General features: G+C 44.3%; 96 protein-coding genes (1 of these 96 running past the window's edge). 44 read left to right on the top strand and 52 right to left on the bottom strand.

Features of this window, described 5'->3' with window-relative positions; all coding sequences use genetic code 11:
- The 3 genes from R7127_RS06385 to R7127_RS06375 all read left to right on the top strand — a co-directional run.
- A protein-coding gene (locus R7127_RS06385; protein WP_042522154.1) for a sodium-dependent transporter crosses the window boundary here: on the top strand, positions 1-173 show its final stretch. Its footprint begins 1,198 nt before the window's first position; the window shows 173 of its 1,371 coding nt (coding positions 1,199-1,371); its start codon lies off the left edge, out of view; the stop codon is at positions 171-173.
- 82 nt (positions 174-255) lie between these two features.
- Positions 256-948, top strand: coding sequence for a TIGR01621 family pseudouridine synthase (locus R7127_RS06380; protein WP_025766861.1), 693 nt, complete (start codon positions 256-258; stop codon positions 946-948).
- A gap of 31 nt (positions 949-979) precedes the next feature.
- A complete protein-coding gene (locus R7127_RS06375; RefSeq protein WP_064368054.1) occupies positions 980-1,921 on the top strand; it encodes a class I SAM-dependent methyltransferase in 942 nt (313 codons plus the stop codon).
- A gap of 212 nt (positions 1,922-2,133) precedes the next feature.
- Here the strand turns inward: R7127_RS06375 and R7127_RS06370 are convergent, their stop codons facing one another.
- The 9 genes from R7127_RS06370 to R7127_RS06330 all read right to left on the bottom strand — a co-directional run bounded on the left by R7127_RS06370 (position 2,134) and on the right by R7127_RS06330 (position 12,419).
- Complete coding sequence (locus tag R7127_RS06370) at positions 2,134-3,189, bottom strand: hybrid-cluster NAD(P)-dependent oxidoreductase (RefSeq protein WP_042522022.1); 1,056 nt, start codon at positions 3,187-3,189, stop codon at positions 2,134-2,136.
- Positions 3,190-3,269: 80 nt separating this feature from the next.
- On the bottom strand, positions 3,270-4,931 hold the full coding sequence (hcp, locus tag R7127_RS06365) for a hydroxylamine reductase (RefSeq protein ID WP_042522020.1): 1,662 nt from the start codon (positions 4,929-4,931) through the stop codon (positions 3,270-3,272).
- Positions 4,932-5,105: 174 nt separating this feature from the next.
- Positions 5,106-6,635 carry a nitric oxide reductase transcriptional regulator NorR gene (norR, locus tag R7127_RS06360; RefSeq protein WP_025766857.1) on the bottom strand — a complete coding sequence of 510 codons (1,530 nt, stop codon included), beginning with the start codon at positions 6,633-6,635 and terminating at the stop codon, positions 5,106-5,108.
- A 202-nt stretch (positions 6,636-6,837) separates the two neighbouring features.
- Positions 6,838-7,317, bottom strand: coding sequence for a glycine zipper 2TM domain-containing protein (locus tag R7127_RS06355; RefSeq protein WP_005386695.1), 480 nt, complete (start codon positions 7,315-7,317; stop codon positions 6,838-6,840).
- A gap of 123 nt (positions 7,318-7,440) precedes the next feature.
- Positions 7,441-8,052 carry a CDP-alcohol phosphatidyltransferase family protein gene (locus tag R7127_RS06350; RefSeq protein WP_017820856.1) on the bottom strand — a complete coding sequence of 204 codons (612 nt, stop codon included), beginning with the start codon at positions 8,050-8,052 and terminating at the stop codon, positions 7,441-7,443.
- Complete coding sequence (locus R7127_RS06345) at positions 8,045-8,692, bottom strand: ATP-binding cassette domain-containing protein (RefSeq protein ID WP_017820855.1); 648 nt, start codon at positions 8,690-8,692, stop codon at positions 8,045-8,047. The genes R7127_RS06350 and R7127_RS06345 overlap by 8 nt, the downstream gene beginning before the upstream one ends.
- Positions 8,658-10,367: an ABC transporter permease gene (locus R7127_RS06340; RefSeq protein WP_170897152.1), complete on the bottom strand. Its 1,710-nt coding sequence runs from the start codon at positions 10,365-10,367 to the stop codon at positions 8,658-8,660. Before R7127_RS06340 ends, R7127_RS06345 begins: the two co-directional genes overlap by 35 nt.
- Before the next feature lie 9 nt (positions 10,368-10,376).
- The gene (locus R7127_RS06335) at positions 10,377-11,537 is read right to left on the bottom strand and encodes an ABC transporter substrate-binding protein (RefSeq protein ID WP_042522009.1); all 1,161 of its coding nucleotides are present in this window, start codon (positions 11,535-11,537) and stop codon (positions 10,377-10,379) included.
- Positions 11,538-11,972: 435 nt separating this feature from the next.
- Positions 11,973-12,419 (bottom strand): META domain-containing protein, encoded by a 447-nt coding sequence (locus tag R7127_RS06330; RefSeq protein ID WP_005378077.1) that lies wholly within the window; start codon positions 12,417-12,419, stop codon positions 11,973-11,975.
- 184 nt (positions 12,420-12,603) lie between these two features.
- Here R7127_RS06330 and R7127_RS06325 point away from each other — a divergent pair, with 184 nt between their 5' ends.
- Complete coding sequence (locus R7127_RS06325) at positions 12,604-12,852, top strand: DUF1289 domain-containing protein (protein WP_005378062.1); 249 nt, start codon at positions 12,604-12,606, stop codon at positions 12,850-12,852.
- A 135-nt stretch (positions 12,853-12,987) separates the two neighbouring features.
- Here R7127_RS06325 and R7127_RS06320 read toward each other — a convergent pair whose 3' ends face one another.
- A complete protein-coding gene (locus tag R7127_RS06320) occupies positions 12,988-13,209 on the bottom strand; it encodes a hypothetical protein (protein WP_172563316.1) in 222 nt (73 codons plus the stop codon).
- A 415-nt stretch (positions 13,210-13,624) separates the two neighbouring features.
- The gene (gene ushA, locus R7127_RS06315) at positions 13,625-15,313 is read right to left on the bottom strand and encodes a bifunctional UDP-sugar hydrolase/5'-nucleotidase UshA (RefSeq protein WP_005378064.1); all 1,689 of its coding nucleotides are present in this window, start codon (positions 15,311-15,313) and stop codon (positions 13,625-13,627) included.
- 752 nt (positions 15,314-16,065) lie between these two features.
- On the opposite strand from ushA, the gene R7127_RS06310 reads away from it, so the two are divergent.
- Positions 16,066-16,581, top strand: coding sequence for a GNAT family N-acetyltransferase (locus tag R7127_RS06310; RefSeq protein WP_017634886.1), 516 nt, complete (start codon positions 16,066-16,068; stop codon positions 16,579-16,581).
- A gap of 147 nt (positions 16,582-16,728) precedes the next feature.
- Here the strand turns inward: R7127_RS06310 and rplY are convergent, their stop codons facing one another.
- From rplY to R7127_RS06285, 5 genes are all read right to left on the bottom strand, one after another.
- Positions 16,729-17,007, bottom strand: a complete 279-nt coding sequence (rplY, locus tag R7127_RS06305; protein WP_005378066.1) for a 50S ribosomal protein L25 — start codon at positions 17,005-17,007, stop codon at positions 16,729-16,731.
- A gap of 284 nt (positions 17,008-17,291) precedes the next feature.
- A complete protein-coding gene (locus R7127_RS06300; protein ID WP_005378071.1) occupies positions 17,292-18,641 on the bottom strand; it encodes an ATP-binding protein in 1,350 nt (449 codons plus the stop codon).
- Positions 18,631-19,290 (bottom strand): response regulator transcription factor, encoded by a 660-nt coding sequence (locus tag R7127_RS06295; RefSeq protein WP_005378073.1) that lies wholly within the window; start codon positions 19,288-19,290, stop codon positions 18,631-18,633. Before R7127_RS06295 ends, R7127_RS06300 begins: the two co-directional genes overlap by 11 nt.
- A 76-nt stretch (positions 19,291-19,366) precedes the next feature.
- Positions 19,367-19,792 carry a PepSY domain-containing protein gene (locus tag R7127_RS06290; RefSeq protein ID WP_114322464.1) on the bottom strand — a complete coding sequence of 142 codons (426 nt, stop codon included), beginning with the start codon at positions 19,790-19,792 and terminating at the stop codon, positions 19,367-19,369.
- 95 nt (positions 19,793-19,887) lie between these two features.
- Positions 19,888-21,639 (bottom strand): DEAD/DEAH box helicase, encoded by a 1,752-nt coding sequence (locus tag R7127_RS06285; RefSeq protein ID WP_172563315.1) that lies wholly within the window; start codon positions 21,637-21,639, stop codon positions 19,888-19,890.
- A gap of 121 nt (positions 21,640-21,760) precedes the next feature.
- Between R7127_RS06285 and rsuA the strand changes: the two genes are divergently transcribed.
- The 3 genes from rsuA (at position 21,761) to R7127_RS06270 (ending at position 24,763) form a co-directional block, all read left to right on the top strand.
- On the top strand, positions 21,761-22,462 hold the full coding sequence (gene rsuA / locus R7127_RS06280) for a 16S rRNA pseudouridine(516) synthase RsuA (protein WP_033905117.1): 702 nt from the start codon (positions 21,761-21,763) through the stop codon (positions 22,460-22,462).
- A 436-nt stretch (positions 22,463-22,898) separates the two neighbouring features.
- On the top strand, positions 22,899-24,101 hold the full coding sequence (locus R7127_RS06275; protein WP_017820848.1) for a Bcr/CflA family multidrug efflux MFS transporter: 1,203 nt from the start codon (positions 22,899-22,901) through the stop codon (positions 24,099-24,101).
- Positions 24,101-24,763, top strand: coding sequence for a DUF2913 family protein (locus R7127_RS06270; protein WP_005378053.1), 663 nt, complete (start codon positions 24,101-24,103; stop codon positions 24,761-24,763). The genes R7127_RS06275 and R7127_RS06270 overlap by 1 nt, the downstream gene beginning before the upstream one ends.
- Before the next feature lie 30 nt (positions 24,764-24,793).
- On the opposite strand, the gene R7127_RS06265 is transcribed toward R7127_RS06270, so the two are convergent.
- Entirely contained in the window at positions 24,794-26,245 is a 1,452-nt protein-coding gene (locus R7127_RS06265; RefSeq protein WP_318141829.1) for a DUF2867 domain-containing protein, read from the bottom strand.
- A gap of 94 nt (positions 26,246-26,339) precedes the next feature.
- Between R7127_RS06265 and R7127_RS06260 the strand changes: the two genes are divergently transcribed.
- From R7127_RS06260 to fabV, 8 genes are all read left to right on the top strand, one after another.
- Entirely contained in the window at positions 26,340-27,716 is a 1,377-nt protein-coding gene (locus R7127_RS06260) for an MATE family efflux transporter (protein ID WP_172563313.1), read from the top strand.
- A gap of 187 nt (positions 27,717-27,903) precedes the next feature.
- Positions 27,904-28,575: an ABC transporter ATP-binding protein gene (locus tag R7127_RS06255; RefSeq protein WP_318141830.1), complete on the top strand. Its 672-nt coding sequence runs from the start codon at positions 27,904-27,906 to the stop codon at positions 28,573-28,575.
- Entirely contained in the window at positions 28,556-31,009 is a 2,454-nt protein-coding gene (locus R7127_RS06250; RefSeq protein WP_318141831.1) for an ABC transporter permease, read from the top strand. The genes R7127_RS06255 and R7127_RS06250 overlap by 20 nt, the downstream gene beginning before the upstream one ends.
- Positions 31,009-32,133, top strand: coding sequence for a lipocalin-like domain-containing protein (locus R7127_RS06245; protein ID WP_172563311.1), 1,125 nt, complete (start codon positions 31,009-31,011; stop codon positions 32,131-32,133). Before R7127_RS06250 ends, R7127_RS06245 begins: the two co-directional genes overlap by 1 nt.
- 330 nt (positions 32,134-32,463) lie before the next feature.
- Positions 32,464-33,615 (top strand): Na+/H+ antiporter NhaA, encoded by a 1,152-nt coding sequence (nhaA, locus tag R7127_RS06240; protein ID WP_005378034.1) that lies wholly within the window; start codon positions 32,464-32,466, stop codon positions 33,613-33,615.
- A 717-nt stretch (positions 33,616-34,332) separates the two neighbouring features.
- Entirely contained in the window at positions 34,333-34,968 is a 636-nt protein-coding gene (locus R7127_RS06235) for a TetR/AcrR family transcriptional regulator (protein ID WP_005378033.1), read from the top strand.
- A gap of 71 nt (positions 34,969-35,039) precedes the next feature.
- Positions 35,040-37,322, top strand: a complete 2,283-nt coding sequence (locus tag R7127_RS06230; protein WP_318148306.1) for an acyl-CoA dehydrogenase — start codon at positions 35,040-35,042, stop codon at positions 37,320-37,322.
- Positions 37,323-37,496: 174 nt separating this feature from the next.
- On the top strand, positions 37,497-38,699 hold the full coding sequence (gene fabV / locus R7127_RS06225; RefSeq protein WP_025766851.1) for an enoyl-ACP reductase FabV: 1,203 nt from the start codon (positions 37,497-37,499) through the stop codon (positions 38,697-38,699).
- Between the two features lie 78 nt (positions 38,700-38,777).
- Here fabV and R7127_RS06220 read toward each other — a convergent pair whose 3' ends face one another.
- Both R7127_RS06220 and R7127_RS06215 read right to left on the bottom strand, forming a co-directional pair.
- Positions 38,778-40,460 (bottom strand): aspartate:alanine antiporter, encoded by a 1,683-nt coding sequence (locus R7127_RS06220; RefSeq protein WP_005378028.1) that lies wholly within the window; start codon positions 40,458-40,460, stop codon positions 38,778-38,780.
- A 175-nt stretch (positions 40,461-40,635) separates the two neighbouring features.
- Complete coding sequence (locus R7127_RS06215; protein WP_005378026.1) at positions 40,636-40,902, bottom strand: GrxA family glutaredoxin; 267 nt, start codon at positions 40,900-40,902, stop codon at positions 40,636-40,638.
- 377 nt (positions 40,903-41,279) lie between these two features.
- Between R7127_RS06215 and R7127_RS06210 the strand changes: the two genes are divergently transcribed.
- Entirely contained in the window at positions 41,280-42,524 is a 1,245-nt protein-coding gene (locus tag R7127_RS06210; RefSeq protein ID WP_262584461.1) for an iron-containing alcohol dehydrogenase, read from the top strand.
- A 76-nt stretch (positions 42,525-42,600) separates the two neighbouring features.
- On the opposite strand, the gene R7127_RS06205 is transcribed toward R7127_RS06210, so the two are convergent.
- The 5 genes from R7127_RS06205 to R7127_RS06185 all read right to left on the bottom strand — a co-directional run bounded on the left by R7127_RS06205 (position 42,601) and on the right by R7127_RS06185 (position 48,318).
- Positions 42,601-43,455: a MurR/RpiR family transcriptional regulator gene (locus tag R7127_RS06205; RefSeq protein WP_005378021.1), complete on the bottom strand. Its 855-nt coding sequence runs from the start codon at positions 43,453-43,455 to the stop codon at positions 42,601-42,603.
- Between the two features lie 311 nt (positions 43,456-43,766).
- A complete protein-coding gene (gene panP / locus R7127_RS06200) occupies positions 43,767-45,413 on the bottom strand; it encodes a pyridoxal-dependent aspartate 1-decarboxylase PanP (protein WP_005378019.1) in 1,647 nt (548 codons plus the stop codon).
- Between the two features lie 211 nt (positions 45,414-45,624).
- Entirely contained in the window at positions 45,625-46,137 is a 513-nt protein-coding gene (locus R7127_RS06195) for a hypothetical protein (protein ID WP_017634875.1), read from the bottom strand.
- Between the two features lie 208 nt (positions 46,138-46,345).
- Positions 46,346-47,251, bottom strand: a complete 906-nt coding sequence (locus R7127_RS06190; protein WP_005378011.1) for a lysine exporter LysO family protein — start codon at positions 47,249-47,251, stop codon at positions 46,346-46,348.
- Positions 47,252-47,397: 146 nt separating this feature from the next.
- A complete protein-coding gene (locus R7127_RS06185) occupies positions 47,398-48,318 on the bottom strand; it encodes an HDOD domain-containing protein (RefSeq protein WP_005378009.1) in 921 nt (306 codons plus the stop codon).
- 369 nt (positions 48,319-48,687) lie between these two features.
- On the opposite strand from R7127_RS06185, the gene R7127_RS06180 reads away from it, so the two are divergent.
- On the top strand, positions 48,688-49,275 hold the full coding sequence (locus tag R7127_RS06180) for a TfoX/Sxy family DNA transformation protein (RefSeq protein ID WP_005378007.1): 588 nt from the start codon (positions 48,688-48,690) through the stop codon (positions 49,273-49,275).
- Positions 49,276-49,468: 193 nt separating this feature from the next.
- Here R7127_RS06180 and R7127_RS06175 read toward each other — a convergent pair whose 3' ends face one another.
- The 3 genes from R7127_RS06175 to R7127_RS06165 form a co-directional block, all read right to left on the bottom strand.
- Complete coding sequence (locus R7127_RS06175; RefSeq protein ID WP_005378006.1) at positions 49,469-50,017, bottom strand: hypothetical protein; 549 nt, start codon at positions 50,015-50,017, stop codon at positions 49,469-49,471.
- Between the two features lie 291 nt (positions 50,018-50,308).
- Positions 50,309-50,806 carry a response regulator gene (locus R7127_RS06170; RefSeq protein ID WP_005378005.1) on the bottom strand — a complete coding sequence of 166 codons (498 nt, stop codon included), beginning with the start codon at positions 50,804-50,806 and terminating at the stop codon, positions 50,309-50,311.
- A complete protein-coding gene (locus R7127_RS06165) occupies positions 50,803-52,743 on the bottom strand; it encodes an ATP-binding protein (protein ID WP_053349539.1) in 1,941 nt (646 codons plus the stop codon). Before R7127_RS06165 ends, R7127_RS06170 begins: the two co-directional genes overlap by 4 nt.
- 186 nt (positions 52,744-52,929) lie before the next feature.
- On the opposite strand from R7127_RS06165, the gene R7127_RS06160 reads away from it, so the two are divergent.
- The 3 genes from R7127_RS06160 (at position 52,930) to R7127_RS06150 (ending at position 56,845) form a co-directional block, all read left to right on the top strand.
- Positions 52,930-54,198, top strand: coding sequence for a DUF945 family protein (locus tag R7127_RS06160; protein WP_005378002.1), 1,269 nt, complete (start codon positions 52,930-52,932; stop codon positions 54,196-54,198).
- Positions 54,199-54,335: 137 nt separating this feature from the next.
- A complete protein-coding gene (gene serC / locus R7127_RS06155; protein ID WP_005378000.1) occupies positions 54,336-55,430 on the top strand; it encodes a 3-phosphoserine/phosphohydroxythreonine transaminase in 1,095 nt (364 codons plus the stop codon).
- 83 nt (positions 55,431-55,513) lie between these two features.
- The gene (locus R7127_RS06150; RefSeq protein WP_170897145.1) at positions 55,514-56,845 is read left to right on the top strand and encodes a D-serine ammonia-lyase; all 1,332 of its coding nucleotides are present in this window, start codon (positions 55,514-55,516) and stop codon (positions 56,843-56,845) included.
- A gap of 97 nt (positions 56,846-56,942) precedes the next feature.
- Here the strand turns inward: R7127_RS06150 and cydC are convergent, their stop codons facing one another.
- The 3 genes from cydC to trxB all read right to left on the bottom strand — a co-directional run bounded on the left by cydC (position 56,943) and on the right by trxB (position 61,507).
- The gene (cydC, locus tag R7127_RS06145; protein WP_170897144.1) at positions 56,943-58,664 is read right to left on the bottom strand and encodes a heme ABC transporter ATP-binding protein/permease CydC; all 1,722 of its coding nucleotides are present in this window, start codon (positions 58,662-58,664) and stop codon (positions 56,943-56,945) included.
- The gene (gene cydD / locus R7127_RS06140; protein ID WP_042521981.1) at positions 58,657-60,444 is read right to left on the bottom strand and encodes a heme ABC transporter permease/ATP-binding protein CydD; all 1,788 of its coding nucleotides are present in this window, start codon (positions 60,442-60,444) and stop codon (positions 58,657-58,659) included. The genes cydC and cydD overlap by 8 nt, the downstream gene beginning before the upstream one ends.
- Positions 60,445-60,547: 103 nt before the next feature.
- Entirely contained in the window at positions 60,548-61,507 is a 960-nt protein-coding gene (gene trxB / locus R7127_RS06135; RefSeq protein WP_005377991.1) for a thioredoxin-disulfide reductase, read from the bottom strand.
- 359 nt (positions 61,508-61,866) lie between these two features.
- On the opposite strand from trxB, the gene R7127_RS06130 reads away from it, so the two are divergent.
- Entirely contained in the window at positions 61,867-62,523 is a 657-nt protein-coding gene (locus tag R7127_RS06130) for a 2OG-Fe dioxygenase family protein (RefSeq protein ID WP_005377989.1), read from the top strand.
- Positions 62,507-63,742: a cysteine desulfurase-like protein gene (locus tag R7127_RS06125; protein WP_005377986.1), complete on the top strand. Its 1,236-nt coding sequence runs from the start codon at positions 62,507-62,509 to the stop codon at positions 63,740-63,742. The genes R7127_RS06130 and R7127_RS06125 overlap by 17 nt, the downstream gene beginning before the upstream one ends.
- Before the next feature lie 90 nt (positions 63,743-63,832).
- Here the strand turns inward: R7127_RS06125 and R7127_RS06120 are convergent, their stop codons facing one another.
- Positions 63,833-64,657, bottom strand: a complete 825-nt coding sequence (locus tag R7127_RS06120) for a DUF2797 domain-containing protein (RefSeq protein WP_005377984.1) — start codon at positions 64,655-64,657, stop codon at positions 63,833-63,835.
- A 336-nt stretch (positions 64,658-64,993) separates the two neighbouring features.
- On the opposite strand from R7127_RS06120, the gene R7127_RS06115 reads away from it, so the two are divergent.
- On the top strand, positions 64,994-66,313 hold the full coding sequence (locus R7127_RS06115) for a GGDEF domain-containing protein (RefSeq protein WP_054574049.1): 1,320 nt from the start codon (positions 64,994-64,996) through the stop codon (positions 66,311-66,313).
- A 161-nt stretch (positions 66,314-66,474) separates the two neighbouring features.
- Here R7127_RS06115 and R7127_RS06110 read toward each other — a convergent pair whose 3' ends face one another.
- From R7127_RS06110 to R7127_RS06100, 3 genes are all read right to left on the bottom strand, one after another.
- Positions 66,475-67,845: an SLC13 family permease gene (locus tag R7127_RS06110; RefSeq protein WP_005377981.1), complete on the bottom strand. Its 1,371-nt coding sequence runs from the start codon at positions 67,843-67,845 to the stop codon at positions 66,475-66,477.
- A gap of 220 nt (positions 67,846-68,065) precedes the next feature.
- Positions 68,066-68,800 carry a vancomycin high temperature exclusion protein gene (locus R7127_RS06105; protein ID WP_258516240.1) on the bottom strand — a complete coding sequence of 245 codons (735 nt, stop codon included), beginning with the start codon at positions 68,798-68,800 and terminating at the stop codon, positions 68,066-68,068.
- 154 nt (positions 68,801-68,954) lie between these two features.
- Entirely contained in the window at positions 68,955-70,643 is a 1,689-nt protein-coding gene (locus R7127_RS06100) for an NAD-dependent malic enzyme (RefSeq protein ID WP_005377977.1), read from the bottom strand.
- Positions 70,644-70,856: 213 nt separating this feature from the next.
- Here R7127_RS06100 and R7127_RS06095 point away from each other — a divergent pair, with 213 nt between their 5' ends.
- From R7127_RS06095 to R7127_RS06085, 3 genes are all read left to right on the top strand, one after another.
- Positions 70,857-73,211: a helicase-related protein gene (locus tag R7127_RS06095; RefSeq protein ID WP_170893868.1), complete on the top strand. Its 2,355-nt coding sequence runs from the start codon at positions 70,857-70,859 to the stop codon at positions 73,209-73,211.
- A 288-nt stretch (positions 73,212-73,499) separates the two neighbouring features.
- Complete coding sequence (locus tag R7127_RS06090) at positions 73,500-73,877, top strand: hypothetical protein (protein ID WP_005377965.1); 378 nt, start codon at positions 73,500-73,502, stop codon at positions 73,875-73,877.
- Positions 73,878-74,207: 330 nt separating this feature from the next.
- Entirely contained in the window at positions 74,208-75,881 is a 1,674-nt protein-coding gene (locus tag R7127_RS06085; protein WP_213895495.1) for an alkaline phosphatase D family protein, read from the top strand.
- 79 nt (positions 75,882-75,960) lie between these two features.
- On the opposite strand, the gene R7127_RS06080 is transcribed toward R7127_RS06085, so the two are convergent.
- The 7 genes from R7127_RS06080 to R7127_RS06050 all read right to left on the bottom strand — a co-directional run bounded on the left by R7127_RS06080 (position 75,961) and on the right by R7127_RS06050 (position 81,946).
- Complete coding sequence (locus R7127_RS06080) at positions 75,961-77,064, bottom strand: phosphoribosylaminoimidazolesuccinocarboxamide synthase (protein ID WP_182039659.1); 1,104 nt, start codon at positions 77,062-77,064, stop codon at positions 75,961-75,963.
- 204 nt (positions 77,065-77,268) lie between these two features.
- Positions 77,269-77,661: a SulA-like leucine-rich domain-containing protein gene (locus R7127_RS06075; protein WP_005377962.1), complete on the bottom strand. Its 393-nt coding sequence runs from the start codon at positions 77,659-77,661 to the stop codon at positions 77,269-77,271.
- Positions 77,662-78,073: 412 nt separating this feature from the next.
- On the bottom strand, positions 78,074-78,256 hold the full coding sequence (locus R7127_RS06070; protein ID WP_005377960.1) for a hypothetical protein: 183 nt from the start codon (positions 78,254-78,256) through the stop codon (positions 78,074-78,076).
- Between the two features lie 177 nt (positions 78,257-78,433).
- Positions 78,434-79,408: a J domain-containing protein gene (locus R7127_RS06065; RefSeq protein WP_182039660.1), complete on the bottom strand. Its 975-nt coding sequence runs from the start codon at positions 79,406-79,408 to the stop codon at positions 78,434-78,436.
- Between the two features lie 76 nt (positions 79,409-79,484).
- Positions 79,485-80,144, bottom strand: a complete 660-nt coding sequence (locus R7127_RS06060) for an OmpA family protein (protein WP_005377956.1) — start codon at positions 80,142-80,144, stop codon at positions 79,485-79,487.
- A 217-nt stretch (positions 80,145-80,361) separates the two neighbouring features.
- Entirely contained in the window at positions 80,362-81,057 is a 696-nt protein-coding gene (locus R7127_RS06055; protein ID WP_005377954.1) for a DUF2786 domain-containing protein, read from the bottom strand.
- Positions 81,058-81,265: 208 nt separating this feature from the next.
- Positions 81,266-81,946, bottom strand: a complete 681-nt coding sequence (locus R7127_RS06050) for a DUF3334 family protein (protein WP_005388843.1) — start codon at positions 81,944-81,946, stop codon at positions 81,266-81,268.
- A gap of 263 nt (positions 81,947-82,209) precedes the next feature.
- Between R7127_RS06050 and R7127_RS06045 the strand changes: the two genes are divergently transcribed.
- Both R7127_RS06045 and R7127_RS06040 read left to right on the top strand, forming a co-directional pair.
- The gene (locus R7127_RS06045; RefSeq protein ID WP_172563307.1) at positions 82,210-85,245 is read left to right on the top strand and encodes an FAD-binding and (Fe-S)-binding domain-containing protein; all 3,036 of its coding nucleotides are present in this window, start codon (positions 82,210-82,212) and stop codon (positions 85,243-85,245) included.
- Between the two features lie 73 nt (positions 85,246-85,318).
- Positions 85,319-85,780 carry a methyltransferase family protein gene (locus tag R7127_RS06040; protein ID WP_033905135.1) on the top strand — a complete coding sequence of 154 codons (462 nt, stop codon included), beginning with the start codon at positions 85,319-85,321 and terminating at the stop codon, positions 85,778-85,780.
- Positions 85,781-85,889: 109 nt separating this feature from the next.
- Here the strand turns inward: R7127_RS06040 and R7127_RS06035 are convergent, their stop codons facing one another.
- The 6 genes from R7127_RS06035 to hutC all read right to left on the bottom strand — a co-directional run bounded on the left by R7127_RS06035 (position 85,890) and on the right by hutC (position 93,368).
- Positions 85,890-86,615, bottom strand: coding sequence for a DUF3581 domain-containing protein (locus R7127_RS06035; protein WP_017821813.1), 726 nt, complete (start codon positions 86,613-86,615; stop codon positions 85,890-85,892).
- 335 nt (positions 86,616-86,950) lie between these two features.
- Positions 86,951-88,486 carry a histidine ammonia-lyase gene (hutH, locus tag R7127_RS06030; protein WP_171342714.1) on the bottom strand — a complete coding sequence of 512 codons (1,536 nt, stop codon included), beginning with the start codon at positions 88,484-88,486 and terminating at the stop codon, positions 86,951-86,953.
- An 11-nt stretch (positions 88,487-88,497) separates the two neighbouring features.
- Positions 88,498-90,195 carry a urocanate hydratase gene (hutU, locus tag R7127_RS06025; RefSeq protein ID WP_054578031.1) on the bottom strand — a complete coding sequence of 566 codons (1,698 nt, stop codon included), beginning with the start codon at positions 90,193-90,195 and terminating at the stop codon, positions 88,498-88,500.
- Between the two features lie 73 nt (positions 90,196-90,268).
- Positions 90,269-91,279, bottom strand: a complete 1,011-nt coding sequence (gene hutG / locus R7127_RS06020) for a formimidoylglutamase (protein WP_054576440.1) — start codon at positions 91,277-91,279, stop codon at positions 90,269-90,271.
- Between the two features lies 1 nt (position 91,280).
- Positions 91,281-92,531 (bottom strand): imidazolonepropionase, encoded by a 1,251-nt coding sequence (gene hutI / locus R7127_RS06015; protein WP_005377945.1) that lies wholly within the window; start codon positions 92,529-92,531, stop codon positions 91,281-91,283.
- Between the two features lie 129 nt (positions 92,532-92,660).
- Complete coding sequence (gene hutC, locus R7127_RS06010) at positions 92,661-93,368, bottom strand: histidine utilization repressor (RefSeq protein ID WP_171342712.1); 708 nt, start codon at positions 93,366-93,368, stop codon at positions 92,661-92,663.
- Positions 93,369-93,615: 247 nt separating this feature from the next.
- On the opposite strand from hutC, the gene R7127_RS06005 reads away from it, so the two are divergent.
- Positions 93,616-94,359 carry a sporulation protein gene (locus R7127_RS06005; RefSeq protein WP_172563306.1) on the top strand — a complete coding sequence of 248 codons (744 nt, stop codon included), beginning with the start codon at positions 93,616-93,618 and terminating at the stop codon, positions 94,357-94,359.
- A gap of 6 nt (positions 94,360-94,365) precedes the next feature.
- Here R7127_RS06005 and R7127_RS06000 read toward each other — a convergent pair whose 3' ends face one another.
- Positions 94,366-95,343 (bottom strand): DUF3187 family protein, encoded by a 978-nt coding sequence (locus R7127_RS06000; protein ID WP_033905143.1) that lies wholly within the window; start codon positions 95,341-95,343, stop codon positions 94,366-94,368.
- Positions 95,344-95,747: 404 nt separating this feature from the next.
- Here R7127_RS06000 and thrS point away from each other — a divergent pair, with 404 nt between their 5' ends.
- The 6 genes from thrS to R7127_RS05970 all read left to right on the top strand — a co-directional run bounded on the left by thrS (position 95,748) and on the right by R7127_RS05970 (position 100,624).
- Positions 95,748-97,676, top strand: a complete 1,929-nt coding sequence (thrS, locus tag R7127_RS05995) for a threonine--tRNA ligase (RefSeq protein WP_318148305.1) — start codon at positions 95,748-95,750, stop codon at positions 97,674-97,676.
- 3 nt (positions 97,677-97,679) lie between these two features.
- Positions 97,680-98,231 carry a translation initiation factor IF-3 gene (infC, locus tag R7127_RS05990; RefSeq protein ID WP_080276913.1) on the top strand — a complete coding sequence of 184 codons (552 nt, stop codon included), beginning with the start codon at positions 97,680-97,682 and terminating at the stop codon, positions 98,229-98,231.
- A 121-nt stretch (positions 98,232-98,352) separates the two neighbouring features.
- Positions 98,353-98,547 (top strand): 50S ribosomal protein L35, encoded by a 195-nt coding sequence (rpmI, locus tag R7127_RS05985; protein WP_005377932.1) that lies wholly within the window; start codon positions 98,353-98,355, stop codon positions 98,545-98,547.
- 40 nt (positions 98,548-98,587) lie between these two features.
- Positions 98,588-98,941: a 50S ribosomal protein L20 gene (rplT, locus tag R7127_RS05980; RefSeq protein WP_004727974.1), complete on the top strand. Its 354-nt coding sequence runs from the start codon at positions 98,588-98,590 to the stop codon at positions 98,939-98,941.
- Positions 98,942-99,130: 189 nt separating this feature from the next.
- Positions 99,131-99,448 carry a heavy metal-binding domain-containing protein gene (locus tag R7127_RS05975; RefSeq protein WP_033905144.1) on the top strand — a complete coding sequence of 106 codons (318 nt, stop codon included), beginning with the start codon at positions 99,131-99,133 and terminating at the stop codon, positions 99,446-99,448.
- A 366-nt stretch (positions 99,449-99,814) separates the two neighbouring features.
- Positions 99,815-100,624, top strand: a complete 810-nt coding sequence (locus R7127_RS05970; protein ID WP_005385480.1) for a helix-turn-helix domain-containing protein — start codon at positions 99,815-99,817, stop codon at positions 100,622-100,624.
- On the opposite strand, the gene R7127_RS05965 is transcribed toward R7127_RS05970, so the two are convergent.
- Positions 100,617-100,802 carry a hypothetical protein gene (locus tag R7127_RS05965; RefSeq protein WP_031780965.1) on the bottom strand — a complete coding sequence of 62 codons (186 nt, stop codon included), beginning with the start codon at positions 100,800-100,802 and terminating at the stop codon, positions 100,617-100,619. The two genes, R7127_RS05970 and R7127_RS05965, sit on opposite strands and share 8 nt — an antisense overlap.
- Before the next feature lie 270 nt (positions 100,803-101,072).
- Here R7127_RS05965 and R7127_RS05960 point away from each other — a divergent pair, with 270 nt between their 5' ends.
- The 6 genes from R7127_RS05960 to pheT all read left to right on the top strand — a co-directional run bounded on the left by R7127_RS05960 (position 101,073) and on the right by pheT (position 110,085).
- The gene (locus R7127_RS05960; RefSeq protein WP_005377913.1) at positions 101,073-101,861 is read left to right on the top strand and encodes a TetR/AcrR family transcriptional regulator; all 789 of its coding nucleotides are present in this window, start codon (positions 101,073-101,075) and stop codon (positions 101,859-101,861) included.
- A gap of 250 nt (positions 101,862-102,111) precedes the next feature.
- A complete protein-coding gene (locus R7127_RS05955) occupies positions 102,112-104,490 on the top strand; it encodes an efflux RND transporter permease subunit (protein WP_064376413.1) in 2,379 nt (792 codons plus the stop codon).
- Between the two features lie 18 nt (positions 104,491-104,508).
- Positions 104,509-105,300, top strand: a complete 792-nt coding sequence (locus tag R7127_RS05950; protein ID WP_025766823.1) for an outer membrane lipoprotein-sorting protein — start codon at positions 104,509-104,511, stop codon at positions 105,298-105,300.
- Positions 105,301-105,310: 10 nt separating this feature from the next.
- Positions 105,311-106,486, top strand: coding sequence for a hypothetical protein (locus tag R7127_RS05945; RefSeq protein ID WP_050550045.1), 1,176 nt, complete (start codon positions 105,311-105,313; stop codon positions 106,484-106,486).
- 191 nt (positions 106,487-106,677) lie between these two features.
- Positions 106,678-107,661, top strand: a complete 984-nt coding sequence (gene pheS / locus R7127_RS05940) for a phenylalanine--tRNA ligase subunit alpha (protein WP_005385470.1) — start codon at positions 106,678-106,680, stop codon at positions 107,659-107,661.
- 18 nt (positions 107,662-107,679) lie between these two features.
- Entirely contained in the window at positions 107,680-110,085 is a 2,406-nt protein-coding gene (pheT, locus tag R7127_RS05935; RefSeq protein WP_206971227.1) for a phenylalanine--tRNA ligase subunit beta, read from the top strand.
- Between the two features lie 214 nt (positions 110,086-110,299).
- On the opposite strand, the gene R7127_RS05930 is transcribed toward pheT, so the two are convergent.
- Positions 110,300-111,181 carry an AEC family transporter gene (locus R7127_RS05930; RefSeq protein ID WP_033905148.1) on the bottom strand — a complete coding sequence of 294 codons (882 nt, stop codon included), beginning with the start codon at positions 111,179-111,181 and terminating at the stop codon, positions 110,300-110,302.
- A gap of 534 nt (positions 111,182-111,715) precedes the next feature.
- Between R7127_RS05930 and ihfA the strand changes: the two genes are divergently transcribed.
- Positions 111,716-112,012, top strand: a complete 297-nt coding sequence (gene ihfA, locus R7127_RS05925) for an integration host factor subunit alpha (protein ID WP_005377899.1) — start codon at positions 111,716-111,718, stop codon at positions 112,010-112,012.
- A gap of 121 nt (positions 112,013-112,133) precedes the next feature.
- On the opposite strand, the gene R7127_RS05920 is transcribed toward ihfA, so the two are convergent.
- Entirely contained in the window at positions 112,134-112,913 is a 780-nt protein-coding gene (locus tag R7127_RS05920) for a phosphoribosylglycinamide formyltransferase (protein WP_005377897.1), read from the bottom strand.
- Between the two features lie 315 nt (positions 112,914-113,228).
- Between R7127_RS05920 and R7127_RS05915 the strand changes: the two genes are divergently transcribed.
- On the top strand, positions 113,229-113,879 hold the full coding sequence (locus R7127_RS05915; RefSeq protein WP_021707633.1) for a thiopurine S-methyltransferase: 651 nt from the start codon (positions 113,229-113,231) through the stop codon (positions 113,877-113,879).
- A gap of 72 nt (positions 113,880-113,951) precedes the next feature.
- Here the strand turns inward: R7127_RS05915 and purT are convergent, their stop codons facing one another.
- Positions 113,952-115,127: a formate-dependent phosphoribosylglycinamide formyltransferase gene (gene purT, locus R7127_RS05910; RefSeq protein ID WP_033905149.1), complete on the bottom strand. Its 1,176-nt coding sequence runs from the start codon at positions 115,125-115,127 to the stop codon at positions 113,952-113,954.
- Positions 115,128-115,343 lie beyond the last annotated feature (216 nt).

Here is a 115,343-nt window from a genome sequence, read left to right as displayed (position 1 = left end):
CCTTCCCGTTATTTGGATTGTGGTACAACCTAGTTAAATACCTGATTCCTGTTGCGATTGCTATTGTTGCCTTCATGGGGATTAAGTCTGGCTTTGATAGTGGCAAAGGTGAAATCATGCTGCTGGGTATCGCAATCATTGGTCTTGCTGGCATTTTCTCGAAGAAGCTTTAGCAAAGACCTTGGGGGCAAGCCTCGATAGCTTTGTCCGGTAACTTATGTATACTGCTGGCTCCAAACGTGGAGCCAGTTTTTTATGTTCGATATTCTACATACCCATCCCGATTTTCTGATCATCAATAAGCATCCCAACGTCTCTGTTCATAAAGACGATGGCGACACAATGCTGCTGCAAGAAGTGGCTAAGCAGAGTGGTGATGAGCAGCTTTATCTTATCCATCGCTTGGATAAAATGACATCGGGTATTCTGCTCCTCGGACGCAACGCCAAAGCGGCTAGTGCGTTATCGCAAGCTTTTGCTGACCGCCAAGTGGAAAAGTTCTATCTGGCGATTGGCTCTAAAAAGCCGAAAAAGAAACAAGGTTTGGTCGTTGGTGATATGGAGCGTTCGCGCCGTTCATCATGGAAGCTGGTCAACAGCAAAAATAACCCAGCCGTCACCCAGTTTTTCTCTCTTGCGGCAGAGCCCGGAGAGCGCCTATTTTTATGTAAGCCACACACTGGTAAAACGCATCAAATCCGCGTGGCATTAAAATCGGTTGGCTCAGGTATTGTTGGCGACCCGATTTACAATGCAGGCAATGAGGCTGATCGCGGTTATCTGCATGCATTTTCACTTTGCTTCCAATACCGAGATGAGCAATATCGCTTTGTTTGCGACCCACGAGAATACCAAGTGCTGGGTAACAAATGGCTCAGTGAAATAGTCTCTCAGGGTTTGGATACTTGGCTTTCCCCTTGGGAACTGAACTGGCCTACGATCAAATAACCGTCACAAAGAAAACTAATAAGAGAACTCGATGCAAGCATCACAACTTCCGCTGTTCTTTCAGCATCTAGAAACCGAGCTCGCGCAAGCTCCTAACGAAATTCGTCGACTGTTTCATGGTCGTGGCCGTCGTTTTGAGGGCCTAGAGCAAATCACCTGTGATTGGTTACAAGGTCAGGTGATTATCAACTTGTTTAAAGAAGTCGACGACGCGTTTCTCGCTGAGCTGAAAAACGGCCTCAATGCGTTGGCACAATCACCACTGTGGGCAGACAAGCAAGGTCGCACTATGGTTCTTCAGCACCGTTATGCCGATGGTGCGCCTTCAGAAGTGCTTGTCGGTGAATTAGACGCTCGCCCTGTCGTTGAAGAAAGCGGTTTGAAATACCAATTGGATATTGGCCGCAATCAAAACTTCGGTCTGTTTTTGGACATGCGCTACGGTCGTGATTGGGTACGGGAAAATGCGAAGCATAAAAACGTGCTTAACTTGTTTGCTTACACGTGTGGCTTTTCTGTCGCTGCCATTGCGGGTGGAGCAGATAAAGTGGTTAACGTCGACATGGCGAAAGCATCGCTGTCTAAAGGTCGTGAGAACCACAAGCTAAATGGTCATAACATCAACCAGGTAAGCTTTATGGGGCACGATATCTTTAAATCGTGGGGTAAGATTAAGAAATCTGGTCAGTATGATTTGATCATTATCGATCCGCCTTCATTCCAGAAAGGCAGCTTTGCGCTGACTAAAGATTACAAAAAGATTCTACGTCGATTGCCGGATTTGTTGGCAGACGGCGGTCAAGTGATGGCATGTGTAAACTCGCCATCTGTGACAAGCGACTTCTTGATTGAAAGCATGAAAGAAGAAGCGCCAGAGTTGACATTCCGTGAGCGCCTGGATAACCCACCAGAGTTTATGGACGTAGACAGCGAAGCAGCATTGAAAGTGTTGCTGTTTAGCGAGAAGCAATGACGACGAAACGAAAGTTGTACCTATCTATAATACCAGCCGTTTGAGTACGGCTGGCATTTCCGCGATACCCCGTCATCTGAATAGCGAGACGCGAGTGTGATTCAGAGTCTATTATCAGAATGAGTTATTCCTAACACGCCGATATTAGGTTCCTGATCTCGCCTAGGCTCGCTGGAATGACGGGAAACAATAAAAGATCGATACCAGCAGCATTAACCGATCTGCACTTCAAGATCCGCTTCGATGGTTGATGAGCAGGCGAGCACATAGCCTTGTTCAATTTCTTCTGGTGTCAATGTTTCTAGGCTGGTGGAAGAGACGTTGCCTTTACGAACCTTGCATTTACACGAGCCACAAATCCCGCTTCGACAAGCGACGATTAATGGTAAACCTGCGCCTTCGAGCACATCGGCCAGTACCTGACCTTTTTGCGCATCGATGCTTTGAGCAAAATCAGGAACAGAAACGTTAACCGTCTCATCGGAGACCGATGATTCTGCGCCAGTCGCTGGCGTAAAACTCTCTTGGTAGAAGTTCATCATGTCAAAACCAAGGTCATTCAAATAGCCGTGAACATCTTGCATAAACTGGCTTGGACCACACAGGTAAACGGTGCGTTGCTTGAAATCAGGAACAAGCTCTTTAAGCCAGTCGGCATTCAAACGACCTTGTGGGTGCGATGTTCCTTCTCGGTTTTTCAGCAACAGCTTTAAATGGAAGTTGGGATACACAGCGTCGAACGTTTCTAGCTGGTCGTAGTAAATCGTCTCTTCTGGGCTGCGTGCGATATGAAGAAATGCGATGTCCACATCGTTGTCGTTTTCATCTTGATTACTCAGCCAGTGTTTTGCCATCGAAAATACGGGCGTGACGCCGCAACCTGCACTGATAAGCAAGGCTTTTGTTTCGCCATCACGTAACACGGGTGGATGGTCGATGCAGTTAAATTCGCCTGCTGGTGGTAATGCTTGAACGGTATCACCGAGCAGCAGCGAGTCAACGATGTAGTTCGATACTTTACCGCCAGATACTCGTTTGATGGTGAGTTGAAGGTGATCGTCTTCATTGATCGAGCTGATTGAATAGGCGCGAAACTCCATTTTTCCATCAATTTCCACGCCTAAGTTAATAAACTGGCCAGGCTTAAACTGAAACAGAAGTGACTCGGTTAGTTCAGACAATTTGATGCTGACGGTGTCGTGTGTTTCGAAGTATTTGTCGATGCAACGGAGTGTGACGGGTTGGTTACCTTGCCATTCAAAAAACATAACAATCTCTTTGGTTGTGGCTATTTTGGTTCGAAATAGATAGCGCCTCCGCGTAAGGAGGCGCGTAACAAGCAAGTTTATTAAGCTGCTAGGATGGCTTTTAGATCATCCTGAACATTGCCAATACTGCGCATATCGAACTTCTCTTGGATGATGGCGATTAGGTTTGGCGTTAGGAATGCTGGTGCAGTAGGGCCTGTGTAAATGCCTTTCACGCCCAATGCAAATAGCGTTAGCAAGATAACGATCGCTTTTTGCTCGAACCAAGAAAGCACAAGCGTGAGTGGCAGTTCATTGATGTCACAGTCAAACTCTTTCGCCAGTGCAAGTGCAAGCTGGATTGCAGAGTAAGCATCGTTACATTGGCCGACATCCAATAGGCGAGGGATGCCGTTGATATCGCCAAACGTATTCTTGTTGAAGCGGAACTTACCACACGCCAAGGTCAGGATTAGCGTGTCTTCTGGCGCTTCAGCCGTGAAATCGGTGTAGTAGCTACGTTCCGCTTTATCGCCATCACAACCGCCGACTAGGAAGAAGTGTTTGATGTTGCCTTGTTTCACTTGGTCGATAACCGCAGGGGCGGCGTTCATCAGTGCATTGCGACCAAAACCAACCGTGATGTGGTGTTCGATTTCATCGTGTTGGAAACCGTCTTGCGCTAGAGCACATTCAATCACTTGGCTAAAATCATCGCCTTCGATGTGAGCCACACCAGGCCAGCCAACAATACTACGAGTGAATAAACGGTCTGCGTATTGACCCACATTTGGATTCAACAAGCAGTTTGACGTCATTACGATTGCGCCAGGGAAGTTTGCGAATTCTTTCTGTTGGTTTTGCCATGCGCTGCCGTAGTTGCCGACAAGATGAGGATATTTCTTCAGCTCAGGGTAGCCGTGTGCAGGCAGCATTTCACCGTTGGTATAAACGTTAATGCCTTTGCCTTCAGTCTGTTGCAGGATTTTTTCTAGGTCATGCAAATCATGGCCAGAAACAAGAATACATTTGCCTTTTACTGGCTTGACGTTCACCGAGGTTGGTTCTGGATGGCCGAAGGTCATTGTTTCACCTTGGTCGAGCATTTCCATCACTTTGTAGTTCATCAGGCCAATGCGCATTGAGCAATCAAGTAGTTCACCAAGATCTTCAGGGTCTGTACCCAACCACGCCATGATTTCATGGTATTCGGCATAGATATCGTTGTTGGTTTGCTCAAGAACACGTGCGTGCTCCATGTATGCTGCGGCACCCTTAAGGCCGTATAGGCAAAGTAAGCGTAGGCCAATAACATCTTCATGTACTTGGTCCTTACCACGGTTAACCGCGACTTGAGGAGCAAAAGCTAAGATTGCTTCTGCGCTATTTGGTAGCTCAAAGTGAGCAACAACAGGGATGTCAGCAACTTCGGTATCGGCGAGTGTTGCAGCAGACATTACTTGCTCTTTTAGCAATGCTTTGTACGTTGCCGCTTGAGAAGTTAGCTCTAGGACACGTTCAGGGTCAAAGTTTACGTTCGTCAATGTAGAGAAAAATGCCTTTGGTGCCCATTGGTTGATTTCATCGTTAATGATGTTGAATTCAAGTGCTTTTGATGCCCAAAAAGAAACCCCTTGCAGTGTGTAAACCAACACGTCTTGAAGGTCAGATACTTCAGAAGTTTTACCACACATACCTTGTGCAAAAGAACAACCTTTAACAGCAGGGGTTTGAATTGTCTGTTCACATTGAATACAGAACATATTGGGTTCTCCAGTGATTGTTTTAATAGTCGTGATGTTGACTACTAGAGAGCAGAATGTGTGCCAATTATTATCTCGTTGATTTGTATTGAATTTTATCAGATTTAGGAGAGTGGTTGATGTAATTAAGACAACGCAGTTGATGTCTTAATCACATCGACTTCTTGTGGTCGGTTATTTATTGATCCCCAGCTTTTTACCCATCCGATATAAGTTCCCGCGATCCATTTGTAAAAACTCCGCTGCTTTTGCCCAAACGCCACCAGTTTGGCTCAAAGCATGTTCAATTAAATCACGTTGATAGCTTTCTATTAGCTCTCGCATTGGTTGGCTTTCTTTAGGCAGATAATGCGATGTGTTTTTTACATCATCGAGAGCCAGTGAGGTGTCAAAATGGTTAAGCATGATCGTGCTTGCACCTTGTTGAATAGCGTGTAAAGCCGCGCGAGTTAAAGTGTGTTCGAGCTCGCGTACGTTTCCGTACCAAGGTAAAGACTCCAGTTGAGTCAACACTTTAGGGTGAACGTGCAGATTGGGCGCATTAAATTGTTGGCGTACCTTTTCTAACAGATATCCTGCTAAAACGGGAATATCCCCGTCACGGGCACGAAGTGGGGGGACTTGGATTGGGAATACATTTAAACGGTGGAATAGGTCTGCTCGAAATGTGCCAGCTTCGACCTCTTTTTCTAATTGTCGATTGGTCGCGGCGATGATGCGCACATTGACCATCAAATGCTGATCGCTACCCACACGTTGCAGCTCGCCTTGCTGAATTACGCGCAGCAATTTTGCTTGCAAAATCAAAGGCAGTTCGCCCACTTCATCAAGGAAAATCGTTCCACCGTCTGCCAGTTCAAACTTACCGGCACGGTGGCTATTAGCACCTGTAAATGCGCCTTTGACATGGCCAAACAGTTCACTCTCAGCCAGACCTTCAGGCAGGGCCGCACAGTTGACGTAAATCATCGGCTTATCGCTACGATGAGATTGCGCGTGTACCGAGTGCGCGACCAGTTCTTTACCAGTACCGGTCTCTCCTGTGATAAGTACCGCGTAATCTGATTGAGCAACAGTCGCAATGTTGTTTCGTAACTGGTTGATCTGCGGACTCAAACCCACCATTTCACCATGTTGAGAACGGGCTTGCTGGATAAGGGTTTGAGTGACGCTTTTTTGCTTCTGGTTTTGCGCTTTGAGCGCTTTTAATTGAGCTATGTTACGCAATGTCGCAGCGGTCAAAGCCGCAAAGGTTTCGATAGCGACAGGATCGATGCCATCAAACGCGCCCACTGTTAGTGCATCCATCGTTAGTGCGCCAACAAGTTGGCCTTCGACATACAAGCTAAAGCCCATGCAATCGTGAACATCAATGCATTGGTCTTCAGTTAATAGTGTGCCGTCGAAAGGATCCGGCAGTGAACAATCGGCATCGAAACGCACCGGTTCACGGCTATGAATAATGGCATCTAAGCGAGGGTGCGCCTTGGGGAAATAGCGACGACCTAAGACCGAGCTGGATAAGCCTTTTACCGCGACAGGAGTTAGAAACCCATCCTCATCGAAGATAAACAGGCAGCTCGCATCACATGGGAATACTTGCGCGACCCCATCAATGAGATTTTGATATTGCTGCTCGTGAGAGCGATTTGAGCTGAGGTTTAGCGCAATATTAAGGAGTACGTGGTCAACAGTCGGAGTCATAACAAGCCCAAAGTTATCTGGAATGGGCTCATGCTAGCAACTTGATGTCATTTGAACATCGAAAGGTGTGGGAGATTGATGTTCCATTGACGACGATCAAGTTTGATACGAAAAGAAACGCGCAAGTTAACAAGCCAGTGATGTAAGCTTGCGCGGGTTAGGTGTTTGAATCAAAGCAGGCCAAAGGTTTGGTTCGTCCGAATTAACGAGGAACGACTCTGGCGTCATTACCAGAAACATTGATTTGGACCGCTTGGCCTGGTTGGAAAATCATGTTTGGATTTGCTTCTTGAACAATAGAGATAATCTTTCCGTCCTCTAAACGAATGGTCAGATTCACGCCATTTCTTTTCGCGGTTGCTTCAGCCGCTTTGCTGCCTGCATAGCCACCCAATAGACCACCACCAATGGCAGCGATATCCGAGCCAGAACCGCCCCCAACTTTTGAGCCTAAGATCCCGCCCACGGCAGCACCAGCGATGGTGCCAATGGCATTGGATTGGGTAGAGGCATCAATGGTTACGGGTTCTACTTTTTCTACTGTGCCGTAGTAAACCTGCTGAACTTTGCGAGTGTCGGATGAGCCGTATGCATCTCCGTACGGGTTAGGTGAGCTACAGCCGCCAAGCACGAGCGCACAAGTAATGGTGAGCAACATGCCTAAATTGATCTGTTTTTTCATATAGCCTCCGAATGGTTTCTTCATTCAAAGAGTATATACCCCAATTTAACCTGCGTTTTGGTGCTTTATAAAACAGTGGCTTAGCGGCCTGTCCCTTAAGGAAACGCGATTGTCTAAGCAGTATTAATGATCGTTAAGCGTATGAAACCCTGAATAAATACGTGTAAAAGTAGTAAACCAGCATGCCGCGCCAAAGATATACGCGATGACGGCAAAGTGTTGCGGTAGCAAACAAAATAAAATCAAGCAGCCAATGGTTTCTGTACCTTCGGTTAAGCCGCTCATGTAGTAAAGCGATTTGTTTTTATATACCGGATTATCGATGCCTTGTTTTCCTGCCATGATGGCAAAAGCCAAAAAGCTACTACCAGTGCCGATGAAGGAAAAAATCAAAAATGCGCCTGCAACGGCATTGTGCTCTGGGTTGGCAAGCACAAAGCCAAAAGGAATCAACGAATAGAACAAAAAATCTAAGCTGATATCAAGAAAACCACCCGCATCGGTAATGCCCTGAATCCTTGCCAGTGCTCCGTCTAACCCATCACAGATTCTGTTCAGCAAAATAAACAGCAACGCCAACAAGTACTGTTCGGCGATCAAAGCCGGGAGGGCAAAACAGCCAAGTACAAAACCAAATACTGTCGTCTGATTTGCAGTGATACCACATTTATCGATATATGTCGCACTGAGTGCCAGCGGTTTGCGGATGAGCTTTATACTCAGGCTATCAAGCATGATTTGTCTCCCACGGCCAGTTTATGCAGCGGCTGCCATCAGGAATATCGTCTTCATCGTGCGTTACCATCAAAGTAGGGATGTTCGCTTGCTGCAATTGTTCGACCACCCAATTGCGAAATTGTACACGCAGGTCTTTATCCAACTTGCTATAGGGCTCATCAAGTAGCGCAACTTTCGGCTTTGCTAGCAGCATACGAGTCAATGAGATACGGGCGCGTTGCCCTCCCGAGATTTGGTCAGGAAAGGACTCTGCTAGCTTGGTCAATGAAATGTTCTTCAGTGCTTGCATGGCGTGAGCTTTACGCTCTTCACCTTTGATTGAGTTTGGTAGCGCGAAGGCAAGGTTCTCCCACACCGTTAAATGAGGGAAGAGCAAATCTTCTTGGAACAGAATACCGACCTGACGCTTATGGGCAGGGAGGGCATCCAACTTTTCGTTATCAAGCGTAATGGCTCCAGAGTAATTGAACTCGGCGGATAGGTGCCCGGCAATGGCATCCAACAAAGTGGATTTACCACAACCGCTAGGCCCCATCAGGGTAACGATTTCACCTTTTTCTACGGTCATATTAAACGCCGAGAAAAGCGCGTCGCCATTGGTTTTACGGATGGCGAGGTTTTCGAGACAAAGACTCATTCAGTAGTAAACCTTTTATAGACAAGCGGCGATACGTCCTGTGCAAGTGGCTAAGCAGTATCGCAAAAGAGAAGAACATGAATGGCAGCAGAGCTTGCCAAATGGCGTAAATAGCGGTGACACGTCGGTCAAAACCACTGGATAGTGCAACGGCTTCGGTTGTGATGGTGCTAATGCGCCCAGCCCCTAGCACTAATGTAGGTAGGTATTGCGCTAGGCTGACACTAATACCGACAGCCCACGCGAATGCAATCGCAGGTAGGAGGATTGGCAGTTTCACTTTTAACCAAGCTTGCATCGGTGTTTTACCCAAGCTGAGTGCGACGCGAGTTAAGCTGTTATCGAAGCTGCGCCACGGCCCGTCTAGCGAGAGGTAAATAAATGGGAATGCGAAGAACACATGCGCCCAGCATACCCAAAAGAAATACGCGTTACTGTTTAAGTACAGTGTTACCACTTGCATACCGAATAGCACCGATAATTGAGGAATCAGCATCGGGATGGCGATGATGTAACCGGGTATCTGCCAGCGATAACGAAGGCGATACTCATGTGCTATTAAAGCAAGAACTAGCGCGATAGTCGCGCTGATCAGGGCGATTGACATACTTTGCTCTAGAGTCCCTAGAATACTGTGCCATTCGTATTCCCAAAAACGCAGGCTGTAACGGCTTGGGAGCAAATCTGGAAAGCGCCAACGTTGAGCAAAGCTCCACAGCACCATGAGTGGAATCATTAGAAGTGCAAGTAGCGCAATCAGTGAAAATAGGGTTTTACCGGGTAAACGAAACCCGTTTCGACCAGAGTACTGCCAGCGTTTGAAGCCTTTGGTCGTTAACCATTCCACCAATCGAGCGAAACCAATCAAAAGACTAGCCATCACAAACAGTATTACTGCGCCAGCGGCCGCTCTTGGTAGGAGCGATAAATCTGGATCGTTAAACCATTGCCATACCAAAACCGCAAACGTCGGCGGGTTGGTAGGGCCAATAATCAGGGCGACATCGACAACGGACAAACTGTAAGCCAATACCGCCAGCATTGGGAAACGAAGTTTTGCTAACCATTGCGGAAATACGCATTTCCACCACGCTTGCGCCGAACTATAGCCCATCGAGTGACTGACTTTTTCAACCTTATCGACTTTCAATTGCTGAAGGATCGGAATACTCATCAACAATAAAAACGGCACTTCTTTAATCGCAAGCATGATGACCAAACCGAGTGCATGTGGGTCTTTAATCAGCAATGCTAAGTCATTCACCGTTTGTGCATTCGGGTCGTAACCAAACAGTTGGTTGAGAACACGAACGCCCATACCAGTTGGGGCAAACAAGAACGCAAAGCCAATTGCAAACGCGACGTGCGGCATCGCGAGAAGTGGGGAAAGGCTAACTTCAATTTTTCGCCAAAACTTACTGCCCCAAGAGGCTTGTAGAATTGCAAATGCGATGAAGCAAGCCAAGTAGCTACTGAAAATGGCGGAGTAGAAAGTAAGCCCGATGGATGTCCAAACACCTTCCCAATCAAAGACGGCATTGAAGCCATCAAAAGAAAAGTGGTGTAGACCGATAGGAGGTACATAACCGAGCGCAGAGACCACCACTCCAAGTAGTCCCGGAATGGTAGGCAAAATACAAACTGCGATAATGACTAAATACAGCGCTCTTAACATGGATTCTTACTAATTCCCGTAGCGTTTCAACCATTCTTTTTCCAACGCCGCTTGCCAACTTGGATGTGGCTCAGCGATAGATTTGAATTGTTGAGTGTTTTTGGCCGAACCAGTTAGGTATTGGTTGCTTAGTACCGAAGGGTCGCCCCAGATGTTTAGGTTACCTTTGCGAGACTGTGCTTCAGGGCTCAATAAAAAGTTTATCGCAACTTGTGCACCAGCACTGGCATTTGCGTTCCAAGGAATCGCTAAAAAGTGGATATTTGAGAGTGCTCCTGCGTCCATTGCGTACGCTTTGGTGCTCTCTGCAAGATTACCGCTCGACTGCGCAGAGAAAACCGCGTTCGGGTTAAAGGTAATCGCCAGGTCAGTCTGACCATCATCTAGTAGCTGAAGGGTTTCTGCTGTACCGCCTGGAAACTGCTTACCACCGCGCCAAGCGACTTTATGGAACTCATCTAGATAAGACCACAGCGGTTGAGTGACTTGCTCAAACGTGTCATCGGTAACTGGTTGTTGCAGCTCAGGGGCGTTGTTAGACAGTTCAATGAGTAATGCTTTGATAAAGCTTGTGCCATGAAACTCTGGTGGTCGAGGGTAAGTCAGGCGATTCGGGAACGCTTTTGCATAGCTCAGCATTTCTGCGAATGATTTTGGAGGGTTATGGAGGGTTTGCTCGTCATGGATAAACACTAATTGTCCTACTCCCCAAGGTGCTTCTAGACCTTCTGTTGGCTCGGAGAAGTCCACATCAATTGGTAGAGATTTATCCACATATTGCCAGCTTGGCAAACCTTCGACAAAAGGACCAAATAGCAATTGGTTATCCTTCATTGATTTGAAGTTTTCGCCATTGATCCAAACCATATCAACACTGCCACCGCTGTTTTTGCCTGCCGCTTTTTCTGCGATAAGTCGAGTAGTGGTCTCAGAAATATCAGTTACTTTAACGTGGTTTAGCGTCACGTTATAACGTGATTTTAGCTCTCTACTCGCCCACTGTATGTAGCGATTAATTTCTTGGCTTCCGCCCCAAGCATGAAAGTAGACGGATTGCCCGTCGGCTTGCTGTTCGATTTTTTGCCATTCGCTATTCACTGATGAATCGGCAAAAGAAGGTGTCGCAAAAGTCGTGGCTAAAATGCCAATGCTGCTGAGTAGCTTTTTCATATCTATTCCGTGTTATGTCTTTTGGTTCTTGCTTTCGTTTCTATTGACGTTTTCGCAAGTCGTTCCGCTCTGTTACAAGGATAGTAATTCATCTCTCTCTATTATCAATGCCAATCCCAAACGGAATCACTCATTGATTCAAAGAATTACTCTCAATGTGAAGCAAAACGAATAAAGGACAAATTTGGTGTCATTTTAGGAGCGGACCGTTTGTTTGAGGATATTCTTTCAAGTAATTGAAAATTATTGTCCCCAGAGATATGAATAGGTTGTTTTACAGAGCAAAATTGATGTCTAAAGCATGGAATTGAGGGCGAAAAGAGAAAGAAAGTTGGCCATTTAAATGACTTTAGCATGCATGACTAACGATTCATCGATATAAAAAAAGCAGCCGTTTGGCTGCTTTAAGATACTATCTGGTTTACTTAGTTGGGATTAGTTTACCCAGTCACGTAGTGTAAACGTCAATTCGTGATCGGCACTTTTCAGAACAAGACCATCTTTAGTTAGCGTGATATCGCTCCAGTTAGATAGTGTTTGTGTCATTGCGTTTTCGATCTTCATTTGATCTTCCATACACATCTTCATGGTCATGCCCATTTTTTCGATGCGTAGTTGGTTGTTTTTCAGCTCGGCTTGACCGAAGAAGTTGTTACAACCTGCGTTGCCGTTTGCGGTTAGATTTTCACCGATTTCTAGGCGAGCCGCTTTTTGGTGTTCGTCTAGAACGATATTTTTGCCATCAACTTGAACAAGTTCCCAGTTGTGGTGCTGCAAATCTTGAGCCGTTATTTCTTTCACATCATCACCGTTGCTAGCACAAGCAGTCATAAGAACAGGGAGAGAGATTGCTGTAACTAACGTTTTTAGGCTAAGCTTCATTTTATAGACTCCGTTTTTATAAACGCGGTAAGTATAAGTAATAAAACACTGTTTTTGTCAGCATAAGGTTATGGTTTCGTATGTTTTTGACATAACGAAGTATATAGCAAGTTTTGTTGCTGACTAATCTTCTCATTATTTAAACTAGGCCAATACGCCCTAATATGGAAAGAGCGGTTTTAGTATGGAGCAACTGGAGTTTTTTACTGTCCCAAGCCCTTGTGTTGGAGTATGTACCTCCGATGAAAAAGGGTATTGCAAGGGGTGTATGAGAAAGAGAGAGGAAAGGTTTAATTGGCTTAACTTAACCCCCGCTCAGCAGTTGCACGTTATTAAGTTGTGTCGTCAAAGGTACAGAAGAAAGATGTTGGCAGGGAAGACGAAGCCAGAACAGCTTCAAGATGAGTCATCGCCTCAACAAGACTTATTCTAGAATTCTTGTTCAGTCTGTGGGGTTACGCCTTCGCTTTCGGTTCTGATTAGGCTTTTACATATTCCCGGTCCGGCAAGGTGTCCTTTAAGAACCGGGAATCTCCTATCCATTTTCCCTATAGAGCGGTAATTGGCGTTATTTCATCGACCAACGGTCGCTAACCCAGCCTCCCGCTTGTTCGTCGAAGTGATTTCCTGAAAATCGACGATTGAATTCAACATCTAATTTACTTGTTGGGCGTTCATCCATCAGTTGATGAATATATCTCGCCATAGGATCCGTACAAGCTTCACGCTCTCTACGGGTAACTACTTCTTTGATCATTTGGAGTCTGTAGCTATTGCTGGCTCGTTTCATTTTTGACCTCCAGAACTCGATGGCAGCAGTTTGAATACATTGACGTCCAGATCGCTGCTCATTAGTGTGCGCGTGGAGGCACATCACCATCGTTTGAAGTCCAAAGACAAATTGTTTGAGAGCAGTGTTTGTAACGCCATTCACATCTTTCTCAGAATCATTGACTATGCGATTAAAAATTTTTCGCGAAATTTAGCCGATGAACCTGCATATTTAAAAGACCTTATCAAACATAGAAGCCCAATACAGGGGCGTCAATAACACAAATGAACAATTTTTGAACATATTGTGAAGGTGGAGAGTTTTCAGTAATTTATCGAAAATAAAAAACCGAAGCACAAAGCTTCGGTTTTGAGGAAAGCCCTGACGAAATTGCTTGTAAAAGCTCTTAGCGCCAGGGGTAAGGTGTTGAGTATTAGCTACCAGTTGCAGGACAACCTTTTACTGGTTGGCCATTACTGAAGTACTTGATGTTCTCTAAGTTCTTGTTGTAGTTATCCGCAGAGATTTGTGGGTTGTTTACGAAGAACTCGCGCAAAACGTATGCATCGGTTAGCTGTGTAGATTGAACATCGATGATTGGATAGTTATCGCCACCAGCAGCACTGAAGCTGATTACAGAGAATGTGTACGTTGCGTCTAGATCGAAGCCTTTATTGTTAATATCGGTAATGGTTACTGAGCCAGCATCACAATTTACATCTAAAGTGATGTTATCTAGTTGAGCGTAAGCACCAGAGCCTGCAGATTTCGTCGCAACCACGTCTAGGTATTCTTTAACTTCTTTACCTGTCATAGTTGCTTTAGTCACGAAGTTACCAAATGGCTGAACCGTTAGTACGTCACGGTAAGTGATATCACCATCTTGGATTGAATCACGCACGCCGCCAGAGTTCATCACACCAAAGTCAGCATTTACCGTTTTGTAAGTACGGTATGCCTCGCCGAGTAGGTGACCTAGGTTAGTTTGTTGAGAGCGAACTACGTTACGATCACCTTCTAACTTACCCGTCGTATTAGAAATCTTCTCATCTAATAACTCTTGACCTTGTTGTTGGTATGGCAGTAGTAACGCTTTTACCGTTGCATCTTGTTGAATTCGTTCACCGATAACTTCATCGTTTTCGTCTAGAAGGTTTACAGGAATCAGTGCGTAGTTCGCTAAGTGAAGCTTGCCGTCGTAGTATTCGAAGTCTGCACGACCCACATATTTACCCCACTCATGCGCTTGCATAATCCAAGTGCCTTTTTGTTGGTCTGGGGCACAATCATCCCCAGGTTTGAAATCAGCATACTCATTGGTACCTGGTTCCATACATACAGGGTTTTGCGAGTGACCACCGATGATAGCGTTTAGCTGTCCTTCTTCAAGAGAGCGAGCGAGTTTAACGTCACCTGGTGCTTCACTACCGTTTTTGCCGTCTTCGTAGTGACCCATGTGCGTCGTTGCAAATACTAGGTCTACCTTTTCGTTCTCTTCGATTTCCTTCAGTACCTTTTTGATTTCTACTTGAGGGTCTTCGAAGTGGATGTTTGATACGTTGTCTGGATTGACTAGCTTCGCAGTGTCTTGCGTTGTTAGACCAATAACAGCGATCTTAAGGCCGTTGATAGTAAATACTTTGTAAGGGTCGAAGTAACGCTCGTTTGTATCTTTTTTATAGATATTCGCAGCCAGCATAGGGAAGTCAGCTAGCTCGGCTTGCATATCGAGAATATCTAGTGAGTTATCAAATTCGTGGTTACCGACAGCCATTGCATCGTAACCAAGTAGGTTCATCCCTACGAAGTCTGGAACCGCATCTTGCATGTCTGATTCTGGTACACCGGTATTAATATCACCGCCAGATAGCAGAATGGTTTCACCGCCTTTTGCTTCGACTTCTGCGCGGATAGATTCGATTAAAGTGTGACGCGCAGCCATGCCGTATTCGCCGTCGCTGTTATGCCAAAAGCGACCATGGTTATCGTTAGTGTGGAGAACGGTGAACTTTGTACAAGAATCTGCAGTCTCGCAGGTTACTGGAGAATTGTCGCTGTCTGAGCCGCATCCTGCTAGCGCAGCGCCCACTGCCACTACCAAAAGAGATTTGGAAAACTTCATAAGGGATCCTTTCTTTGTGATTTTGTTATTGTTACGGCGTGAAATATACGGAATTAATGTGAAACTTTAGTGATCTATCTCTTATTTATACTTCTATCGGAGAAATGAATTAATAAGCCTGCAAACTACGTCTATAAATAAACAGAATTGGTATTTAGTATTTATTTTATATAGCTAGCTCTATTTTTTGTGAGGTAGTTAATTGAATGTGTGTTGTTTGTGTGAATCAATGCGCATTTTTGCGAAGTATTACGCTGATTTTGGTGATTATTTTGCCAAGTTTATGTTTTTCCTAATAGGTATGACACAAATCGTTATAAATTTTCGCTCTGATGATGAGGGGTGGCGGTTTGTATGCATAATGAACAGCACAGAGCTTAAACTCATTTGATCATGGCTTTATTCTGCCAAACTCTATCAAAAATTGTATTTATCTCTTTACTATAATTGCGATCGTTTAGAAACCTTATGCTTTAAGCATCGTTTATTTATCCTCATCCGATACCTTATCGTGCTTATTCCGCATTTGACACTCGAATGTTTAAACAAATAGATTCAACCTAATGAGTCAAAATGAAAAGTAAATAATGGATCATTCTTCTTCGAATATTATGATGTGAACTATCATTTAATTAATGAAAATGAAATGGATTAATGTAAAGCGTTGCGACTGTAGCTGTTATCTTTGAGCTTTGGTTTAAAGGGTAGGGTTAAAAGAATTTGTAAGTGGTGAACGCTAATAAAGGATGCTTATGAGATACACAGTAAGGGACGCACTCAAAAAGGAAGCAGCCCAAATCGCCAAGATACACGTTGATTCTTGGCAGGTGGCGTATAAAGGATTAATGCCAAAGAGCTACATAGAGCAGTTTACGATTGAGCGTCGAGAAAGGATGTGGGCGCGAGTGATGACGGAGCAACTGGCCCAATTGATCGTAGTTGAGAGGCAAGGAGAAATTGTTGGCTTTTTAAGTTACGAGTTACCTAACCACACCAGCGAAGATAAAACGGCATTAGTGACATGTTGCTACGTTACGCCGCTACATTATGGGCAAGGAGCAGGAAGTGCACTGTTAGATGAGTTAGAGACACGTTTGCTCTCTACGTCAGTTATGCAGATCAGTTTGAAAGCACTGGATACTAATCAACAGGGGCTTAACTTTTACAAGAAGTGTGGTTTTGTGCGTACTGGAGAGGAAGAGTCGGAAGTGATTGAGAGTATGACGCTGACCGATCTCACTTTAGTGAAGTATATTGCCCGTTCATAAATCAAATGCTATATGCCAAATATAGTAAAACCCCGGAGGTGGTAAGACTCCGGGGTTTTGAAATTTTTTAGATGTCTCGGTTGGTAAGTCCGATTATCTTTTATGCAAAAGGTTTGGATTTAATCCGATTAATTCCTTGGTAGGGAATTAGATGCGGATGAAGTCCATGTGTTCAACTTTTGGCTTGAACGCGTGACGTTGAACGTCTTGTGGCTTAACTTTAACTTCTTTGCCATCGATAACTAGAACGATGCCTTCGTAGAATTCAGGCTTGTCCATTTGGTTTACGATGTCGTCGTGGTTAAGAACGATAGCTACTGCTGCTTCTTCACCGCCGTATACAACTGCAGGGAATTTGCCAGCGTGACGTAGGCGGCGGCTCGCACCTTTACCTAGTTCAGTACGTACTACTGCTTCGAATTTCATAGTATTTACTCTCAAATTAGTAAAAATCAAATGTTCACAATCAACAATGCGACCTTGTTGTTCGTGGTAAAGCTTGAAACAGGAACTGTTCAAGCGAGCGCGGATACTATCATTCCACTTATAAATGGGCAACCCAAATCGTATCCAAATCAACAAAAAGGTATGATTTAGCGGGGTGGAAGGCTATCCCTTTTAACGCTTTGCTTGGATTTTGTTCACATCGACTTCATTTTCATCGGTTTACTGATCATGGTCCGAAAAACAAAGTTTATGTGTTATATGCTTTATGTTCGGCTGAGATGTAAGACTAAAGATGCTTTTAATCCACCTAAAGCGCTTGTATCCAATGTTAATTGACCTCGGTAACTGTGTGCCATTTCACTGACTATGTTTAGACCAAGACCTGAGCCAGGGGTTGTTTCATCCAATCTAACTCCTCTCTTGATTACTTGACTCAGTTTCTCTTTAGGGATGCCTGGCCCATCATCTTCAATAATGATGTGTATATTTTCCTTATCCTGAGAGGAGTGCACACGAATCATGCTGTTGGCCCACTTATAGCCATTTTCTAGCAAGTTACCTAGCATTTCATCGAGATCGGTCTGCTCTACTGCTACATTCAGCTCTGAATCAAGTTCATTAATTAAGGTAATGCTTCGGCTCGCATACACTTTATCAAACGCCATTGAGATAGCATCCACACGATCTGCTGGGTTCGACTTCACTGATAATATGTTCATCGATCCGGCCATACGGGCACGACCCAAATGGTAATCGATATGGTCTTGTATTTGATTGATTGGAGCTCTGAGACGGGATTGTGCCTCAGGTTCTAACGTCTGAACTTCATTTTTTAGAACAGAAAGTGGCGTTTTAAGTGCATGAGATAGGTTACCTGCATGATTGCGAGCTCTCTCTAGTAATTCTTGGTAATGGAACAGCAGAGCGTTGAGGTCGAAGATTAGAGGAGAAATCTCTTTTGGGTAGGTTTCTTCTAGACTCTTTTTATTACCAGACTTCAGCTCGGCTAATTCTTTTTGTAGCTTTGTAAGCGGACTCAATGACCAAGCAATTTGCAGTAAAATGACGGTAAGTACGCCCGCGAATAATAAACCCAAAATAAGCCAAAGTTGGCCGATTAACGTTTGAAGGGTATTTTTAATGGGCTCTTCGTCAATACCAATAATAATGTGAATAGGACCATCGTAATCAGGAAGATACAGTGCTTTTTCTAGCGTAATTAGTTTTTCGCCTCTTGCTCCATACGCATCTTTATCCAAACCTTTGTATTCGATTTTTTTGTCCCACAACGAACGAGAACGTTCGAGGCTTGCCTCTGTAGAGGCACTCCAATACAAACCACTGTAAGGTCGGTTAAATCGAGGGTCTGATAGCTGAGCTGCGAGTGAAAGATGCCCGGTGTTATCGACTTCTAACTGTGCTGCGACTTCATCCATAAAAATGCTGAGCTGTGAGCGAGTGTCATCAACCATATAGTTGTAGACCTGCGTCGGTATCGTCACACCAGCGGCGAGGATCATTGCCGTTAACCAAACGATCGCCGCTAAAACGAGGCGACTTTTGATACTCAGTCGTTTTATTGCGTTCAACGGTAGCCTGTTTCTATTCGGCATTTAATTGGTATCCCAACCCTCGGACAGTTTTGATGATCTTTGGTGCGATTTTTTTGCGAATTCGGCCGATAAAAACTTCGATTGTGTTGGAGTCACGATCAAAGTCTTGTTTGTAAATGTGCTCGACGAGTTCGGTTCGAGAAATCACTTTTTCCGGGTTATGCATAAAGTAAGCGACCACTTTATACTCTAGCGCCGTCAAGCTTACCGCTTGCCCTTGCCACATGACTTTAGAAGTGCGTGTATCCAAGCTCAAGTCGCCAATTTGCATCACAGGAGAGGCATTACCAGAGGCTCTTCGAAGCTGTGCACGAATACGAGCGATAAGCTCAACCATTTCAAATGGTTTAGTTAGGTAATCGTCTGCACCTGCGTTTAAGCCTTCAACTCGCTGCGTTAGGGTGTCGCGAGCGCTTAAAATCACGACAGGAGTATTAATGTTTTCATCTCGGATGCCTTTTAGGACGGTAAGACCATCCAGTTTTGGCAAGCCGAGGTCAAGAACAATGGCGTCCCATTCTTCCGAAGTCGCGCGATACAGAGCGTCTATGCCATCTTGGGACAGTTCTGGTACCCAGCCGGTACTTTCTAATGTTTCGATGATTTGCTCGCCTAAACGAGGATCATCTTCAACAACAAGTATTTTCATATTGATGATTCTTATTATGTTTGGATTTTTATCGAAGTAAGCTACGCATCGTGTCTGGATTACGCATTAGACAAGTTTAGTTGTTTTGCGGCTTTAACGCTTTGTTAAAGCTGCGACCTTTGATCTCAAGCATTTCCAGCGTGGCGGCGTCATACTCAACTTTCAGGACGCTATTGTTGTACAGGATTTTCAATTCATACACCCAAGCATCATCATCTTCTTCAAGCTCGACCTTGATGATACGGCCGTATAGGTCGTTTTCTACTGCGGCGTAAAGGTCCGAAAATGGTCGTATATATCCTTGTTGAACCGCGCGATAGACCTCATCTTGATCTTCATCGAATTCAATACGTGTTCCAGGCTTTTCGACATCTTGCACGATGGCGTGACCATTTTGTGATGCATAGTAGTCGTCATGCTTGGCGAAACTTGGTGCACACATCAATGTCGCGATAAGGCCGAAAAGTAACGCAGAATGTTGAGAAGTCGTTGCTTTATACATAGTCAAACCTTTTCTAGAACGTTAGCCGCAGTATATCGGATATAGATGAACAGAGAGTGAATCATCGAGTTCAGTTTTACTAAATGTTGCGGACGTTATTTCAACTCGTCTTCAAAAATTTTGTCTCGCAATTTCCAAAAGCGACCGGATTTCCTTGCAATAACAAACTGAGGTAAACGGAAACGATGTTGATTGGCAACAACACGTGTCGGTGAAGCCTCTTCAAAAGGGCGATGCTTGTCTGCCAAGTGAGGGCGCACAAATTGGTCTTTAAACGTTTGTTTTTGTTTTTTGGTACTCAATGACCAAAACTCATGAACTAACGCATTGCCTTCGCCTTGGTATGGTTCACCAGAATACGTCACCTTGAGTTGAGATTTACCGTCACTGGACTTAAATACTGACAGGTCCATTTCTGTGCATTCAAATATCAATGCATCTTTTAGATTAAGGGCTTCTTTTAATTTTTTATCAGGATCAACAAGCGTTGCGTCACACTCATGACAAATGCGCGCAGCGATATCGTTGTCGGCACCACATTCACCACAGTATTTGGCACGAAAACGGTATCCACAGTGTTCACGTTCGCCTGTGTCTTCATCTTCAAAGTAACCTTGGCAACGTCTGCCAAAATGTTCAACCAAGAAACCGTTACTATCCAACTTACCCCAGAAGTTGTTATTGAATCCGCAAGCCGGGCAAGGAATCGTGATAATTTCACTGTCAGAGTCTGGTTTGGGATCACCGACTTCAGGTTGGTATAAATCGTAGCTGTTGCCTGCGTAATCAAGCACTAAACATTCTGATTTTCCGTCTGATAAGCGTAATCCTCGTCCTACTATCTGTTGGTACAGACTGACTGACTCTGTTGGTCGCAAAATCGCGATTAAATCGACATGCGGCGCATCAAACCCGGTTGTCAGTACCGAAACATTGACTAAGTATTTTATTTGACGATTCTTGAACGCTTGGATGATCGCATCGCGCTCCGGCGTAGGTGTATCACCAATGACGATTTCAGTTTCGCCTTCTGGCAATAAACTGTGTATCTCCTGTGCGTGTCGAACAGTTGCAGCGAAGATCATGACACCTTGGCGCTCTTTCGCATATTGCATGATTTGCTCAACAATTTGTGGAGTCGCACGTTTGGCTTTATCGATCACCATGTCCATTTCTGCTTCTTTGTAGCGTCCGGTGTTAGCGGGCTTCAGCTGAGAGAAGTCGTAAGACAAAACGGGCGCATCCATCATGCGGGCTGGAGTGAGGAAGTTTTCGTCGAGCAAGTAACGGATCGGCAGTTCGAAAATACAATCGCGGAAGAATCGAGGCTCTTCGGTTCGCACTTGACCTCGGGTGTGATACTGATAAATCCAGCCCATTCCTAAACGATAGGGCGTTGCAGTTAGTCCCAGCACCTTAATGCCAGGGTTCAGTTTTCGTAAGTGAGTAATAACTTTTTGGTAGCTGCTGTTTTTGTCATCTGGCACACGATGGCACTCATCAATAACGAGCAGAGAAAACTGGTTTTTGAACGAATCTAAGTTACGTACGACCGATTGAACCGAAGCAAACACGACTTGCTGGTCAGTTTCTTTTCGTCCCAATCCTGCTGAGAAGATAGAACCTTTTAAACCATAACCTTCATACTTCGCGTGGTTTTGCTCGACCAGTTCTTTTACGTGGGCGAGGACTAACACTCGTCCTTTCGCAAGGCGAGCAAGTTCTGCGATCACCAAGCTTTTTCCTGCACCGGTTGGCAGCACGATCACTGCTGGTGTCGAGTGTTTACGAAAGTAATGAATAACGGCTTTAACCGAGTCGGCTTGATAAGGACGAAGTGTGTACATGAAAATATGTGAAATTGCTCAACTATTCGAACTAGGAACGCTATAATACCTGACTTTTATACCCAAGTGACCTTTAAACCGAGATTTAGAGATCACTTGGGTATAATTCAATGAGGTATTCATGCGTTTAGATAAATATTTGTGTGACGCTCTGGGTGCAACACGCAAACAGGCAACAAAGATCATCAAAAGTGGAGACATCACCGTAGACGGTGAGGTTCAAAAAAGTGGTGCATTTAAAGTACCTGAAGGTGCGGAAGTGATGTGGGAAGACCGTGTTATTGGTGCTCCTGGTCCTCGTTACATTATGTTGTATAAGCCTGCTGACTTTGTTTGTTCACATGAAGATGGCTACAACCAAACTGCATTCGCACTGCTTGATGAGCCTAAAATTGAAAACCTTCACTTTGCGGGCCGATTAGATGTCGACACAACTGGTTTAGTGTTGATTACGGATGATGGTAAGTGGTCTCACCGTATTACCTCACCTAAGCATAAGTGTGAGAAAACGTACCGTGTTTGGCTCGTCGATGCTATTCAGCCAGATTACGCGGAAAAGCTCGAACAAGGCATCATTTTGCGCAATGAATCAGAAGCAACATTGCCCGCTCGTTTGGAAATCGTGAACGAGGCCGAGAATGAAGTATTGTTAACTATCGTGGAAGGTAAGTATCACCAAGTGAAACGTATGTTCGCGGCGTTAGGAAATAAAGTTGAGTACTTACATCGTGAGCGTATTGGTTCTATCGAACTTGATGAGGCACTAGAACCTGGTGATTATCGCTACCTCACGCAAGAAGAAATTGATTCTATTTGGAATTAATTGTCAGCATGGGAAATTCTTTAGTTCCTAATAGGAACTAGTCTTTTGGTAGGAATTGGCTCAAAATAAATTTTCCTACCAAAATTAGTGCCTAGACAATTCCGGTGTGCTTACTCATCTCAGTGATATGCCTTTGCATTTAGCTGATGCATGCATACTCTTATTGCAAAGCCTTCGGCTACGGTGAATGGAATGATGGTGTCAACGCCATCATTTTTACTGCATTGTGTTTGTTTCCCATAAACACATTTCGCTTTCACATGCTTTTCTATGTCGAGTTCGTCAAGGTCACACCTTGGTACATATTTGCCCTTATGATTCTCGAACGTTGGATAGAACAGGTTTTTGGCTTCTACATTCAGCGATATGAGAACTTCCGTTATTTTCACTTTGTTCTGCAAGTATTGACGGTAGGGCTCCAACAAGAGGTAAAAGAATGACAGAAAAAGCTCAAAGTGCTCCGCAATCCCAAATCAGTTTTCTATTGTTTCTGGTACTAGGAGCGATTGGTGCTTTGACGCCTTTGGCGATCGATATGTATTTGCCTGCGATGCCGACAATAGCGAAAGATTTGGGGGTCGCGCCTGGCGCGGTTCAGATTACGTTGACGGCTTATACCGCGGGTTTTGCGATCGGCCAGTTAATTCACGGGCCGCTTGCCGATAGCTTTGGTCGCAGACCTGTGTTGATTTTAGGCGTACTTTTCTTCGGCTTGGCTGCTGTTGTGAGTGCGACAACAAATGGCATTGATGCGCTGACCTATGTACGTACGGCACAAGGTTTTGCTGGCGCGGCAGCGGCGGTCATTATCCAAGCCGTCGTGCGTGACATGTTTGACCGTGAAGACTTTGCACGCGCAATGTCCTTCGTTACTCTGGTCATTACTATTGCGCCGTTGGTGGCACCGATGATCGGTGGTCATCTCGCGATTTGGTTTGGTTGGCGTTCCATTTTTTGGGTATTAGCTATTTTCGCTGTAGTTGTGATTTTTCTCGTACTTTGGAAAATCCCTGAAACGTTACAGCCTGAAAATCGTCAGCCTCTTCGTTTCCGCACGACGCTGAGAAATTACGCCAGATTATGCTCCAATCCTGAAGCGATCGGTTTGATGCTCTCAGGTGCGTTTTCATTTTCCGGAATGTTTGCATTTTTGACGGCGGGTTCGTTTGTTTATATTGATTTATATGGTGTTCGACCAGACCACTTTGGTTACCTATTTGGTTTGAACATTGTGGCGATGATCATCATGACCAGTATTAATGGTCGCTTGGTGAAGAAAGTTGGTTCCCATGCCATGCTTCGTTTTGGGTTGTTCGTGCAACTTTTGGCGGGGATTGGTTTATTCGTAAGTTGGTTAATGGACTTCGGATTATGGGGCATTGTACCTTTTGTTGTGCTGTTTATCGGTACATTGTCGACGATAGGTAGTAACGCGATGGCGCTGCTTTTAAGTGGTTACCCATCAATGGCGGGTACGGCGTCGTCTCTAGCGGGGACATTAAGATTCGGTATCGGTTCATTGGTTGGTGCGCTGGTGGCATCACTGCCCGGGAATGTTGCTTGGCCGATGATCATCGTGATGTTTGCTTGTTCTGTGCTTTCAGCACTGTTTTATTGGACTTTAGGAAGAAAGGCGTAATGTCGAATTACACCAAAGAAATTCAAAACTTGGTTAACTCAGCACTTGAAGAGTTAGATCAAGAGCATCGCTCAGGTAAGTTAGCCAATGCCCCTGTTGCGAATAACCATTATTTAGTGCGTTGGGTAACAAAGGCGCTAAAATCACAACGTTTCGGACGTACGGTAGGCGATGACTTAACGCGTTGGCAAAAAGCAGGTCGCTCAAAGGGGAACGATGCTGGTTTGTTGTTTATCTTTAAACGTATTTCTGCTTTTTATGCGCAATTCTTCCCTGAAGGTGAAGACTCCAAAGTGTTCAAAGATTCAGATATTGAGTCTTTTCTTGATTTGATGGAGCAAGCAGGCTGGGAAGTCTCAACGTCTGAGCAACTGATTGGGTGCGGCAAAGTACAAATCTTCACTGAAGGTCAAAACTCTTTAGCGTTATGTGCAGACCAATGCGAAAGCTGTTTTGATGGCGAGTTGCTCGTAAAGCCAATGAGTTGGTTTGTACGTGGCAATCATGCTGAGTTTGTTGAGAAAGCAGCGCAAGCGGGCTTTATGGTACATAAGGTAACAGACTACAAATCGATGGTGAAATACCATGGCGAGTACCTTATTTTTCCAGCAAACGAAGGCAACCAGTTAGCCGAAATTCCACTCTCGTTCAAAGCTGACTAAAGTGACATTTTGAGTGTTTAGAAGCCCCTGTTATTGGGGCTTTTTGTTTTCTAAACGGTTTGCTTCTTTCGCGATGGCTTTGACCATGCCTTTAAATATGAAAAGATGGGCTGGCATCATTGCAAACCAATAAAGCAGCCCAAGAAACCCTTGCGGGTGCCACCAGGCGGTAATATCCAATTCTCGTTCGTCACCGAGATCTTTGATGGTAATTTCTAAACGCCCAAGGCCTGGGCCTTTCATACCAAAAAACAGTGAAAGAAACTGATTGTTATCGCAGCGAATCACTTTCCAAGAGTCAATAAAATCACCGACTTTGAGCTCTGGTCCAGGAGGAGAAACGCGAATCGGTTTTCCGCCGCCAAAAAAGATATCGAGCCATTCACGTGTACGCCACAAGATGTTGGCAAAGTAATAGCCTTTTTCGCGACTCCCGATCTTTTGCGCCACTTTCCATAATGCCGCAGCGGAGGCATGAGTTTTAATGCTCGCTCCAGCTTGTTTTGGGTAATAGCCATATCCTGGTTGCCATCGACGAAGCGCTGCGGGTTCAAACCCCCAAACATTACTGCGTACAAATGTGCCTTCATCTTGAATGGTATCAGTTACCGCTTGCTCGTAGCTGATCAGCGTTTGAGGAAATCGTTCTTCAATCGCTTTGGAGTCTGCAATGTAGTCGTGCTCTAAGCCCGCAAGTAATGCTTTACCGATACTAGTTGGCACTGAGGTAACTAAACCTAGCCAGTACGATGCCATTTTCGGAGTAAGTAGCGGGGTCGACCACAACCGATACGGCTTGTTCGTGATTCGGCAAATGACTTTGAACTGCTCGCGGTAGCTAAGTGTATCTGGCCCTCCAACTTCATAAATTTCACTTTCTTCTGGAGAGGGGGCTTCTGCTAACTTCAACAAATAGTGGTTGAGATTGGGCAAGGCGATAGGGTTCGCTTTTGAGTCGACCCATTTAGGCGCGATCAAAATAGGTAAGTTGTAGACAAAGTCACGCATGATTTCGAAAGCGGCAGAGCCGGGACCGATGATAACGCCAGCACGCAATTCAGTTACTGGAACACCAGACTGTCGAATTATTTTTCCCGTGGCTTTACGAGCGGCTAAATGGCGAGAGTTTCCGGTTTGAGGTTGAATGGCACTCAAATAGATAACATGCTCGACGGAGCTTTGTTCCAACGCATATTTGAAGTTCAAAGCAAGGTTTAGTTCGTACTCAACAAAGTCATCACCTTGAGTCATCCCGTGCACGAGAAAAAAGACTAAATCAAAATCGTTCACTACAGCCTTCGTGGTCTCTGCGTCAGCCAAGTCGAGATACCTTAACGTTAAATTAGGGTGAGGCTGAGTTCTTGACTCTAAATAATCAATATGTCGCGCCGCGGCTGTGACGGCGTAACCTTTATCTAAAAGTAACGGAAGAAGTTGAGAGCCAATGTAACCCGAGGCGCCTAGCACCAACACCTTTTTCATTATCTGTCCTTTTATCGTTGGTGGAATAAACACCACAGAGTATAATCATGAGACACTTTCCCCATTCTATCAATAAGTTGTCGTTGGAGCGCTTGTGACTTTTCTTTCTCAACTCTCAATACACGCAGATAAAGCATTCTTACGTCGTTTATTTGCAATCGCGTTACCAATTACACTGCAAAGCATGATGTTTTCAAGCCGAAGCCTCGTCGATGTTCTTATGCTTGGTCAACTTGGTGAAGCTGAAATTGCCGCTGTTGGAGTTGCTGCACGCGCGACTTTCGTCACCACCATCATGTTAGTTGGGGTGACAACGGGCGGTGCGTTGTTAACCGCTCAATATTGGGGGGCTGGCGATAAAGTTGGGGTGCGTCGCAGTACCGCTTTAACATGGATGATCGCAATGATGTTTGCTGCGATTGCTGTTGCTTTGTTTGTTGTTTTTCCACAACTCATCATGAGCTTGACTACCGATTCACAAGAAGTGATTGAATTAGGGGCCAGCTATCTCATTATTTCGTCGGTTAGCATGTTTGCTGTTGCATGTGTGGCCAGTATGTCGGTGGGCCTAAGGGCGATGCACCAACCAGGCCTAAGCACTTTTTTTAGTGGTATAGGCATTTTATCTAATGTGTTTCTTAACTGGGTTTTAATTTTTGGTCAATTAGGCTTTCCTGCTCTGGGTATTACGGGAGCAGCGATCGCAACGGTAATCAGTGGCGCGATCGAAGTAGGTTGCCTGTTTGGTTATCTATGGTTGAAAAAGCACATAATCGCATTTGGTTGGGATGATATACGCGCAGGATTGGTCTTAGATAAAATTACGCGTTTCTTGAGCCTCTCTTTGCCCACCACATTTAACTTCTTGGCGTGGGCTGGTGGGCTGTTTGCTTATCACGCCATCATGGGGCAAGCAGGTGTACAAGGTTTGGCGGCACTTTCCGTAATGACACCTGTTGAGTCGATCGCATTGGCGATGATGATTGGTTTATCGAATGCGGCTGCAGTTCTAGTCGGGAACCAGCTCGGCGCTCGTAATTTTGAACCCGTTTATTATCAAGCATGGGCTACGGTCATTTTGAATGTGCTTATCGCATTTGTGGTCGCCGTCTTGTTGATAGTGTCAAATCAATGGATCCTTAATGCGTTTAGTGCACTGACAACGGACACTCGCGAGCTAGCTGAACAGTTTATGGTGATTCTAGCGTTGGGTGTCGTGCTACGCTCGGTGCCGATGATGGCTATTGTTGGTGTATTACGTGCGGGCGGTGATGTTAAGTTTTGTTTGTATCAAGACATCTTGGCGCAGTGGGTGATCGGGATTCCACTCGCAGCATTTGCAGCGATTTATCTCAATTGGGACCCACAATGGGTTTACTTACTCTTTTTGACAGAAGAAGTTGTGAAGTGGGTGATTTGCTTGCCAAGAATGGTTAGCCGAAAATGGATGAAAAACCTGATTGGCCAGTAAGGAGGAACAGAGTTTATTTTGGCTGCAAAAATCTGCTCAAAACGTCAACAAAATTAGCAACAGAAAGTGAATCGAGTTGCATTTGTACTTCCATAGTGTGATCAAGCATTCAAAATACTTTCTACTAACAGGATTTTAGTGTAGATTCTGATCCCAATTTTTAAACACCATCCGAGCGGCATAATCAATGTTAAAACTGTCAGACCTATGTAAAGGCTATGTAGACGGGGGAGAGTTTCACCCTGTATTACAAGGGGCAGAATTAACATTGCAGCAAGGCGACCAAGTTGCTCTGATGGGAGAAAGTGGTTCGGGTAAAAGTACTCTGCTGAATTTAATCGCTGGATTAGATACTGCCGACTCTGGTGAAGTGCAGTTTCCAAATTTTGCTATGCATGAAGCACCGGAGCATTTAAGAACCCTTTATCGCCGTAACAATATTGGGAATATCTTCCAACAATTCAACCTGCTTCCTACACTTAATATTGCCGACAATATTCGTTTTTGTCGTCAGTTAAAAGGTCTGCCGGAAGATAAAGAGTTGTGGCGTCAAATTCTTTCTGCTTTGGACTTAATGCCATTGCTAGGACGTTATCCGGAAGAGGCGTCTGGTGGTCAGCAACAACGTGCGGCGATTGCTCGTGCACTCTATATGGAGCCAAAAATCCTGCTTGCTGATGAGCCAACTGGTAGCCTAGACGATCGAAACGCAGAAGCAGTAATGCGCTTACTAACGAGCCTCGCTCGCCAACTGGAGTGTACTTTGCTGTTAGTGACGCACAGTGAAAAAGTGGCCGCCCATATGGAAGGAAAGATTCGACTTCAAGGAGGGCAGCTACATGTTATGGCCCGTAGTTAAGGCACTACTCGGTCATTACCGTCGTTACCCTCTACAAATTATTCTTGTCTGGCTGGGATTAACTTTAGGCGTGTCCCTCCTTGTTGGTGTTACTTCTATCAACCAGCATGCAAAACAAAGTTATGCCACTGGTGAAAAGCTTTTCTCCAATCCTTTGCCGTACCGAATCCGAACGAAGCACTCTGCCAATAAAATTCCTCAAGGTTTCTATATTCAGTTACGTCGAGCTGGGTTTAACCAATGTGCACCGTTTGACGTGCTTCATCTAGATGCCAAGACCGATATGAGCCTGATGTTGGTGGGGATTGATCCTGTCGCGATGATCCCACTACAACAAGGAAAATCGCTAGGTGAGATGCCTGTTTTATCTCTAATGAAGCCTCCTTATCCTATTCTCGTTAGTCAAGATTTAGCCGCTTACATGAGTTGGCAGGATGGGGACTTCATTGAGATGAATGACGGAAGCCGTCTTGGGCCTATTCAAGTAGATAAGGACAAGATGCTTTCGGGTACTCGGTTGGTTACTGATATATCGTTGTTGCGTATGCTCAAGCGGAGCTCAGGTTTGTCTGCGATTTCTTGTGGCGAAATGCCAGAGGAAAAGCTGATAGCACTGAAAAACATGTTGCCAAACGGAATGACGCTCGTTAGGAATACGCGTACTGAGGTTGAGTCGCTAACTAACGCATTCCATATGAATCTCACCGCGATGGGAATGCTCTCGTTTTTGGTTGGGTTGTTTATTTTTTATCAAGCGATGTCTCTGTCTTTCATCCAGCGACAACGTTTGGTAGGTATTTTGAGACAGACTGGTGTTAACGGAACACAGTTAGCGCAAGCCTTATTGCTAGAGTTGTCTTTGCTCGTCTTTATTGCGTGGGCGTGTGGTAACTTTTTTGGCTTGATCTTAGCAAATGAACTTATCCCAGCAGTGTCTTCGAGCCTGAGTGATTTGTATGATGCCAACGTAGGCTTAACCATAGGATGGTCATGGCAATCTAGCTTATACAGTCTAATCATGGCAGCGATGGGTGCGTTGATATCGTGTCTGTGGCCATTAATCCGTTTGTTGAAGTCACAACCAATCCGCCTTTCTTCTCGACTGTCGCTAATGCGATTTGCTGGAAGAGAGTTCTCTTGGCAGGCGCTTGCGGCATGTGCGTTTTGTGTCGCTGCAATAGCGGTATATCAGGCGCCGAAAACACAAGAAACCGGCTTTGCTATTATTGCGCTGATGTTGGTTAGTGTGGCGTTGTTTATGCCATTTACTATGTGGCATATGTTCCAAAGTTTTTCTTATACCATGCGATGGGTTCGTGTCCGTTGGTTTTTTGCTGATGCAGCAGCCAGCATGAGCTATCGCGGTGTGGCTACGATGGCGTTTATGTTAGCGCTGGCGGCAAACATTGGTGTAGAAACAATGGTCGGAAGCTTTCGAGATACAACCGATAAGTGGCTAAATCAGCGATTAGCGGCTGATGTGTACATCTATCCGACCAACAATTCAGCCGCTAGGATGAGCGCATGGCTCCAGAATCAGCCAGAGGTGAACTCGGTTTGGTGGCGCTGGGAAAAAGATATGCCGACCGAGCATGGTGCTCTGCAAGTTGTGAGTACGGGCTCTTCTGAAGGTGAGTTAGACTCACTTACCGTCAAGTTAGGTGTCCCAAATTACTGGTATCAACTGCACGCTACCAAGAGCTTAATGGTCAGTGAGTCGATGGCCTTGAAGCTGGATATCCGCCCTGGCGATTTCATTAACTTGCAAGAACCGCTTGGTGGTGATTGGCAAGTCGTAGGCGTTTACTACGATTATGGAAACCCATATAACCAGGTGATGATGTCGCACCGGAATTGGCTGTATGCATTTGCAGGTACGGGTAATGTTGGTCTTGGCGTAGTATTAAAAGATAACGTCAATGGAGAAGGGCTGAAAAATCGCTTAGAGAATGTATTCCGTCTTCCGCAAGATCGTGTGTTTGATAACGGTAATATTTATAGCCAAGCAATGAGAGTGTTTGATCATACCTTTGCTATAGCAGGAACCTTGGGCAATATCACGCTGATTATTGCCGTGTTTGGTTTATTCTTTGCGACGTTGGCAGGAGAACTTTCACGGCAGCGGCATTTTTCCTTATTAAGATGTATGGGTGTGTCCGGAAAAGAACTTGTCGTATTAGGTGGTTTGCAGCTATTCGTCTTCGGAGCCATTTCTGCGATTATTGCAGTGCCGCTCGGCTTGGCGCTCGCACATTTGATCGTTGATATTATCATTAAGCAATCATTTGGCTGGTCTCTAGAGCTTCAAACGATTCCATGGGAGTATGCTCAAACCATTGCTTGGGCGATGCTTGCCATTATGGTTGCTGGCGCATTGCCAGTTATTAGAATGATCAAAAGTACACCGATGAAGTCATTAAGGGACGCGTTGTAATGAAAAAAATGGGCTCTAAAAAACGCTTGTTGGTTTCAACGCTCATTGTTGTTACGTTCGCTTTTCTGACTGGGGCTGCTTTTTACTCAACTTTTTGGTTAGAGGCGACAGCAACACGAGAAAGCGAACTTGATTCTATCTTAACGCGTGAAAATCAAACGATTTTCGAGCCTGTACTACCTAATGAGCATGTCTCTTTACCCTCAGACTTTCGCTTTCATCCCGAGTATCAGCATGAATGGTGGCACTACTTTGCCAAACTAAAAGATGAGCAAGGCAAGATCTACAATGTTCAATGGAGCTATTTCAGGGTTGCGACGGACGAGCGAGAAACCAGCGGTTGGCAGAACCCTCAATTGTACATTTCACATGTTGTCGTCAGTCATGGTTCGCATGTATGGAAAGAGCAACGGGTAGCTAGAGGTGGGATAGGCCAAGCTGGTATGATCAATCGTCCTTTCAGGTTATGGATTGATAATTGGACTTGGCGATCACTCGGTGCGACGCCTTTCCCGGGCAACTTGAATGTGAATACTGATACGTTTGGACTTGAGCTCAATACCATGACAAGCGGCCCCTTTGTGGTGAATGGAGACAAAGGCTTCCAAGTTAAACATGCGTTGCAATCTGTTGCTTCTTTCAGCTTCAGTGCTCCATTTTTAAAAGTAAAAGGCAGCTTAAGCTTAAATGGTAAGCGATTCTCAGTGACGGGTTCTGCTTGGGCGCAAAAAGAGTGGGGCAGTGGCTTAATTGGTGAGGGGCAACAAGGCTGGGATTGGTTTGTTTTCAATTTAGATGATGGTCGAGCATTAACTGTTAGCCGTTATCGTCACCATGGGCAAACACCGCACGTGTTTGGCACGTTGTCGACACGCTCAGGTAAAGTCATCAACCTCTCAGACGATGATATCAGTATTGAGCCAATGCAAGTGACCAGTTTATCCAATGGAAGAAGGTTACCTTTGCAGTGGATTATCAATATTCCGAAGCATCAAATTAACTTGACTACCCGCATTATCAAGTCAGATATGTGGCTACCCTTTGTAATACCTTACTGGGAAGGGCCTACTTTAGCTTCCGGCTCCAATGAAGCTTGGGGCTTTATGCAGCTGACAGGCTATTGAGTTGTGAAGAAAACCACCCCCTGCGGGTGGTTTTTTAGTGCGCGAAGCTTCCTGGCTTTTTCTCAAAAGTACGGGGTTATCATGATGGTACAAGCCGTGTTATGCTGATTTTCTCATCATCTTGATAAATATTTGGTGCGACAAGTACAAATACGATCTCCGATCAAAATCGAGTGTCATGTTGGAAAATACGATGTATAGTAAACTTAACATCGAAAAAACCGAAGTTTATACTCTGAAGAAGCGATTATTCTAAAGTTTTCGACAGCTATACACTCTTATCACTCTTTGTTAATCGTTTATTAAGATAATAAATATAAGGACGAAACCATGAACGATGTCATTCGTGACTTTTTCAAAATGGAATCAGCAGGTGGTATTCTTCTTGTAATTGCAGCGGCAATTGCGATGACTATTGCTAACTCACCGCTGGGCGAAACTTATCAATCTGTACTGCATACTTATGTATTCGGTATGTCAGTTTCTCACTGGATTAATGATGGCCTAATGGCTGTTTTTTTCTTACTTATTGGCCTTGAAGTGAAGCGAGAGCTACTTGAAGGAGCGCTAAAATCAAAAGAAACCGCAATTTTCCCTGCGATTGCAGCGGTTGGTGGTATGTTAGCCCCTGCTCTTATTTACGTTGCGTTTAATGCTAACGACCCAGAGGCGGTTTCTGGCTGGGCCATCCCAGCTGCGACGGATATTGCATTTGCTCTAGGTATCATGGCGCTACTAGGTAAGCGCGTACCAGTAAGCCTTAAAGTGTTTTTGTTAGCTCTCGCTATCATCGACGATTTAGGCGTGGTTGTTATTATTGCACTGTTTTACACAGGTGATCTTTCTAGCATGGCGCTGCTTGTTGGCTTCATCATGACTGGTGTCCTGTTCATGTTGAATGCGAAGGAAGTAACGAAACTGACGCCATACATGATAGTCGGCGCGATCTTATGGTTTGCGGTACTTAAATCTGGTGTTCACGCAACACTTGCAGGCGTAGTGATCGGCTTTGCTATTCCTCTTAAGGGTAAACAGGGCGAACATTCCCCACTTAAGCACATGGAGCACGCACTTCATCCATACGTGGCATTTGGTATCTTACCTCTATTCGCATTTGCAAATGCGGGGATTTCGCTAGAAGGCGTATCGATGTCAGGCCTAACTTCAATGCTGCCATTAGGTATTGCTTTGGGGCTACTGGTTGGTAAGCCTCTAGGTATCTTCACCTTTAGTTGGGCTGCTGTGAAAATGGGTGTAGCTAAGCTACCGGAAGGCATTAACTTCAAGCATATCTTTGCGGTCTCTGTGTTGTGTGGTATCGGTTTTACAATGTCTATATTCATTTCCTCTTTAGCGTTTGGAAATGTAAGCCCTGAGTTTGATACCTATGCTCGACTAGGCATCTTAATGGGCTCGACGACAGCCGCGTTACTTGGCTACGCGTTACTGCACTTTTCTTTGCCTAAGAAAGCGCAAGCGTAAGATACACACTGTTTAGTAAAGCCTCCCATTCGGGAGGCTTTTTTATGTCTGCAGATCGGCACATCAACTACTTCAGGATGGTTACTTTTGTGACCAACTAAGGTCTAGCTTATGGAGTTGGGGCAAATCATCGAAAGAGGCGCTTGGCAAATCTATAGGCGAAAAAAAGCCCAGCCGAAAATTTGACTGGGCGGATACAAACATAGGAGTTAATAAGAAAAAAGCAGCAACGTAACAATTAGATGGAAACAAGTTTGACGGCCAGTGAAACTTCAAATGCCCTAACTGTTACGTATATTCAGACCGAGCCTTTTCCAAACAGTTCCATTTTTTTTCAAAAAATTTCTACTTAATGCTTTCTAGCTTCTTACACACCCGAAAGTAATAGAAAAATCGAGATGGATTACCAACTTGGCGAAGTTACTAACTTCTGTGTTTCTCATTTTATCTCCCCTAGAACCGAAGATGTATTTCATACTCTCGTCGCTCACTCCAAGCCGCCAAGGCTATTGTTAGCATTTCAATTGCGATGGACTGAGAAGTTTGATCGTTTTCTTCTGACAAGCTTCACTGGAGTATTCGATTGAATTTCAAAAGATTAGATCACACCTTTTACTGTCTGGTCAGACCAATTGGTTAAAGTGTGATGTTAATCATTTGTTAATCTTAAGTTTCGGGAGTATATTTTCAAACAGTTGTTTAATACGAGTGATTAAAATGGCCCCGAGAACATCAACAAAAGAAAAAATACTCGATGTCGCAGAAGGACTCTTTGCTGAACATGGCTTTAATGATACTTCGCTAAGAACGATAACAGGTAAAGCTAACGTTAACTTAGCATCGGTAAACTATCACTTTGGCGATAAAAAAACGCTGGTTAGAGCGGTTTTAGATAGGTATTTAGAAGCACTAATGCCGAGCATTAAGACTTCATTAATTGAGCTAAACACGCGCGATAGCTACAACATGGACGATGTCTTTGAGTCATTGCGATTACCTTTACGTACATTAAATGATGTACGCCCAAATGGTACTGCGCTATTTATGTTGTTAATTGGCCGCGGTTATACAGACGTTCAAGGTCATCTGCGCTGGTTCATTACCACCAGATACGAAGAGGTACTGAACCTTTTCACTTTCTCGATAATGAAGGCGAACCCGGAACTATGTGAAGAACAGTTGTTTTGGCGACTGCACTTCACGTTAGGAACCTGTGTATTTACGATGGCTTCAAGCCAAGCTCTTTCGGAGCTGGCAGAAAGTAAGTTTGAAAAGGAAGTCGATGTGAAATCTGTCGTCGATTTACTGATTCCATATTTGTCAGCAGGAATGTCAGCAAAGCAGTTGGCATAAGACAAATAAGAAAGTTAAACCAATAATAAGATTATACCCCGAGCGGTTACGTGAACAAAAGGATCTGAACTATGAGCTCTCTACGAAGAAAATGGATTAGTGACCCGGCTTTTAAAGTGTTCAAAAAAGTATTGCCACCTCTGTCTAGCACCGAGAAAGAGGCGATGGAAGCGGGTAGTGTATGGTGGGATGCCGAACTATTCTCAGGCAAGCCAAACTTCACAACATTGCATCATTATCCAACGCCTACACTGACGGCAGAAGAGCAGTCATTTATGGATAATGAGCTTGAAACCCTGCTAGAAATGCTTGATGACCAGAAGATTGTCAAAGAAGACAGGGATTTACCGCCTGAAGTATGGGAGTACCTACGTAAAGAGCGATTTTTCTCTTTGATCATCTCGAAAGCATATGGTGGTCGTGAATTTTCCGCTTTGGCGAACTCAACCATTGTTTCTCGTATTGCGACTCGAAGTATCAGTACCGCGGTATCGGTAATGGTACCGAACTCTCTTGGCCCTGGTGAGCTGCTATCGCACTATGGTACGCAAGAGCAAAAAGATTACTGGTTGCCTCGTTTAGCTGATGGTACAGACATCCCTTGTTTCGCCCTAACTGGCCCTGAAGCGGGTTCTGATGCAGGTGGCATACCTGATCAAGGCGTGGTTTGTTACGGCACCCATGAAGGCAAAGAAGTGCTTGGCGTGCGAGTTAGTTGGAATAAACGCTACATCACGCTTGCGCCAGTTGCGACAGTGCTCGGGTTAGCATTTAAACTGCAGGATCCTGAAGGGCTACTTGGAGACAAGAAAGAGGTTGGCATTACATGTGCGTTGATTCCCGCTGACCATGAAGGTGTCGAGATAGGCGAGCGCCATGATCCTCTGGGGTCTGCGTTCATGAATGGCCCAACTCGTGGTGAAGATGTCTTCATCCCTATGGACTGGTTGATCGGTGGCGCTGATTACGCAGGTAAAGGTTGGCGTATGCTGGTTGAGTGTCTTTCTGCTGGTCGTGGTATCTCTCTTCCAGCGCTTGGCACAGCGATTGGTCACCTTACTACACGTACAACAGGTGCTTATGCTTACGTGCGTAAACAGTTTGGAATGTCGATCGGTAAGTTTGAAGGTGTTGCAGAAGCAATGGGGCGCATTGGTGGTCTTACTTACCTACTAGAAGCGACGCGTACGCTAACGACGACTTCTCTCGATATGAAAGAAAAACCTGGGATTGTAACCGCGATTGCCAAGTACCACATGACGGAAATCGCGCGTACCATTCTAAATGATTCGTTTGATATCCATGCGGGTCGTGCGATTCAAGATGGTCCAATGAACTATCTTGCTAAACATTACCTTGGTATCCCGGTTGCTATCACTGTTGAAGGCGCGAATATTCTGACTCGTAACCTGATGATTTTTGGTCAAGGTGCGACTCGATGTCACCCATATGTTCTAAAAGAAATGGAAGCTGCGGCGAATCCAGATTCTGAACAAGGTGCGAAAGAATTTGACAACTTACTCTTTAAACACATCAAGCACGCTCTCGGTAATACATTCGGTGCATTTGGTGCAGCACTAACTGGTTCTCGATTTGTTAACGCGCACATGAGTGGCCCAACCCAGCAATACTACAAAGACATTACTCGTCTCAGTCGTGCACTTGCAGTAAGTGCAGACTTTGCGATGTTAACCTTAGGTGGAGACTTGAAGCGTAAAGAAATGATCTCCGCACGTTTGGGTGATGGATTAAGCTATCTATATATGGCATCTGCTGCCTTGAAAAAGTATGAAGATGAAGGCCGTCAACAAGGCGATCTAGACTTCGTTCATTACGCTGTTCAACACTGTTTGTATAACGCTTCTAAGTCATTAAATGAGTCTTACACCAACTTCCCTGTGAAATACGTTGGCGGTGTGCTTAAGGGGCTATTGTTCCCGCTTGGTAATCATTTCAATAAGCCAAGTGATGAGCTGTGTGTGAATTTGGCTGAAGCGATGATGACGCCAGGTGCGCAACGTGATCGACTTACGCATCTTTGTTACATCGGAAAATCAGAGAATGACAGCGTAGGCTTAATGGAGAATGCATTCCTTGCAATGTACGACATTAAACCTTTGGAGCGTAAACTTATGAAGGCTGCGAAGGATGGTAAAGTGGCTCGTAAAGGTCTGCTGCATGACCGTTTGCAGCAAGCATTTGAAGCAGGCGTGTTAACTGAGCAAGAAATTGATCAAATCATGGCTGCAGATAAATTGCGCTACAAGGCGATTCAAGTTGACCACTTTAGTCATGACTTTTCTGAAGTGCGAACTCATAGCCCAAAAAAGTCGCAGTTGAATCCGGCGGCATAATAGACAACTAATGTTAAGAAAAGCACCTCAATGAGGTGCTTTTTTGTATTCTTGGGGAGTGGATGATGGGATAGTGCTCCAACCACTTGCCTTTTAAGAGCATTTTTACAGAAATTAGATGCGAAATCCCAACGAAACTTTTATCCTAACAAGGTTTTTTAAAGGAAGTTGAATATGATCATCAAACCTAGAATTCGTGGATTTATCTGTACTACAACGCACCCTGTTGGTTGTGAAGCTAACGTAAAAGAACAAATTGCGTACACCAAAGCGCAAGGTCCAATCAAAAACGCACCTAAGCGTGTTCTTGTTGTTGGTGCATCAAGTGGCTACGGTCTATCTTCTCGTATCGCTGCGGCATTTGGTGGCGGTGCATCAACTATCGGTGTTTTCTTCGAAAAAGAAGGTACTGAGAAGAAACCAGGTACAGCAGGTTTTTACAATGCCGCTGCTTTTGAAAAGCTAGCGCGTGAAGAAGGTCTGTACGCAAAAAGCTTAAACGGCGACGCTTTCTCAAATGAAGCGAAACAGAAAACTATCGAGCTGATCAAAGAAGACTTAGGTCAAATCGATATGGTGGTTTACTCACTGGCATCTCCAGTACGTAAAATGCCAGAAACTGGTGAATTAGTTCGTTCATCTCTTAAACCTATCGGTGAAACTTACACATCAACGGCTGTTGATACCAACAAAGATGTGATCATCGAAGCTAGCGTTGAGCCTGCAACAGAAGAAGAAATCAAAGACACTGTCACGGTAATGGGCGGTGAAGATTGGGAACTTTGGATCAATGCGTTGTCTGATGCTGGTGTTCTTGCTGAAGGTTGTAAGACCGTCGCGTACAGCTACATTGGTACTGAGCTAACTTGGCCAATTTATTGGGATGGTGCACTAGGTAAAGCAAAAATGGACCTAGACCGTGCAGCGAAAGCGCTAAACGACAAGTTAGCAGCAACAGGCGGCAGTGCCAATGTTGCGGTACTTAAATCTGTTGTAACTCAGGCGAGTTCTGCAATTCCTGTTATGCCACTGTACATCGCAATGGTATTCAAGAAAATGCGCGAAGAAGGTGTACACGAAGGCTGTATGGAACAAATCTACCGTATGTTCAGCCAACGTTTATACAAAGAAGACGGTAGCGCGGCAGAAGTTGATGAGATGAACCGCCTACGTCTGGATGACTGGGAACTTCGTGACGACATTCAGCAGCACTGTCGTGAGCTATGGCCTCAAATTACGACTGAGAACCTAAAAGAGCTGACTGACTACGTTGAGTACAAAGAAGAGTTCTTGAAACTATTTGGTTTCGGCGTTGAAGGCGTAGATTACGAAGCGGATGTGAATCCAGCAGTTGAAGCAGACTTCGTTCAAATCTAATCGAATCACAGACTAGATAACCAATAAACAAATGGCGCTCATTGAGCGCCTTTTTGTATTTCATAGTCAAAGTGAGTATTAACTTAGTATTATCAGAATCGTACCAGCTAGCGTCATTAAAATATTCGCAATCGCATAGGTACCCGCATAACCAAGGGCAGGGATGGTGGACTTAGCGTAGTCGTTAACGACATCCATAGCTGGAGCGCAAGTACGGGCGCCAATAATGGCACCGAAGAGCAGAGCACGGTTCATCTTGAGTACGTGTGCGCCAACTAAGTAAGCCAGAACTACAGGCACAACACTGACAATAAATGCCAAACCAATGACTTTTGGTCCTACTTGCGTTAGGTGCTCGAACATCTTTCCACCTGCACTTAGACCAATTCCCACCATAAAGAACATTAACCCTAGATCTTTGACCATATTCAGCGCCCCTTGTGGGACATAACCGAAAGTAGGGTGATTTGCTCGTAAGAAACCAAGCGTAATACCGGACAACAGAAGACCCACCGCATTACCCAAACTGAAAGACACCTGACCGAACGTCATTGTGATGAGGCCAAACAGAATACCCAAAATAAAGAAGCTACAAAAAGCGAGCAAATCGGCCATTTGACTGTGGATCGAGATGAAACCGATTTTTTCCGCCAGTCCATGTACTCGGCTTTTCTCGCCGCTCACTTGAAGGACGTCCCCTTTAGCGAGCACAATGTCTAAGTCCATAGGCATTTCAATCTGAGCGCGAACTACGCGGTTTAAGAAACAGCCAAACTCAGACAAATTCAAATCCGATAAACGCTTACCAGCGATAGCGTCACTTTTTACGACGATTTCTTCTTCAACGATGCGCAAATCAAGCAAGTTACGGTCGAATACTTCTTTACCATTACGGAAGCTAGGGTCTAAGCGAGCATGGCTGTCAGGGAAGCCAACCAGTGCAATTTCATCTCCCTCTTGCAAGATAGCATCACCATCTGGGTGGGCGAGAATACCATTGCGACGGATTCGTTCAATGTAACAGCCAGTTTGACGATAAATACCCAGTTCTCGCAAGTTTTTACCATCAGTCCAGTCAATTAGCTCTGGGCCCACTCGGTAAGCTCGAATAATGGGTAAATACACTTTTCTCTGGCTTGAATTTCCAAGGCCACGCTCTTGTGCGATTTGCTGCGCGGAATCAGAAAGGTTTTGTTTTTGCAGTTTTGGCAACAATTTAGCAAACATGATCATGCTAATTAAGCCGACCAGATAAGCCATCGCGTAGCCTACGGATAGATTTTCTAATACCAGAGAAAATTCCATATTCCGCGGTATAGTCGCAAGGCCAGAGTTAAGAGCATCTTGTGCACCAACCAGTACTGGCGTTGCGGTCAATGCGCCTGCCATCATACCGGCGGATAAGCCAAAATCGAGGCCGAAATAGTGACTCAAACCATACGTTAAGCTGACCGCAGACACGAGAACAGTCATGCTTAAAATAAAATAATGCTTACCATCTCTGAAGAATATACCAAAAAAGTTTGGTCCAGCTTCAATGCCAACGCAGTAGATAAACAGCATAAAGCCAATGGTTAAAGCTTCTGCATTAAATGAGAAACCAAGGTGGCCCATTACCAAAGAGGTAATAAGAACGCCAATAGAGTTGCCTAATTGTAATTTGCCAAATCGAATTTTTCCGATGGCAAGGCCAATGGCTAATACGACGAAGATTAGAAGGATAGGGTTTTGCTCAAGAAGGTATACGACGTCTATGTTCACTGTGTGGCTCGGTAGAGTGTGTGCCAAAAAAGATTAAGAACTGTGAATTGTAACTAAATATAGCAAAAAGATAAGTGAATTTTTTTAGGTTTTACCATTAGTTGACTTAACGTAATAACCAGCTGAAAAATAATAAAAAAGCCGCATGAAGCGGCTTTTTTGAAAACAGTCTTTATTACTCGTCAAATAGACCTAGGTGCTCTTTCGCGTATGCTTCGAATTCGTCGCAGCCACCGATGTGCTCTTGGTCGATAAAGATCTGAGGAACGGTTTCAACTGGTTTACCAACTGTTTTCTCAAGATCTGCTTTAGAAATACCCTCAGCGTGAATATCAACGTAACGGTAGTTGAAGTCATCACGTTTTGCTTTTAGCGTTTCTGCGTGCTCTTTTGCACGAACACAGAAAGGACATGCAGGGCGACCAAAGATAACAACGAACATAATCTTATTTCTCCTAAATCTATTCTTTTTTGAAAGCGTACAAAACATAGCGGCTGAGTGCGCTTTCTTTTGTTGGAGTAACTATGCCCGATCCAGATACGGAAATAAAGCGGCAATTACCTCTTGGTTCTATAGGTGAAATCTATCGAATAAAAACTAAACGCGCGTGCTTATTTTACGGCTCTGAAGTATGTGAAGTGACGCATAAAAAACATACATTCTAAAGGGTTAATGATGGCAAGGTGGAATTGGTCAATTTTTTTTGTTTAAAAAAATAGCAATCTATTTTGGCTATACGCAAATAACTTCAACTCTTACATAAGTGTTAAATCAGAGGGCGAGAGGTTATTTGGGTATATTCTTTTGGGAGGGTGTGTATGTTTCAGTTTATGACTGCAACAAGGATTATATTTGGTGAAGGTGCACTTCAATCTTCATTGTCCGTTATTAACCAATTTGGCTACAGTGTTTTGCTGGTTACTGGGCAGGATACCCAACGAGCCGCCCCCATTATCCAATATCTTAAAGCTCAAAATATGCGTTACCAGCACGTAGCTATCGTTGGTGAACCATACATCACGATGGTAGAAGAGACCGCAGTGCTCGGTAGAAAATTCCAACCTGAGATGGTGGTTGCGATAGGTGGTGGCAGCGTCATCGATATGGGCAAAGCCTTAGCTGCCATTATTCCCAATCAAGGCAATGTTTACGATTACGTAGAAGTGGTAGGAAGAAGCGTCCCTTTAAAAGCAAAGCCTCTTCATTTTATTGCAATTCCTACGACAGCAAGCACCGGTTCAGAAGTGACCAGAAATGCTGTGCTGAAATCTGGACAAGATAAAGTGAAAGTGAGTCTTCGAAGCCCTGATATGCTCGCAGACGTTGCCATTGTAGACCCGACACTTACTTACGGGACCGACCAATACACATCTGGACGTGGCGCAATGGATGCGTTCACTCATTTAATGGAAGCGTATGTGTGTGGTGAGCCAAACCCTCTTACTGATATGGTCTGCGAAGAGGGGCTACGCCGTTTAAGCCGTTCAGTGATTGCCGCTTGTAAGCAAGATAATCATAAGGCGCGCTCTGATTTATCGTTCGCTGCATTGCTTGGTGGTATGGCGATTACTAATGCCAAATTAGGTGCTGCTCATGGGTTAGCATCGGCGTTAGGAGGCAAGTTAGACGCCCCCCATAGCGTTATTACGGCTCGCCTAGCTCCGCACGTGATGCAGGAGAACATTAACGCTGCTAAACTCGCGGGTAGGAATGATGTGATAAGTCGTTATCGTAAGCTGGCCCAATTAGTCACTGAGCGAGTAAATGCTAACGAACACGATGGAATTCTTTGGGTAAATATGGTGCTAGATAAGTTAGCGTTACCGCTACTGGCTCAATTTGGAGTATGCCAAACCTCTTTTGAGCAAGTGGCGAATGATGCGCTTAAATCAATGGCAATCAAAGGGAATCCTTTACCTCTTAATCAGGAACGTTTGATACACATATTGCAGCAAGTCTGTGATTGTAGTGGAGAGTGTGTAGCAGAGAGTGCACAACATGTCAGTTCTGTTGAAGTACTGGAATCAAGAACGGACTTATCGAGTGTCAACGACTTAGGGTGATTGCTCCCTTAGCAGCATTAAAACAAAAGGGGAGCCTTGAGCTCCCCTAGATAAAGTATTGACTAAGCTTTAGTGCTTAGTACTGGCTTAGTTTGTCATAGCGACTGTCTTTCAACGCATCTTTTACGCGTTTTAGGTTCTCACGGAAACCTGTACCACGGCGAAGAGTGAAGCCAGTTGCTAGCACATCAATCACTGTCATTTGTACAACCCGGCTTGCCATTGGCATGTAAACGTCGGTATCTTCTGGAATATCGAGCGTGATGGCCAGCGAGCTTGCCTTTTCTAGAGGAGAATCCTTCGCTGTAATCGCAATAACCGTTGCGCCATTTTCACGAGCAAGGTTCGCTATTTCTACCTGACTCTTTGTTCGACCGGTATGAGAAATAAGAACCACAACATCATTATCACTGCAGTTGATACAACTCATGCGCTGCATAACAATATCTTCAAAACAAGTAATTGGAATATTAAAGCGAATAAACTTGTTTTGTGCGTCTCGGGCAACAGAAGATGATGCACCAAGGCCAAAGAATGAAATGCGCTTCGCTTGCGTTAGCAAATCGACCGCACGGTTGACTTGCATTGGATCTAGGCTATTTTTCGCGACATCTAAACACGCCATCGTCGATTCGAAAATCTTATGGGTGTACGCGTCTGGGCCATCGTCTTCTTCCACATTACGGTTAACGTAAGGGGTGCCGTTTGCTAGGCTCTGTGCCAAGTGAAGCTTAAAATCTGGAAAGCCCTTGGTGTCCAGACGACGACAGAAGCGGTTTACAGTGGGCTCACTAACGTCAGCCATTTTAGCCAGCGTTGCAATGCTTGAATGAATTGCAGTTTGTGGAGACGCCATAATTACTTCCGCAACTTTGCGCTCTGACTTACTGAAATTCTCCAGGTTTTTTTGAATTTTTTCTAATGTATTCATAGTGTTCACGAGGGTATAGAGAACAACTCGCTGGCTCTGCTAACGAAAGGAAACACGAAGATTCCGGAGTAGAGTGGGGCGTTAACGAAAACAACCAGCGCCATAGAATCAGTATAAACCTGATCTTCAATCAGTCTAAACCAATAACGGGTACTATTTAGTGAGAATTTGACAGGCCTCAAACAAAATGTTGTAAAAACTACAGAATTGGATGTGCAAACGAAGTTTTGTTGCGCTAGTCGCACGATAATGATGTTTGAGTTACATCAAAACGAAAAAAAATTTCAAATTGATGTAACTCGATCTGGCTGTTAAGACGATTGAATATCAACAACCAGCTGTTGAATCCTTTTCATCAAATTTGGTGCTTGCTTGGCGATTTCGCGTTGTTCATCAAGCACTGAGCTCAAAATTTCTTTTGTGGTCAGTGGATTTGCCAAAACCACTCTAAACACTATCGTATTCATGCGTTGCCATTGGTCTGGGTTCAGTCTTGTACGTGAAACGAACGATTTGCCCGTTTCGCGCTGACGCTTTTGAATAAACTGTGTTAACTCATTGATCAGCTCATTCAGTTGTTCTTTTTGTGAGCCTTCTGCTTGTGCTAATGCTTCACGGATGAATGGCGGCAAATAACGGTATGTGAGCAGACAAAGCTCTGGTTCAGAAACTAATTCGAAATCATCTTGCTGTTTGATTAAATCCGCAAAGTAGCGAGCTTTTTCAATGCTTTGGTCAATAAGAAGCTCATAACCTGGGCGACTTATGATGTGCATTGCGGCGTAGACCAACATCGCCATACCCGAACGTGAACCTTCTAATGTATGGCTGCCTAGGTCTTTTGAACCTTTGCGCAATATATATTGAGCGTGATGTTCTATGGATTTCATTGCGTCAGGGTCTTTGAACAGAACCATACCAGCGCCCATCGGGATGTAGAGCTGCTTGTGCGCATCAATAGTTACTGAGTCTGCCATTTCCACACCTTTAAGAAGGTGACGGTGATGGTTAGACATAAGTGTTGCGCCACCCCATGCGGCATCTACATGGAAGTGACAGCCGTGAGCTTGGCAGACTTCAGCGATTTCAGGCAATGGATCAACATTACCTGTCTCTGTTGTGCCTGCCACACCAATAACAGCAATAGGCTTGATATTTTGTTTTTCGAGCTCAACAATTTTCGCTTTCAGGTCGTTGACAATAATACGGTTGTTGGCATCGGTTTTAACCGCAACCAAGCCCTCTTGGCCTAGCCCTAATACATCGGCTGCTTTCTTAAGGGAGTAGTGACCACGCTCAGACACTAGCACCGCTAAGCCATCATAGCCATAGTGCTTCATGGCTTTAAAAAGGCCTTCCTTCTCAACGCCTTTAAATGAGCCATTGGCTCTTAACGCTTTGTTACGTGCTACCCAAAGCGCAGTGATATTGGCAATGGTACCGCCGGAACAAAATGCGCCTAATGAGTGGTTTGCACTGTGCATCCACTGATTGTAAAAAGTATCATTCTGACCATATATCAAGCGATGCAGCATACCCAAAACTTGACGCTCAAGTGGCGTAAAGGCTTTGGAAGTCTCTATTTTTACCAGGTTTTGGTTTAAGGCGATCATGATCTTTGACAGTGGCATCAAGAAATAAGGCAGTGCCGATGTCATATGACCAATGAAGCTTGGTGAAGATGTGTGAACTGAGTGCGACACCAAAGTGTCGAGTAAGTGCTCTGTATGATCTGACACGAACTCTGGCTGCTCAGGAATCTGAGCAGAAGAAAAGTCTTTTTCGATTTCGCGTAAAGGCTTTTCTTCTGCCACGATGTGTTCACGAAGAAATTGATTTAGATTTCGCGAGAGGCTCTCGTCAATTTTAGTTAACGTTGAGTCCGGACCTTCTGGGACAGTGAAGATCTTTAGCAAGCTCTCAAAGCTAACATCAGCGGTTTTTTGTTCCTTAACCATAGCAAAGAATCTTTGTAGTTATTTTGGTAATGCGAGCGGCACAATCTAAACTAAAACGGGCGCAAAGTCCCGTTTTAATTGTTGAAACCCAAGTTGTAGAAATGAAAATTTTAGGTGAAGGTTACGATATTCACATTAAAAAATTCTAGATTGAGTACGTTAAAACATTCTAGTGTTTTCGAATGCTAATCAACGACTAATGCGAGCAATCTTAGTCACATTTCTGCTTTTCAATCTTTTCTATTGACTGATTGTACTTATTAAGTGCGGTATCAATTTGTTGGGGATGACTAAGCAGATCAGCGAATGCTGAACGAAGCTCGTAGTTTTTTGGGTGGTTAGTTGATTGACGGTCGCTAAATGTCTGTTTTGCAACTTCACCTAACTTATCGCTTCGGGTCGCTAACTGCTTAACGTCATGTTGCTCTAGTTTTAACCATGCTTCGATTGGCTGTTCCGTCGCAACGCGGCTAGGGTCGTTCTCTAGAAAGTAGTGAACCGCTTCGCGGTTTAATTCAAAGTGATGTTTACGTCCATCCAAGAACCATTGACTAACTTCTTTCAGATCTGGATATTGGGTAACCGTCAAATCAACAAGATCTTGATACCACTGTAGTGAGGCATCGACGTAGCCATCGTATTTGCTAGCAAGACATTGTTGATCTGCGGCAAGCGTAAAAGTTGAGCTTGTAGCGAGGAGCGCTGCAACGACAAAGCGTTTCATTCTTCTTCCTTCTGGTTGTTATCCCTTTATTAACGCAATGCACATCAGTTGATGTTTCTCCCTTCTTTCTATTTGGTCGTGACAAATCGTTGGGCTGAATGACGAAAAGAAAGAGGGGTCTTGCCAAAAAATATTGACCACTTTGACGTTAACTGGGTATTTAAATTTTTGCCGTATTGTAATGGATGTTAAAGCGAAAACCTGAGATCTAGCTAGCAAGTGATACAAAGAAAAGCATCATAACTGGTACCAATAAACTCAAAATAAAGCCGCTAACGATAGCAACAGGAACACAACGCACACCACCGGTAGTTTGAATAACGGGTAGGGTGAAGTCCATTGCTGTTGCACCGGCATAACCAATTGCGGTGCACGGATAGCTACGAATAAAGAGAGGAATGGCAACCAGTGCGACTAGCTCTCTCATCAATTCAATCAAGAACGACGCGCCACCAAATACCGGACCAAAAGCGTCACCCATTAAAATACCTGCGAGTGAATACCAGCCAAAACCTGAAGCCATTGCGAGTGCTTGATAAAGAGGAAGATCCAAAAGCACCGCTGCAAGAACGCCACCAAGCATACATGTTGCGATGACAACAGCCGCAATGGCCATTCCTTGTTTATTTAATAGGATTTGACGCAGAGTAAGTCCACTATTGCGCAGCTGAATACCAATAAAAAATAGAAGTAGAAAGAGTATCCATTCGCTTGCTGTATCTACCCAACTCAAATCAATGGGTAACAGCAGGCCAACCACTAACCCTCCGCCAACGACCACGATAAGCTTAACTGACTCTAAAGCCATCGAAGATAACGGTAGCTTCTTTTGATTCTGATTGGTCTGGAGTGGAATAATTTTATCAATAATAGGCAGAGCCAACAGGTTGCAGGCACTTAGACACAAAAAAAACGTACTCGCATAGAGGAGAATACTTTGTAAGTTGCTGCTTAAATTATCGAGCGCCGCCAAACTAAGACCCATCAACGACAAAATGACGTAAATAAGGTAGGACGTTGACTGATTGATCTTCTCCAATAACGAAGATCGAGATATAGGAATTAGATACCCCACCACAAGCGGAGCGAAAATAAATAGCATCCCTGAGAACATAAAGCTCAATGATTCCTTTTTGAGATAACATCAACACGCATAAATCAAATTATCTATCGGTTGAAATTAGAGACATTTCACCACACACAGCTCAGCCTTGAGCGAATCGTTTTATCGCGGATAAGGTATTATCAGAAAGCGATAAATTACAAACCGCTAGCATTGAGTACAGCACGGATTTGATCATTGAAGTCAGTATCACTCATGTTACTAAGTTCATACAAGACTTCTGCACCAGTTAAGTTGAATTCAACTTCATGTTCGTCAATGCGTTCATCGTGATTGCGGAACATCAATAAATGATGCGCAATTCTAGCGATGTCGAGATAACTCACTTCTGGTCGCGTTAACTCGTATTTTTCGTTTGAGGATACTTCTCTGAAGTCGTTGTCAAACCCCCAACGCTCAAGTACCAGTTTACTTGTGGCAGAACAACGTGTTTGGAAGATCTGCAATGCAATATCTGGGTCTAAGTAATTGCCCCTATCTAAGTACAAGTGGTACTCATTAATTAGGCAAAATAACCCAATATCGGCTAATAGACCGACCAATAACGCCTTTTCTTGCTCTAGATGACCATAAGTGCCTGGCTCGTGGCTACGAAACGATTGAACCAACATCACCATGACGGCACCGAGCTCACGCGATATCGCTGCACTCTTCACCAAGATGGCATTGCATTCTTTAGTGAGATTAACTGAGTGTTTAAGTTGCTCGATCGCTTGTGCGGTAACAATATCACGTACACGAAGTATTCCGAGACGAGATACCGCTGTAGTTAAGTCGTTGCAGGTGATATTTCTGCGATTGAAAATCACAGAGTTAGCGACTCGTAAAACGACCGCTGCTAATCCGGGATCTTCCAATAAACAGTTAGCAACATCGGCAATCGTGGTGTGTTCTTCGACACATAACTGCTGAATTTTAAGCACGACATCAGGAATAGGAGGTAACGAAATCTTACCCGTGGCGATGGACTGTTCTACCAGCTGAGCAAACTCGGATTCCAGTGCGTTTATAAGCTTATCTTTATTATTTGGCAGCCAAAAAAATGATAAATGTTCCATTGTGACGCTGTACTTGAGATCTTTCGTACAGTGTACCCTTACAGCGTATTCTTTATCAATTAAATGAGTATTATGTGCCCGTAATTGCCAGCGAGATCATAATGATGGCGTGTTTTAGGCATGCTATGCGTCAAAAAAATATCACCACACAAACAATAAGTGTGAAACTAATCACGTATGCAGAATTTATACTTTTTTATATGTGACCTATGTCCTAACTTATTTTTCAACGTTAAGTATGATTAAGCAAGTTGGTGAGCACAACTCACAAAAATATCGCCAACAAATCGACATTTATAATTCGCTATAAGCTGCTGTTTATCTGGTGACATCGCTAATCGGGGTAATTTATTCAGATTAAAGAGGTCAATGGACATGACAGACCAAGCTTTTTTTAAATATGTACGCACCTTCAGTGAGTACCAAAAACGTTCTATGTTCGGTGGTATTGGTTTATTCACCGATGATGCTATGTTTGCGCTTGTCAGCAATGATTGCTGCTACTTACGTGGTGGTAATGGGCTAGATGAAGTGTTTACTCAACTGAGCTGTGAGAAGTATAAGCACGTCAAAAAACAGACGACGGCAACCGTAAATTATTATGATGTAACCGATTTATTCGAATCCGGATATGTAGGGCTTGATGAACTGGTACAGAAATCAATTGAATACTCAATTAAGGAACGGAAATATCAAAAGTCCTCTGCCAGTAGACGCTTAAGAGACTTACCCAACATGCAACTAACCCTTGAACGTATGGTCAAGAAAGCCGGTGTTGATGACGTAGAAACCTTTTTAGAACTTGGACCTGTAAAAGTCTTCAACAAAGTTAAAACGGCTTACGGTAATGATGTTGATGTAAAGCTACTGTGGAAATTTGCTGGTGCAACTGATGGCGTACATTGGAAACTGATCCAAGAGCCGCGTAAAAAACAGTTATTGGCACTGTGTGACTAAGCGAAGCTGATCGCACAATGATTGACTCGTTTCGATGGAGTTAGCGGGTCGTAAAAGCAAGTGTGAAAAGCGGAAAAAGGACGTTGAAGTTTTTTACCACTTCATTGAGTTAGTCATTAAATTAGACAAAAAAACCGAGGCAGAGACCTCGGTTTTTGTTTTTTTAATTTGCTCTTTTCTTACAGCACAAATCTTAAAACTTAAAACGCGTAGTGAACATTACCTGATCACCGTAAAAATCGTTGATACGAGCTTCAGCACCCAAAGAGAAAAGCTCTGTTGAGTGGAATCGAGCGTAGGCAGAGCCAGTCCAATCGTCATCGTTATCGATAGAAACGTAGCCGACTTTGCCGCCTACTTCTAATTGAGGGCCCAACCATTGGCGAACACCTAAGTTAAGCTCCATACCAACATCTGTGCTGCTCTCATTCGAAGGTTGCACAACGCGCATTAGCATTTCACCAGTAAGATCTGCCCAGTTGTTTAGCGGAGAATGGAAGCCAAAGCCTGCAGCTGAGTCAAAATCACTTTCAAACTCAGAGTCAATACGAGCAATAACATGCGCGTTCGGGTGAATTGATTTGCTGAATCCAGCACCAAATGTCACAGGACTTGCGCCAATACGTGCTTCGAAATAGTCGTAGCTAAAGTTGCTCATAGTTGCTGGCGCATTGCGATCGTTTGCAGCTAGGGCATGGCTTGATGCCACTAGTAAGGCAGCGGCTAATAGTGTTTTACGCATAACTAACGATAAACCTTGTTCATTATTTCCATGGATTCAAGCAACCACTTGAACCGTAATCTGATTTGTCCGACATCATAATAAAAAGGAAGGTCCACGACCAACAAAAATGTGTCGATGTTTTGTCAATTAACTTAATAGTTCCTTGGTTTAAGCAAAAACTACGCCATATACGTAGTGTCCGAGAATTTCACTCGGACAAGTAACGATGTTTTTCTAACCTCATTCGACTATGCGAGGTTAGGTGGTGCAATGAGCATCGTTGAGTTCAAGTTAGAACCAAACACTTTATTACTCGCCAAAGCTTGCTCTTCTTTCTGCCATGGCGTTGAGGATTGCCTCAGAATCAAGGATTTGAGTCCAGGATAGCAGGTTATCATCATTCTCAATCACAAACGCGGTAAGCTGAGACACGATTGCTTTTCTCAATGCTTCACCTTTCCAAGGTTTGGCAATGTAATAATCGAGACTCGCGTTATTTACGGCTTCTACGGTGTCTTCCAAACCAGCTTGTCCTGTGAGTAAAACTTTGCGCGCTGCTTTTGTGTCACCATTTTGACTGAGTTCGATTAAGAAGCTGATCCCAGTTTGTTCCGGCATAATGTGGTCACATAAAATGAGCGCAAGCTGAACTTCTTCTTCCGCCATCTCCTCAATCACTTGCCGAGCTTCAGTCACCGATTCCGCTCCTTCGACGACAAAGTTCTCCTCGAAGGGAGCAAGATCTTGGAGCACGCTATCCAAGACTTCTCGTTCGTCATCGACACATAAAATTAGATACTTGGTCATGTTTCATCTCCTTCTTCGATGACTGGTAACCAGACGGTCATTCGTGTGAACTGGCCGATCTCTGATTCGACGTCAATCCACCCTCTGTGTGCTGTTACGATTTGCTGGCAGATGGACAGCCCGATGCCTAAGCCAAAATTACCTTCTTTTTTTGTGGTGAAGTTCAGCTCGAAAATGGCGTCTCTTTGCGATTCAGGAATGCCACATCCATTATCTTCAAATGAGATAACGGCATAATGTGTGTGCTCTTTTTCTATAAGGCGTGTTTGTATGTTTAACACACCTTTCTCTGGAAATGCGTCAATGGCGTTAGAGACCAAGTTCGTCCACACCTGTTGGAGTGCGATCGGTTGACAAAGGATGGAAGGCAAGTTTGCATAGTCGGTTGAAACTTGGTGCATTTTTAATTTGTTCTCGAAAATCACCAAGGTGTCTTCAATGCCCTCATGAATATCGGCATAGTGCAGGGTCTCATCATCTGACCGAGCATATCCTTTCAGGCTTTTTACCATATCAGCAATTCGTGCTGCACAGACATTAATTGAGCGAAGTGTAGAACCTGCTTTGTGGTATTGCTCTAGTGTATTGAGAGCATGATAAGACGCTTTCTGCTTTCTCGTTAGTTGGGTAAGTAGCTCTTGATCGGACTCTAATCCAAGGCTCACCACTTTTTTTGCCAATGCTCGGTCTGGAAGAGTATGGCTAAGCGCTTTTACGCGTGATCTGAGCTCGGCGGTTGAAGCGGGTTTTGAGGTTTGCGCTTTGCTCAGTAATTCAATGCCTTTGCTTTGTATATCGGAACTGGGCGCATCGTTAAGTAATCGTTCTAGCGTATGCGTTAAATTCTCTACGCCCCTCAATATCGCGGCTACTGGATTGTTTAGTTCGTGTGCCACTCCCGCAACCAATTGGCCAAGCATCGCCATTTTTTCTCTTTCAATGAGCTGCTGGTGGGCTGATTCTAAAGATTCGAGCGTTTTTTGAAGTTGCAGTTTGGTGTTGATGCTTCTTTGCAATCGGCGGTTGAAGTGGCGTAAAAGCAAGTTTGTAAAAAGAGGCAGTAAGTTTGAGTCGCTTTGCATCACTTTATTGAATACGTTGCGATCGAGTTTGATAACTTCTGTTTTGGTTAGTGTTAGAGCTGTCGAGAAAGAACATTCCCCAGTAACAAACGACATGCCTCCGACAATATTCCCTTTGTTATGGCGTACAACCTCTCGCTGCATGCCTTGCTCATCGCGCTTGTACAGAGCCACTTCACCTTCGGTGATAAACCACAAAAAGCAATTTGGCTCGCCTTCCACGGTTAATAAGTGTTCAGGTGAGTATGTACGGCACGCTCTTGTTTCGTCATTATCTTTGAAAAATTGCTGGAGAGCGGAGATCACTTGCTCGGCTAACTCGGCATCAGACATCGAGTGGTAGTCGTGTAAGAATCCGGCTTGATAATGGCTCATCTGGTTATTGATGTGCGCTCGCAACAAGCTGTGATGATCCAATATCTGACTGTAACTTAGCAGGTCTTCTTTGCCATTTCGCAAGATAAATTGGGTCAGCTCTTTTTGCACTGTGTTAAATAAGACGTGATCTGGCAAAGGTTTAGTGAGGCAGTGGTCGAGCCTGCCCTCATTAACGGCAGTGAGAATTGCCTCTATATCAGACGAGCAGCTAATAAGAATTTTTCTTGCTTGCTCGGTATGTGGCATCCGGTCTAAACCAATAAGAAAATCCACGCCGTTAAAATGAGCGTGATGGCTCGCTATAACTAAAGCAACAGTCTGTTCTCTTTCTTCTAGATACTCTAAAGCGCTTTGAGCCTCTTCTATCGATTCGACAGAAAAAATATCAAACTTACTTGAGAAGGCAGACAGCTCCAATCGAAACTGTTCAGCACTGATTGGGTTGTTGTCGAGACACAACACAGCATAACGATTCACAGATGTTTTAGCTCCGGTTAAAACTTCGCCACGCAAACTTTAACAATAAAAGGACATGATGAGTGGGAGCCAAGTATGATTCCTGATTAATGGACTAGAATAAGCATCAATAGTCTGATTTGTCTCAATGTTTTCTCCGCAGGTGGTTTGGGGTAGACTGACCGAAAATATCTAATAAGTGACGTTATGCAAAATCTTAAAAAAATCGGCGCCATTGGTGGTGCTATCTCATTAGCACTGTGTTGGCCATTGGCTGTCGGACAAATTGGTCAGTCCATCATTGAAGATGGTATTACCAATATGAATGATGAAATGATTAAAGGCGAAGTGGTCGAGTATCAGCGTGGCTATTTGTCTTCAGTCGTGCTGACTCGTTATTCAGTTGTTGATCCTGAGCTTAAAACGCAGTTAGAGCGTGATGGTATGCCAACGACGTTTGACGTAACCAGTGATGTTAGCCACGGTCTAACAAGCCTAACAGCAGATTCAAAATTGGTGGACAATGACTTTTTGCCTCTCACGATGCATAGCCAGACTCAACTAAATGGCAATACAGCATTTATCCTCGACCTAGACAGTTGGCATTATCGTAACGAAGCGCAAGGTGTTTCTGTTTCTACAAGCCCTGCAAAAGTAACAGGTGATGTGACGGTATTGGGTGATCTCAATTACCAAGTTTCCGTTCCTTCTGTTCAAGTGGATTTTGAAAACGGTGAAGAGCTTCATCTGAATGCATTGACAGGGCAAGGTAAAGGAAAGCAAGCAAAAGGCTACTGGTTAGGCGAGCAGTCTTTCTCTCTAGAGAAGCTGGATGTGGTTGATGCGAACTTGACGCCTGTCTTTTTGATTGAAAATGCGAGCTACCGTGGTAACACTACGATGAGTGAGTCTGGTGATAAGCTGAACAGTCAATTAAACCTAGATGCTAAGAAACTACGTTTAACTGATGGGACGGATGTCGATAACTTTAAGTTGGATTTCTCAATTGCAGATGTGGATAGCCAGTCTTTTGATCAAATTATGTCTATCTATCAAAGCTCTCCTATGTTAGATGAGCAGGAAATTGCGAATTTATTGCCGCATGTCGATACGCTGTTTAGCAAAGGTTTTGATTTATCCGTGAACGAGCTTTCACTCGCGTTCGGTGACGGCAAGTTCCACAATGAGTGGCAACTATCCATCCCTGAAGGTACTGAGCATATTTCTCAAGATCCAATGAAGTTGGTGACGGCCACTACTGGTGAACTTAGCACTTACTTCTCTGATGAATTAGTAACGCATTACCCATTTATTCAAGAAGGGATTGATGAGCTCCTTATTATGGAGTTGATCGAAAAAGTAGAGGGCGGTTATCAATTAAAAGCAGAAATTGGTGAAGGCAAATTGAAGTTCGAAAATGGGCATGAGTTCCCATTGGTGGCTCTACTTATGCCTGCTTTGATGCAACAACAGTAATTCGTGTTGTTGCGAATTTGTTCCAATTCAACGCTTAGTCTTTAAAAAGAGGTCGTAAGACCTCTTTTCTTGTTTTTATCACTGCGAAAACGTGATATTAATTTCGTAATATTTACATAGCAGGAGCAATGAGCATCATGGAACAAAATACGGACAACGTATTTAACTTCAGTGCAGGGCCAGCAGGTCTGCCTAAAGCAGTTATGCAGCAAGCACAACAGGAACTAATCGATTGGCAAGGCCTTGGTACTTCGGTCATGGAAATCAGCCACCGAAGCAAAGAGTTCATCAAAGTTGCAGAAGAAGCCGAGCAGGATTTACGTGATCTTCTGAATATTCCGGACAACTATAAAGTACTGTTCTGCCAAGGTGGTGCTCGTGCTCAGTTTGCTGCTGTTCCTCTAAACTTACTTGGTGATGCCGATACGGCAACTTACATCGATGGTGGTTATTGGGCTGAAAGCGCGGTAGCTGAAGCGAAAAAATACTGCGAACCAGACGTGTTTGATGCAAAAACAGAAATCAACGGGAAAGTCGCGGTTCTACCTGCAAGTGAATGGAAAATTGCTCCAGAAGCGGCTTACGTTCACTTCTGTCCAAATGAGACCATTGATGGTATTGAGATTAACGATCTTCCTATCACCGACAAACCGATTGTTGCTGACATGTCTTCGACAATTCTTTCTCGTGAAATTGATGTGTCGAAATACGGTGTGATTTACGCGGGCGCTCAGAAAAATATTGGTCCTTCCGGCATTGCTATTGCTATCGTGCGCGATGATTTATTAGGTATGGCGAAGCAGGTACTACCAAGTATCTTGGATTACACTGTTTTGGCAGAAAAAGAATCAATGTTCAACACGCCACCAACCTTTGCATGGTACCTGTCTGGTCTTGTTTTCAAATGGCTGAAGGCACAGGGCGGAGTAAAAGCGATTGAGCAAGTGAACCGCGCTAAAGCCGCGCTACTGTATGATTACATCGATCAGTCTGATTTCTACCGTAATGGCGTGCACTCAGCAAACCGTTCTTTGATGAACGTGCCATTTCAACTTGCTAAGCCTGAACTAGATGCAACCTTCCTTGAGCTAGCAGACTCTAAAGGGCTGAAAGCGCTAAAAGGTCATCGAGCAGTTGGTGGTATGCGAGCATCCATTTACAACGCAATGCCGCTAGAAGGTGTTCAAGCGTTAGTAGACTTCATGCAAGAGTTTGAGAAAAACTACGCGTAAGCTCAAACTGATAGTTGTTCTCCAAAGCGTCGCTATTGCGGCGCTTTTGTTTATCTCAACTCACATCATTCTAGGAAGGTAAAATGACCAAGGCAAATATTGAAGCGCTGACTAAGCAGTTCCCACTCTTGGCAGCACTTATTGATCTTGAAGAGGTTTGTTGGTTCAACCCCCATATCACTTCCTTGGAGGAAGGCTTACCTCATGTCGGGTTAGATGAAAAAGATATTCAAGCGGCGAGTGAACGGCTAACAAGATTTGCGCCTTATTTGATGAAAGCGTTTCCCGAAACGGAAACGTCGCGTGGCATTATTGAGTCCCCAGTGGTGGATATTCCCAATATGAAAGTGCGTTTGGAGCAGCAATACGACACACCAATATTGGGCCATTTAATGCTCAAAAAAGACAGTCATTTGCCAATTTCTGGTTCGATCAAAGCGAGAGGTGGTATTTATGAAGTGCTCACTCATGCAGAAAAGTTGGCGTTTGAAGCCGGCTTGCTCTGTGAAAGCGATGATTACAGCAAATTGTTCAGCAATGAGTTTCGGCAGTTTTTTAAGCAGTACAGTATTGCAGTTGGCTCAACCGGCAATCTTGGTATGTCCATCGGCATCATGAGTGCGAAGCTGGGTTTTTCAGTTTCAGTCCACATGTCTGCGGATGCGCGGGAATGGAAGAAAAATAAGCTCCGGTCACATGGTGTTAATGTCGTAGAGCACCAAGAAGATTATGGTATTGCTGTCGAGCAAGGTCGTAAAGAGGCAGAAAAAGATCCCAACTGTTTCTTTATCGATGATGAAAACTCACGGACGCTGTTTCTAGGTTACTCTGTTGCGGGTGAGCGTCTTAAGCAGCAATTTGATGACTTGGGAATCGTGGTTGATGGGCATCATCCATTGTTTGTTTATCTTCCTTGTGGTGTTGGCGGTGGACCTGGTGGGGTGGCATTTGGCTTGAAGGTAGCATTTGGCGAGCATGTCCACTGTATTTTCGCAGAGCCAACGCACTCACCGTGCATGCTGTTGGGCGTACATACAGGCTTGCATGACGATATTTCGGTACAAGATTTGGGTATCGATAACATCACCGCCGCTGATGGTTTGGCAGTCGGGCGTGCCTCGGGATTTGTCGGAAGAGCGATGGAAAGGCTACTTGATGGTTTTTACACCATTGATGACGCTCGTATGTATCACCACTTGGGTGAGTTAAGTGAACTGGAAGGTATTAATCTAGAGCCTTCTGCATTAGCCGGTATGATTGGGGCAGTGCACGTCTCGAATAACCATGCTTATCAGTCTCGAATGAAATTTGACGAAGAAAAACTCAAAAACGCAACGCATCTTGTTTGGGCAACAGGTGGGGGCATGGTTCCGGAAGATGAAATGGCGGCTTATCTCAAAAAATCTGGTCGGTAAATCAGCACTGTATACGTGCTTAATTAGGTAACTAATAATACAGGAATAACAAAAGGGCTCATCGTTTGATGAGCCCTTCTCGTCACTGAAAATCGAATTATAGAGATTGTAATAGCTGGTAGTAACGACCTTTTTGAGCGAGTAGCGTTGGATGGTCGCCTTGTTCGATGATCTCACCTTGTTCCATCAAACAGATGCTATCCATGCTTTCTAGCTCTATCAGTCGGTGTGTAATGAATACTACTGTCTTATTAGCAAAGTGTTCATTGAAAAGCGCCATCACTTTTTGTTCCGTACGCTTATCGAGGCCTTCAGTCGGTTCATCTAAGAGTAGGATTGGGGCATCACGTAGCAATGCTCGAGCAATACCGATTCGGCGTTTCTCACCACCAGATAACTGACGACCGCCGTCGCCTAACCAAGCGTCTAAACCTGGCTCTTCAAGAAGTCCGCCAAGCTCGACTTTTTGTAAAATAGTAGACAGTTGCTCATCACTTGCGTCCGGAGCGGCCATGAGTAAGTTGTCACGTAGTGTCCCGTTTAGTACATCTACGCGTTGACTGACCACAGTCATTGCTGCTCGCAGGTCCGACTCGCTCCAATCTTGCAGTTTTGTACCACCGATTCGAACTTCACCTTGGTTAACATCCCAGTAGCGGCAAAGAAGCTGAATCAGTGTTGATTTACCTGAACCTGTTTGACCTACAATTGCAGTTTTAGTGCCCAACGGTAGTGAGAGTGACAAGTCTTTCAGTACCTTTTGCTGACCGTCAGGGTAAGTAAAATCAATGTTGTCGAATTCAATGTCTAACGTTGTGGCTTTATGTTTCGACTGCTCAGGGAAGACGACGTCAGGTTCAGCCAAAATTACTTCATTTAAACGACGAGCAGAAGTCAACGTTTGACCGAGATATTGGAATGCGCTCGCGATAGGCATCAGAACCTCAAAGCTCGCCATGGTTGCAAACGCAAACAGCGCAATCCAAGGATCAGGAGCACGACCACCTACGCCGTCTGCAGCAAACCAAAGCATCACAACCAGTGTAAGGCCGTTCACCAGCATAAGCAGGCCTGAAGCCATGCCCGTTAAATTCGCGTTCACAAATTGGTTAGACAGCAACTGCTTCTGCTTCTCTAGAATGAGATTACGATAACGTTCTTCTGCTCCAAAGATACTCAGTTCACTGTAGCCTTGAAGCCAGTCCAGTGTCGCCACTCGCAATTGCGCTTTATGATGAGTGAGATTCTCGCCATTGTTTTTACCCAGTTTATAGAACAGTACTGGCCATACAAACAACATGACGGTAAGAATCGAGCCAAGCAGTAGGGCGAGATGCCAATCAAAGAAAGCCAGGACAGCCGTTAAACTCAATATGCCAAAAACACCAATCACGACAGGGCTGATAAGTCGAAGGTAAACGTGATCCATCGCATCTACGTCCGCTACTAGGCGGTTGAGCAGATCGGCATCACGCATCGTAGAAACACGACCCGGAATCAGTGGTGCAAGTTGCTTAAAGAAGAAGATACGTAGATCGGTAAGCAGCTTGAACGTTGCATTGTGGCTAACGACACGTTCTCCCCATCGACCTGCGGTTCGAGCCATTGCAGCGCCGCGTACCCCGGCACCTGGTAACATGTAGTTGAAGGTCTCACGAGCAACCGTCAAGCCTGCCACCGCTGCGGCTGAAATAAACCAACCTGATAGCGTTAATAAGCCAATAGATGCCGCTAAGGTCAGAAATGCCAGTAGCATACCTAGCGAAAGACCAAACCAGTGTTTCTTATAGAGTTTTAGATAAGGGAGTAAATCACGCATCTAAGTTCCCCTTGTCTGTTTCACGTTGTGCGAGGTTCGCTTCCAACATGTCTTTAAATAAGCCATCTTCTGTCGACAGTGTGGCGTAATCACCACGTTGAACAATCTGGCCGTCCTGCATAACAAGAATTTGCGATACGTTTTGTAAAGGCGCAAGTTGGTGAGTAATCATCAAATTCGTTGTGGCATGCGCATACTTGTTAATGCCTTCCATCACGAGTTTTTCACTGCGAGCATCTAAGCTTGCGGTTGGTTCATCTAATAACCAAAAACGACCATTTTGTAGCATGGCGCGAGCCAGTGCTAAACGCTGCGCTTGGCCGACAGATAAACCACCAGAACGATCAGATATCGGATAATCCAACCCATGCATTTCAACAAATTCAGCAGCGTGAGAGTCATTCAACACAGAATGTACGTCTGCATCCTGAACATTGTGCTTACCTAGTGTGATGTTATCTCGAATGCTACCGTGTAATAGCATCGGGTTTTGACCAATCCAGCTTACTGCCTCTCGCCATGTGGCTAGATCAAGTTGCGACAATTCACAACCATTAATCTTCAAGCTACCTTGATAAGGCATGAAACCGAGGATGGTGTTTACCAAGCTTGTTTTACCTGCGCCACTTGGTCCAACTAAAGCCGTACTTTTGTTGGCTTCAAGAGAGAAGGATAGGGGACCTGCGAGCTGCTTACCTTCCGGACTAAAAATGGTTAACTGGTTCGCTTCAATATGGATAGGGCTGTTTTTATCTAACGCTTGGGTACCATCTTTGATTTGATCGACTTCCAAATCCAGAAACTCGACAATGCTTTCTGCTGCCCCAACCGCTTGCTGTTTCGCATGATAGAACGTGCCCAAATCACGTAATGGCTGATAAAACTCTGGAGCAAGAATCAGAATGAACAAACCAGCAAAGAGCGTAACACCTGTGCCGTAGTAGCCGAAGTCCAGCTCCCCGATATAACTAAAGCCAAAGTAGACAGCGGTAATTGCGATAGAAATGGAAGTGAAAAACTCTAACACCGCAGAAGACAGAAACGCGATTTTCAGAACGTCCATGGTACGAGTACGAAAGACTTCTGAAGCACCCTTTAGCGTCTCAGTTTCAGATTTTGTTCTATCGAATAAGCGAATGGTTGTCATTGCTTGCAAGCGGTCATAAAAGTGACCCGACAAACGCTGCATCGCTTTAAAGTTTTTACGGTTTGCTTCTGCGGCTTTCATCCCAACCAGTGCCATGAAAATAGGCACTAGTGGTGCAGTGACCAGGAAGATCAAGCCTGCTGCCCAGTTTACTGGGAATACGACAACCAAAATGATGAAAGGCACTAGTACCGATAATGACATTTGAGGCAAGTAGCGTGAGAAGAAATCTTGCATATCTTCTACCTGCTCTAAGATGAGCGTTGCCCAACTGCCAGCAGGTTTGCCTTTGATGTAAGCTGGCCCAAGCTTATGAACTTTATCTAAAATGAGTTGGCGAATATAAACTCGAATTTGCTCCCCGCAACGGTAACCGGCAAGCTCTCGACCCCAGGTACAAGCAGCTCGACCGATAACCGTGCCACCGAGCCCAACAAAATGCCAAATGAGCTCGGCTTTGTCGACTTGGTCAATGATTAACTGGTGCAGAATGGAGGCGAGCAGGGCTGCTTGAGCCAATAAAAACACGCTTGAAAGTACGCCTAGGCCTATCGCAATCATAAGCCAGCGCTTGGCTAACTTACTTTGTTGCTTCAGCCACTTATTCAAGCTGCTTTGCTTTTTCTTATCCATCGTGAAGGCTTAATGATAATTGTTTTAATGAGGCGGTAGTATACAAAAGAAAACCCAGCGGGAATACCGCTGGGCTTTAAGGATATGACACAAATGTGAAAAGTTATTTGTCACCAAGTGAGTCTAAGAAACGTTCAGCATCTAATGCAGCCATACAACCTGTACCTGCAGAGGTGATCGCTTGACGGTAGTTGTGGTCCATTACGTCGCCAGCTGCAAATACACCTTCGATACTAGTTTGTGTTGCGTTGCCTTCAAGACCTGATTGAACGATGATGTAGCCATCTTTCATGTCTACTTGGCCTTCAAAGATTTGTGTGTTTGGCTGGTGACCAATTGCGATGAATGCACCCATTACATCGATATCTTCTGTCGCACCGCTGTTCACGTCTTTAATGCGGACGCCCGTTACGCCCATATCGTCACCCAGTACTTCATCGAGAGTGCGATCGGTATGAAGAACGATATTACCGCTTTCAACTTTATCCATCAGACGTTTCACAAGGATCTTCTCTGCGCGGAATGAATCGCGGCGGTGGATCAGGTGAACTTCTGACGCAATGTTAGATAGGTATAGCGCTTCTTCAACAGCCGTGTTACCACCGCCCACAACTGCAACTTTCTGATTACGGTAGAAGAAACCGTCACAGGTTGCACAAGCAGAAACGCCGCGACCTTTAAATGCTTCTTCAGACTCAAGGCCAAGGTATTTTGCTGATGCGCCGGTAGATATGATTAAGGCATCACAAGTGTACTCACCTGAGTCGCCTTTTAAACGAAATGGGCGTTGTGATAGCTCTACTTCATTGATGTGATCAAATACGATTTCAGTTTCAAAACGCTCGGCGTGTTCTTTCATGCGATCCATCAATGCTGGACCTGTCAGTCCCTCAGCATCGCCTGGCCAGTTTTCAACTTCAGTTGTGGTGGTTAGCTGACCACCTTGTTGCATTCCCGTCACAAGCACAGGGTTTAAGTTTGCACGCGCTGCGTAGACGGCAGCTGTGTATCCTGCAGGACCAGAACCAAGAATTAATAATTTACAGTGTTTTACGTCGCTCATTATGGCTCCAAAAAGGGCGTAACATTTCCCTCGATTGTATGGAAATTCTTAGTGCTTTAAAAGCATAAACAACGATTGTGATCGAATAATTGGTTATAGATTAGAACCCACTAAATATTGATTGAGAACGTTGACTTCTAGCATAAAATTCTATTCGTAGTAGAGAAGTCTAGTTTCAAATATTGTCAAAGCGTAAAACTGAAACATGGCTCTGTTTTTGTGGTTTGGTTTGGTTTGTTATGTTGTTTTCGTCGTTTTGTTGAAGCTATCAACGTTAAAAGCTGGTAATTGCAGAATATTTGCGTAACCTAGTGTGTAAATTAAATGTTAATTAATGTGCCTCATTAAAGGAGCAAATGATGTTACATTCACGTGAGAATACTCTACATTTAACACAGCTCAGCATGGCAGCAATTGAGCAGCTTTCCCCATCGTTTGAAGAACTGCCTCGTACCGAACATGCAGATGGTCAGTATCGACTACGACGTTATTCTGTGGTTGGCTTTGATAACGGCAAAGTCATCGACTTAAATAAAAATAGCTTTGTTCAATCCTCTGATATCAACCGATTTCAAGGTGATGTAGTAAGACAATTCGAGCCAATTGAGAAGGATATTCTTACCAGCGATGGATTTCGAGAAATGTGTGAATTGTTTGTCAATGCGAATCATCTGCCAAACGGTCAAGAAATAGAAATTCACCAAATCCGTATCAGGGCACTGGAAGAAGAAACCCAAGTAGCACCTGAAGGTGTGCACCAAGACGGTTTTGATCATATTGCAATGGTTGGTGTGGGACGCCATAACATCATCGGTGGCGACATCATGCTGTACAGCAGCCATAACCAAGCCCCATTTTTCCGTAAAGTGCTAGAAACCGGAGAGGTCGCAATCTTGGCTGATAGCAAGCTATGGCATAACGCGTGCCCAATCCGCTCTGTTATTGATGACGAAGCGGGCCATATGGATGTATTTGTACTTACTGCTACGGATAAGCGTAATGAACTTCAATCTTAATCAGATCAGAGAGCAATTTCCGGCGTTGGCTCAATACCACAACGACAAGCCCGTGACGTTTTTTGATGGTCCAGGTGGCTCACAAGTGCCTCAACCAGTACTAGACAGCATGGTTGGGTATTTAGGTCGTTTCAACGCTAACTTAGGCGGGCATTATTTTTCTAGCCAAGTGACCGTTGACGTAATGCAAAATGCGCGTGAGTCGGCTCAGGCTCTACTTAATGCCCCTTCATCTGGCAATATTGTCTTCGGTGCCAATATGACCTCACTAACCTTTCAGCTTAGTCGCGCGATTAGTCGAGATTGGCAAGCAGGAGATGAGATCATTGTCTCCGCTTTGGATCACTATTCAAATGTATCCAGCTGGCAGCAAGCGGCAGAAGATAAAGGCGTTACGGTTCATCAAGTTCGTATTAACGAAGAAGATTGTACGCTTGATATGGAGCATTTAAGCCGCCTTCTTTCTGATAAAACGCGCCTTGTCGCTGTGACTTATGCATCGAACACGACGGGCTCTATTGTGGATGTACAGCAAGTAGTCAGCATGGCGCACAATGTTGGGGCACAAGTTTATGTGGATGCCGTCCATTATGCGCCTCATCATTTGGTTGATGTTCAAGCGTTAGGTTGTGACTTTTTAGCTTGCTCAGCTTACAAGTTTTTCGGACCACACGTTGGTATTGCTTACATAGCCGATCAGTGGCTCCACAGTATTCGCCCTTACAAAGTCGAGCCTGCCACTAATATAGGCCCTGGTCGATTTGAAACAGGAACGCAAAGTTTTGAAGGTCTTGCTGGTGTCGTTTCTGCGGTTGAGTATCTGGCTCAATTTGGTGAAGTCGGTTTACCTCTTCGCCAACGATTGGAGCAAAGCTACCAACTGTATGAACAACATGAGCAGCGCTTGAGTGAGCGTTTCTTGCAGCGTTTGAATGCATTAGATGGTGTCAATCTATTCGGTATCGCAAAGGAAGATAGCCAACTCCGCACGCCAACTTTTGCGCTAACGTTTGACCGATATTCTCCAGAGTTCATCGCGAAAACACTGGGTGAACATAACATTTGTGTATGGAATGGTCACTTTTATGCGTTGGGCTTAGTTCGTCAACTTGGTTTAGAAGAATCGGGTGGTGTAGTGCGAATTGGTTGTATGCATTACAACACAATAGAAGAAGTCGATATGTTATTCGATGTGCTAGAAAGCATCCTTGACGCATAACTAACGATTTCTTCCTAATAGAAAAACAAAAGCTCGAGTCAAACTCGAGCTTTTTTCATTTTTATTTGAATCAACGCGTTCTGCAAGCGATTACTCACTAACTTCAACTTCATAGGAAGTGAATTTTCTTACATTAATAACGCCGGTATCAAAGATGAGGTATTGACCTTTGATGCCTTGCAAAGTGCCAGTAACAACCGGGTTTTTATCGAAGTTATGCGAAGTGATCTTCGTTGGGTGCTGTTGTACCGGGTAGCTAAGGTCGGTAATGCTTTCGTTTAATACTTCAATGGCATCTTCGCCGAATTGCTGTTTTATCTCGGCAATTTTCTCTTCGACTAAAGGCAATAGCTCAGCAAAACGGTCCTGCAATGCCATAGGTTCACCGTCACCTTTTAGCAGTGTGCGCCAATTGGTCTTGTCTGCGATATGTTTCGCCAGTTCAACTTCAATTAAACCGGAGATATGGCGAGTTTTTACTTTAAAAATTGGCAAGCCCTGAGTCGCGCCTTGGTCAATCCAACGAGTCGGGATTTGAGTATGACGAGTAATACCAACTTTTAAGCTGGATGTGTTGGACAGGTAGACAAAGTGATCCACCATGCAATTCTCTTCACCCCATTGTGGTTCGCGACAAGTCCCTTGATCGTAGTGGCAGGTCTCTGGCTTCATGATACACATGTCGCAGCTTGCTAGCTTTTTCATGCATACAAAACAGTGGCCTTGCGAATAACTCTTTTTCGTTTTCTTTCCACATGAGCAACAAAAAATATTGCCAGTGTGAGTCAGTGTGAGCGTTTTACCCAGAAACGGAGTTAAGTCGATTTCTTCCTCACCGACAGGAAGACGGTAGTTGACGGCACCGTCCAGAGAAGCACGCATTTTGTTTAGCGTGCCAGTTGCAATTAATGACATGACATTACTCATTATTGTGTTTTTGCACAGTATATACTGAAGTGGAGAAGAGATGCAGGGTTGACAGGAGCTTTAAAGTAAATGTCTTGCACTAAATTATTATGCATCGTGTTTTATTTTCTAAAAATTATGGCTGTGAAATGCTTCGCAAATAGAAGTTGAGCTGCACTTTTTAGAAATTTTAAAACGTGATAACGGTTCAAAATCCGTTACTATGTGTCGAAACTAAGAATTGAATGAGAAAGTGATTTTATTTCTTGATAAATCACCTTGATTTCATTTTTTGAAATTATTGAACCTCACGTATTGCATATAATCTCAGCAGGTCACTTGCCCATGAAGTGGATCCATAACTTTATCTTTGCTCTTTCTATTTGCACTATCAGTTTGGTTGCCCTTTATAGTGTGCTTGGCGATACGCGAAAGCTGACCATTACACCTGAGCATTTCAATATCTATGCAACTAAAGATGCCAGTGAAGGAGGTGTGAGTGAGGCTGATATCACATACGATCGGCAAAGCCTAGTTCTTAGCTGTGAACTAAAGCAGAGCTCGTATGCTTGGCCTTACTGCGGAATCTCGGTTTATACCGATTCAGCAACGCCAACACAGGGTATTGACCTTTCCAACTACCATACGATTCGATTGAAGGTGCGATATGAAGAGGCAGGAATAGGGGCTAACACTAGCCACGACCTACGTTTGTATCTTCGCAATTATAATTCTGAGTATTCCAAGCCGGACGACGAGTACACCATTAAATATAATGGCATGCAGTTTTCTCCGTCGGGTTCGATCGATATTGTCGAAATTCCGATTAAAAATCTTCAGGTGATGACCTGGTGGTTAGCAGATAACGGAGTCGCGATTGAACACTCTGCACCTGAATTTTCAAACATCACACGTATTGATATTGCAACTGGGTCTGGTGCGGCACTTGGTAAACATAGAATTGTGATTGATAAAATTGAGTTTGAAGGCGCTTACCTTGCGCAAGAAACATTGTTGTATGCATTATTACTCTCTTGGATGGCGCTTGGACTGGCTTTTTCACTGCATGAGTTACGAAAAAATAGAGTGGCTTATGAAAAAGCGCAAAAGCGTCACCGTCATTTGGAAAAGGTGAATGATACTTTGCGAGCTCAAAACTATGAGTTTGCAGAGTTAGCGCATCGAGATGCTTTGACGGGCGCGATGAACCGATATGCTGTGCAACACTGGCTGGAACAACAATCTCGTCAGGTTCGCTGGGGGCATAACACCTTCAGTATTCTCTATTTGGACTTGGATAAGTTTAAAAAGGTGAACGACAAATTTGGGCACCAAATGGGGGATGACATATTGCGCGAATTTGTCATGGTGGTAGCGACTTCTATTTACTCAGACGATCGACTCGTTCGTTGGGGCGGCGAAGAGTTTGTCGTATTTTGCCCTGATACCAATATTGAACAAGCGTTAGAGAAGGCAGAAATGATTCGCAAAAATGTGGAGGATCATTTGTGGGTGCACGGTGATTCATTAACTTGCAGTATTGGCGTTGCCCAAATGCAGAATGAACGCGTCTCAGAAACCATGGCGAGAGCTGACGAAGTGTTGTATCAGGCGAAGCGCAATGGCCGCAACCGAGTGGAAGCTCATTATGGTTTACTTGCTTGAGAAAAGAAGCAAGCCTGATAGCCGTTCACTGAAAGGAAAGAAAAAAGGTGGCCAACTGGCCACCAAGAGGGAAACTGCTGAACACCACTTAGGGGGGGAAGTTTGGGTTATCGATACGATTACCGTGAGCAGCAGTGTAGTGCTAATCGAACTTGCTATTTTTACCAGAACAACCAAGCGAAAAGCGTTAGTGCAGCAATACACGCAATGTTTAATACGAAACCAATTCGCATCATTTCTTTTTGCTTGATATGACCCGTACCGAACACAATCGCGTTTGGAGGTGTTGCAACTGGTAACATAAATGCACAAGATGCAGCGACGGCAATCAGTGCAGAAAGAATAACCGGAGACATGCCTAAGGCTTCTGCAATGGTCGCAAATACAGGGACAAGTAGCGCAGCACTGGCGGTGTTACTCGCAAACTCAGTCAAGAAGACAACAAAAGCAACCACTGCAAGAATCGTTAAGAGAATACCGGCTTGCTCAAGGAAGCCTGACAAGCTATGAGCCAAAAATACGCTTGTTCCGGTTGCTTTTAGGACGTTACTCAGACAGATACCACCACCAAATAGGATTAACACACCCCAGTCGGTTGTTTTCTCAATATCTTTCCACTCGACGGCGCGAGAAGCACCAAGTAGAAGGATGGCGCCAATAGCTACAAGAGTATCGAACTTCGCGAAGCCACCCAGCATAGCGTTAATAGGCTTACTGAATATCCACAACGTCACGGTCAGTAAGAAAATCGCCAACGTAATCATTTTGCCGTTTGTCCATTCGACTGGTTGATGGTCAAGGTCAAACTTGTGGCTAAGGTCAGGCTTAGTCATCGTGTACAATACGAGGATAGCGATTGGCATTAATACTAGGGAAATAGGTACACCAAACTTCATCCATTCAGTGAAGCTTAGGCCAACTTCAGCGGCTGCAATTGCGTTTGGTGGGCTACCAACCAGTGTTGCAATACCACCAATTGAAGCACTGTAAGCGATACCGAGTAGAACAAACAAAAAGGTGTTGTGGTTTTTCTTGGCGTCTAGCTTTGTCATCACACCCAGCACAAGCGGTAACATCATCGCGGCGGTGGCGGTGTTTGAAATCCACATTGACAGGCCAGCACTCACACCAAATAGCATGAATACAGCGACAGACATTTTTCCTCTTGCCAGCAATAGTACTTTATCTGCAATAGCTTGATCTAACTTTTGTTTATGTAGAGCCGCAGCTAGTGCAAAACCACCCAAAAATAGAAAAATGATGGAGTTGGAAAAGTTATTCAGTGCGGTTTGAGTGTTGAACACACCCAAAAATACCGCAAGTAGTGGTATGAGCAGCGCGGTAATGCTGACGTGAATCGCTTCGGTTAGCCACAGAATAGCAACAAAAACTAAGATGCTCAGGCCGGTTACTACTTGTGGTTCAAAGGGTAAGGTATTAAACAAGATAATGAACAATAGGATATTCGCGTTCAAAATCATGCTGTTGCGAGTGAAGAACCAATTCTTCAATGTCACAGCGAGTGCGGTCATGGGTAGTGCTCCTTTTGCATTGCCTTTTGTCGGTTTTTTTTATGGCAAAGTAACTGACTTGTAGTTATTTATTGATGAAATGTTACTTTGAATGCGAAAAAGAGTTTTGCCTGAATCGTAGAGCAAATTAGAAAGTGTGATGTTGAGAATTGGAAATGGGTAGAAAACTACCCATTTGTTTTATAGAAATGTTACTAGGCTTGTGAGCCACGTTATTCCTCTATTCGACGGGGACTTGAAGAGGCTCGTTAGCTGCTTTATTTGGCTCTTTTACTGCAACGATAGGTTCTTGAGGGCCAAGGAACTTAGGCTGCGTATTGATAATATACAGGTCTAAAAACGCTTTCACACGGGCTAGCAGTTCTCGAACACGCATCGATGTTTTTTGCTTGTTGGCCGTCGGCCCTGCTACCGCGAGACACTGTGCATCAATGCTGTAAGCATCAGCGATGAACAGTGCGCGTTCACAGTGAAAGCGCTGAGTCACAATCAGAAATCGCTCCGAAGCAAAAATTTTTTTTGCTCGTACAATCGAATCTAAGGTACGAAAGCCAGCATAATCAAGGTGAATCACTTCTTCAGGCACGCCTGCTTTAAGTAAGTCGCGTTTCATTGTCCACGGTTCGTTGTATGAACGGTGGGCGTTATCACCACTCAATAAAAACTGTTTTACTTTGCCTTGGTTGTAAAGCTCAATCGCCGCATTAATGCGATGAGTGTAGTAAGTGTTGAGGGTCTTTCCGATGTATTTACTGGTACCAAGAACTACGGCAACCTCATGTTGAGGGATTTGCTCGTATTCAGTGAAAATGCTCTCTTTGGCTTGTAAAACCACCCACCGGTCGATGGCAATAACAGAAACAAGCAGACTAAGTGCAGAGATCGACAAAATCAAAGCAAATCGCTTCCAGGAAAATTTCAGCTTCCACTTTGATCTTATGCGAGAAAACAACAAAACGTTTTATATCCTTAACTAAAAATGTAGTTCTCATCATATCTGATAGAAACAAAAAGAGAGAAGCCCATTTATGCCAAAATCTGGTTAGGATGATAAAAAAATAAAAGCCCCTACATGGTAGGGGCTAATTATTAAACGAATTGTCTCAAGCTTAGAACGCAGTGCGTTTGTAGCGGCGGTAAACAGGTTGCCAGAACGACTGTTCAATTGCCACGTTCAATGCTTCATCAGTAATTTCTAATGCGACACCTTGTTCAATTGCCTTTTTACCAACGGCAAATGCGATTTTTTTCGATACTAAGTGGATCTCTTCTAGTGGTGGAAGTAGAGCCCCACGACCGTTGATTGCTAGAGGAGAACATGTTGCGAGCGCGCGACTTGATTCCATTAGCATCTCGTCAGTGACACGTTTTGCATTGACAGCAAGTACACCAAGGCCAATGCCTGGGAAGATGTAGCTGTTGTTACATTGTGCAATAGGGTAAGTGCGACCTTCATGAACCACTGGCTCAAATGGGCTACCTGTCGCAACCAGTGCTTCACCATTTGTCCAACGAATGATGTCGTTCGGTGTCGCTTCCACGCGGCTTGTTGGGTTCGACAGTGGGAAGACAATCGGACGCTTACAGTGTTTATGCATTTCTTCGATGACTTCTTGGCTAAATAGGCCAGGAGCACCAGAAACACCAATTAGTACCGTTGGCTTGGCGTTACGCATAACATCGAGTAGTGAGAAGCCATTTCCTTCATTTTCCCACTCTTTCGTATTGGTATGCTTTTGCACCAAGCGTTGTTGGAAATCAAGAAGGTTAGGCATGCCTTCTTGTAACAGACCCCAACGGTCAACCATGTAAACTTGTGAGCGAGCTTGCTCGTCAGAAATTCCTTCCGATACCATTTGTGCGATGATCGCTTCTGCGATACCACAACCAGCAGACCCTGCGCCTAGGAAGGTAATACGTTGTTTAGAAAGCTGAGTTCCTGCTGCTTTACAAGCTGCAAGTAGAGAGCCAACAGTAACAGCTGCAGTACCCTGAATATCATCATTGAAGCAACACACGCGGTCTTTGTAACGCTCTAGAAGAGGCATCGCATTTTTCTGAGCAAAGTCTTCGAACTGGATCAAAGCATCAGGCCAACGGCGCTGTACCGCTTGGATAAACTCTTCTACAAATGCATCGTATTCTGCACCCGTAATACGAGGATGACGCCAACCCATGTACATCGGATCAGCTAAGCGTTGCGGGTTATTGGTACCCACATCAAGCACGATTGGTAGCGTGTAAGCAGGGCTGATACCACCACACGCGGTATATAGTGACAGTTTACCGATAGGAATACCCATGCCGCCGATACCCTGGTCACCCAAGCCAAGGATACGTTCGCCATCTGTCACAACAATCACTTTAACGTTGTGGTTTGCTGCGTTGTTCAGCAAGTCGTCAATACGGTCACGGTTCGGGTATGAAATGAACAGACCGCGACCACGACGGTAAATGTTAGAGAAGTTTTCACATGCTGCGCCAACAGTCGGCGTGTAGATGATAGGCATCATCTCAGAAATGTGATTTTGCACTAGGCGGTAATACAATGTTTCGTTGGTGTCTTGGATATTACGCAGATAAATGTGTTTATCCATATCGCTTTCGAAACTTTTGTATTGCTGGTAGGCACGTTCCACCTGCTCTTGGATAGTTTCGGTCGACTCTGGAAGCAGACCTTCTAAGTTGAATGAACTACGTTCTTCAGCAGAGAATGCACTGCCTTTGTTCAAAAGAGGGGTTGCTAAAAGAGCCGGACCCGCATATGGAATATATAGTGGGCGTTTATCGTTGTTCATTGGGTGCCTTATGTAGGGTTGAAGGATGCGCACCAAATTTTAACGGGTTCACTATTTAGTTGTAAACATGCGTTGATGCACATCAATGTAATGTCGCAAAAAAATTCAGATACCGACGAAAATATCGGCAATATTGGTTGTTTAGAGATACCTAAAGCAGGATTTTTTTACTTGGGTATAATGTTTTGCATCATCAAATCAAATCCAATTTCTATGTTTCAACTACCTATCGACAGCCTGCAAGCCGAGTTTGACCATCATGTAAGCCTTAACCATCTTGTGGTGGAAGCCGAAACCGGGTCGGGTAAATCTACCCGCTTGCCCATGTGGGCGGCAAAACACGGACGCGTTCTGGTTATTGAACCACGTCGAATTGCTTGTACCTCGCTGGCTGAATTTCTTGCGGAGCAATCTGGAGAGCCAATAGGTCGCAAAGTCGGTTACGCGATCAAGCTTCATGCCTATTTTGATGAAAAAACCGAAGTTGTATTTGTCACTCCGGGGGTTGCACTGCGTTGGTTTTCGGAAAACAAGCTAGCAGACTTTGATGTCGTGATAGTGGACGAATTTCACGAGCGACGCTGGGATATTGATCTATTAACCGCCATTTTGAAGCAAGAAAATCAACATCGATTGATCGTCACTTCCGCTACCTTAGAAGGCGAAAAGCTTGCTCGTTACCTGAATGCTAAGCGCCTGAGTTCGGAGGGACGTTGCTTTCCAGTCACGGTGACACATCGTTCTACAGACAGCCGCTATTTACCGAACAAAAAGGGATGTGAACAGGAGGTTGTCGGAGCGGTAAAAGAAGCACTGGAAGATGAAGATGGCGATATTCTTGTTTTTCTCCCAGGACGTAAAGAGATCGCCCAATGCGCGCAGATGCTACAAAGCAGCAGTGATGTCATGGTGGTTAAACTTCATGCCTCGGTCAGTGATGCAGAACGACATCGTGCGCTGACGGTACAAAAGCAACGGAAAGTCGTATTGGCAACCAACGTCGCGGAAACCTCTCTGACCATTCCTAATATCCGGGTGGTAATCGATAGCGGCTTAGAGCGCAGAACTGTACAACGAAATGGACGTACAGCACTGACGTTAACCAACATTTCTAAGGCCAGTGCCGCGCAGCGAATGGGGCGAGCAGGTCGCGTTACCGAAGGGGCTTGTATTCGTCTATATGGTGAGCACGCGCCTTTAGAGTTGGTGACACCTCCAGAATTACACAGAGAAGAGCTCGTCGAGCCCATGCTGGCAGCGGCTTGTTGTGGGTACCGTCTCTCAACACTCGATTTTCTCGACTCAATTCCCCCAAAGTCGCTAGAGGCATCTCATTCGACGTTGTTATCCATGGAAGCGATTGATGAGGATGGCAATGTCACGCAGCACGGGAGAAAAGTATATCCACTACCCATTGATGCACTGTTTGCCGATCTCGTTACCAGAATTCAAGCGAAGACAGAGAAGGAAGCAATGATTGACTTGGCAGCAGCATTATCTGTGCCTGCTCAACTCTATCAGCGACAAAGTGGTGAAGTCGCTGAGCTTCTATCTCAAGAGGAACCATACGGGTGTGATGCCTCTTTGCTTATCCGTTTGGTTCGGGGGGAGCGACTTCCGGGCATTGTCATTGATGCCAGCGCACTCGAAGAGGCGCAAGGTTTAGCGAAACAAATGCGAGAAGCATTTGAATTACCGGAACTTGACGTTGCCTCTCGATATAAACGTGAAGCGCTCTTTTTCTCCATCGCCTCATTGCACCCTGAGCTTGTGTTTGTCCGACGAGCTCGTCGAAGGGATGCTCTAGGAAATGGCGTAGTCGAGATGCTGGTTGGGCGTAACAGCCGCTTTCCTGATAAAGAAGAAGCGGCCATCGTGCTAGATAGCCATAGCGTGCCAGGACGAGGTGTTAAGCAAACACTAAACCTCGCATCGGTTATGATGCCTATCCCGCTGACGTTATTACGCGAACTTGAGCTAGGGGAGTGGCAACAAGGTGAGACGAATTATGAAGAGGAGACCCCAAGAGCAACGATGCATTTTGTCTACGCCGGACGAACAATCTGTACTGAACATCAAGCGTTAAAAGGTGATGTTGCTGTTCAGTCTATTGTCGAAATGATAGAAGACGAGACACTGTTACCAGGTTTTGCTTCTCAAAGAAAACAGCAAATCCAACACTGGAAACTCTACAACGCACTGGGCCTTAATGTCGAAGGAGAAGAGGTTAACGACTTGGCCTCCTTGACATTTTCTAGCTGGTTAAAGGATCAGTTGGAAACATTAGGCGTTGAAAACATCGATGATATGGCGTTGTTTGAACCAGAAGACTTAACATTTAATGGTGTTCCAGAATGGGAATACGACGATTTCACGGAGCAGTACCCTTTAGAACTTTCGCTGCCAGAACTCCAACTAGATGTCGAGTATTACGCGTCTCGCAAGCTGGTACAGGTCGTTTATCGAGAGGGAAACCGAAAGGGAGGCCCGAAGCGTTGGGAGCTGCCACGTTGGGCGGGTTGGAAGATACAGTATAAAAAGGCCAGTCGAGTGATTGATGTGAAGTAGGTCGGCGGATGACGTTGTGACAAGAATTGATATTTTCTTGGTGAATCTATAATGATTTCATATTGATAGCGTTACTTGCGTGTTGTTTTTAGTTTCTTAATTGAAATATTAATCAATTGAATGCTTATATATGGCGAAGCTGTACATCAGTTGTTACAAAGCTGGTTTTAATATTTCCTTTTGTATGTAAATTAGGGCATAAAAGACGAATGTTTTATATCCCATTGCTATATCAAAACAGTTGAACGATATTTGGTATATCTCATTTTCGAGTGTCGGGGGCATAGAATGGATCAACAAGGAAAGACGTGCATTGAATTCGACTACACTAGCTTTTTAGGAGCGACAGGTAGTAAAAAATGGACCTTTTTAGAGGCATTTGCCACCATAGCGCCTATTTTCGGTTTGATGTGGAAACAGAACATTGCGGAATTGAGCAAGCCTGAAGATCGGTTGTGGGATGCCGCATTAAAATCGATGTCTTCTCGTAAAAGTGATGAATCCAATTTGGTCCGCTTAACCCAGTTAGCTAAACATGAAGGGATCAATGAATTGCGAGTCGTTATGCCATATTCGCTCGATGTTCAGCAAATCGAGTACATAGAATCTCGCAGTCAGTTGAAGGTGGATACGTCAGAACAAGATGTCCTTAACATCAAGTTTTAGGCTGAGCATTTCCACTTCATCGATGTACCACTTAACAATAGTGCAATGAAAAGCGACCTCAAAGTAGGTCGCTTTTTTATTTTGAGGTTTTTGTCACAGGTCTTAGGAAGTGTGATGAATATAGAGTATTTGCACTTAAATTAACAAAAATGTAACGTTTGGAAATGCAATTGTCATAACTAGCTTCTAACTTTGTGTTTTTAGGACAAATTATCGACTAAGTGGTTGGTACTGTAAGTTCGAATTAACGTCCCTTATTGGCATACAAGGATGATCGAGTCACCACGTCATTTGGGCATAAAAACAAACACAATAAGAAAGGAAGTCAATATGTCTTTGTCTCGTCGAGACTTTATGAAAGCTGCCTCTTCAACGGCGATTGTTACCGGGCTGGTGGGCTGTGGTAGCGATGCTAGTGAATCTGTTGCGGTTACCTTTGAGCACGGAGTGGCGAGTGGAGATCCTACTCAAACACAAGTAATCATTTGGACTCGTGTTACAACCTCAGCGAGCTACGCAGATGTAAGCTGGCAAGTTTCTTCTAATGAAAATTTTACTGATATCGTACAAAGTGGCACTTTTGCCACGGACACGAGCCGAGATTTCACGGTAAAAGTCGATGTTCAAAATCTCAACGCAAATTCTCGTTACTACTATCGATTCATGGTTGGAGATGTCACTAGCGAAGTCGGGCAAACTCAAACATTACCAGAGGATGGTGTAGAAAAGGCATCCATGGCGGTTGTTTCTTGCGCAAACTATCCTGCTGGTTACTTCCATGTGTATCGAGAGATCTTAAATCAACATGAGCAAGAACCGTTTGATGTGGTACTTCATCTCGGTGATTACATTTATGAGTATGGGGCTGGTGGCTACGCTAGTGAAGATGCTGAGGCACTAGTGCGAGAGCCAAGCAAAGGCACTGAATGCATTACCTTAGATGATTACCGAAAACGGTATGCGCAATATCGCCAAGATGCTGATCTGCAAGCGTTACATGCGAGCCTACCAATGATTGCAGTCTGGGATGACCATGAGCTTGCAAATGATAGTTGGAAAAATGGTGCGGAAAACCATCAAGAAGAGGAAGGCAGCTTTAATGATCGTCGTGCAGCTGCGGCTGCCGCGTGGACAGAATGGTTGCCCGTTCGTGAAAACACTTTCTCAAACATGCTGATTTACCGTCAGTTTTCGTTTGGAAGTTTAGTCAATTTGATGATGCTCGACACGCGACTTGTGGGGCGTGATAAACCGTTGGATTATTTCTCGCTCAGCTCACCAACGATGGAAGCTATTGGCGGTTTAGTTGCTCAGTCGCGCAGTCAAGACCGAGAGCTGTTAGGCGGTGACCAACTCGCTTGGCTGATGGATGCGTTCAGTACGCACGACGCAACTTGGAATGTGCTAGGGCAACAAGTGTTAATGTCTCGTATGGAGTTGCCAAGTTCGGTTATGACCGCGATGTTTCAATTGTTTACTGCCACTGAAGAACAAAAAACAGAGGCGTTATTAGCGGTAAACTCTGCGATTACGGGTTATCTCTCTGACCCAAGTTTAGATACCATTGCTTTGCCATATAACCTAGATGCATGGGATGGTTACTACGTTGAGCGAGAGAACGTTTATCAACTGGCCAAAGCCAGCAGTGGTAACTTTGTCTGTTTGGCAGGAGATACGCACAATGCATGGGCAAGTGAGCTTAAAGACGTATCTAAGCATCCTATCGGGGTAGAGTTTGCGACTAGCTCTGTGAGTTCCCCTGGGTTAGAGGCCTACCTCGCGTTAGACCCTGTCGCGATCGCTCAAATGGAATACACGCTGCCGCACTTAGTGTCAGAATTACAGTGGGCAGACATCAAACAGCGTGGCTTTATGCGCGTTACTTTTACGCCCGACAAGGCAGAGTCGACCTGGTATTTCGTATCAACGATTAAAGACAAAACATATCAGGTGACGACCAAGTCAGCCTCCACAACTGATGGTACTACGTTAAATATCGGCTAAAATGAGCCTAATACGAAAAAAGTCCGCAGGCTATTGCGGACTTTTTATTGGAAAGCGTTTAGCTAATCTAGCGACAGTGCTAGTCAATCAATCCGTATTCTTTGCTCAGAACCTCGATGATTTCCGCTTTCGGATTCTCACTCAAATGAATCGGTTTGCCTGTAATCTTCTCGGCAATACCAATGTAAGTGCTCGAAATCGCCATCAAAGATTCGACGGGCAAAGCATTATCACGAGCGAGAGCTTCGCGCTCAGGCATACGTTCTTTGTTTAGCAAGATATCTGGGTCAGGGAAGTGGTTAAGTAGGAACTGGCGGAAACCTTCTTTTGAGTTCTCTACGATGTGACCTGCTTGGTACTCTTTAGCATCCCATATACGAGACGAGTCTGGTGTACCCACTTCATCCATGTAAATCAGCTTTTCATTGCCAGCAGCATCATGAACATAACCAAATTCGAATTTGGTATCGACAAAGATTTGGTCAATTGCTTCTAATGCTTGGCTGATAACGTTAAAGCCTTCTTTCAGCAGTTTTTCGTAGAGTGCGATATCGTCCGCACTTGAGAAGTTAAATGCTTCGTAGTTGTCTACGATATCTTGACGAGTAATATTAACGTCATCCGCTTCTGGCACACCGGGAATGCCTTTTAGAATGCCTTTTGTGGATGGGGTCATTAGCAACTCTGGCAGTGCTTTGTCTTTTTCTAACCCTTCAGGAAGTTGGATTCCACAAAACTCGCGCTCGCCATTTGCGTAAGCGCGCCACATCGAACCCGTGATGTATTTGCGGCAGATGGCTTCGATTTTTACCGGTTTGGCTTTTTGTACAATCCAAACAAAAGGGTGAGGAATGTCTAGAATATGGCTATCTGCTAAGCCATTTTCTTTGAACAGTTTGAACCAGTGATTAGAAATCGCATTAAGCGCAGCCCCTTTACCCGGGACACCATTAAGACCACCTTCAGCATGCCAAATACAATCGAACGCAGAGATTCGGTCGCTAATCACCATGATAGCCAAAGGCGCATCTGGCGCGACATTGTATCCTTTTTCTTTGATCAGTCGGGCGCTGTCTTCATCAGTTAACCAGTAAACTGAACGAACTTTTCCACTATGAACGGGTTTATGGGTGCGAATTGGCAGGTCGTCATTGACGGCAAGTACTTGATTAGCAAGGCTCATTGCGACATTCCTATCATCTTAATCAAACGTCAGAAAGAGAAGATATTCAGCAAAATGTGGGCGCTGAATAAATCGAATGTGGGCATCATACCAGAACTATTTTAACTCGCCAGAGAAAAAGCAAACGTTTGCCTGTTTTCTTTAATACAAAAAAATGCCCCCTTAAAAAGGAGGCGAGATGCAGGATGGATAACGTCGATCTTGTTAGTGGTACTTATTAACTCTGCCTTCGACGAAAAAGACTTCACACTGATAGCGCTGCGCCATGTCGCGCAACATAGATTGATTCATAAGTGCAATTTTATTGGATGCGACAACAGCACTGGCATTGCCTGATCGGATGGCTTTTATCACGATCTCGACTTCTGAAAGCTGTTGAGAGGGCTTCATTTGAATAACGTTTTTACAGCAAATATTAGAAGCAGTGAGTTGTTCAAAGTCTGGACGAGGGCAGTCTGCTGTAAACAAAATCCATTGTTTCTGCTGCGATAAAACAGCCAGCTTAGATAGAAGCTGATCCGAAACGGCCATGGGCTTAGTTGCTTGTGCCAATACGTTGTAACGAGAGTATGTATGAGATTGACTTTGTAACTGCATCTTACTGTTCCTTTATACAGGCTGTATGTCTATACAGTAGTTTGTTTTGGCGACCTGATCAACCAGTTTCTCAAAAGTTATTTGCGGTTTTTTGAAAAGGAAATAAAAGAATTTTACTTTAAGTGATTGAATTTATTTGTTTATTTTTCATTTCTGATATGTCTAACATCAATTTAAAAATGTGAGGTGAGTAGAAAGTTGGACGAGAGACATACAGGGGTTTACTACTGTATATACAGGTGTTTTTCACGGACAGTGGTTTGTATACAGTGGAAGAGGGCTGATAACCGATGCGACATGCTATGTAGGATAGGAGGGAATACGAGATAGAGATTGGAAATAGGCTTGGGAGATCAAAAAAGCGCCTTATAAAAGGCGCTTTTGAAAATCTGTTCCATTGATTCCGTCTTGCTTAGCTCGCTCGTTGCAAACGTTCGCGCATTTGCAATTCGCCTTGGTTAAATAGGCGCACGTCGATTTTTGCCATATCGTAACAAGCTTTACATGAGTAGTGGTGCTTGCCATCTAAATAATCGTGACGAGTTACAAGACTAGGTTTTTTACACCAATCACAGGTGCCTTCTTCAGTGAACATTGATTTTCTCCCCACCTAGATTAATTTGAGTCGTTAGGTGTTATTTTGCGCCGGGCATTATGGCATAAAAGCGCGACTTAAGTTAAATGTCTGTTAATTTCTTTGAGAGGGAGATCGATTGCGGTGTTTGATTATATGGGAATAAAAGCATGGTAGCCAAAGTATCCTGACCTATTTTTACTGTTTTGTAACATTTTGTGAGACGAGCTTAAAGGCATGATTGAGTCGCTTCATTTCTTCTTCACTGCCCCTTGTGTCAGGATGATAAAGCTTTGATAACTGTCTATAGCGTAGCTTGATTGCCTGTAAATCAGGGATGGTTTGTGGTGTGTAGCCAAACATAGCACACGCGACGCTTAGCTTATGGTTTTCTGCCTGAGTTTTGGATTTCTTAAATTCTCTGAATACTTTCTCTAACTGACGCTTCAGTTGCTTGTTCGTAAACTCTAGCTCTTTTATTTTTTCCGCCATTCGTTGATTTTGGCTTTCCCCTTTGGCTTCACGCGCTTTTCTATTCTGCTTGAGTTTTTTGATCACGAGGAAACTTAAGCCGCTGATGATGAGTATCGCCGCTAGCCAAATCAGCCATAGAAACGGCGAGTGTTCTACTTTGGGGTTTGCAACTGTGCTTTTCTCTTCCTGTGCTTGCTCCGCCTTTTTATCGAGCGACTTTATTTGCGAGACTTGTTTAGCTCGCAGTTGGTTGAAGCGCTGCTCTAACAGTTGATTATAAGCCTGTTCTGCTGCTGGATTATGCTGAGAAGCCATTTGATACAAAGCTTCAGTCAATTGAGATGCTGTGACCTTATCTTGATTGCGCTGAATAAAGTTAGCGAGAAGAAAGCCCCGATCGGTTGGGTCATTGAGTGCGATAGAGGTTAGCCAATATAACGCTTGTGTTTCATTTTTTTCGCCATTTATCCCTTTAGCAAAGTCGTTCGCGAGCTGTTTTTGCGCAGGGAGGTAACCTTGGTTGGCGGATTGCTCTAGCCAGTAACGCGTTTCTGGTGAGGCTTCAGCTTCGTTTGATGCCAATAATTGTTGTGCGTACTCGTATTGTTCGATGGGGTCATTTGGAGCTCGAGAGGCAAGTGAGTAGCCAGAAAAGCTGAGGCTAAATAAGCAGAGTAGGGCAGACGTTTTGACAGACATTAATATGTCAGGCCTAACGATAATGGTTAGGCCTGCTCCGGTAATTTTTTATTATTACCGTTATGGTGCAACCAAATTACTTCAGTGGCAAGATCTGGATTTCAACACGACGGTTGCACGCACGACCTTCAGAAGTTTGGTTTGAGCAAATTGGGTTACGTTCGCCGTAGCCGCGTGCAATTGCACGACCAGGTGCAACGTTTTGAGATACTAGGAATTGACGTACGGACTCTGCACGGCGCTCTGACAACGTTTGGTTGTATGACTCACTGCCTGTGCTATCCGTGTAACCGTCAATAACGAGACTGGTATCTGGGTACTCAACTAGGATGCGAGCAACACCACGTAGAGTATTATGGATGCTAGCATCAAGCTGGTAAGAGCTTGAAGAGAAGCCGATACCGTTTTCCATACGCAGTAAAAGCTGATTTTCACCAACACGCTGAACTTGTACGCCAGAGTTTAGCAAAGCGCGACGTAACTCCGCTTCTTGTTGGTCAAAGTAGTAACCAACGCCAGCGCCAGTCGCTCCGCCTGCGGCTGCACCAATGAGTGCATGCTGACGACGTTCTTTAGCATCATCACCCGTTGCTAGGCCGATTGCTGCGCCAGCGATCGCACCAATAAGCGCGCCTTGCGTGGTGGAGTTAGTTTCGTATTCACCCGTTGTTGCATTTTGGCGTTGAGTGGCTTGACAGCCAGTAAGAGCTAGCACTAGAGCTAGTGCAATAGGCATCTTTTTCAAGGGAAAATCTCCGTATAAAACTGAGGCGAAACCATGCCTCATAATGGGATGCGAATTATGAATAAACAAGCATTAATATTTGTTATGAGAAAGTAAGATTGATAAGAGTTTCTGTAAGAAAATTCCTACCAATACTGCCAAAGCTCTCAAAGTAAGCCCCATCGACATCGAAGTCATTGCTGCTTATGTGAATCCTTTACTATTCTGGCTATTTCGATGAATCGCCCAACATTTTGCGTGCTTGTTCGCCGCCCACTCCACGGTTAACTGAAACCTTTCTACCTTTCTTTAAGCCCACTTCGTAGTCTTCAGTTAGGTTTTTCATTGCTTCTTTCAATTGCTTCTTGAACGTTTCGCGGTCAATGTTTTGGAATTCTTTATCAATATAGTCATTAATTTTATTGGCCGACTCTTCATCTGGAGAAATAATTGGCAATTTTTCAATCGCGCCTTCCACCCAGCCAGATACAAATGAGTTCACACGGCGAGTCACTTCCTGAGAAGAGGTGCCGGTGCCAGCAAAGCTGTTTCGGAATTGTCCGGTACTTTCGTTCATCTCGCGATAAACAATATCGAAAGCAAATGCAGCAAAAATAGCGCGATCTGCTTCACCGATAAATTCGACACGTTTGAGCCCTTTGTGATTCAACAATACTGCTTCGACACCGAATTTTGTGTTAATGCCGCGAATCACTCGCAATATGGTAGAACTGATGTTCGCTGGTAGCAGATGAGAAGATTGTGTTTTTCCCATTCTGATGAACTCAATATCGTCTTTATCGAGACCATATTTAAGCATGAGGCGATGTGCCATTTTGATAGCATTGGCAGCCTCATTAACATTAGCGGAATTGCCCAGTTCTAAGCACTTGGCGATTTTTTTCAGAGCTTTTTGTTTATCCATCGACAACCAGTAACGAAAGCAGAAAATTTATGAAGTCAGACATATTACCTTTTTTGACATAAAAACGAAATACAAGGTGGGACTGAAGATAATTTCAGCACATAAAAAGAAGCCTCGCATTAAGCGAGGCTGGCGTTTTAGTTCGTCGTAATCAGTATGAAGTCGTACTTGTGTCTAAGAAGCCATTCTTCATTAAGATTCGTTAGAATTACAACCCGAGCTGGTTGAGCAAGTCATCGGCATCATCGTTTGATCCCGACGATTTAGATTCTTTCTCAGCCAACTGTTTACGTGTGGCCTCTAAAATGTCGTCTGGGTTTTCGTCTTCAGCAACTTCAAACTCTTCCAGTTGGATGAACTCAGTTTTATCCATTGCTAGTTCGAGATAGAAAATATTGTTGTTTTCGGTGGAGAACGTCACTCTGCGCGCTTGAGGGCGGTCAAGGTTGGTATCAACTTGTAAGATAACTTGCTTATTCAGCGCCAGCATTTTTGGTTGGTTTTGTGTGATGTTCGTTTGCAGGTCTTTACGAATTTTATTAGTGAAGTCTCCGACCAGTTGATTCATGAGTTCACCCAGAACATCGCCTACCTCGTCAGAAGTATGAGATATTGCCAGTTCTTCTTCTGGCATGCCCATATTACGCATGTAGTTGGTGTAGATCTCCAGTGCGGCTTTTGCCGTAAAATTAATCACAACTAGCCCGGTAAATCCGCCATCAAACAGAACAAAACAGCCAAAATCTGGTTTGAGGCTAGTCTTGTGGATTTTTTGCACCATTGCTGAATAATTTACTTGAGAAGATGTCGCCGAAGTAAGTACGCCAGAAACAGACTGGCAAAGTTTGAGAAGGATATCTTCAGTGGTCACAATTTTATTTTTTTTCATTCTGAAAACTCATCTAGAAACGCGATTCGTTCCCCAATGTAAGGCATCAAGCGTGAAAAAATAAAGCATAAGTTTAATTATTGTATCGAGATTCTGATTTGCTCGTCTTTTTAAATGTTGTAAAGTGACGAAATTCAAAGAATATTACTTCACTAACTCTTTTGTGGTGTTTTTTTTCGCTTAGCGCCAATTTGTATGAGAAGTGAGCAAATAATTACACAACCCGCAGCTGATCGGATCAGCGTCGTAGGGGCAGGAAGCAAATGTTACCAAGATTACACTCGCAAACTGATGTCGATCCTCTTGTTCTTAGTTTTCTGAAAGAGCTTGAGCACGCCGGATTCACTGGTGATATCGAAAGCCAATATTCAAGCCGACTAGCGGTTGCCACTGACAACAGTGTTTACCAGCAACTTCCTCAGTCTGTCGTTCATCCCAAAACGACTGAAGATGTTTCTCTCCTCGGGAAACTGAGCAATAAAGAAAAGTACGAACGAATTACCTTTTCACCTCGTGGTGGCGGCACAGGGACCAATGGTCAGTCGCTAACCAAAGGTATTGTGGTGGATATGTCTCGTCACATGAACAAAGTGCTTGAGATTAATGAGAAAGAAGGCTGGGTTCGTGTACAAACTGGTGTAGTGAAAGACCAGTTAAATGACGCTGTTCGTCCTTATGGCTACTTCTTCTCTCCAGACTTATCTACCAGTAACCGTGCAACGATTGGCGGCATGGTCAACACCGATGCTTCTGGTCAAGGTTCTCTGAAATACGGAAAAACATCCGATCATGTTTTGTCGCTACAAGCGGTGTTTGCTGATGGTTCAATTTTAGAGTCGGACTTGTCTCATGGTTACCCAAAAGAAGGCGAGTTTGCTGCCAAGGCGCTACGTGTAACGGAATCCGTATGTCGTGAAAAACGCCAGCAGATCGTAGATAAGTTTCCTCCTCTTAACCGATTTTTAACGGGCTACGATTTAAAAAATGCCTTGAATGAAGACGGTAACCGTTTCGATATCACACGAGTACTTTGCGGCGCGGAAGGTTCATTGGCATTTATTACCGAAGCAAAGCTGAACCTGACGCCAATTCCGAAAGCGCGTACGTTGGTTAACGTTAAATACAACAGCTTTGATTCTGCACTGCGTAATGCACCGTTTATGGTAGAAGCGAAAGCGCTGTCTGTAGAAACCGTTGACTCAAAAGTGCTTAATCTCGCGAAGCAAGATATCGTTTGGCACACCGTGAGCGATTTACTTACCGATGTTCCAAATAAAGAGATGCTTGGCATCAATATGGTGGAATACGCAGGTCAGGACGAAGAGGAAGTTGCTGCTCAGGTTGCAGCGTTGACCGCCAAGCTCGATACCATGTTGGAAACAGAAGAAGCGGGCATTATCGGCTACCAAGTTTGTAACGATGTAGCGAGCATTGGGCGTATTTACAACATGCGTAAAAAAGCGGTGGGTTTGTTAGGCGCAGCAAAAGGTCGTGCTAAACCGGTCGCATTCGCTGAAGATACCTGTGTGCCACCAGAAAACCTGGCGGACTTTATTGTAGAGTTTCGAGAACTGTTAGACAGCAAGTCTCTGAATTACGGCATGTTTGGTCACGTCGATGCTGGGGTGCTTCACGTACGTCCTGCGTTGGATTTGTGTGACCCGCACCAAGAAGCATTGATGCACGAAGTGTCTGATGAAGTGGTCAAGCTGGTGGCGAAATACGGTGGTTTGATGTGGGGTGAACACGGCAAAGGTTTCCGTTCAGAATATGGCCCTGAGTTTTTCGGCGACGAGTTGTTTACTGAACTGAGACGTGTGAAAGCGGCATTCGATCCACACAACAAAATGAACCCGGGCAAAATCTGTACACCGCTGGATAGTGATGCAGAGCTTGTCAAAGTTACCGATACCAAACGTGGTTACTATGACCGTCAGATTGACGTTCAAGTACGTGACAGCTTTAAACAAGCGATGGAATGTAACGGTAACGGTTTGTGTTTTAACTATGATACCAGCTCGCCAATGTGTCCATCGATGAAAGTAACAGCCGATCGTCGTCATTCACCAAAAGGTCGTGCAGGTTTGGTTCGTGAGTGGTTGCGTCAGCTTACTGAGCAAGGCATTGATATTCTTGACTTAGAAAAACAAACACTAGAAAACAAAACATCAATCAAAACCATGATTGACCGCGTACGTCATTCTATCAATCGTCGTCACGAGTATGACTTCTCTCACGAAGTGTATGAAGCGATGAATGGTTGTTTGGCGTGTAAAGCGTGTGCGAGTCAGTGTCCGATTAAAGTCGATGTTCCGAGCTTTCGCTCGCGCTTTTTAAACATCTATCACTCTCGTTACCAACGTCCTGCAAAAGACTATCTGGTTGCGAACATTGAGACTATGCTGCCGATGATGGCGAAAGCGCCAGGTGTCGTAAATGGTGTTTTGAAGCAGTCGTGGGTGAAAAGTTTAACGGCATCTACGGTCGGGTATGTCGATGCGCCGTTGTTATCAGTACCCACCTTGAAACAACGAGTAGAGTCGCTGACAACGCCTTATGATCTGCAAGCGCTCAGTGGTTTGTCTTCGTCTGAAAAGAGCAAGCATGTTTTAATTGTTCAAGACCCATTCACTAGTTACTACGACGCTGATGTCGTTGAAGACTTCGTTAAGTTATTGAAAAAGCTGGGTATGAATCCGGTGCTTCTGCCGTTTAAGCCGAATGGTAAAGCACAACACATTAAAGGGTTTTTACGTCAGTTTAAGGACACAGCAGCCGACACAGCGAAGTTCTTGGCGATGGTAGCGGATCTGGATATTCCATTAGTTGGCGTCGATCCTGCTTTGGTGCTGTGTTATCGAGATGAATACGCTGAAGTGCTTGGCAGTAAGCGAGGTAATTTCGATGTACTAACAGCCCACGAATGGCTTTACCCAAGACTAGAAGCGTTTGAAAGCGGAGAGCATAAGGCGCAGGAACCTTGGTATCTGTTTGCGCACTGTACTGAAAAAACCAAAATGCCAAATGCGGAAAAAGAGTGGGGCGCTATTTTTGCTCACTTTGGTGCAGTTTTGAATACGGTACCTGTTGGTTGTTGTGGTATGGCGGGTACGTTTGGTCATGAGGTTGATAAGTTGTCGATGTCGAAAGACATTTACAATTTAAGCTGGAAGCCAAGCTTAGATAAGTTGGATAGCGAGAGATGTTTGATTACAGGCTATTCTTGCCGCAGCCAAGTGAAACGCTTTGAAGGAACGAAGCCCAAGCATCCCGTTCAGGCATTGTTAACTTTGTTGTAATCGGACTAAATCAAGCCCAGTTTTACTGGGCTTTTTAGAAACCGTACTTAGACCCTTTCAAAGGATATGAATCTTGAGAAAACTTGAACTCAAAGTCCCACCTGTTGCGGTGTTTTTGCTAGTCATACTTTTGATGTACGGACTTAAAGTTTTGACGCCGAGCATGAACATTCGAGTCCCCTTTGTTGAATTTGTAGTAGGTGTATTAACTTTGTTGTCTGGCTACATGGGCATTGCTGGCGTGTATGAATTTCGCAAAGTAAAAACCACAGTGAACCCAGTAAAACCTGAAGCGGCATCTTCTGTTGTAAGAACTGGTGTGTTTGCCTTTTCACGCAACCCTATGTACACGGCATTATTGCTTCTAATCATAGCAACTGGTTTGTGGTGGCAGCACTTGAGTGTGGTGCTTTGTGGCGTGATATTTGTCAGTTATATGAATCGGTTTCAAATCAAGCCTGAGGAACGCGTTTTAGAGCGATTGTTTGGTGAAGAGTATGTGGATTATAAAAACCATGTTCGTCGTTGGCTCTAAGCATTGCGTTTAGTTTTGTTTGGATGAGACATAAAAAGAAAGCCCAACGGTCGACGTTGGGCTTTCTTTTAGTAAACACTTTTTTGTGCGCTTCTGATAGGGCAGTCGACTAGGCTGCCTTAACGAACTTTGCTAGGAATGCATCCTTACGTTCATTAAAGCGGCGTACAAGGTCGTCAACCGCTTCTTGGTCATATGGCTTCAAGCCACTTGCAACCATGCGCTTAATACCTTTACCAACGACTTCACCGTCTTCTTTAAACGCAAAGTTTAAGGTGACTACACCTCGTTTTCCTTCTACGTCGAATGTTGCGCCAGTGAAATCCACCTCTGGATGCGTAAGGTCTAAGCGTGAAAATTCGACTTCCATGCTTTCATAAATAACTAATGGACGCTGGCAGTTAATCATCATTTGCTTCTCTTCCATAAGAGGAACCATGATGTGAGGGAAGTTCATACCAGAAAATTGCACGTAATTTGTCACTACATGCTCAATAAATGCCGGATCGTGGTTAGTTTCACCTTCACGGGACATGTGTAAGTATTCTTTACCTGCCTCGTCAACAACAGCGCTTTCTTTGTCACACTTATTTTCAATATGAAGTGCTACACCATCGTTTACCATGCCAGAGAAGTTAAAACGCATCTTTTGGCTAACGCCTTCTTTACTAAGAAGCACAGCGAAAAGTAAATCTCCAGGGACACAAAAGCGTTTGTTGTCTTCATCATGAATTGGGTTGTAGTCACCTGCGACACGTTTTGCAAAGTGGCTTGCTTGTTCGCGAGTGAACTGAAACTGGTGATTAGTGTTTGAAAAATAAGGTGTTAGAAACATAATTTTTACGTAGTAACCAAAACTGTGTGGGATTATATGCGAATATCTGCGTAGCAATGGTCCATCCAGTGAAAACTTCACCGTATCCTAACAATAAGACACTATTTCGGCGGATAAACCGTTAAAAACGCATACTTTAGCAACGCTTTTATTTGTGAAAACAATAAACAACGACCTTTTCGCTCGCCTATCTTTTAAAGTATAGCCATCAAAGTAGACAGGCGTTCATAAATAGTGCCATCAACATGTTTAATCGTATGTAAAAAGGCTCCACGCTGAACGTAGAGCCTTCAAGTCATTATCTGTTTATTCGATGAAATGCCAGTTATGCTTGGTTATTGAACACTTGGTAACAAGCTCTCTGGCATGAGCGTGTTGTGGATAGCCAGCTTAAGCAGAGTATTTGCCTGTTCAATGTCTGGAGCAAAGTAGCGATCTTTATCGTAGAACGATACTTTTTCACGCAACATTTGTTTCGCAATCTCAATACGCTCAGAGGACTTGTTTGGTGCTCTAAAGTCTAGGCCTTGTGCTGCTGAGAGGTATTCTACCGCCAGAATACCGCGAGTGTTTTCGCCCATTTCTTTCAATCTGCGAGCCGCGAATGTTGCCATTGACACGTGATCTTCTTGGTTTGCAGATGTTGGCAAGCTGTCTACTGACGCTGGGTGAGCGAGTGTTTTGTTTTCACTTGCTAACGCAGCAGAGGTAACCTGAGCAATCATGAAACCAGAGTTCACACCACCATTGTCGACTAAGAACGGTGGTAGTTTTGATAGCGCGCTATCGATAAGTAATGCCATACGACGTTCAGACAAGCTACCGATCTCGGCAATCGCAAGTGCTAGGTTGTCGGCTGCCATTGCAACAGGCTCCGCGTGGAAGTTACCGCCAGAGATGATGTCACCATCTTCAGCAAACACCAACGGATTATCTGATACGGAGTTCGCTTCTACTTGTAATACTTCCGCCGCATTGCGGATTTGCTGTAAACACGCGCCCATCACTTGAGGCTGACAGCGCAAAGAATACGGGTCTTGTACTTTTTCACAGTTAGTGTGCGAATCACCTATTTCACTCGATGTGTCTAACAAATGACGGTATGCGAGTGCTGCGTCCATTTGGCTGCGATGACCACGTACACGGTGAATGCGCGGATCGAATGGACGTCGGCTGCCGAGAGCGGCTTCAACAGACATTGCACCACAAACGGTTGCTGACGCGAAAAGGTCTTCCGCGATAAACAGGCCTTCCAATGCGAACGCTGTGGATGCCTGAGTCCCATTTAGTAGCGCTAAGCCTTCTTTTGGCGCCAGAGTGATAGGCTCTAGACCTGCGATTTTTAATGCTTCTTGCCCGGAAATGATTTTACCGTTGTGGCGAGCTTGTCCTTCTCCCAGTAATACAGTGCTCATATGGGCTAGAGGAGCTAAGTCACCTGATGCGCCAACAGAGCCCTTTTTAGGTACACAAGGGTAAACTTGTGCGTTGACTAGGTCGGTCAGCATATTAATGACTTTTAGGCGAATCCCAGAAAAGCCACGAGACAGACTATTGATTTTTAATACCATCATCAGACGAACCGTTTCATCTGACATAAACTCACCGATACCTGCCGCATGAGAAAGAACGATACTGCGTTGCAGTGTTTCTAAATCTTCTGGTGCTATTCGTGTGTTAGCCAATAGCCCAAAACCAGTGTTAATTCCGTAAACCGTTCGATCTTCCGCGATGACTCGGTCTACGACCTGTGTGCTTTCTTCAATGGCCGGAATGGCTTCAGGATCCAAAATAAGGTTGACTGGTGAACGGCTCACTTGGCGTAGTTCGTTTAAGCTAATATGACCTGGCTTTAGCGTTAAATTTAACATCTCTTTCATCCTTACTTGAGCTTCTTCAGTTCTTCGTTGAGCATTGGCAAATCTAGCCCTTGCTCTGCTGCACATTGTTTAGCGATATCGTATCCCGCATCAGCATGACGCATCACGCCTGTTGCTGGGTCGTTATGCAGCACGCGGGCAATACGTTGTGAGGCATCTTCACTGCCGTCACAGCAGATAACCATACCTGAGTGTTGCGAGAAGCCCATACCTACGCCACCGCCGTGGTGCAGTGAAACCCAAGTTGCGCCGCCCGCCGTGTTGAGTAGCGCGTTTAATAATGGCCAGTCTGATACGGCGTCAGAACCGTCCATCATACCTTCGGTTTCACGGTTCGGGCTTGCTACAGAGCCAGAGTCTAAGTGATCTCGACCAATGACAACGGGCGCTTTAAGTTCGCCATTTTTCACCATTTCGTTGAATGCTTGACCAAGACGCTCACGATCTTTAAGACCAACCCAGCAAATACGCGCAGGTAAACCTTGGAACTGGATGCGTTCGCGAGCCATATCTAGCCAGTTATGTAAGTGCGGATTATCTGGAATTAGCTCTTTTACTTTTTGGTCGGTTTTATAAATGTCCTCAGGATCGCCAGAGAGAGCAGCCCAACGGAAAGGACCGATACCTTCACAGAATAGAGGACGAATGTAGGCTGGAACGAAGCCAGGGAAATCAAATGCGTTTTCTACGCCTTCTTCCAAGGCCATCTGGCGGATGTTGTTACCGTAGTCGAGTGTTGCGGCGCCGCGATTTTGCAGCTCTAACATCGCTTGAACTTGCACAGCCATGGATTTTTTCGCTGCTTTTACGACCATTGCTTCATCTTGCAAACGCATTTCTGCTGCGTGAGACATGCTCCAGCCTTGTGGTAAATAGCCATTGAGCGGGTCGTGTGCAGACGTTTGGTCTGTTACTACATCAGGCGTGATATTACGTTCTACCAGCTCAGAGAAAACGTCTGCTGCATTACCTAGTAGACCAACCGATACTGGTGTGTCTGACTCTTTAATGATAGCTAGCGCTTCATCTAAAGAAGTCGCTTTCTTATCGACATAGCCTGTACGTAGGCGGTAATCGATACGTGACTCATCACACTCTACTGCAATCATGGAGAAGCCCGCCATTGTACCAGCGAGAGGTTGAGCACCACCCATGCCACCGAGACCACCTGTTAGAATCCAACGGCCCTTTGCTTCACCGTCAAAGTGTTTTTTTGCAACAGATACGAACGTTTCGTATGTGCCTTGTACGATACCTTGCGAGCCAATGTATATCCAGCTGCCAGCGGTCATTTGGCCGTACATCATCAAGCCTTGTTTATCGAGCTCGTTGAAGTGTTCCCAGTTTGCCCAATGCGGAACAAGGTTTGAGTTTGCGATAAGCACGCGTGGAGCATTTTTATGAGTAGGGAAAACACCAACAGGCTTGCCTGATTGAACTAAAAGCGTTTGGTCATCTTCGAGTCTTTCAAGTACTTCAACAATCTTGTCGTAACATTCCCAGTTTCGCGCTGCTCGGCCAATGCCGCCATATACAACCAGTGAATGTGGATGTTCTGCAACATCAGGATCAAGGTTGTTCATCAGCATACGAAGAGGGGCTTCGGTTAGCCAAGATTTTGCGCGCAGTTTATCTCCGTGAGGTGCACGAATTGTTCTGCTTGTATCAAGTCGTGGATCTTGTCCCTGGCGCTGTGTCATTTCAGACTCCTTTAGTTTCTCGTGATGACCAAGTACTTGCTTGGTCGTAATAATCAGTGGCATCTGGGATGCATTATGGTTTGTGCTGTTTTTCCGCCATCGCGTTGGCGATATCCCAACACAAACGGGCAGCTAATCGTGCAGTTTGACTATCGACGTCATAATTTGGGTTGTATTCGGCGATATCAGCCAGCATTAGCTTATTTTTGTAATGAAGAATTCGATCTAAAAAGGGTGCAATAGTGTCGTAACTCACTCCCCGAGCAGCTGGTGCGCTGACTCCAGGTGCGGTTGCAGCAGGGAATACATCCAGATCAATAGTCAAATAGAGGTAGTCACAGTCGTCAATAAAATGCTGAAGCTGAGTTAAGTGATAACTGTGGTTTAAGTAGCAGAGCTGATTGTCCTCTACATACCAAACATTTAGCGCATCTGCTTTTTCAAATAGCGCTTTAGTGTTGCTACTACGGCTTACACCAATACAAGCGTAATGAAAGTCCCAATCGTTACGTTGGCAAAAATGATGAATTTGGTTGAAGGGGGTGCCAGAGCTTGGTCTTATGTCGGTGAGGTTGCTCTCAAATGCGCGCAAATCGAAATGCGCATCGAAATTAATAATGCCGATTTTAGGCTTCTTCTCTGGATGGTGCGCTTTAAAATATTCCGCTAAGCCGGAAAACGAGGCCCACGCAATCTCATGCCCACCACCTAGCACGATGACTGGCGTATGGGGCAGTGCGCTTGAAATGGTTGCTGCACATAGAGCTTGGCTCTCTTCCAGTAAGTCGTCTTCACACACCACAGTACCTAAGTCATATAGTGGGGCGTCTTGGTGCCATGCTAAATTAGCGAGTGCTCGTCGGATTAAGTCTGGCGCTTTTTTCGCGCCAATGCGTCCTTTGTTTCTCGCAACGCCAGCGTCGGTAGCAAAACCGAGTAATGAGACGCCATGCGCAACGGCACGCAACTCATCTGCTTTTTGGCGTTGAACAACGTGATGAATTCGCTGACCAAGCTTGCCGTCCTCGGCATCATGACGGCCTTGCCAATGAAATAGGGGAGAGTGTAGGTCGAATTGAGACATATTATTGGCCTCCGTGTGAAATGTATTCACCATTTACTATACGACCTACCAGACGTTTTGCTCCGACTTGATAGCTTAAATCCGCAGGGCTTTCGATATCCCAGATAGAGAAGTCCGCATCAAACCCTACTTTGATTTCGCCACGTGAGTTTTGATAACCCAGAGCTTTGGCTGCATGTTGCGTTACACCACGCAGTGCTTCTTGCGGTGTAAGGCGAAATAGCGTGCACGCCATATTCAGCATGAGTGTGAGATCAGAAAATGGTGATGTACCTGGGTTGACGTCCGTAGCAATTGCCATCGGCACGTTATGCTCTCTCAACAACTCAATCGGTGGTAACTGAGTTTCTCTTAGAAAATAAAAAGCGCCAGGCAATAGAGTGGCGACGGTGTTTGATCGAGCAAGTGCTTTAACACCTTGCTCATCTAAAAACTCGATGTGATCCGCTGACAGACCGTTGTATTGCGCAGTGAGGGCTGTACCACCGAGATTAGAAAGTTGCTCAGTATGCCCTTTAACCTTTAAGCCGTGGCGTTTTGCAGCTACAAACACTTTTTCTGTTTGTTCAAGATTGAAACCAATCGATTCACAAAAAACATCGACACTCGTAGCTAATTCTTCCTTTGCGACAACAGGGATTATGTCCTGACAAATGTGCTCAATATAATCATCTGCACGACCTTGGAACTCTGGCGGAATGGCGTGAGCGGCGAGAAGTGTAGTGGTGATTTTAACTTTGCGCTCTTGTTCAAGCATTTTGGCTGCACGGAGCATTTTTACTTCATCATTCAGTGTCAATCCGTAGCCTGATTTCACTTCGACAGAAGTGACGCCGCTCGCGAGTAGCCCGTCTAAACGTGGCAACGCTAACTCAACTAATTGCGCTTCGGTTGCTGAACGCGTCGCATGCACCGTTGAAAGTATCCCACCGCCTTGTTTGGAAATTTCTTGATATGGCACGCCGTTTAAGCGCATTTCAAATTCGTTGGCACGATTGCCCGCGTAAATAAGATGAGTGTGGCAGTCGATCAAACCTGGCAGAACTAACTTGCCTTGAAGGTCGATACTCTGAGCGTAATGTTGGGCAGACAGCAGAGACTCGGTTTGCGGTGCGTCTTCACCAATGGCACAAGTACTGATCGCAACGATTTTTCCAGATTGAATACCAATGCGCGCTGGAGGCGTTGGAAGGTATCCGCATTCTCCCGATTGCATGGTAACTAGACGTGCGTTTTCAATCAGCAAATCCATGTTTGTGTCCCTGTGTTTATTTGTATCATTAAATGTATATACAAATAAATAGAGCAAAATAAGAACACTGACAAGATTGATGTTGCTAAAATGTGATCAAAACGTAGATCTAGAGGACAAATCTTGTCCTTAAATGAGCACTTTTGAGCTCAGCTTATATTTGTTACCAGGGTGATAAAGTAGGGCGGTACTGACTAACTTATCTTGGCTCCACGTTCTGCGATTCAAGAGAAGGCAAGGTTCATTGGCTTGCATTTTTAAGTCTTGCTTAATACGGCTTTCAGGCACAATTGCCTCTACAGTATGTTCTATCGCGCTGAGTGGGCAATTATCTGACAGGTATTGATTTGGAGTGATTTGTGTGAAGTCTTGATTTAAATAACTCGGGGCATATTGGCTATTCACCCAGCGGAGCTCCAATTGAATCGGCGTTTGGTCTTCATAGTGAATAATTTCACTGTAAAACACCGTTGTGCCAAGCATGACGCCGAGTTTTGTCGCAATGCTGTCATCTGCTTTTATGGCAACTTGTTTGAGCACTTTACTGCTATATTGTCGCCCTCGGTCGCTGACTTCTTCGGCAATGTTTCGAATGTCTAACAGAGGAGATTCTGACTTTTCACCAGGATCACACACAAACGTACCTAAGCGTGGGCGACGTTGTAATCGGCCCTCATTAACTAAGTCCCGAATTGCTTTGTTCACTGTCATTCTACTGACACCAAATTGCTCGGTAAGCTCAATCTCTGTGGCGATACGATGACCAACTATCCACTCTCCAGCATCAATTTTATCGAGGATAAATTGTTTGATTTGAATGTAGAGTGGTGCAGACATAATGATTCCCTTTTATTTGACTATACAAATACTGCTTAATTTAGGTACAAATTGCAAACATTTCTCGACAAATGCAGCACTTAGTGACAGAACAATCCTATTGTGGGGCTGAATGATTCTTGCTGTTGAGCATTATTTGGATTGATGATGGAATTCGAACATTTTCTTGTGGTCTATTGCTTGCAGAGTATAAAACAATTGTGTAAACAAACGATTATGAGAAGAAAAGTCGCTAAAAAGGAAAAACATGTTTAAAAAATTGAAAGCATCACTGGGGATCGGTTCTGCAAAAGTAGATACGATTTTAAACGAAATGAGCGTGTTTCAAGGAGCGACGCTGAAAGGGCATGTTCATATCAAAGGCGGAGACGTCGAACAACAAATTGATGCTATTACGATTAAATTGAACACAGAGATGAAAGTCGAAGTGGATGATAGCGTAAGTTACCAAACGTTCACTATTGATCAGCTGAAGGCGGTAGACCCCTTTGTGATTCAACCGAATGAAGAGAAGCAGGTTCCGTTTGAGCTAAAACTGCATGATGAAACGCCAATTACTGCGGTTAGCGCACTTAAGAATCAATGCCATGTTTGGGTTGAAACGACGTTAGACATTGATTTTGCGATTGACCCGCGTGACCGTGACTATATTGAAGTGAAACCACTACCAGTAGCATCTCGCGTTATTCAAGCGATCGAGCAAGCTGGTTTCACTATGGTTAAAGCCGATGTTGAAAAAGGCTTTTTGCGCGGTGGCTCGTTTGCCTCTCGCTCTGGTATTTATCAAGAGCTAGAGTTCCTTAACAGCGGCTTTATTTCATCAAAAGAAATTGAGCTCTCTTTTATTCTGGAAGGGCAGGTCATGCATTGTTTGGCAGAGATTGACCGTTCGCTCAGCTTGGCTGGTGACCAATATCGCTCGTTTACGTTGCCGATCAATGCAACCGATGCTCAAGTCGCAGCCGCAGTTGCACCAACGCTAAATCTATAGCTCTCATCACCTTGATGAAAATATGTACCGATATCCTATTGTGAAAGCGATATCGGTACTGTTATCCATGTTTCTTGCGTTCTCTACGGCTAAAAACTCAAGCGCTGAATTTTCCATTAGATATCGATAGCCCAATACCAGTTCATTAGAGGCATCAGCAAACTCTGTGGGTCCTTCTGTTGACCCTTGATACCAATGATATTCCAACATCAGGTGATGGTTATCTTCTAAGGCATAACGGTACCCACCCGCAATGGCAATCGTATTATGTCGATAGGGCAGATCGAGCAAGGCACGGTCATCCGAGCGAAAAGTCATGCCAATCATCGAATAAAATGCATGAGCATCACTTAAGTAGCTGTAGTTTAATTGGAAGCCTTGCTCGAAACTGCTACCTTGAAAAGTGCCGTGAGCCACATCGTTAAAATACAAACTGCCGCCAATCGATAGGCCGTGATGTTCATTTTGGAACACTTGATACTGTAAGTAAGTAGATAGGTTATTGGCCAGTGTTTGTCCTTCGAAATCATCTTCAAGCACATCATATTGCGGCATTGAAATGTAAAAACGATCTCTGTCTACTTTATCCCGCCCATTTTGTCCGATACCGAAAAGTTTATGGAAGCTTTTCGTCAGTCCATCTAAATGGTTGTCAGCGGCAAAGACCCATCGATAGTTGAGCTCCCACTGCCAACGGTTGCTAACTTGCCATTTGCTGCCTAATTCGATTTGATTGTGGTAATAATCCAGTGCGTATTCATCAGTATGAGCCCAAACACTTGCCACGGTTCCCGAACCATAAGCTTCGACAAAACCATAGGGCAGACTATGTCCTGAACGCAGTATGTTGGTGTGACTAACCACTTGCATTGGGGATTGTGCGTAAGAACGCAGCGGGCCATATAAGTCATTTGATGCGAAGGCTTGCAAAGAACATATCGAGGTGCTTAGAAGCACCATAAAGCGCGATTTGAAATAGACCATGATGAATACCTACATACAAACTACTCTATAAAACAACTATATACCTAAATCGCACGTTGAGCTCTCGCCCAGCGTGTTAGGCTTTGTATCGGTTCACACGTAATAGGGGATATTGTAATTTGTTGTGTAAGTTCATTGAGGGGCAATTCCATTCATCAGCTATGCGGTCTCTTAAAAAAAGCATGATCAGATTGTCGTGACGGGTCTGCGGTTAAGTTCTTATGACAAAACAAAATCGCGCTTTGCATTCTAAATGTGAGCTAGGTACAATCCCATTTTCGATAACGGTCCGGTATTCGTGTTACCGAGAGGCCTTTATTGACTCTCAACTATTTTCAACAAATAGCTTCTAATTTGAATAACATGTGTTGCTTGGTGTGCAACACCACTGTAAAGGACATAGCATGCCTATTATTACTCTTCCTGACGGCAGTCAGCGTCAATTTGACAACCCAGTTTCTACTATGGAAGTTGCGCAATCGATCGGTCCTGGTCTTGCCAAAGCAACTATCGCTGGTCGTGTAAACGGTAACCGCGTTGATGCGTGTGATCTAATTGAAGAAGACGCAAGCCTTGAAATCATCACAGTTAAAGATGAAGTAGACGGTCTAGAAATCGTTCGTCACTCTTGTGCTCACCTTCTTGGTCACGCTCTTAAGCAGCTTTACCCTCAAGCTAAAATGGCGATCGGTCCAACCATCGACAATGGCTTCTACTACGATATCGACTTAGACGAATCTCTAACGCAAGAAGATCTTGAAAAGATTGAAAAGCGTATGAAAGAGCTAGCGAAAACCAAGTACGAAGTGGTTAAGAAAAAAGTAAGCTGGCAGGAAGCGCGTGATACGTTTGAATCACGTGACGAACCATACAAAGTGGAAATCCTAGACGAAAACGTATCTCGTGATGATCGTCCAGGCCTTTACCACCATGAAGAATACATCGACATGTGTCGTGGTCCTCACGTTCCTAACATGAGCTTCTGTCAACACTTCACTTTGCTGAATGTTGCAGGTGCTTACTGGCGTGGTAACAGCGACAACAAAATGCTTCAACGTATCTACGGTACGGCTTTCCACGACAAGAAAGCACTGAAAGCGCACCTAACTCGCCTAGAAGAAGCGGCGAAGCGTGATCACCGTAAGATTGGTAAGCAACTAGACCTATTCCACATGCAGCAAGAAGCACCGGGTATGGTGTTCTGGCATCACAATGGTTGGTCTATCTTCCGTGATCTAGAAGTATTCATCCGCGCTAAGCTAGATGAGTACGGTTACCAAGAAGTGAAAGGTCCACTTATGATGGACCGTGTTCTTTGGGAACGCTCTGGGCACTGGGACAAATACGCTGATGCAATGTTCACAACTTCTTCTGAGAACCGTGAATACGCGATTAAGCCAATGAACTGTCCAGGTCACGTACAGATCTTCAACCAAGGTCTAAAATCGTACCGCGACCTACCGCTACGTATGGCTGAGTTTGGATCATGTCACCGTAACGAACCATCTGGTGCACTACACGGTATTATGCGTGTACGTGGCTTTACTCAGGATGACGCTCACATTTTCTGTACTGAGAGCCAAATTCAAGAAGAAGTAACAAACTGTATCAAGATGGTGTACGATACGTACCAAACATTTGGTTTCGACAACATCGTAGTGAAACTGTCTACTCGTCCAGAGAAACGTGTAGGTTCAGATGAAATCTGGGATCAATCTGAAGAAGCATTGAAGCAGTCTCTTGAATCGATGGATATCCCATACGAAATTCAAGAAGGCGAGGGTGCGTTCTACGGCCCTAAGATTGAATTCACACTATACGATTGTCTAGACCGTGCGTGGCAGTGTGGTACTGTCCAGCTAGACTTCAACCTACCAGGTCGCTTAGGTGCAACTTATGTAGGTGAAAACAATGAACGTCTTGTACCGGTAATGATTCACCGTGCGATTCTAGGTTCACTAGAGCGTTTCATCGGTATCCTTATCGAAGAATATGCTGGTTTCTTCCCAACTTGGTTGGCGCCAGAACAAGCAGTTCTTATGAACATTACTGATAAACAGTCAGGTTATGTTCAAGAAATAGTACAAAAACTACAAAAAAGTGGAATTAGAGCTAAAGCGGACTTGAGAAATGAGAAGATTGGCTTTAAAATCCGCGAACATACTTTGAAGCGTGTACCGTATATGCTTGTTGTTGGTGACCAAGAAATGGAAGCTGGCGAAATAGCAGTGCGTACTCGTAAAGGTAAAGATCTTGGTAAATTTAAAGTGGATGATTTTATTGCATACATCCAAGACGAGATCTCTAGCCGTAAGCTCAATCTGGAGGAATAAGCTATTAAAGGCGGAAGACGTGGCCAACAGCCGGTAAAACAAAACCCGCACCGTATCAACGGTGAAATTCGTGGTATTCGTGAAGTTCGACTAACAGGCGCTGACGGTGAATCAGTTGGTGTTGTATCGATTCAAGAAGCCATTGCAGCTGCTGAAGAAGCTGGTATGGATCTCGTTGAGATCAGTCCTAACGCCGAGCCACCTGTTTGTCGTGTGATGGACTATGGTAAGTTCCTCTTCGAGAAGAGCAAAACTGCTAAAGAGCAGAAGAAGAAGCAAAAGCAGGTCCAGATCAAGGAAGTAAAATTCCGTCCTGGAACTGATATTGGAGACTATCAGGTAAAACTACGCAACCTGACGCGTTTCCTTGAAGAAGGCAACAAAGTGAAAGTAACAATTCGCTTCCGTGGCCGAGAGATGGCACACCAAGACATCGGTGTTGACGTTCTAAATCGTCTTAAGGAAGATACTGCAGAAATTGCTGTAGTTGAATCTTTCCCTAAGAAGATTGAAGGTCGCCAGATGATCATGGTGCTAGCCCCTAAAAAGAAGTAATTAACGGCTCATCAAGTAATTAAAACCTAGCCGCTTTCCTTTCGATAAAGGCATAACGGCTAGGTTTTGTTCGCCCTAATTACGTTGTTTATTAAACCTACTCAATGCGGAGTTATTCATCATGCCTAAGATGAAAACCAACAAAGGTGCTGCTAAGCGTTTTAAGAAAACTGCTGGTGGTATTAAGTACAAGCACGCTACAAAACGTCACATCCTGACTAAGCGTACTACTAAGAACAAGCGTCAACTACGTCCGAATGCAATCCTTCCAAAATGTGAAGTGGCTGCAGTAATCCGTATGTTGCCATACGCTTAATTCTTTTTAGTTATCAATCGTTTAGTTTAGGAGAAGCATAATGCCTCGCGTAAAACGTGGTGTACAAGCTCGTGCACGTCATAAGAAAGTTCTAAAACAAGCTAAAGGTTACTACGGTGCGCGTTCACGCGTTTACCGCGTAGCTTTCCAAGCAGTTACTAAAGCTGGTCAATACGCTTACCGTGACCGTCGCGCTAAGAAACGTCAATTCCGTCAACTATGGATTGCACGTATCAATGCGGCATCTCGTCAAAATGGTCTATCTTACAGCCGTTTCATCAACGGTCTTAAGAAAGCATCTATCGAGATCGACCGTAAGATCCTTGCGGACATCGCAGTATTCGACAAAGCTGCATTTGCAGTTCTAGTTGAAAAAGCGAAAGCTGCTCTTTAATTAGCAGTTTAGGATTAAGAGAAGGAGAGCATTAGCTCTCCTTTTTTATTGCTAAAATTTATACCCAAATGACTTTTAGCTTGGCTATTTAGAGTATTGTTTATCAGTCTTCTCAATTTATTGGTTAGCATCTTATGTTAGTTATAAGGTAGCTTGGGTATAAATTTTTACGTTTATAAGGGATTAAAAATGATCTACACAACGACCGAAAGCATTCCTGGCCAGCAGATCTCTGAAATCAGAGGGGTTGTAACTGGTAATGTTGTTCAATCAAAGCATATTGGCCGTGACCTCATGGCGGGTATCAAGAGCATTGTTGGCGGCGAAATTCGTGGTTACACGGAAATGATGACCGACGCGCGTGATATTGCTATACAGCGCATGGTGGCGGACGCTGAATCTAAAGGTGCCGATGCAATTGTAGGGATTCGATTTACCACAAGCTCAATCGTAGATGGTTCTTCGGAAATTTTGGCATTTGGTACTGCAGTGAAACTAGCGGACTAGTCTACTTGAATAGCATTGCAAAAATGCTAATAGAGAGCGGTGAATTATTATGCATTTACCGTTCTGTTCCTTTTAGGTTAATTATTCTAGATTTTTGCAGAGCGAATAGATTTATATTCTCAACTTTACGTTACTATTAAAATTAATCACGATGATTTAGAGTAATTGCTTCACTTTTATTTTGCATATTATTTTATATCTATAATGAAATTGAATTCATATTGAATTTTTCATTTGTTGTGTGAATTCTCTTTTCAGTATATTAATTCATGTTTTTCTTATAAAAATATGAACTTATACCTTGCCAAGCGGTTCTAAATTGTTACAAATACTATACAGCTGTAACATTGCCAAAAGGAATTGTAGATGAGAGATCTGACTCCCGAATACTTGCTAGCCGCATTACGCCAAGCGATTAAAACAAAAGGGCTAACATATCGAGAGCTATCTGAGAAAATGGGTATGCCACTATCTACCTTTAAGAGACATCTTACAAGCACGAATCTCGCTTTAGATAAGTTGCTGGAATATTGTAGAGCGGTTGATTGCACGTTAGATGAACTACAAAAGCTCGCAAATCAATTGCAAGGTGAAGACGAGGATTACTTTAGTCGTACGCAGGATGAGGTATTCTTTCAATTCCCTCACCTTTACGACTTTTATCGTGAATTGAGAATGCTTCGAGGTAAAGACGGTTATTCTATTTTAAAGAAAAAGTATGACTTGTCTGAGCAGAGCATGTCTGATTACTTAAAAGCATTAGAGTTGTTGGATCTCGTTTACGTTGATGAAGATAAAAATATAACGCTGCACGGGCCTTTATATTATAGCTATGCAGAGAACTCCAAGCTCAACGACAAATATACCGAAATCATAAAAGAGCAGACGACTACCCACGATAAGTGTGTTCGCGTTGCTTTGGCGCGTATGAAAATTACTGAAGAACAGCTTTTGTTACTGGAAGATCAAGTTGCAAAGACCGTCATTGATTTTCATTCCAAAAATGTTGTAGCAGAGAACTTTAATGTCTCTGATTTTACTAATATTGTTCTACTTGCTGGGCCACATCAGCCAGTCACATTCTCTGACGGCATTATTGAGACAGAGGGGCGATTTATTGATGATATTCGTTATGCCATCGCAGCTGCAGGTGATAAGCCAAGCCTATCTATATAGATTTTGAGCCTTTTTTGAAGAGAGTTTCTGAAAGGGCGTTGCAAAAGAAAAAGCCTAAGACAGCAAATACTTTGTAAGTAGGGCATTCAGCGGTGTTTGCTCTTAATTCAGACTTAAAGTGTGTTGGGCTTATTTCGAATAATACCTGTTCAGCATCTACTTTCGTTATTTTTAACATGCTGATTTCCTTCGTTGTTCCTCCCAAAGCCTCTCTCGCTTCCTCTACAAAGAAACCATTCTCGTTGAACCAAGCATCCAGTAGCTACTTGGGTATGCATAATTGGTAGCTATTTATCTTCTAATTATAAATTCATACTTGAAGTGTTTGTTTTTTGATCTATTATGACGAAGTGTCATTTATGACGGTTCGTCAACTTTGGTTGCGTTCCTGTATTAAAGAATCGTGTTACAATTATTGGGAGTGTGTTGGTATACGGATCAAAGGATTATGTTTAACTTTCGCTGTAAAAAATATAGCAAGCAAGACGGATGTCGTGTGTCTTCAGGGCTAACAAAAAAGCAACAGGCGATTGCTGATCGTGAGATAGAGCTTATTCAATTGGCTAAGTCTTTAGTTCAAGAGCAAGGCTTTGCCAACTTAACGATGGACAAGCTTACAGCGTCAAGCCCTTATTCTAAAGGGACGATCTACAATCATTTTTGCAGCAAAGAAGATGTGATTCTTGCGCTTTGTATTCATTCGCTGAAAAGCGAAGCAATATTTTTCGAACGTACCGCCAAATTTAATGGTAATACCAGAGAAAAAATCATTGCGATGCATGTAGGTTATCGTATTTACGCTCGTATGGAGCCAGTACTATCAACCTGTGCGATTGTTGCAAAGACGCCTTGGGTTCTAGAGAAGGCTTCGCCTAAACGTGTGAATGAACTGAATAACTTGGAAGAACAAGTAATAGATGGTGCTGATGCGCTGGTGAACAATGCGGTAGAATGTGGTGATCTTAAGTTTTCTCCCGCAATTGGTTCTGATGCTATTGTATTCGCCAACTGGTCTATTGCATTCGGTTCAAACGCTTTGGCGCAAAATGCATCGAACAGTCGATGTATTCAGCGAATTCAAGACCCATTCTCAGTACTGCACAACGCGAATATGTTACTTGATGGTTTAGGTTGGTCGCCTTTATCTACAGAATGGGACTACCGTAAAACCTGGCGTCGAGTGGAGCAGGAGTTATTTAGTGAAGAGCTTGCTTATTTAGAGTCAGTGAATCGCTAATAAACTGGAAAGGCCAATCTGACGTTATGGTTGGCTTTTTTATCGCACTATTGTGACGAATCGTCATTGAATCTCGAAGGTTGGCGTTCAGCCAATGATCACGAGAAGCATAGGAAGTTACTAAAAACTAACTTATGTAGCCAAATTCATTCGATCTAAAGTTTGCATGTCGAGTTTGTCTGGTTATTTACAGCATTTGCTGTTTTTTTTAGTTTTTAAATTTGACGAAACGTCACAAAAGGAGAGTGTGATGCCACATCACAACGTTCAACAATACGCCCGTTCAGGGTGGGGTAAGCTACCAACGAATTACAGTGTATTGGTGATGCTTGCTACCGTTTTATTGATTTTCATAGCAACCATTGGAGGAAAAAATCTTTACTTTAGAGGAGATTACGACATCTTCTTTGATGGAACAAATGAGCAGTTACTTGCGTTTGATGAAATTCAAACCACCTTTGCAAAATCTGACAGTCTTGCTTTGGTTATAGCGCCAAAGAGCGGCACTGTTTTTACTCCTAGCACATTATCTCTTATTCAGCAGATCACTGACGAGGCGTGGCAAGTTCCATACTCCACCCGCGTTGATTCCCTCGCTAACTACCAGCATACCGAAGCGTTTGAAGATGATCTTCTTGTCGAAGATTTACTGTATAGCGAATATGAATTGACACCTCAACGAATAGAGAAAGTCAAAAGTATTGCGTTGAGTGAGCCGGTTTTGAAAAGTTCACTGATTTCTGAAAAAGGAGATGTCACGGTCGTAAACATTACGGTCCAACTCCCTGAAATAGATAAAACTGCTGAAGTACAAGAGGTGGTTGCTTACATAAACGGAATGATTGAGCGTTATCAGCAAGTGTACCCAGACACGGAATTCCACAAGGCTGGTATTATTGCAATGAACTACGCGTTTATGACCGCAGCCCAAGACGATAGCGCAACATTAGTGCCAACTATGTTACTAGTGATATTGGTGTTTCTGACCATCATGTTGCGCTCATTGCTTAGCGTCATCGCGACGCTCATCGTTATTATCGGCTCGGTTATGGTTACAATGGGCTTGTCAGGATGGGCTGGTATGTTCTTAAGCACGGCGACCGTTAATGTGCCTACCTTGGTGATGACGCTTGCCGTCGCAGACTGTGTACACATCATCGCGACAATGCGTCAGTCTATGCAAAACGGCTTTAGTAAAGCCCACTCTATTGAGCGAAGTATTGCGCTCAATTTCATGCCTATCTTGATTACCTCCATTACCACCGCGATCGGCTTTTTAATGATGAATATGTCGGATTCTCCAATCCTGCGAGATTTCGGCAACCTATCAGCCCTTGGCGTCATGGTTGCTTGTTTCCTTTCCATCACGTTACTTCCCGCCTTGCTTAATATCCTTCCGGTTACGGTGAAGTCGGATACTTCTGATGAAAGAAAGCACTTTATGGATCATTTAGGAGATTTCGTGGTGTCAAAGCGACATGCGTTATTGCCGTTGTCGGTGCTTGTTATTGTCGCGAGTGCGAGCTTGATTCCGCTGAACAAAGTCAATGATGAATCCGTCGAGTACTTTGGCCATAGCAATGAATTTCGCCGAGCGGCTGATTTTATGGAAGAGCGAATCAGTGGCATGGCGAACATCAGTATCGCGATAAAAACCAACGAATCGCAGGGCATTGCCGATCCTAATTTTCTCAGTTCCGTGGGTAAATTTACTGACTGGCTAAGGTTGCAGCCAGAAACGGACCATGTTGCGACCTTGAGCGATGTTTATAAGCGCCTAAACAAGAACATGCATGGAGATGATCAGGCTTATTACTCGCTCCCTCAAGACAGAGAATTAGCGGCTCAATATCTGCTGCTTTATGAAATGTCACTACCGTATGGTTTAGATTTGAACAACCAAATCAATGTAGATAAGTCGTCGATCAAGATGGTTCTCACCGTGGAGAACTTGGGCAGCGTCGAGCTTGTTGATTTGGAAAATCGCATTTACCAATGGTTTAACGAAAACGCGCCTCAATATGATGTTGTTGCGTCTAGTCCTTCACTGATGTTTGCGCATATTGGTGAAACGAATATGGCCAGCATGCTGTCAACCTTGCCCATTACTCTTGTCTTAATCTCTGCATTACTGATCTTTGCCTTGCGTTCGTTCAAGCTTGGCTTAATTAGTCTTGTCCCGAATATTGCTCCTGCGCTTATTGGTTTTGGTATTTGGGCGCTGGTTTCTGGCGAGATTAACTTGGGATTGTCTGTCGTTGTGACATTAACGCTTGGTGTTGTTGTCGATGACGCCGTTCACTTTCTTTCTAAATATCAACACGCTCGTAAAGATGGCCACAGTGCGGAGCAAGCGGTTCGCTACGCCTTTCGTACCGTGGGGCGCGCACTCTGGATTACGACGGTCGTGCTTGTTGCTGGTTTCTCTGTTCTGGCGATGTCGAGCTTCCGTTTAAATGCCGATATGGGACAGCTGAGTGCCATTGTCATCTTTATTGCCCTTGTTGTGGATTTCATCTTCCTACCGACTCTACTGATGTTGTTTGACAAAGGCGTTTACGACGAGGTGGAGCGCCGAAATAAGCTTAAATCAACTGACTCTCAAACCAAGACTGTTACTCAGTCATAACGAATTAAAGGATCGAACATGAATTTAGTAAAAAATGCCTTAAAAGTATCAGTACTTTCTGTCTCGCTTATTATGAGTCATGCGGTGTTGGCGGATGAAGCCAAAGGACTAGAAATTGCCCAAGAGCGCAAAGCCCGTGATGAAGGATGGGGGGATTCTGTTGCTACGATGCAAATGATTCTGCGAAACGCGCAAGGAGAAAGCAGCACACGTTTAATGCGCTTACAATCACTCGAAGTTGATGGCGATGGTGACAAAGGGCTCACGATATTTGATGAACCGAGAGATGTAAAAGGCACGGCGTTTCTTAACCATTCTCATACGGTGGGTGCCGATGACCAATGGCTTTACCTTCCTGCACTGAAACGTGTGAAACGTATTTCCTCGCGTAACAAATCAGGTCCTTTTATGGGCAGTGAATTCGCGTATGAGGATCTCAGTTCCTTTGAGATTGAAAAATACCGTTTCAACTACCTAAAAGATGACAGCATAAACGGGCAAGATGTTTTCGTCGTAGAGCAAATTCCGACCGATAAGAACTCAGGTTATACCAAGCAAACGGTATGGTTAGATAAAGCGCATTATCGTCCACTTAAAGTTGAGTTTTACGACCGCAAAGGCTCTTTGTTAAAAACGCTTTCTTTTTCCGATTACAAGCAATATCTCAACCAATATTGGCGAGCGCACACTATGGCGATGACAAACCATCAAACAGGAAAAAGTACTGAGCTAACGACTAGCGAAATGCGTTTTAACACTGGATTACAAGACAATGACTTTCATAAGAATGTGTTGAAGCGAGTGAGATAGTGGAGGAAAAATGAAGCGATTAAATGCTGGGTTGTTGCTTAGTGCAGCAGCCTTTTTTTACTCGATGCCTCTGACTGCCGTCGAGCTTGCAGGACAAGTCAATATTGAGCATCGTCAGTTTTTTAAAACGGGCTCTCAGGGTCAGAGCAAAGCGCAAACGTCATTGGTTTTGCAGCCAGAATTTTACTGGGAGATGCAAAATGGTGATGCAAACTTTACTTTCACACCTTTCTATCGTCTGGATGGTCTAGACGATGAGCGAAGTCATGGTGACATACGAGAGGCACTTTATCTGACTTATTGGGATGATTATGAGCTTCGAGTTGGGATTAGTAAGGTCTTTTGGGGAGTGACTGAATCAGCCCATTTAGTTGATGTAGTAAACCAAACAGATACCATTGAAGCCGTCGATGGTGAAGATAAACTCGGTCAGCCGATGTTACATTTTACCTCTTTCAAAGACTGGGGCACCGTCCACGCAATGTTGTTACCTTACTTTAGGGAACGAACGTTTGCGGGTACAGATGGCCGCTTGCGAACCGACCCCGTTGTCTATGATGATGCTATCTATGAATCAAGCAGAGAAGAGAAGCACGTAGATGTGGCTTTTCGATATTCGAAAATGCTTGGCGATTGGGACGTAGGCCTGAGCTATTTATATGGAACAAACCGGGATCCTTACTTTCGTTTTGAGTACGGAGAATTAAAGCCTTACTACGCTCTGATGAGTCATGTCGGTCTGGATGTGCAAGGAATCGTTGGCGATTGGTTATGGAAACTAGAAAGTGTTTATCGAGATAGCGCTGATAATCATGTCGGTCTTGTGACGGGTTTTGAGTATACCTTCGTCGGTGCATTTGACACGGTTTGGGATGTGGGAGTTATTGGTGAGTACCTCTATGACAGTCGTGGGAACAACGCACAAACTATCGGTCAAAATGATGTGTTTGCAGGTATTCGTTGGGCGCTCAATGATGAGGACGGAACGGAAGTATTGACGGGAATTACGAAGGATTTAGATAACGATGATGTTTACAATGCTAAGTTAGAAGCATCGAGCCGAATATCGAATCACGTTAAGTGGCAAATTGATGCTTGGTTGTTTAAAAATGAAACACCAAATGATTTGCTCTACTTCGCTAGAGATGACGATTTTATCGAGCTATCTATTCAATACTATTTCTAAAACAAAAGGGCACAACTAAACGGCAGATTAACTAAAGATGACATTTTTGACGTTTTTGTGCTCTTTTTATTCAATAACCTCTTCTTTTCGTAATTCAATTTGGCATTGGTGCCCGGTTTGGCTACTATGTACAGCTATCAAAAAACCAATCACTCCCTTATGGACACTACCTACAGGTAGATGAGGAAACGATGCAACATCTAGAAGAGATCATTGCTAGCGCGAGCACTGCAATTGAAGCTGCCGAATCGCTAGTCGCACTTGATGAAGTGCGTGTTCAGTATCTGGGTAAAAAAGGTGAGCTAACTGCTCAACTTCAAAGCCTAGGCAAACTACCACCAGAAGAACGCCGTGAAGCTGGTCAAGAGATCAATAAAGCGAAAGGCGTAGTTCAGCAAGCTATCGCAGCTCGTAAAGATGCACTACAACGTGCTGAGCTTGAAGCGAAACTAGCAGCAGAAACAATCGACGTAACACTACCAGGTCGTCGTATTGAAAACGGTGGTTTACACCCAGTAACTCGTACTGTAGAGCGTATTGAGAAGTTCTTTGGCGAACTTGGTTTTAACACCGAGGCAGGCCCAGAGATCGAAGATGCATTCCACAACTTCGATGCGCTAAACATCGCAGCTGATCACCCAGCGCGTACTGACCACGATACTTTCTTCTTCAACCCAGACTTGATGCTTCGTACTCATACGTCAGGCGTACAGATCCGTACGATGGAAAATGGTAAACCACCATTCCGTTTCATCGCACCAGGCCGTGTATACCGTAACGACTACGACCAAACGCACACGCCAATGTTCCACCAAGTGGAAGGCATGCTGGTTGATGAGAACGTAAACTTTGCTCAGCTGAAAGGCATCCTGCACGATTTCCTATGTAACTTCTTCGAAGAAGAAGTAGAAGTACGTTTCCGTCCATCTTACTTCCCATTCACTGAGCCTTCAGCTGAAGTAGACGTGAAAGGCAAAAACGGTAAATGGTTAGAAGTACTAGGCTGCGGTATGGTTCACCCGAACGTGCTACGTAGCGTAGGTATCGATCCTGAAAAATACTCTGGTTTCGCATTCGGTATGGGTGTTGAGCGTCTAACAATGCTTCGTTACGGCGTGAACGATCTACGTGCGTTCTTCGAGAACGATCTTCGTTTCCTAAAACAGTTCAAGTAATCCAGAGGGTTCATCAACATGAAATTCAGCGAATCATGGCTTCGTGAGTGGGTAAACCCTGCGGTTACTACTGACGAGCTAACTCACCAAATTACAATGGCCGGCCTAGAGGTAGACGACGTTCTTCCTGTAGCTGGTTCTTTTACTGGCGTTAAAGTCGGTCACGTTGTTGAATGTGGCCAACACCCAGATGCAGACAAACTGCGCGTAACTAAAGTTGACGTGGGTGAAGAAGAGCTTCTAGATATTGTTTGTGGCGCACCTAACTGTCGCCAAGGTCTGAAAGTAGCAGTCGCAACAGTTGGTGCTGTTCTTCCAGGTGATTTCAAAATCAAAAAAGCGAAACTACGTGGCCAGCCATCTCACGGCATGCTTTGTTCGTTCACTGAACTAGGTATCGACGTTGAGTCAGACGGCATCATGGAACTAGCAGAAGACGCAGTAATCGGTACTGATTTCCGTGAATTCCTAGGTCTAGACGACGTAACGGTAGACGTAGACCTAACAGCAAACCGCGCTGACTGTTTCAGCATTCGTGGTCTAGCTCGTGAAGTTGGCGTACTAAACCGTGCTGACGTGACAGAGCCATTAGTAGAAGCAGTTGCCCCTTCAATCGACGATAAAGTGTCTATCGAAGTGAAAGCGCCAGCTGCGTGTCCACGTTACCTAGGTCGTGTAGTTAAGAACGTAAACGTTCAAGCTGAAACGCCACTATGGATGCAAGAGAAACTGCGTCGTTGTGGTATTCGCTCGATCGACCCTGTAGTAGACATCACTAACTACGTTCTTCTAGAGCAAGGCCAACCAATGCACGCATTCGATCTAGCGAAGATCGAGGGTGGCATCGTAGTTCGTATGGCTGAGCAAGGTGAGAAGCTAACGCTTCTTGACGGCAACGAAGCAGAACTAAACGCAGATACACTAGTAGTTGCTGACCACAACAAAGCACTTGCAATCGCAGGTATCTTTGGTGGTGAAGAGTCTGGTGTAACAACTGAGACTAAAGACGTTCTACTAGAGTGTGCATTCTTTGCACCTGACCACATCCGTGGCCGCGCACGTAGCTACGGTCTTCACACTGATTCTTCAATGCGTTTCGAGCGTGGTGTGGATTACGCACTACAAGTGAGCGCAATGGAGCGTGCAACACAGCTTCTTGTTGAAATTTGTGGTGGTGAAGTAGCACCTGTTGTAGCTGTAGAATCTGAAGCAGACCTACCTAAGCCAAACAAAGTTGCACTACGTCGCACGAAACTAGACAACCTACTAGGTCACCACATCGTTGATGCTGATGTAGTAGAAATCCTAGAGCGCCTAGGTTTGACTGTTGAAGCTTCAGAAGAAGGTTGGGTGGCAGTAGCGCCAACATGGCGTTTCGATATCGCTATCGAGCAAGATCTGATTGAAGAAGTTGGCCGTATCTACGGTTACGACAACATTCCTAACCAAAACCCAGCAGCAGCACTTAAGATGCACAACCACGTTGAAGCGGATCTTCCACTGAAACGCGTTCGTGATCTTCTTGTTGACCGTGGTTACCACGAAGCAATCACATACAGCTTCGTTGAGCCTGAGCAGCAAAAGCTAGTTGTACCTGGTGTTGAGCCTCTAGTACTTCCAAACCCAATTTCTGCAGACATGTCAGCAATGCGTCTTGGTCTTATCCAAGGTCTGCTGAACACGGTTGTTCACAACCAGAAGCGTCAACAGCCACGCGTTCGTCTATTCGAATACGGCCTACGTTTCATCCCATGTGAATCTGCAGAAAACGGCATGCGCCAAGAGCCTATGCTAGCGGGTGTTATCGCTGGTACTCGCGGTGAAGAACATTGGGATATCGAAACTAACACGGTTGATTTCTTCGACCTTAAAGGCGATCTAGAAGCGATTCTAGAGCTATCTGCGAACGAAAAAGCGTACTCTTTCGCTGCACTGTCACCTGAAAGCAAAAAAGCTAACCCAGCACTTCACCCAGGTCAATCTGCGGCAATCATCGTAGATGGCAAAGAAGTGGGCGTGATCGGTACCGTTCACCCTGAGCTTGAGCGTAAGTTCGGTCTAAATGGTCGTACTATCGTATTCGAAATCGAATGGTCTGCAATTAACAGCAAAGTGATCCCAGAAGCGGTAGCACTTTCTAAATTCCCTTCAAACCGTCGTGATATCGCGGTAGTAGTGGATGAAGCTGTTGCATCTGGTGACATTGTTAACGCTTGTCTAGAGCAAGGTGGCGAGTTCCTTAAAGATGCAAAACTGTTCGACGTTTACGTAGGTAAAGGCGTTGAAGAAGGTAAGAAGAGCCTAGCAATCGCTCTGACTCTACAGTCACTTGAGCGTACGCTTGAAGATGCAGATATCGCTGGTGCGGTTGACGCTATCGTTGCTCACGTTTCTGAGAAGTTTGGTGCGTCTCTACGTGACTAATCTCGCGTAACGTATCTTCTTAAGAAATGAAAACCCTGCCAGTTTGGCAGGGTTTTTTTATTTTTAGGATTACCTTATCGTTGTTCAAGTTCCTTACTGCTCGCACCATCCCTCATTACTTTAAAATACTAGACCAAACTAGGGATGGCCCTTACCCGAGATTAGGAACGTATTGTTTTTCAGCTAATACACGCTAACGATAGCTTGTTGGCGGTTAGGCAGCGAGTGAGAGGGTATAGCTAAGCAGAAGAGGCAGCGTAAGAATGCTGAAAAAGTTGCCAAATAGTACCATTGACGCCACTTTCATGGGTTCTATATTCAGCCTTTCCGCAAATAGGTAATTCATGACGGCTGGCGGCAGCATTGTGAAGAGCACCATCATTTGCAATTGCATCGTTGGAAGGGGAATTAACCAATAAATAAGTGCAAAAGCGACAGCACCAGTTGCCAGTGACTGCACGGTACACAACACACCAATCTTTAAACCGTCCAACCTTAAATGACACATTTGTGCCCCCAGAGATAAAAGCATCACGGGTACGGCCGCTTGCCCAAGTAGAGCCGTGGCTTCGCATAAAGGCGCCCATGCACCCACATTTGACACGTTGAGAAACAGAGCCAACGACGCTGCTAAAAAGATTGGCATCTTGACTATTTGCTTAAAAGGGTTGCCATGACTAAGCAGCATTACGCCTAAGCTGATATGCAAGCATGCTGACACGACAAATAAAAGCACTGCTGACGACAGCGCAATTTCTCCAAACGTATAGGTAAACAAAGGAATAGCTAGATTTCCGCTATTCCGAAACATATGTGGTGGCGCCCAGGTTTTAAACGAGAGTGACGTCCATCGACATACCGGGATCATGAGTAGTGCGGGAATTAAAACCGCAACAATTGCCGCCAAAAGAAGCGGCCCCTGATTTGAATCGAGCGGCATGCTAACGAGTGACGAAAATACCAGTGCTGGCGTAAACACCTCAATATTAATGCGGTTTATTGGGCGAAAGTCAGGCTTGATGTAACGACCGACCAAATAGCCAACTCCGACAAGAGCAAAAACAGGGAAAAGAATATTTATGATTTGATTAATCATGGTCGCCTAGAAGCAGTGTAAGAAGCTAATGAGGAAATACACGAACTTCCACATTATCAATCTTTATATATGGCGTCATCGTTAAACAGCGAGAAGCGTGGGTTTAATCAAGCTTTCAAAGCACAGTTGCAAAGTACAGGTGGTCATACCTTTTAATCTAATTGTTACGTATCGAGTTACATACAAATCACTGAATTTACGACAAGTTCTATGTCAAGTGTCTGTTAAATAACCAATATCTGATATTTTTATTAAATAGTGTTTAATGTTGATATTTAAACTACTTTTAGTTTTATAATCTGGATGTTTTTCCTGATAAAGATGAAACAAAAACAAAAATATCAAATTTCTGGCGTTTAACAATAATTTACGTAGTGCTATTCCTTTTGTTTGCCAAGAAAAAAGTTGGCGAAAATCATAAGCTTGTCATACACTTCCTGATGTAACCCCGATATGTTGTTGAATTGGTAGGGTAAAACTGCTCTGGCGCTACACTAACGTAGCATTGTTTAACATAGCTTTGAGGAAAGTTTTATGGCGCTCACAAAAGCCGAACTGGCAGAAAACCTGTTTGATAAATTAGGATTTAGTAAGCGGGACGCCAAGGAAACGGTGGAAGTGTTCTTTGAAGAGATTCGTAAGGCACTGGAAAGTGGCGAACAGGTAAAACTGTCAGGTTTTGGTAACTTTGATCTTCGTGACAAGAATGAACGACCTGGTCGTAACCCGAAAACTGGTGAAGATATTCCAATTACTGCTCGACGTGTAGTGACTTTTCGCCCGGGTCAGAAGTTAAAAGCTCGTGTAGAAAACCTGAAGAAAGTACAGTAAGCCGAATAAATGGATCACGCTAAGGCGTGGTCTTTTTTTGCGTAAAATTCGTGTGCATACAAATGAAAACCACCGCAATGCGGTGGTTTTTCTGTTTATGAGAGACGCTTAATGATATCGGTTACGCCGCTTCTAGATGCGTTGTTAAGTATGGTTGCCATGCTTGTTGGTACAAGTTCTTAGACTGTGTACGCATGTTGCGAATAGAGGCAAGCTCTATTTCGCTTAGCTCACGTTTTTCCAACATCGCTTGACGTTCTAGTTTCTGGATTTTTTCGTATAGGTCGTGTTCGGGACCGCTTTTTACATCTGCGATTGCTTTCAAGTGCAGTTGAACTTCGGCTACTAGGTTTGTTTTTGGTAAACGAACGAGCAAGTTCAAGTCTCTATATCCTGAAGGGCCAGGTTTTTTGAATCGATTTTTTACTTTCACAATCGTTGTTTCACGCTCTAACGTTTCATAAATGGAGACTAAGCTCGCGACGTCTTCAGCTACAATCGTTGCACGTGCTAGGTCAGTAATACGTTCAACTTTCCCATCTAACTCTAAAGCTATCTTTTCTTCTGCTCGTTGTTTGGATTTCACGCCTGCGAAGTATGGCTGAGCGTCATTAAGAAGTGCGGTACTCTTACAGATAGTTTCAAGTTCAAATTGTGCTTGGTGAGCTTTGCTGTAAAGGATGTCGAAGTCAGAATATGGCTGAGTTGGTGTGGTGTCGATTGACTGAATGCCATATAAACCGCTAAGGCTGTGTTTAAAAAGTTTCGAACAAACTTCGTTTTGGCTGGTTGAACGATTTTGTTCGCCATTAGGCGCAGGGGTAATTGGAAGTGCGGCAAATGCCGGTGCACGGCTAAGTACCAAAAGCATCAATGCTGTAGTACGAAGAAATAAGCTCATTCACTCTCCTTAACTTGCTTGTACTTAGAAAATAGGGAACATAAAGGTCGCTAAGTTCGGCAAATCAGGTACTAACTTATAAATGGGGCCATTACGAAAGATTCCAAGGTTTCAGTTTTATCTTGAAGTAGAATCGTGCGTTAGATCACCATTTATCTTTTCTTTATTCTGATTATCAGATAAAGGCGCGTCTCCTATGAGACCGATTACATCCTATCACCGCAGTATTAACCAAAGATGAACGGCATAGACAAATTGAAAAAAAACGTTAGTCTTACCTCTCAAAATGAAAACAGCCGACAAGTAGAAAGTAAAATGAGAGACCAAGAATTTTGGCATAACAAATGGGCCAGCAATCAGATCGGATTTCACTTGGAAGATGTAAACCCGCTATTACCAGTATATTGGAAACACACTAATCCAAAGCGTGAAGATAAAGTGTTAGTTCCTTTATGTGGAAAGTCAGAAGACTTGATTTGGCTAGCGATGAAGCATGATTCGGTTGAAGGTGTTGAGCTAAGCCATATTGCTGTGCGTGCCTTTTTTGCTGAACATTTTTACACGCCAACGGTAACGCCTCTTAATGGCATGCACGAGCTTTATCAATTTGATGAGCTCTCTATTTATACTGGGGACTTTTTCACTGCACCAGTATCTCAAGCCGATATCATTTATGATCGCGCCGCGTTGGTTGCTTTACCGCAAGATATGCGAGAGGAGTATGTAGAGCGTCTCAAGCAACTTTTGAACCCAGGCGGTCGTATTTTGCTTGTTACACTCAACTATCCTCAAGAAGAGATGGCGGGGCCTCCATTTAGCGTGCCGGTCGAAGAGATTGAGCAGTTATTTTCAGGTTACAAAGTTACTTGTTTGAACGTAGATGAAGCTGACGAGAATCATCCTAAAATTGCGAAAAAAGGCTTAAGTCGCTTCTCTGAAGAAGTGTACTTAATCGAGAGTGAATAGGCTCTCTTCGGTTTGGAACACGAAATAGCGCAGCAATTTGAGCTGCGCTATTTTTGTATGAGTGGTTCGTATTTAATAAATGATATTCACTTTTGAAGCACTTTCAACAGCATCTTGAACGGCTTCTTCGGTGGTTTTTCGTCGCGTAAGGACAACACCTAAACGGCGGCGACCATCGATTTCTGGCTTACCGAATAGACGAACTTGTGTTTGAGGTTGAGCTAAAGCTTTGCTTAGGTTTTCAAAGCGAATGTTTGTGGAAGTCCCTTGTCCAAGAATAACAGCAGACGCAGATGGGCCATATTGTACAATATTATTAATTGGCATTCCGGTAAACGCGCGCACGTGGAGAGCAAACTCAGACATTTCCTGCGAAATCATTGTAACCATACCCGTATCGTGAGGGCGAGGAGAGACCTCATTGAAAATGACTTTATCGCCTTTGACAAACAGCTCTACACCAAAGATGCCGTAGCCACCGAGCGCGTTTACCACTTTCTCAGCCGTGTATTCAGCTGCTTTTACTGCGTTTTCTGACATAGTTTGCGGTTGCCATGATTCGCGGTAGTCGCCATCTTCCTGACGATGACCAATTGGAGCACAGAAATGCACACCGTCAACGGCTCTGATGGTCAATAAAGTGATTTCGTAATCGAAGTCGATAAAACCTTCCACGATAACGCGACCTGCACCCGTACGCCCGCCTTCCTGAGCGTAATCCCATGCTTGTGTAACGTCGTCTTCGGTCTTGATAACACTTTGCCCTTTACCTGAAGAGCTCATCACAGGCTTCACCACGCACGGAATACCCACATGCTCAACCGCGGCTTTGAAGTCTTCAAAGTTATCTGCAAAACGATAAGGTGAAGTCGTCAATTCCAGTTCTTCTGCTGCCAAACGTCGGATACCTTCACGATTCATTGTTAGCCTGGTTGCCTTAGCGGTTGGAACAACATTCAGTCCTTTTTCTTCAAGCTCTACCAGTTTGCCGGTTGCGATGGCTTCAATTTCTGGTACGACGTAAGTAGGTTGTTCCTTCGTAATAACTTCTTCTAAGGCGTTCCCATCTAACATGTCGATAACATAACTACGGTGAGCGACTTGCATCGCTGGAGCATTGGCATAGCGATCACAAGCAATCACTTCTAAACCAAGTCTCTGGCATTCAATGGCGACTTCTTTACCGAGTTCGCCAGAGCCTAAAAGTAATACACGGGTAGCATTTGCGCTAGTTGCAGTGCCAAACATAGTGTTCCCTTACAAAATAGAGTGATGAGACAGAAATTGCAGGAGATCATACTGAAGTTTTATGACAAAGCAAACGTTTGCTTTTGGTTTTTAGGTAATAAAAAAGCTCTACATGTTGTAGAGCTTTTTGTTGAATTTGTGTGCCGTCCTAAATAAGGTTGACACTTTCTACCCCCAAAATTGGAGAGTGTTATGAAATCAACAACTAAAAGAACT

It is taken from the genome of Vibrio sp. 1159, from assembly GCF_033340395.1.
Taxonomy (GTDB): Bacteria; Pseudomonadota; Gammaproteobacteria; order Enterobacterales; family Vibrionaceae; genus Vibrio; species Vibrio alginolyticus.
Note: the sequence above shows the minus strand (reverse complement) of the source record. Positions and strands in the feature narration are given on the sequence as shown.

Bases quoted from the DNA above. Each gene is read 5' to 3' on its own strand.
- nhaA (WP_005378034.1), top strand. From the start codon at position 32,464: ATGAACGATGTCATTCGTGACTTTTTCAAAATGGAATCAGCAGGTGGT.
- R7127_RS06375 (WP_064368054.1), top strand. From the start codon at position 980: ATGCAAGCATCACAACTTCCGCTGTTCTTTCAGCATCTAGAAACCGAG.
- trxB (WP_005377991.1), bottom strand. From the start codon at position 61,507: ATGAGCGACGTAAAACACTGTAAATTATTAATTCTTGGTTCTGGTCCT.
- R7127_RS06255 (WP_318141830.1), top strand. From the start codon at position 27,904: ATGTTAAAACTGTCAGACCTATGTAAAGGCTATGTAGACGGGGGAGAG.
- R7127_RS06235 (WP_005378033.1), top strand. From the start codon at position 34,333: ATGGCCCCGAGAACATCAACAAAAGAAAAAATACTCGATGTCGCAGAA.
- R7127_RS06370 (WP_042522022.1), bottom strand. From the start codon at position 3,189: ATGTTTTTTGAATGGCAAGGTAACCAACCCGTCACACTCCGTTGCATC.
- R7127_RS06310 (WP_017634886.1), top strand. From the start codon at position 16,066: ATGAGATACACAGTAAGGGACGCACTCAAAAAGGAAGCAGCCCAAATC.
- thrS (WP_318148305.1), top strand. From the start codon at position 95,748: ATGCCTATTATTACTCTTCCTGACGGCAGTCAGCGTCAATTTGACAAC.
- R7127_RS06320 (WP_172563316.1), bottom strand. From the start codon at position 13,209: ATGAAACGAGCCAGCAATAGCTACAGACTCCAAATGATCAAAGAAGTA.
- R7127_RS06070 (WP_005377960.1), bottom strand. From the start codon at position 78,256: ATGTTCACTGAAGAAGGCACCTGTGATTGGTGTAAAAAACCTAGTCTT.
- R7127_RS06085 (WP_213895495.1), top strand. From the start codon at position 74,208: ATGTCTTTGTCTCGTCGAGACTTTATGAAAGCTGCCTCTTCAACGGCG.
- fabV (WP_025766851.1), top strand. From the start codon at position 37,497: ATGATCATCAAACCTAGAATTCGTGGATTTATCTGTACTACAACGCAC.
- ushA (WP_005378064.1), bottom strand. From the start codon at position 15,313: ATGAAGTTTTCCAAATCTCTTTTGGTAGTGGCAGTGGGCGCTGCGCTA.
- R7127_RS06045 (WP_172563307.1), top strand. From the start codon at position 82,210: ATGTTACCAAGATTACACTCGCAAACTGATGTCGATCCTCTTGTTCTT.
- R7127_RS06285 (WP_172563315.1), bottom strand. From the start codon at position 21,639: ATGTACACACTTCGTCCTTATCAAGCCGACTCGGTTAAAGCCGTTATT.
- R7127_RS06290 (WP_114322464.1), bottom strand. From the start codon at position 19,792: ATGTATAAAGCAACGACTTCTCAACATTCTGCGTTACTTTTCGGCCTT.
- pheT (WP_206971227.1), top strand. From the start codon at position 107,680: ATGAAATTCAGCGAATCATGGCTTCGTGAGTGGGTAAACCCTGCGGTT.
- serC (WP_005378000.1), top strand. From the start codon at position 54,336: ATGGAACAAAATACGGACAACGTATTTAACTTCAGTGCAGGGCCAGCA.
- R7127_RS06330 (WP_005378077.1), bottom strand. From the start codon at position 12,419: ATGAAGCTTAGCCTAAAAACGTTAGTTACAGCAATCTCTCTCCCTGTT.
- R7127_RS05965 (WP_031780965.1), bottom strand. From the start codon at position 100,802: ATGTTAAAAATAACGAAAGTAGATGCTGAACAGGTATTATTCGAAATA.
- rpmI (WP_005377932.1), top strand. From the start codon at position 98,353: ATGCCTAAGATGAAAACCAACAAAGGTGCTGCTAAGCGTTTTAAGAAA.
- R7127_RS06055 (WP_005377954.1), bottom strand. From the start codon at position 81,057: ATGGATAAACAAAAAGCTCTGAAAAAAATCGCCAAGTGCTTAGAACTG.
- R7127_RS06185 (WP_005378009.1), bottom strand. From the start codon at position 48,318: ATGGAACATTTATCATTTTTTTGGCTGCCAAATAATAAAGATAAGCTT.
- R7127_RS06170 (WP_005378005.1), bottom strand. From the start codon at position 50,806: ATGACCAAGTATCTAATTTTATGTGTCGATGACGAACGAGAAGTCTTG.
- R7127_RS05955 (WP_064376413.1), top strand. From the start codon at position 102,112: ATGCCACATCACAACGTTCAACAATACGCCCGTTCAGGGTGGGGTAAG.
- R7127_RS06355 (WP_005386695.1), bottom strand. From the start codon at position 7,317: ATGAAAAAACAGATCAATTTAGGCATGTTGCTCACCATTACTTGTGCG.
- R7127_RS06060 (WP_005377956.1), bottom strand. From the start codon at position 80,144: ATGCCTATTGCACTAGCTCTAGTGCTAGCTCTTACTGGCTGTCAAGCC.
- R7127_RS06350 (WP_017820856.1), bottom strand. From the start codon at position 8,052: ATGCTTGATAGCCTGAGTATAAAGCTCATCCGCAAACCGCTGGCACTC.
- R7127_RS06335 (WP_042522009.1), bottom strand. From the start codon at position 11,537: ATGAAAAAGCTACTCAGCAGCATTGGCATTTTAGCCACGACTTTTGCG.
- R7127_RS06100 (WP_005377977.1), bottom strand. From the start codon at position 70,643: ATGAACAACGATAAACGCCCACTATATATTCCATATGCGGGTCCGGCT.
- R7127_RS06340 (WP_170897152.1), bottom strand. From the start codon at position 10,367: ATGTTAAGAGCGCTGTATTTAGTCATTATCGCAGTTTGTATTTTGCCT.
- norR (WP_025766857.1), bottom strand. From the start codon at position 6,635: ATGACTCCGACTGTTGACCACGTACTCCTTAATATTGCGCTAAACCTC.
- R7127_RS06090 (WP_005377965.1), top strand. From the start codon at position 73,500: ATGGATCAACAAGGAAAGACGTGCATTGAATTCGACTACACTAGCTTT.
- hutG (WP_054576440.1), bottom strand. From the start codon at position 91,279: ATGTCTCAATTCGACCTACACTCTCCCCTATTTCATTGGCAAGGCCGT.
- R7127_RS06050 (WP_005388843.1), bottom strand. From the start codon at position 81,946: ATGAAAAAAAATAAAATTGTGACCACTGAAGATATCCTTCTCAAACTT.
- ihfA (WP_005377899.1), top strand. From the start codon at position 111,716: ATGGCGCTCACAAAAGCCGAACTGGCAGAAAACCTGTTTGATAAATTA.
- rplT (WP_004727974.1), top strand. From the start codon at position 98,588: ATGCCTCGCGTAAAACGTGGTGTACAAGCTCGTGCACGTCATAAGAAA.
- R7127_RS06215 (WP_005378026.1), bottom strand. From the start codon at position 40,902: ATGTTCGTTGTTATCTTTGGTCGCCCTGCATGTCCTTTCTGTGTTCGT.
- R7127_RS06115 (WP_054574049.1), top strand. From the start codon at position 64,994: ATGAAGTGGATCCATAACTTTATCTTTGCTCTTTCTATTTGCACTATC.
- pheS (WP_005385470.1), top strand. From the start codon at position 106,678: ATGCAACATCTAGAAGAGATCATTGCTAGCGCGAGCACTGCAATTGAA.
- R7127_RS05930 (WP_033905148.1), bottom strand. From the start codon at position 111,181: ATGATTAATCAAATCATAAATATTCTTTTCCCTGTTTTTGCTCTTGTC.
- rplY (WP_005378066.1), bottom strand. From the start codon at position 17,007: ATGAAATTCGAAGCAGTAGTACGTACTGAACTAGGTAAAGGTGCGAGC.
- R7127_RS06325 (WP_005378062.1), top strand. From the start codon at position 12,604: ATGGAGCAACTGGAGTTTTTTACTGTCCCAAGCCCTTGTGTTGGAGTA.
- R7127_RS06130 (WP_005377989.1), top strand. From the start codon at position 61,867: ATGTTACATTCACGTGAGAATACTCTACATTTAACACAGCTCAGCATG.
- R7127_RS06005 (WP_172563306.1), top strand. From the start codon at position 93,616: ATGTTTAAAAAATTGAAAGCATCACTGGGGATCGGTTCTGCAAAAGTA.
- R7127_RS05945 (WP_050550045.1), top strand. From the start codon at position 105,311: ATGAAGCGATTAAATGCTGGGTTGTTGCTTAGTGCAGCAGCCTTTTTT.
- cydD (WP_042521981.1), bottom strand. From the start codon at position 60,444: ATGGATAAGAAAAAGCAAAGCAGCTTGAATAAGTGGCTGAAGCAACAA.
- R7127_RS05975 (WP_033905144.1), top strand. From the start codon at position 99,131: ATGATCTACACAACGACCGAAAGCATTCCTGGCCAGCAGATCTCTGAA.
- R7127_RS05920 (WP_005377897.1), bottom strand. From the start codon at position 112,913: ATGAGCTTATTTCTTCGTACTACAGCATTGATGCTTTTGGTACTTAGC.
- R7127_RS06080 (WP_182039659.1), bottom strand. From the start codon at position 77,064: ATGAGCCTTGCTAATCAAGTACTTGCCGTCAATGACGACCTGCCAATT.
- R7127_RS06120 (WP_005377984.1), bottom strand. From the start codon at position 64,657: ATGTCATTAATTGCAACTGGCACGCTAAACAAAATGCGTGCTTCTCTG.
- R7127_RS06110 (WP_005377981.1), bottom strand. From the start codon at position 67,845: ATGACCGCACTCGCTGTGACATTGAAGAATTGGTTCTTCACTCGCAAC.
- R7127_RS06175 (WP_005378006.1), bottom strand. From the start codon at position 50,017: ATGCGTAAAACACTATTAGCCGCTGCCTTACTAGTGGCATCAAGCCAT.
- R7127_RS06150 (WP_170897145.1), top strand. From the start codon at position 55,514: ATGACCAAGGCAAATATTGAAGCGCTGACTAAGCAGTTCCCACTCTTG.
- R7127_RS06035 (WP_017821813.1), bottom strand. From the start codon at position 86,615: ATGTTTCTAACACCTTATTTTTCAAACACTAATCACCAGTTTCAGTTC.
- R7127_RS06095 (WP_170893868.1), top strand. From the start codon at position 70,857: ATGTTTCAACTACCTATCGACAGCCTGCAAGCCGAGTTTGACCATCAT.
- R7127_RS06230 (WP_318148306.1), top strand. From the start codon at position 35,040: ATGAGCTCTCTACGAAGAAAATGGATTAGTGACCCGGCTTTTAAAGTG.
- R7127_RS06345 (WP_017820855.1), bottom strand. From the start codon at position 8,692: ATGAGTCTTTGTCTCGAAAACCTCGCCATCCGTAAAACCAATGGCGAC.
- R7127_RS06270 (WP_005378053.1), top strand. From the start codon at position 24,101: ATGTCGAATTACACCAAAGAAATTCAAAACTTGGTTAACTCAGCACTT.
- hutC (WP_171342712.1), bottom strand. From the start codon at position 93,368: ATGTCTGCACCACTCTACATTCAAATCAAACAATTTATCCTCGATAAA.
- hutI (WP_005377945.1), bottom strand. From the start codon at position 92,531: ATGGATTTGCTGATTGAAAACGCACGTCTAGTTACCATGCAATCGGGA.
- R7127_RS05950 (WP_025766823.1), top strand. From the start codon at position 104,509: ATGAATTTAGTAAAAAATGCCTTAAAAGTATCAGTACTTTCTGTCTCG.
- R7127_RS06065 (WP_182039660.1), bottom strand. From the start codon at position 79,408: ATGTCTGTCAAAACGTCTGCCCTACTCTGCTTATTTAGCCTCAGCTTT.
- purT (WP_033905149.1), bottom strand. From the start codon at position 115,127: ATGTTTGGCACTGCAACTAGCGCAAATGCTACCCGTGTATTACTTTTA.
- R7127_RS06380 (WP_025766861.1), top strand. From the start codon at position 256: ATGTTCGATATTCTACATACCCATCCCGATTTTCTGATCATCAATAAG.
- R7127_RS06295 (WP_005378073.1), bottom strand. From the start codon at position 19,290: ATGAAAATACTTGTTGTTGAAGATGATCCTCGTTTAGGCGAGCAAATC.
- hutH (WP_171342714.1), bottom strand. From the start codon at position 88,486: ATGTTAAATTTAACGCTAAAGCCAGGTCATATTAGCTTAAACGAACTA.
- R7127_RS06180 (WP_005378007.1), top strand. From the start codon at position 48,688: ATGGACATGACAGACCAAGCTTTTTTTAAATATGTACGCACCTTCAGT.
- R7127_RS05970 (WP_005385480.1), top strand. From the start codon at position 99,815: ATGAGAGATCTGACTCCCGAATACTTGCTAGCCGCATTACGCCAAGCG.
- R7127_RS06075 (WP_005377962.1), bottom strand. From the start codon at position 77,661: ATGCAGTTACAAAGTCAATCTCATACATACTCTCGTTACAACGTATTG.
- R7127_RS06190 (WP_005378011.1), bottom strand. From the start codon at position 47,251: ATGTTCTCAGGGATGCTATTTATTTTCGCTCCGCTTGTGGTGGGGTAT.
- R7127_RS06265 (WP_318141829.1), bottom strand. From the start codon at position 26,245: ATGAAAAAGGTGTTGGTGCTAGGCGCCTCGGGTTACATTGGCTCTCAA.
- R7127_RS06275 (WP_017820848.1), top strand. From the start codon at position 22,899: ATGACAGAAAAAGCTCAAAGTGCTCCGCAATCCCAAATCAGTTTTCTA.
- R7127_RS05960 (WP_005377913.1), top strand. From the start codon at position 101,073: ATGTTTAACTTTCGCTGTAAAAAATATAGCAAGCAAGACGGATGTCGT.
- R7127_RS06125 (WP_005377986.1), top strand. From the start codon at position 62,507: ATGAACTTCAATCTTAATCAGATCAGAGAGCAATTTCCGGCGTTGGCT.
- R7127_RS05915 (WP_021707633.1), top strand. From the start codon at position 113,229: ATGAGAGACCAAGAATTTTGGCATAACAAATGGGCCAGCAATCAGATC.
- R7127_RS06210 (WP_262584461.1), top strand. From the start codon at position 41,280: ATGTTTCAGTTTATGACTGCAACAAGGATTATATTTGGTGAAGGTGCA.
- R7127_RS06160 (WP_005378002.1), top strand. From the start codon at position 52,930: ATGCAAAATCTTAAAAAAATCGGCGCCATTGGTGGTGCTATCTCATTA.
- cydC (WP_170897144.1), bottom strand. From the start codon at position 58,664: ATGCGTGATTTACTCCCTTATCTAAAACTCTATAAGAAACACTGGTTT.
- rsuA (WP_033905117.1), top strand. From the start codon at position 21,761: ATGCGTTTAGATAAATATTTGTGTGACGCTCTGGGTGCAACACGCAAA.
- R7127_RS06000 (WP_033905143.1), bottom strand. From the start codon at position 95,343: ATGGTCTATTTCAAATCGCGCTTTATGGTGCTTCTAAGCACCTCGATA.
- R7127_RS06205 (WP_005378021.1), bottom strand. From the start codon at position 43,455: ATGAATACATTAGAAAAAATTCAAAAAAACCTGGAGAATTTCAGTAAG.
- R7127_RS06250 (WP_318141831.1), top strand. From the start codon at position 28,556: ATGTTATGGCCCGTAGTTAAGGCACTACTCGGTCATTACCGTCGTTAC.
- panP (WP_005378019.1), bottom strand. From the start codon at position 45,413: ATGGTTAAGGAACAAAAAACCGCTGATGTTAGCTTTGAGAGCTTGCTA.
- hutU (WP_054578031.1), bottom strand. From the start codon at position 90,195: ATGACACAGCGCCAGGGACAAGATCCACGACTTGATACAAGCAGAACA.
- hcp (WP_042522020.1), bottom strand. From the start codon at position 4,931: ATGTTCTGTATTCAATGTGAACAGACAATTCAAACCCCTGCTGTTAAA.
- R7127_RS06195 (WP_017634875.1), bottom strand. From the start codon at position 46,137: ATGAAACGCTTTGTCGTTGCAGCGCTCCTCGCTACAAGCTCAACTTTT.
- R7127_RS06245 (WP_172563311.1), top strand. From the start codon at position 31,009: ATGAAAAAAATGGGCTCTAAAAAACGCTTGTTGGTTTCAACGCTCATT.
- R7127_RS06300 (WP_005378071.1), bottom strand. From the start codon at position 18,641: ATGCCGAATAGAAACAGGCTACCGTTGAACGCAATAAAACGACTGAGT.